This is a genomic window from Agromyces sp. Leaf222 (genome assembly GCF_001421565.1).
In the GTDB taxonomy this organism is placed as follows: domain Bacteria; phylum Actinomycetota; class Actinomycetes; order Actinomycetales; family Microbacteriaceae; genus Agromyces.
This window is the reverse complement of record NZ_LMKQ01000001.1, coordinates 1,537,933-1,650,549: the sequence shown is the minus strand read 5'-3', so window position 1 is coordinate 1,650,549 and position 112,617 is coordinate 1,537,933. Positions and strand designations below refer to the sequence as shown.

Below are 112,617 nucleotides of genomic sequence, written 5' to 3'. Positions count from 1 at the left end.
TCCTTGGCGATGACGCCGACCTTGGCGGCGCCGCCGGGCGAGCCGAGGTCATCGAAGAACTCGACGTTGGCCTTGTAGTAGTCGGCCCATTCGTCGGGGAGGTCGTCTTCGTAGTAGATGGCCTCGACGGGGCAGACCGGCTCGCAGGCACCGCAGTCGACGCATTCGTCGGGGTGGATGTAGAGCGACTCGACGGGGCAGACCGGCTCGCAGGCACCGCAGTCGACGCATTCGTCGGGGTGGATGTAGAGCGAGCGCTCACCCTCGTAGATGCAGTCGACCGGGCACTCGTCGATGCAGGCGCGGTCTTTGACGTCGACACACGGAAGGGCGATGACGTAGGTCACAGGCTCGCGGTCCTTTCGGAAGACTGGAGCTTCAGTCTATGCCGCACCGAGGCCGGTCGAGGCCGCCCGCCCGTCGTCGTCGGTCGACCACGGCTGATTCCCCTCGGAGCCGCCCGGTCGGCGCGCGGCGCGCGCGGGCAGGCGAGGCCACGCCACGACGAACACCGTGACGAGCGCCGGCCCGATCGACCAGATCGTGCCGGTCAGGTCGCCGACGACGAGCACGGATCCGCCCCGCCCCGGCAGGGTCAGCAGGCCCACCACGAGGATCACGCCGAGTCCGGCCACGGCGGCGACCAGCCGCCCCCCGCCGATCGTGCGGAACGCGACGAGCAGCGCCGCGACGCCGATGAGCGCGACGACGAGGCCCCACGGCAGGCTCACGTCGCCGATCTGCCACGTCTGGCGGTGACCGACCGTGCCGAGCGTTCCGTAGATCGCGCCGATGATGAGCGCGAGCGCGAGCGTCGCGATTCGGTTCCAGAGGCTCGTCTCGCCCATCTCGTTCACTTCGGGGTCACCGTGTACGACACGGTGTCGTCCTGAACGGTCAGCAGCACGCGGTAGGTGTCGTTCGCGTACACCATCGCGTCGAGCTGCCCTCCGGTGAGGCTCTGGAGCTGCTCCTCGGTCAACGTCGTGTCCTCGGCGAAGCCGGAGCCCTCGAGCGCCGACGCGGCCGCCGCGGCGGGGTCGGCCTCGGTCGTCGTCACGACCACCACCCAACCGTTCGAGTCGCCGGTGCCGATGCCGACCGTGATCTCGCCGTCGACGACCGCGATCTCGGACGGGAACCCGGCGGGCAGCTCGCCGCCGAGGCTCACGTCCCCGCCCGTGGCGCCCTCGATCGCGTCCTCGACGCCGTTCTGCATGAGGTCCTCGACCGGATTCGAGCAGCCGGTGAGCAGCCCTACGGCGAGACCCGCCGTCGCGACGACGAGTGCGGCGCGAACGATCGCGCGCGGCATCCGCACCCTGGTCGACGGTGATGACAGCATCAGGACTCCTCGTGGATTCGGTGGCCATCGGATTCTACCGACGAGCCGGCGGGTCGGCCACGAGCCGCCGCGCCGGCGCCGTGGCTGCATCGCCGGCGGCAGGCCGCAGCCGAGCCCGACGGGCATGCCGTAGCGTGAACACGCAGCCCCACGAGAGGATCGAAGACGATGACGACGGCCGAATCCGAACCCGCCAGCCCCGAGGTCGACCTCGCGTTCGACGGTGACGTCGCGATCGTCACGATCGACCGGCCCAAGGCGCTCAACGCCCTCTCGTCGACGGTGCTCGAGGCCCTCGACGACGCCTTCGTCCGCATCGCGGATGCCGCGGCATCCGTTCGGGGCGTGCTGCTCGTCGGGGCCGGCGGGCGCGCGTTCGTCGCAGGCGCCGACATCGCCGGCATGGCGGGCGCGACGCCAGAGGAGGGCCGACGTTCGGCGGAGCTCGGCCACCGGGTCGCCGCCCGAATCGAGGCCTGCAGCGCCCCCGTGATCGCCTGCGTCGACGGGTTCGCCCTCGGCGGCGGCCTCGAACTCGCACTCGCCTGCGACCTCATCTACGCGACGGATGCCTCGAGCTTCGGCCAGCCCGAGGTGCGCCTCGGCCTCATCCCCGGGTTCGGGGGGACGGTGCGCCTTCCGCGCGTGGTCGGCCCGGCGCGCGCCAAGGAGCTCATCTACAGCGGCCGCCGCATCGGCATCGAGGAGGCCGTCGCGGCCGGACTCGTGGTGCGCCGCTTCGCAGACCGCGATGCGCTGCTCGCCGGAGCCCGCGAGACCGTCGCGCAGATCGCGCAGAACTCACCGGTCGCGGTCGCGAACGCCAAGCGCGTGCTCGTCGGCGCCGCCGGGCGCACGACCGAGGAGGCCGTGGCGATCGAGGTCGGCGGATTCACCGAGGCGTTCGGCACCGACGACATGCGCGAGGGCGTCGCGGCGTTCCTCGAAAAGCGCTCCCCCGGCTTCAGCCGGTGACGCTCAGTAGCTGACGCTCAGCCGGTGACACGCATCGCCAGCCAGGCGAAGCCGTCGAACCTGACGCCGTCGGCGCCGAACATCTCGAGGTGGAGGTGGGGTCCGGTCGACTGACCGGTCGTGCCGACGAGCCCGAGCTGCTGGCCGGCGGTGACCTGCTGCCCGACGCTCACCTGCATCGACCCGCTCTGCATGTGCGCGTACGAGGACGTCACGAGCGTGCCGCCGATGTTGTGCTGCACCTCGATGTTCACGCCCAGGCCGCCGCTGTTCTCGGTCGCGAGCACGACGACGCCGTCGGCGATCGACACGATCGGCGAGCCGTTGCCCGGGTTGAAGTCGACGCCGTCGTGCACCGTCGAGCATCCGGCGCAGGGAGCCGACCGCGGGCCGAAGCCGTCGCTCTGGCGTTCGGGGGTGAGCACGGGCCACACGATGCGGTCGGTCTCGATGAGCGAGACGGATCCCACGCTCGCGACCTGCGACACGATGGGCGGCGGAGCAGCCTCGACCGAGTAGGCGCTCACGCTCGCGGTCGCCCCGGCGACGGCCGCCGGCATGACGGCGTCGCTCGCGATCTCGATGGTCTGCGGCTCGAGGTCGATCGTGTCGCCGATCGGAGCGGGCGCGTACACCGACGCCGTCGTGTCGCTCGCGCTCACGGCGAGGGCCGGAACGCTCGAGCTGATGACCATCGCGCCGACGAAGCCGAGGCCGAGGAGCACGAATCCGGCTCGCTTCGGGAGGAGCGTGCGCACCGGCGGCACCGCCGCGAAGGCGGCGCGGAAGGTGTGGTTGCTGGGAAGGGCGCGGGCGTGGAGTCCGCGAACGGCCGCGCGTGATCGCGCTGCGGCTCGGCGGCCGATGTGGGGGAAGGTCATAGGTGGAGCAGGTGTTTCCGGTCGGGGGCGTCCAGGTGAACCATTCCAACGTATGAAACGTTTCTGTACAAACCCTCAACTTCTCCTCCGCAACCCGTGTGCGCCGACGCTTCGGACGCGTCTCACCGGTATGGAGAAGGGCGGATGCCGCAGGCCATGGCCCGCGGCATCCGCCCTCGTTCGCAGGGGCTAGGCCTGCTTCTTCAGGCGCGAGGTGGTGCGAGCGCGCGCCGTGGCGTCGAGCTCGACCTTGCGGATGCGCACGGCGGCCGGCGTGACCTCGACGCACTCGTCTTCGCGGGCGAACTCGAGGCACTCCTCGAGCGAGAGCTGGCGCGACGGGGTCATCGACTCGAACGTGTCGGAGGTCGACTGACGCATGTTGGTCAGCTTCTTCTCCTTCGTGATGTTCACGTCCATGTCGTCGTTGCGCGAGTTCTCGCCGATGACCATGCCCTCGTAGACCTCTTCGGTCGGGTTCACGAAGAACGTCATGCGCTCCTGCAGGGCGATGATCGCGAACGGCGTCACGACGCCGGAGCGGTCGGCGACGATCGAGCCGTTGTTGCGGGTGACGATCTGGCCCGCCCAGGCGTCGTAGCCGTGCGAGATCGCGTTCGCGATGCCGGTGCCGCGCGTGGTGGTCATGAACTCGGTGCGGAAGCCGATGAGGCCGCGGCTCGGGACGATGAACTCCATGCGCACCCAGCCGGTGCCGTGGTTCGACATGTTGTCCATGCGGCCCTTGCGCGACGCGAGGAGCTGCGTGATCGCGCCGAGGTACTCCTCGGGGGCGTCGATCGTGAGGTGCTCGAACGGCTCGTGCGTCTTGCCGTCGACCTGCTTCGTGACCACCTGGGGCTTGCCAACGGTGAGCTCGTAGCCCTCGCGACGCATCTGCTCGACGAGGATCGCGAGCGCGAGCTCGCCTCGACCCTGTACCTCCCACGAGTCGGGGCGTCCGATGTCGACGACCTTGAGCGAGACGTTGCCGACGAGCTCGCGGTCGAGGCGGTCCTTGACCATGCGCGCGGTGAGCTTGTGGCCCTTGACCTTGCCGACGAGCGGCGAGGTGTTCGTGCCGATGGTCATCGAGATGGCGGGCTCGTCGACGGCGATGATCGGCAGCGGACGCACGTCTTCGGGGTCGGCGAGCGTGTCGCCGATCATGATGTCCTCGAAGCCGGCGACCACGGCGATGTCACCGGGGCCGGCGCTCTCGGCCGGGTAGCGGTCGAGGGCCTTCGTGAGGAACAGCTCGGTCACGCGGACGTTCTGCACCGAGCCGTCGTGCTTGACCCACGCGACGGTCTGGCCCTTCTTGATGGTGCCCTGGAAGACGCGGAGCAGCGCGAGGCGGCCGAGGAACGGCGACGCGTCGAGGTTCGTGACATGCGCCTGCAGGGGGTGCTCGTCGTCGTAGGTCGGCGCCGGGATGTGCTCGAGGATGGCCTCGAACAGCGGCTCGAGGTCGTCGTTGTCGGGCAGCTCGCCGTTCTCGGGCTTGTTGTGGCTCGCGGCGCCGTTGCGGCCCGAGGCGTAGACCACCGGCACGTCGAGGATCGCGTCGAGGTCGAGGTCGGGCACGTCGTCGGCCAGGTCGGAGGCGAGGCCGAGCAGGAGGTCCTGGCTCTCGGCGACGACCTCGTCGATGCGCGCGTCGGGGCGGTCGGTCTTGTTCACGAGCAGGATGACCGGCATGCGGGCCTCGAGTGCCTTGCGCAGCACGAAGCGGGTCTGGGGCAGCGGCCCCTCGCTCGCGTCGACGAGCAGCACGACGCCGTCGACCATCGACAGGCCGCGCTCGACCTCGCCGCCGAAGTCGGCGTGGCCTGGGGTGTCGATGACGTTGATCGTGATCGGGTTGCCGCCCGCGTGGACGCCGTTGTACGAGATCGCCGTGTTCTTGGCGAGGATCGTGATGCCCTTCTCGCGCTCGAGCTCGTTCGAGTCCATCGCACGCTCTTCGACGTGCGCGTGCTCGGCGAACGAGTGCGTCTGGTTGAGCATCGCGTCGACGAGGGTGGTCTTGCCGTGGTCGACGTGAGCGACGATCGCGACATTGCGCAGGTCGTTGCGGGTGGCGTTCGCCATGTTCGGTCCTCTGGGCTGGTGGGCTTCGGATGCCGCGCCCCTCGGCCGCGAGGGCGGCACGACGGAGAACGCGGGAAGCGCTTTGATGAAGGTCTGGGGATGCGCAGCCGAGATCGACGGCCCGCGCCCGACAAGCCTACCGTGCCGAGGCCGTGTTCACCTGAGAACCGAGAACGCCCGGCATCCGTGGTCGGATGCCGGGCGTTCTCGTTCGCTCCAGGCGGGCGTCGCGGCTGACTCAGCTCGCGAGCTCGATGCCCGCGCCGGGGATGGCTGCGAGCAGATCCCGGGTGTACTGCTGAGCGGGTTGCTCGAACACCTCGTCGGTCGTCGCCGCTTCCACGATGCGTCCCTTCTGCATCACGCACACGTTGTCCGCGACGAGACGCACGACCGCGAGGTCGTGGGTGATGAAGAGGTACGTGAGCGAGAGCTCGGCCTGCAGCTCGGTGAGCAGGTTCAGGATCTGCCCCTGCACCAGCACGTCGAGCGCCGAGACCGCCTCGTCGAGCACGAGGACGTCGGGCTTCAGCGCCAGGGCGCGCGCGATCGCGATGCGCTGACGCTGACCGCCCGACAGCTCGCTCGGATAGCGGTGACGGGTGGCCGAAGGCAGCGACACCTGGTCGAGCAGTTCGAGCACGCGTGCGTTGCGCTCCTTGGCGGTGCCGATGCCGTGCACCTTCAGCGGCTCGGCGATGGTGTTGCCGACGCTGTACTGCGGATCGAGCGAACCGTACGGGTCCTGGAAGACCGGCTGGACACGGCGCCGGAAGGCGAGCACGTCGCGCCCGCGCAATGAACCGACGTCTCGTCCGTCGAAGCTGACCGATCCGGAGGTCGGCGCCTCGAGCTGGAGGATCAGCTTGGCCATCGTCGACTTGCCGGATCCGGACTCGCCCACGATCGCGGTCGTGGTGCCCTTCTTGACGTCGAAGCTCACGTCGTTCACGGCGAGCAGATCGATGGACTTGAAGCTGGACTGGCGGACCTTGTAGAGCTTCGAGACGTTCTTCACCGAGATGAAGTCCTCGCGCGTGTCCTCGCGTTCGCGGCTCTCGGCGCGCTCGATCAGCGTCAGGTCGTCGGACCCCGCGCTGAAGATCTCGTCGGGCTCGTGACCGGTGACCCTGGTGGCCTCGATGCGCTTGGATGCGAGGCTCGGGGCCGCGGCGATGAGTCGCTGCGTGTACGGGTGCTGCGGGTTCTGCAGGATCTCGACCGACGGCCCGGACTCGACGATCTTGCCCTTGTACATCACCACGAGCTGGTCTGCGCGTTCCGCGGCCAGGCCGAGGTCGTGGGTGATGTAGAGCACGGACGTGCCGTATTCCGCGGTGAGCGTGCCCAGGTGATCGAGGATCTGGCGCTGGACGGTCACGTCGAGGGCGGAGGTCGGCTCATCGGCGATGAGCAGCTTGGGCCGCGCCGAGAGTCCGATGCCGATCAGCACGCGCTGCCGCATGCCGCCCGAGAACTGGTGCGGGTACTGCTTGAGCCGCTGGTCGGCGTCGGCGAGCCCCGCCTCCTGCAGGACCTCGATCGTGCGCTCGCGAGCGGCCTTGCCCTGCGCGAGGTTGTTGGCCTTGATGGCCTCCTCGACCTGGAAGCCGATCTTCAGCACGGGATTCAGGTTGGACATCGGGTCTTGGGGAACGTACCCGATCAGCCGGCCGCGGATGGACTGGATGGCCGACGGCGAGAGCTTCGTGAGGTCCACTCCATCGAAGAGGATCTCACCGCCCGTCACCTTTCCGGTGCCCGGCAGGAGGTCGATGATCGACTGCGCGGTCGTCGACTTGCCCGAACCGGACTCGCCGACGATCGCGAGGGTCTCGCCCTGCTGCAGGGTGATGTCGATTCCGCGGACCGCGGGGACGACGCCGCGCTGGGTACGGAACCCGACCTCGAGGTTGCGGATCTGGAGCAGCGGCGTCCCACTGGACGGAGCGTTGGCTGCGGTCGCATTGCTCATCGGCGCGCCCTCTCCTTCGGGTCGAGTGCGTCGCTCACGACGTCACCGAGCATCAGGAACGACAGCACGGTGATCGACAGGGCGGCGGCGGGATAGAACATGACCATCGGGTTGCTGAGGATCGACGTTCGCGCCTGACCGATGTCGTTACCCCACGACATCACGTCGGGCGGGAGGCCGATTCCGAGGAACGACAGGGTCGATTCGGCAACGATGAACGTTCCGAGCGACACCGTGGCCACCACGATCACCGGTGAGATCGCGTTGGGGACGACGTGGTTCACGAGGATCCGGAAGCGCGAGACGCCGAGTGCGACCGAGGCGGTCACGTAGTCGGACTTGCTCGCGGACAACACCGAGCCGCGCATGATTCGCGCGATCTGCGGCCAGGCGAACAAGGCGAGCACCATGGCGACGGTGGCCGGGCTGCGGTCGGGGAGCACCGTCATGAGGACGATCGCACCGAGCACGGTGGGGATCGCGAAGAAGATGTCGCCGACGCGCGACACGACCGCGTCGAGCCATCCGCCGTAGTAACCGGCGATGGCACCGATCACCACGCCGAAGAGCGTGACCATGATCGTCGCGAGCAGGCCGACCGTCACGGAGGCCTGGGTGCCGAAGATGGTGCGGGAGTACACGTCGCAGCCCTGTCGCGTGAAGCCGAAGGGATGCCCGGGCTCGGGCGGGCCGTTGCTGTTCTTGAGGAAGCATTCGGAGTTCGGCGGATACCACGTGAACCAGCTCGGGAACAGGGCGATCACGACGATCACGAAGATGAGGATCGCGGAGATCCAGAAAGCCGGACGACGACGCATCGATTCCCATGCGTCGGACCAGGTGCTGCGTGCCTTCTCGGTCTCATCGAGTCGATCGATGGGCTGAATCGGCGTGTCTTCGAGCTCGGCGACGAAGTGCGGTTGCGGTTCGCGATTAGCTGACATAACGGATCCTCGGGTCGAGCACGGCGTAGAGAAGGTCGACGAGCAGGTTGGCGAGCATGATGATGATCACCATCACCGCGACGAACGAGACGACCGTCGGGCCTTCGCCGAGGGTGATCGCCCGATAGACGGTTCCACCGACGCCGTTGATGTTGAAGATTCCCTCGGTGACGATCGCGCCGACCATCAGGGAGCCGAGGTCCACGCCGAGGAAGGTGACGACGGGGATGAGCGAGTTGCGGAGGACGTGGACGCTGACGACCCGTCGACGCGGGAGGCCCTTCGCCGTGGCGGTGCGCACATAGTCGGCCGACAGGTTGTCGGAGACGCTGCTTCGCGTCAGGCGGACGATGTAGGCGAACGACACGGACGCGAGCACGATGGCCGGCAGCACGAGTTCGTTCCACGGGGCCTGTGCACTCACCGTCGGGCTGGCCCAGCCCAGGTTGATGCCCACGACGATCTGCAGGACGAAGCCGACGACGAAGGTCGGCACGGAGATCAGGAGCAGGCTCACGACCAGAGCGGTCGAATCGAAGAACTTGCCCTTGCGGAGGCCGGCGACGAGACCGACGAAGATTCCGGCGACCGCCTCGAAGAAGAGTGCGAGGAGTGCGAGCCGAAGCGTGATGGGGAACGCCTGAGCGAGCACCTCGGAGACGGGACGCCCCGAGTAGGTCGTTCCGAGATCGCCCTGGAAGAGCCCGCCGATGTAGAGGAAGTACTGAACGATGAACGGCTCGTCGAGGTGGTACTGCTGACGAATCTGCTCGATCACCGCGGGTGCCGGCGGGCGGTCGCCGAAGAGCGCCAGGATGGGATCTCCGGGCAGGGCGAACACCATGAAATAGATCAGGAAGGTCGCGCCGAAGAAGACGGGAATGAGCTGCAGGAGCCGTTTGCCGGTGTAACGGAGCATCAACGGCCTCCTGCGGAGGTTAGTGAGATCATCACGTTCTATTCATGTTCGTTCATCATGAAGTCCGGGGCGGTGACCCGCCCCGGACATCATGTTTCGGGATTTGACTACTAGAGACTAACCCTTGGTGACTGCGTAGTAGAGCGGCACGGAATCCCAGCCGAACTCCACGTTGTCGACGGTGTCACCCGAGACGCCGGTGACGTTGGAGTACCACAGCGGAATGGTCGGCAGGTCCTTGAGCAGGACTTCCTGAGCTTCCTGGTACTTCGTGGTGGCTTCCTCGACGGTCGCCGACTTCGAGCCCTCCTTGAGGAGCGAGTCGAACTCTTCGCTGGTGTAGCCCTCGTAGTTCGATCCGGCACCGGTCTGGTAGAGCGGGGCGAGGAAGTTGTACAGCGAGGGGTAGTCCGCCTGCCAGCCGGCGCGGGTCGCACCGTCGAGCTTCGCGTTCACTCGGTCGTCGAGCGCCGACTTGAAGTCGGGGTACGACTTTCCTTCGGCGTTGATGCCCAGCGTGTTCTTGATGCTGTTGGTCACCGCGTCGACCCAGGCCTGGTGGCCGCCGTCGGCGTTGTACGCGAGCGTGAAGACGGTGTCGCCGTAGGGCGCGATGGCGTCGGCCTCGGCCCACAGCTTCTTCGCCTCGTCGGGGTTGAACTCGAGCACCTCGGCGCCCTCGAGCGCGTCCGAGTAGCCGTCGATGACCGGCGACGTGAAGTCGGTCGCCGGCGTGCGGGTTCCCTGGAAGATGACATCGGTGATCTCGCCGCGGTCGATCGACATCGAGATGGCAGCACGACGCAGCTTGCCCTCTTCGCCGGTCCAGTGCTCGAGGTAGTAGGGGATGTTGAACGCCTGGAAGATCGCTGCGGGCTGGTTCACGGCACGGTCGCCGAACTCAGCCTCGTAGTTCTCGAACTGGGTGTCCGGAACGGCGTCGAGGACGTCGAGGTTGCCTGCCTGGACATCCGCGTACGCGGCGTCCTGCGAGGTGTAGAACCGGATGTCCAGACCGCCGTTGACGGGCTTGCGAACGCCGTCGTAGTCGGGGTTGGTGATCAGGTTGATCTCGACGTCGTGGTTCCATGCGCCCTCTTCGGCGAGCATGTACGGGCCGTTGCCGATGGGGTTCTCACCGAACGCCTCGATGTCCTCGAAGGCGACCGACGGAAGCGGCATGTAGGCCGTGTAGCCGAGACGCAGGGGCCAGTCGGCCTCGGGCGAGGAGAGCTCGACGGTGAAGGTCGTGTCATCGACGGCCTTCAGACCGGTCAGCTCGGTGTCCTCGGTGTAGCTGAAGCCGACGATGTTGTCGAAGAAGTAGGACGAGCCCTGGGCGTTGCTGAACTTCGCGCCGTAGTTCCAGGCGTCGATGAACGACTGGGACGTGACGGCTTCGCCGTTCGTGAAGGTCCAGCCGTCCTTGAGCTTGACGGTCCAGGTCGTCGCGTCGTCGGACTCGATCGAGTCGGCGACCTCGTTGACGATGGAGCCGTCGGCGTTGTAGCTGACGAGTCCGGCGTAGATCGACGTGAGGATCTTGCCGCCGCCGACCTCGGTGGTGCCGGTCGTCACCAGGGGCGCCTGAGGCTCGTTGCCGTTCGTCGAGACGATGGCGGACGAGCTGGCCGAGTCGGTGCTTTCGGTGCCGCTGTCGCTGCTGCAGCCCGCAAGCCCCAGTGCAGCGACCGAGAACAACGCGATGGCGCCGATCCCGATACGTGATCTCTTCAATGTTCCTCCAGGATTCAGGTGAACGGAATCTGCGCACGGTAGGGCCCAGATCCGTTGCTGTTAGGGAAGAGACTAAACAGCCAGCCACACACGCCCAAATCGAAATCCAAAGTGTTATAGACCGGCAATGTTTGACGACAGGATTTTCCTCGAGGCTCGCATTCTTTGCGTGTTCGGGGCATCCATGCAAGTAATCGGTGCCGAATGACGAATCGTTCGAATCTCGTGCGCCTGACCCATTCAGGGCGCCGACCACCGCCTCACGGCACTCACGATGTCAGGCTAGAATCGGTTTTTGGCTTACATGCATTGGCTTTTTCCGCATTCCCACCTATGCTTGTATCGCCCCGAGCGGAGATCGATAGAGCTGTCGTGCACCGCCTCCCACCCGGCAGAGAGAAGAGTCCCGACGATGCCCACGACCACCCCGATCCTGATGTACTCGAACACCATGGCCGCCGACATGCGGCACGTGATCACCAACGAGGTGCACGACCCGTTCCTCTACGCAGAGGTCGACGGTCGCCAGTACACCGCCATCAAGTCGCTCGAAGTCGCCCGCATGCAGGCCATCGACGGCATGACGGTCTTCCCGCTCGAGACGCTCGGGTACGACGCGTTCAGGGCCGAGGGCCAGGACCCGGACACCGCCGAGCTCAACTCGCTGGTCGAGGCGTGCCGGCGCATCGACATCGCCGAGGCGATCGTGCCGCCCTCCTTCCCGCTCGAGGTCGCCGACCACCTGCGCGCCAACGGCATCGTGCTCCGCGTCGACCGCGACGAGTTCGTCGCACGGCGGCGCGTGAAGAACCCCGCCGAGCTCGCCGGCATCCGCAGGGCTCAGATCGCCGCGGAGGCCGGCGTGGCCAGCGTCGCCGCGGCCCTCGAGCGTGCCACCATCGCCGCCGACGGCGGGCTGCTGCTCGACGGCGAGCCGCTGACCTGCGAGAACCTCAAGCTCGGCATCCGCGCGGCATTCCTCAAGAACGGCTGCGACGACGCGGGACTCATCGTCGCGCACGGCGAGCAGACCTGCATCGGCCACCACGCCGGCTCCGGCCAGATCTTCGAGGGCGAACCGGTCACGGTCGACATCTGCCCGCGCGACGTCGAGTCCGGCGGCAACTCCGACATGACGCGCACGTTCGTCAAGGGCGAGGTGAACGACGAGCTCGCGATGTACTTCCGTATCGTGAAGGAGTCCTTCGACCGCACGCTCGAGGCGATCCGCCCCGGGCTCCCGGTCGCGGAGCTCCACCGCATCTCCTGCGAGCCGATGATCGAGGCCGGGCAGCCGACCCAGCTGACGAAGGCCCCCGGCGAGGTGTTGATCGAGGGCTACTTCCACAGCCTCGGACACGGCATCGGCCTCGAGGTGCACGAGGCTCCCGGCCTCGGCCAGAACGACGCGGTGCTCGTCGCCGGCGACGTCATCGCGATCGAACCCGGCTGCTACCGGCAGGGCTTCGGCGGCGTCCGCCTCGAGGACATCGTGCTCGTCACCGAGACCGGGTACGAGCTCATCACCGACTACCCGTACGACCTCACGCCGGTCGCGATCTCGCGCGGGGCATGAGCGTGGTGCTCGACCCCCGAATCGTCGACGGCGCGGCCGAGAGCGTCCAGGACTGGCAGGCGTTCTGCCGGTTCCCCACCGTCTCCGGTGATCTCGATGCCATCGCCGACGCGGCCGACTGGCTCGAGGGACGCCTGACGCCGTTGATGGATCGCATCGAGCGCTTCGAGATCCCCGGGCACGGCCCGGTCGTGGTCGGGTTCCGGCGCGGGCTCTCCGAGCGCACGCTGCTGCTCTACAACCACTACGACGTGCAGCCGGCGGGCGACGAGGGCCGTTGGTCCTCGCCGCCGTTCGCGGCCGAGATCGTCGACGGGGCGATGTACGCCCGCGGTGCCTGCGACGACAAGGCGGATGTCACGAGCCGCCTGCGCGCGCTCACGCTGTTCGAGCAGGAGCATCCGGACGGACTGCCGTTCAGCATCATCTTCATGGCCGACCCATGCGAGGAGATCGGGAGTCCCGGGCTCGACGCAGTGCTCGCCGAGCACAGCGCGCTGCTGCGTTCGGATGCCTGCCTCTGGGAGAGCTACCTCCGCGAGGAGGACGGCCGTCCCGCGATCGGGTTCGGTTGCCGCGGGGCACTCGAGGTCAGCCTCAGCCTCACGGTGCTCGACGCGAACCAGCATCCGTCGTACTCCCCGGTCGTGCGTTCCGCTCCGCTCGAGATGATGCGCGTCATCAGCTCCTTCCTCGACGACGACGGCCTGATCGCGATCCCGGGGTTCACCGACGGTGCGCTCGTGCCCGACGAGGCCGCCCGCGCACGTGTGCAGGAGTTGAGCCTGCCGGGTCCGTCGATCGCGATCGAGGGCATCGATCCGTTGCAGCCCCATGCGATCGAACGGCTGAAGGAGCGCTTCATCTTCGCCCCGTCGATGAGCCTCTCGGGCTTCGAGGTCGACCCGTCGATCCGGCAGAGCATCGCCGCAGGCTGCGAGGCCCGCGTGCGCTTCGGGCTCGTGCCCGGCATGGATCCTGACACCTGCTTCGAGACGCTGCGCGCGCACCTCGCGACCACGAACCCCGACATCGAGGTCGGCCTCATCCGCACCATGAAGCCGGCGTTCTCCCCCGTCGACACCCCCTTCGCGACCTCGGTCGTGAACGCGGCACGCACGGCGTTCGACGGCGAGCCCGTGATCTACGAGGTCATGACCGGCTCCGGCCCCGGCGCGTTCTTCCTCGAGCACCTGGGTGCGCCGCTCATCTCGCCGACCGGCACGCTGCGCCCCGCCGGCAACATGCACGGCTTCGACGAGCACGGCTACGTCGACGACTACCTGCACCACATCCAGTTCACCCTCGAGCTCCTCCGGGAGCTCGACCGATCCGGATTCGCGGCATCATGAGCACGACCGATCCCGAGGAGCGACCGGAGGGAATCCTCGCGATCCTCGAGGAGGCGCACGAGCCGGTGGCGCTTGACGCCATCGACCGCCGCATCCTGCACATCCTGCACGAGGATTCGCACATCTCGCAGCGCGCGCTCGCCGCGAAGGTCGGCCTCAGCGCACCGAGCGTCGCCGAGCGCGTCGCACGGCTCGAGCGCACCCACGTGATCAAGCGGCACAGCATCGAGGTCGACTGGGGCGCGCTCGGCTTCCCGATGCTCGTCGTGATCCCGATGAAGTTCGCGGCGAACGCCGATCCGCTGCGGATCGTGACCGAACTGCGGCAGATCCCGTCGCTCACCGAGATCCTCATCCTGACCGGGGCGCACGACATGATGGCCCGGTTCAGGGTGCGCGACCACGCCGACCTCCAGCGGCTGCTCCTCGAGCGCATCTGGGCCATCGACGGACTCGAGAGCGTCGAGACGATGATCAGCCTCGGCAGGGTCGACGATGCCGCGCCGCTGCGTCACATCCTCCCCGAGGACGACCAGACGCCGGGACGCGGCGAAGGGCGGCGCGGTCGGTCCTGAGCCGCCGCAGGCGAGGAGGGCGCGTCGACCGTACGATGACGATATGACGGCGCCCTCCCCCTCTTCGTCGATGACCCGGCCGCGCATCGCGATCGAGGTCGTGATCGTGCTCGGACTCTCGCTCGGTGCATCCGCCGTCTATTCGATCGTCTCGCTCGTCGCCGACCTGACGAAGGGCGAATCGCTCGCCGACCAGTCGACGTCGATCAACCCACCGCAGGCGAGCCGCGAATGGCTCGACTTCACGTACCAGTTCCTCGCGGTCTTCTTCGCGTTGTTCGCCGTCGCGCTCGTGCTCTACCTGCTCTCCGATGGCGGCGCGAATCCGTTCCGACGCATCGGCTTCGATCTCACCCGCCCCGCCCGCGACGCCCTCGCGGGAGTCGCGCTGGCCGCGGCCATCGGCATTCCGGGCATCGCGCTGTACCTCGTCGGCCGGGCCGTCGGCATCACCGTCGAGGTGCAGGCGTCGTCGGGCTTCCCGTACTGGTGGAGTATCCCGATCCTCGTGCTGGCCGCCCTGCGCGCCGCGCTCACCGAGGAGATCATCGTCGTCGGATACCTGTTCACCAGGCTGCGTCAAGCCGGATGGTCGACGTGGACGATCATCATCGGCGCCGCCCTGCTGCGCGGCTCCTACCACCTCTACCAGGGCTTCGGGCCGTTCATCGGCAACGTCGCGATGGGAGTCGTCTTCGGCTGGTGCTATGCCCGGTGGGGCCGCGTGATGCCGCTCGTCGTCGCGCACACGCTCCTCGACGTGGTCTCGTTCGTGGGCTACCCGCTCGCGCTGGCAGCATGGCCGGGGCTCTTCGGCGCACGCTGACCGGGCCGGCCCGTAGGCGGCCCGGCCTCACCTACGCGGACTCGGCCGCCCGTCGGGCCTGCTGCACGAGCTCGCCGCCGTGCTGCGTCAGGATCGCGGTATCGACCGCGACGGCGACGGAGCGGAATCCGCGAGCCACGAGCGCAGTGGCGATCGGGATGCTGCCGGCGAACGACCCCGGCACGATTCCGGCCGCGGTGCACGCGGCGACGACGCGATCGAGCGGCGAGTCGGCGGAGGTGTCGGCCAGCAACGCCTCGACCGTGGTTCCGAGCGCGATCGCCAGGTCGAAGGGCCCGACGAACACCATGTCGACGCCGGGAACTGCGGCGATGGCCTCGACGTCGGCGATCGCCTGCGGCGTCTCGACCATGACCGCGCACTGCACGCGCGCGTTCGACGCCTCGGCGGTCGGGACGGTGCCGCCCCAGTACGCGGCCATGGGCCCCCACGAGCGGGTGCCCGCCGGCGCGTAGCGGCAGGCGTCGGCCGCGACTCGCGCCTGCTCGGCGTTCTGCACCATGGGCACGATGACCCCGCGTGCGCCGGCGTCCAGGGCCCGCCCGATCCAGGACGCGGAGTTGTGCGGAACGCGCACATGCGTGGTCTCGGCCATGCCGCCCGCGGTGAGCAGCGCGAGCGACTCCACGACCGAGCGGTCGTCGTAGAGGCCGTGCTGCGCGTCGAGCACGAGCCAGTCGGCTCCGATGCGAGCCATGACGGATGCCGCGGCCGAGGTGCCGAGCATGGACCAGGCGCCGATGCTGGGCGCGGCGATCGTGGAAGAGGTCATGCACCAATTGTTTCACGTCTTCGAATACCCGATGGCCAATTCACCTTTCAAATATCATGCCTCTTCGATGATTCGGCTTACATTCCCAGCCACATCGGCTATCCTGACGGAGTACTGCACACCACGCAGCCCGAGCTCGTCCGAAGGAATCCATGCCGAACCTCACCCCAAGCGTCGCCCAACTCCCGTCATCGGGCATCCGCGAGATCCTCGACCTGGTGTTCACGGCGCCCGACAACATCGTGCGCCTCGAGATCGGCGAGCCCGACTTCGCCACCCCAGCGCACATCGTCGAGGCGGCGTTCGAGGCCACACGACGAGGCTCCTCGTATCTACCGAGCGGCGGCATGCCCGCACTGCGTTCGGCGCTGCGCGATCGTGTCGCGCGCGACTACGGGTCCACGGCGTCGGTCGAGCAGGTGCTCGTCACGCAGGGCGCCGTGCAGGCCATCGACGCGATCATGTCCGCGGTCGTCGGCCCCGGCGATGACGTGCTCGTGCCCGACCCCGCCTGGCCCAACTACGAGATGCAGGCCACCCTGATCGGCGCACGGGCCGTGCACTACGGCCTGCACCCGGCATCCGGATTCCAGCCCGACCTCGCCGAGATCGCCCGGCTGATCACGCCGCGCACCCGCGCCATCGTGCTGAACTCGCCCAACAACCCGACGGGCGCGGTGCTGCCTGCCGACACCGTGCGGCAGATCGTCGAACTGGCCGTTCGCCACGACCTGCTCGTCATCAGCGACGAAGTGTACGACGAGATCATCTTCGACGGCAGCCCGGCGAACGCCGCGCAGTACGCGCCCGAGCACGTGGCATCCGTCTACAGCTTCTCGAAGACGTACGCCATGACCGGGTGGCGGGTCGGCTACGCCGTGCTGCCGACCTGGCTCGCGGGCGGCGTCTCGCGCGTGCTCGAGACCAGCATCTCGTGCGTCTCGAGCGTGACCCAGGCGGCCGCCCTCGCAGCCGTCACCGGCCCGCAGCGCGCGGTCGGCGAGATGCGCGACGCCTACCGCGCACGTCGCGACGTCGCCGTCGAGGTGCTGCGCGAGGCCGGCATCGACGTGCCTGCGCCCGCGGGCGCCTTCTACCTGATGATCCCGCTCGCCCCCGAGGCGGATGCCCGGCGCTCCGCGCTCGATCTCGTGGGTCGCGGCGTCTCCCTCTCCCCCGGCACCGCGTTCGGGAGCACCGCCGGGCACCACCTGCGCGTGTCGCTCGCGACCTCCGAAGACGGCATCCGGCTCGGTATGCAACGCTTCATCGACTGGTACCGCGAGACCGACGGCGGTCTGGCACTCGGCCGCCGCGCCGAGGCATCCGCGTCGGCGCGTTGATGCACCCCGAACCGAGCCGGAAGAACGAGGAAGCCAGCCCCATGACCCGACCCGCCTTCAGCCTCCGCGTCAACAACGACCTCAGCCCCGGCCAACTCATCGACATGGCGGTCGCCGCCGAGCACGCCGGCATCGACCAGCTCTGGGTGTCGAACGACCTCATGATGCGCTCGGCGCCCGTGCTGCTCGGCGCGATCGCCATGCGCACGAGCACGATCAAGCTCGGCATCGGCATCATGAACCCGTACTCGGTGCACCCGTCGGAGCTCGCGATGACCGCAGCGACCCTGCAGGAGGTGACCGGCGGACGGTTCCTGCTCGGTCTCGGCGCCGGTGCGGGCGACTTCCTCTCGTGGATCGGCATCGATCAGAAGCTGCCGCTCACGAAGACCCGCGAGGCCCTGCGCGCCATCCGGGCCCTGCTCGCGGGCGCGAAGCCATCGCAGACCGAAGGGGCGGGCACCGCGTGGACCGACGACGCCTACCTCCGCCTCGAGCCGACCTCGGTGCCGATCTACATCGGCGCGATGAGCCCGAAGATGCTCGCCTTCGCCGGTGCCGAGGCCGATGGCGTGCTCGCACTGCTGTTCCCGCCCGAGCACTACACGACGGCCAGCGGGCTCGTGGCCGAGGGCGCCGAGGCGGCGGGCCGCGCCCTGTCCGACCTCGACATGCCGGCCTGCGTGTGGCTCGCGCTCGATGAGGACCAGGGGCAGGCCGACCGCGCCCTCGCCCTGAAGCTCGCCTACTACGGCGGCGCGTTCTCGCCCTACCTGCTCTCGCGGGCCGGCCTCGCGCCCGAGGACTTCGCCGAGAGCGAGGCCGCCCTGCGCGCCGGCGACGAGGCGGCGGCCGTCGCGGCGATCACGCCCGCGATGCTCCGCCTCGGCATCAGCGGCAACCCGCAGAGCGTCGTCGACCGCTGCGACGAGGTCATGGCGCTCGGCGCGTCGCACCTGTCGTTCGGCCCGCCGCTCGGTCCCGATCCGGTCGCTGCGATCGAACTGCTCGGCCGCGAGGTGCTGCCGCAGCTGCGCCAACGGCACGCCGCACGCGCGGGCTCGAGTCACCCGACCTGACCGGCGGCACGACGCTCGGCCACCGACGAGACGACGAAGGGCGGATGCCGCGGCATCCGCCCTTCGTCGTTCAGGTCGGGCTCGAGGTCACGCGAACGCCTCCACCGGCGGGCAGGCGCACACGAGGTTGCGGTCACCGTAGGCCTGGTCGATGCGGCGCACGGGCGCCCAGTACTTGTTGCGCACGAGTGAGTGCACGGGGTAGACCGCCTGCTCGCGGGTGTAGGGGTGGTTCCACTCCCCCGCGATGACCGACTCGGCCGTGTGCGGCGCGCCGCGCAGCGGGTTGTCGTCGACCGGCCACTCGCCGCGGCCGACGGCGTCGGCCTCGGCCTTGATCGCGACCATGGCCTCGACGAAGCGCTCGAGCTCGGCCAGGTCCTCGGACTCGGTCGGCTCGACCATGAGCGTGCCCGCGACGGGGAACGACATGGTCGGCGCGTGGAAGCCGTAGTCGATGAGCCGCTTGGCGACGTCGTCGACGCTCACGCCCGTCTCGGCCGTCAACGGCCGCAGGTCGAGGATGCACTCGTGCGCGACGAGGCCGTTCTCACCCGTGTAGAGCACCGGGAAGTGCTCGCGAAGGCGCGACGCCACGAAGTTCGCCGCGAGCACCGCAGACGCGGTCGACTGCGCGAGGCCCTCGGCGCCCATCATGCGCACGTACGCCCACGAGATCGGCAGGATCGACGGGCTGCCGTACGGCGCAGCCGAGACGGGGCCGCCGCCGTGCACGAAGCCGCCGGCGTGGTCGGCGCGCTGCGCCATCGGGTGGCCGGGGAGGAACGGCGCGAGGTGCGCCTTGGCCGCGACCGGTCCGACGCCCGGCCCGCCGCCGCCGTGCGGGATGCAGAACGTCTTGTGCAGGTTCAGGTGCGACACGTCGCCGCCGAAGTCACCAAAGCGGGCGAAGCCGAGCAGGGCGTTCAGGTTGGCGCCGTCGACGTAGACCTGTCCGCCGGCGTCGTGCACGGCCTGGCAGATGTCGCGCACGTCGTGCTCGTAGACGCCGTGCGTCGACGGGTACGTGATCATGAGCGCCGCGATGGATGCCGCGTGCTCGGCGATCTTCGCGCGCAGGTCGTCGAGGTCGACGTTGCCGAGCTCGTCGCAGGCGACGACGACCACGCGCATGCCGGCGAGCACCGCGGAGGCCGCGTTGGTGCCGTGCGCGCTCGACGGGATGAGGCAGAGGTCGCGCTCGGCCTCGCCGTTCGCGCGGTGGTAGCCGCGGATCGCGAGGAGGCCGGCGAGCTCGCCCTGGCTGCCGGCGTTCGGCTGCAGCGACACGGTGTCGTAGCCCGTGACCTCGGCGAGCCAGCTCTCGAGCTGCTCGACGAGCCCGAGCGAGCCGACGACGTCGGCCTCGGGCGCGAACGGGTGCAGGTTCGCGAACTCGGGCCAGGTGACGGCCTGCATCTCGGTCGCCGCGTTGAGCTTCATGGTGCACGAGCCGAGCGGGATCATGCCGCGGTCGAGCGCGTAGTCGCGGTCGGCGAGGGTCTTCAGGTACCGCATCATCTGCGTCTCGGACTGGTGCGTGTTGAACACCGGGTGCTCGAGGTAGGCGCTCGTGCGGCGCAGGTCGCCGGGCAGGCTCTCGGGGAGCGACGACAGCGATACCGCGACATCCGCCCGCTCACCGAAGCCGAAGGCCTCGACGACGAGCGAGAGTTCGCGCTCGGTGGTCGTCTCGTCGACCGCGATGTGCACGGTGGCCTCGTCGGCCTCCCAGACGTTCAGGCCGAGGTCGTGCGCCCTGGCGACCACGTTCTTCGCGAGCCCGGGCACGTGCACGCGGATCGTGTCGAAGTAGTCGTCGTGGGCGAGGGTGAGGCCGAACCCGGTCAGCGCCTCGGCGAGCGCCTTGGCCTTCGCCGCGGTGGTCACGGCGATGTGGCGGATGCCGCGGGGCCCGTGGTAGACGGCGTACATCGACGCCATGACGGCCAGCAGCACCTGCGCGGTGCAGATGTTCGACGTCGCCTTCTCGCGACGGATGTGCTGCTCGCGCGCCTGGAGGCTGAGCCGGTAGGCGGGGTGGCCGGCGGCATCCTGCGAGACGCCGACGAGGCGGCCCGGCAACTGGCGCTCGAGGCCCTTGCGCACGGCCATGAAGCCGGCGTGCGGTCCGCCGAAGCCCATGGGCACGCCGAAGCGCTGGCTCGTGCCGACCGCGACGTCGGCGCCGAGCTCACCCGGGCTCGTGAGGAGGGCGAGCGCGAGCAGGTCGGCGGCCACGACGGCGAGCGCGCCCTGCGACTTCGACGCGGCGATGACGGATGCGGGGTTCCAGACGCGGCCGGAGGCGCCCGGGTACTGCACGAAGACGCCGAAGTGGTCGCCGAGGGCGGCGACATCCGTGCCCTCGTGCAGCTCGGTGACGACGAGCTCGATGCCGACGGCCTCGGCGCGGGGCTCGAGGAGCGCCCTGGTCTGCGGCAGCGCGTCGGCGTCGACGACGAAGCGGTTCGACGGGGACTTCGAGGCGCGGCGTGCGAGGAGCATGCCCTCGACGACCGCGGTGCCCTCGTCGAGCATCGACGCGTTGGCCGTGTCGAGCCCGGTGAGGTCGGTGACCATGGTCTGGAAGTTGATGAGCGCCTCGAGGCGGCCCTGCGAGATCTCGGGCTGGTACGGCGTGTACGCGGTGTACCAACTCGGGTTCTCGAGCACGTTGCGCTGGATCACGGCCGGCGTGATCGTGCCGAAGTAGCCGAGGCCGATCATCGACGTGCGCACGGCGTTCTGGTCGGCGAGCGCCGCGAGTTCGGCGAGCGCCTCGCGCTCGGTCGCGGCGGCCGGGATCGCCGAGTTCAGTACCTCGCCCATGCGGATGGACGACGGCACCGCGGCGGTCATCAGCGCCTCGAGCGAGTCGTAGCCGAGCTCGGCGAGCATGATGCCGTGGTCGCTCGGCGTGGTGCCGATGTGGCGTCGCCCGAAGGCGTCGAGGTCGAACGTGGAGGAGGTGCTCATCGGGTGCGGTCCTTACTCGGGGGTCACTCGCCCGTGAGGGCGCGGTACTCGTCGTGGCTCAGCAGCTTCGGCAGTTCGGGGGCGGTGATCTTCAGCAGCCAGCCCTCGCCGAACGGGTCGGTGTTCACGAGCTCGGGCGAGTCGACGACGGCCTGGTTGGCCTCGACGACCTCGCCATTCACGGGGGCGAAGAGCTCGCCGACCGACTTCGTCGACTCGATCTCGCCGACGACGGTGCCCTCGGTGACGGCCGTGCCGGCGGCGGGCAGGTCGACGTAGACGATGTCGCCGAGCTTCTCGGCGGCGTAGTCGGTGATGCCGATGGTCACGGTGTCGCCGTCGACCAGCACCCACTCGTGCTCTTCGGTGTACTGCAGTGCGGTCTGATCGGTCATGGTGTGCTCCTCGGGAGTCTGGTGGGTGCGGTGTCGTGGTGGATGTCGGTGCTGGAGTTCTCGGTGCGCCGTGCCTGCGTCACGCGAACGCGCGGGCGGCGAGGGCGGGCGGGCGTCAGGACGGGCGCTTGTAGAAGGGCAGGGCGACGACGGATGCCGCGATGCGCGTTCCGCGGACGTCGACGTGCAGGCCGCCGGCCTCGACGGCCGAGGGGGCGACGAACGCCATGGCCACGGGGTGGCCGAGCGTCGGCGAGAGCGCGCCGCTCGTGACGACGCCGACGAGACCGGCGTCCGACCCGTCGCCGTCGTAGACCCCGTAATCGGCGCGGGGCGCGCGGCGGCCGTCGGTCGTGAGGCCGACGAGCACGCGGGCGTCGGCGGCGGGGCCTTCGGCGGTCGCGGCGCGGCCGATGAACTCGCCCTCCTTGGCGTGCGCGACGACGCGGCCGAGGCCGGCCTGCACCGGCAGGATGTCGCGGCCGAGCTCGTGCCCGTAGAGCGGCATGCCGGCCTCGAGGCGGAGGGTGTCGCGGCTGGCGAGCCCGCAGAGGGTCACGCGCGGACCGCCGGTCTCGACGATCGCGGCCCACAGTGCGGGCGCGTGCTCTGGTGCGACGTAGAGCTCGAAGCCGTCTTCGCCGGTGTAGCCGGTGCGCGCGACGAGCACGGGCCGCCCCTCGAACGTGGCCGGGAAGGCGCGGTAGTACTTCAGCGCCGCGATGCTCGCGTCGAAGTCCTCCTCGTCGTTGCCGGGGCCCTCGACGCCGAAGCCCGGCGTCTCGAGCAGCACGGCGCGGGCATCGGGGCCCTGCAGGGCGATGAGGGCGATGTCGTCGCTCTCGTCGGAGACGATCGTGTCGAACCCGGCCGCCCTGGTGTGCAGTTCGTCGGCGACGACGGCCGCGTTCGACGCGTTCGCCACGACCATGAAGCGGTCGTCGCCGGTGCGGTACACGACGAGGTCGTCGATGATGCCGCCGTCTTCGGCGAGCAGCAGCGAGTACTTCGCCTGGCCGATCTCGATCGCCGAGAGCCGCCCGGCGAGCGCGTAGTCGAGGGCCGCCGCGGCATCCGGACCGATGAGCACGATCTCGCCCATGTGCGACAGGTCGAACAGGCCGGACGTGGTGCGGACCGCGTGGTGCTCGGCCAGGTCGCTCGAGTACCGCACGGGCATCTGCCATCCGGCGAAGTCGGTGAAGCTCGCCCCGGCCGCGCGGTGCACGGCGTCGAGCGGGCTGAGGCGCTCGCGGGCCGAGGTCGCCGTCGCGTCGTCGGGCGCGGCTGCGGGGCTGGTGGTACCGGGATCGTTGGTCACGAGTTCTCCTGAATGGTGCGTTCGTCGCATCGAACGGCGAATGCCGCTTGAGAACTCCCCCTCTGTCATGAGCCTGAGAGTTTCACGCAGAAGCGCTTTCACCGTGGGCGGGGCGCCGCAGCATGCGGCATCCACTTTTCAGAGCGGCCGTGTTCATCGCGGTGTTGTACCTGAGAGATTGGCGGGGAGGCTTGCTCCTTCGGTGCCGGCCTGTGCATTGCGCGGACCCGGTCTGACGACCTGTCTGCACGTTGCTGCCGGCTCTCCCGCGATGCGTCGATGGCCCGGTATGAGATTGTGGGCCGATTCTAACAGCGCTGCGCGAACCGCGCAGGCGGCTGCGGCGGGTGTCATGCGAGGTCGCCCCGATTAGGCGGGAGCCGCGGGATCGAGGATGCTTCAAGTGCCGTCCATCGGCGTGAGCCATGCTCCGCCCCGTGACGCGCATCACGGGGTGCATCGGATGGGGGTCCGGTGCACCCCTCCTCCTCTTCCTCGCGGCGGCCCGAGCGTGCGGCCTCGTGGGGCCTCGCGGGGCCGGCGAGCCCCGATGTCCGCGCGCCGTTCGCGCGGTGCGAGCCCGGAGAGGTCGCCCCGCGACATCCGCGATTTCTGTTCGTGTCAACGTGACTGTAAGATGATCGCGTACTTAGAGTCACCATGACACGAAGGAGGCGCGGATGTCTCGCACGATCGAACTCGCCGAAGCACGCCTCGCCGTGTCGACCGTGATCTTCGCCCGCGAACCCGGCGTCGTGACCGGCGAGCCGCCCGCCCAGCCACCGCAGCCCGCGGAGCGATCGCTCTGGATCCCGCTCGTGCGGCGCCTGCGCGAACCCGGCGAGGGGCGTTGGGCGCTGCCCGGCGGATGGCTCGGCGCGGCCGAGAGCCTCGAGGGCGCCGCGGCGCGCACCCTCGACGAGACGACGGGCGTCACCCCCCGCTACCTCGAGCAGCTGTACACGTTCGGCGCCCCCGACCGCTCCCCCGACGAACGCGTCGTCTCGGTCGTGTACTGGGCGCTCGTGCGGCCCGAGGAGACGAGCGGCGCCATCGACGACCCCAATGTTCGCTGGTTCGACGCCGACGACCTGCCCGAGCTCGCGTTCGACCACAACGAGATCGTCGCGTACGCGCTCGGCCGCCTGCGCACCAAGCTCGGCTACTCGCAGATCGCGCACGCGTTCCTCGACGAGACCTTCACGCTCGCCGAGCTTCGCGAGGTCTACGAGACCGTCATGCGCCGCCCCCTCGACCCTGCGAACTTCCGCCGCACGGTCGAGGCGTCGGGCGCCCTCGTCGAGACCGGCGAGGTGCGCACCGGCACGCCGCACCGGCCGCCCAAGCTGTACCGCCCCGCCGATCCCGCCGAGGCGGGCATGCAGGGCGCCTTCCGCATCCCGATCGCCCCGCATCTGAGGAGACACCCATGACGATGGTCCAGCCCAGCGACGTCCGACTCGCCGCATCCGTCGACCGTTCGATCCAGCTCATCCAGGCCGGCGCGACGTCGGGCAGCACCTGCTCCCCCGAACTCGCGAAGGGGCCGTGGGAGTTCGACGCCGGACCGGTCGCCTACGGGCCGGGCTCCTCGATGGGCGACGTGATCCCCACGGGTTCGCCGCGACAGGGCGCGCTGCCCGAGTCCTACCGCACCGCGAGCGACGCCGAGCTGCACGACCGCGTGCGCGCCGCGAAGGCGACCCTCGGCAATCGCGTCGTCGTGCTCGGGCACTTCTACCAGCGCGACGAGGTCGTCGAGCACGCCGACTTCGTGGGCGACTCGTTCCAGCTCGCGAACGCGGCGCTCACCCGTCCGGATGCCGAGGCCATCGTCTTCTGCGGCGTGCACTTCATGGCCGAGACCGCCGACCTGCTCTCCACGCCCGAGCAGGCCGTGATCCTGCCGAACCTCGCCGCCGGCTGCTCGATGGCCGACATGGCCGACGAGGAGTCCGTGGAGGCGTGCTGGGCCGACCTCGAAGACGTCTACGGCGATCTCACCGCGACCGACGCCGACGGGCGGGTGCCCGTCATCCCGGTCACGTACATGAACTCGTCGGCCGCGCTGAAGGGCTTCGTCGGTCGCAACGGCGGCATCGTCTGCACGTCGTCGAACGCGAAGACGGTGCTCGAGTGGGCGTTCGAGCGCGGACGGCGGGTGCTGTTCTTCCCCGACCAGCACCTCGGCCGCAACACCGCGAAGGCGATGGGCGTGCCGCTCGAGCAGATGCCGATGTGGAACCCGCGGCGCCCGCTCGGCGGCAACGACGCGACGACCCTCGAAGACGCCCGCGTGATCCTCTGGCACGGCTTCTGCTCGGTGCACCGCCGCTTCACGGTCGACCAGATCGCGCAGGCCCGCATCGACCACCCCGGCGTGCAGGTCATCGTGCACCCCGAGTGCCCCATGCCGGTCGTCGACGCAGCGGATGCCGCGGGCTCGACGGACTTCATCGTGAAGGCCATCCAGGCGGCCCCCGCCGGCTCGACCTTCGCCATCGGTACCGAGATCAACCTCGTGCAGCGCCTCGCCGCCGAGTACCCGCAGCACGAGATCTTCTGCCTCGACCCCGTGGTCTGCCCGTGCTCGACGATGTACCGCATCCACCCCGGCTACCTCGCCTGGGTGCTCGAGGAGCTCGTCGCCGGGCGCGTCGTCAACCGCATCACCGTGGCCGACGAGGTGGCCGAGCCCGCCCGCGTCGCCCTCGAGCGCATGCTCGCGGCGAAGCCGCCGGCCGCTCCCGTCGCGGTGCCCGCGGAGGCCTGACCATGGCGCACGTGCTCGTCGTCGGCGGCGGCATCGGGGGGCTCTGGACCGCGGTGCGCGCGGCCGACGCCGGCCACGACGTCGAGCTCGTCACGAAGACCGAGCTCGCCGACGGCAACACCCGCCACGCGCAGGGCGGCATCGCCGCGGCGCTGTTCCCCGACGACTCCGCCGAGCGGCACTACGCCGACACCCTCGCCGCCGGCGCGGGGCTCTGCGACCCCGAGGCCGTGCGCGTGCTCTGCGACGAGGGCCCGGCGCGCGTGCGCGACCTGATCCGGTTCGGGGTGGCGTTCGACCACGACGACTCGGGTCTCGAACGCGGACTCGAGGCCGCCCACTCCAGGGCGCGGATCCTGCACGCGGGCGGCGACGCCACCGGCGCGGCCATCGAGCACGCCCTCGTCGCGACCGTGCGACGCCGAGCGGTGCGCATCCACGAGCAGACGATGCTCGTCGACCTGCTCACGGAGCCGGTGCCCGACGGCGACGCACGGCCCGGCGTGCGCGTCGTCGGGGCGCGACTGCTCGCGGCATCCGGAGCCGTCGTCGACGTGCACGCCGACGGCGTGGTGCTCGCGACGGGCGGTGCGGGGCAATTGTTCCGGCATACGACGAACCCCGACGTGGCCACGGGCGACGGCGTGGCTGCGGCCTGGCGTGCGGGCGCCGAGGTCGCCGACCTCGAGTTCGTGCAGTTCCACCCGACGGCGCTCGCGGCGCCGGGCACCCCGCTCATCTCCGAGGCCGTGCGCGGCGAGGGCGCGGTACTGCGCGACCGCGACGGACACCGCTTCATGACGGAGGTCGACCCGCAGGCCGAGCTCGCCCCCCGCGACGTCGTGGCCCGTGCCGTCTGGCGCGCGAGCCTCGGGCAGCACGGCGAGCCCGTCAGGCTCGATGCGACCGCGCTCGGCCGCGAGTTCCTCGACCGCCGGTTCCCCGGGCTCGGCGCGGCCTGCCGCGACGCCGGCTACGACTGGGCCGCCGAGTCCGTGCCCGTGACGCCCGCCGCCCACTACGCGATGGGCGGCGTGGTCACCGACCTCGACGGCCGCACGAGCCTGGCCGGCCTCTACGCCGTCGGCGAGACGGCCCGCACCGGCGTGCACGGCGCCAACCGGCTCGCGTCGAACTCGCTGCTCGAGGCGGCGGTCTTCGCCGACCGGGCGGCGAGGGCGATCGACGCCGACCTCCGCGCCGCGCGGCAGCCGAACTCCGGACTCGGGCGCCGACACGCCGATCGCGCGCCAACCATCCCCCGCGAGCCGGTCGCGGAATCCGGAGTTGCGCCGGAGGCACCGGCCGTCGATCGGGCGGCGCTGCAGGAGCTCATGTGGGAGCACGTCGGACTCGAGCGCTCGGCCGAGGGCCTGGCCGCGGCATCCGACGCCCTCGATGCCTGGCGCGCGCCCGAGGTGCACGACCGCCCCAGCGCCGAGGATCGCAACCTGCTCGACCTCGCCCGCCTGACCGTCGCCGCCGCGGCCGCCCGCACCGAGAGCCTCGGCGCGCATTTCAGGTCGGATGCCGCGGTCGGCGCGGCGGCGAGCGCCCCCGCCGCGCCGCACCACCTGCACGACCTCGTGCGACTCGAGCATGAAGCCGAACCCGCAGCCGAGGAGGCAGCATGAGCACCGACCGCCGCGAGATCGACCGCATCGTCACCGCCGCACTCGACGAGGACGCGCCTTGGGGCGACCTCACGAGCGAGACCCTGATCCCGGCCGACGCCACCGCCACCGCCGCGCTCGTCGCCCGCGAGCCCGGCGTGCTGAGCGGCATCGACGTGTTCGCCGCGGCGTTCCGCATCGTCGGCCCGGCGATCGAGGTCGAGCGGCTCGCCGCCGACGGCGACCGGTTCGTCGCCGGCGACGTGCTCGCCCGCGTGCACGGGCCGGCCCGCGGCATCCTCACCGCCGAGCGCGTCGCGCTCAACCTCAGCCAGCGCATGTCGGGCGTCGCGACCCTCACCGCGCGGTACGTCGCCGCGGTGACCGGCGTCGACGGGTCGCATGCGCGCATCGTCGACACCCGCAAGACCACGCCGGGGCTGCGTTCGCTCGAACGGCAGGCGGTGCGCGACGGCGGCGGCCGCAACCACCGGCGCTCGCTCTCCGACGCGATCATGGCGAAGGACAACCACCTCGCGGTGCTCACCGCCGGCGGCGTCGACCTCGCCGATGCGCTGCGGTCGGCACGCGATCGGATGCCGCACACCGCCCACCTCGAGGTCGAGATCGACCGGCTCGACCAGCTCGACGCCGTGCTCGCCGGGGGCGCCGACACGATCATGCTCGACAACTTCGCCCTCGCCGACCTGCGGGAGGGCGTGCAGCGCATCGGCGGGCGCGCCATCGTCGAGGCCTCGGGCGGCGTGAACCTCGACACGGTCGCGGCGATCGCCGCGACGGGCGTCGACGTCATCTCGGTCGGCGCGCTCACGCACTCGGCGCGCGCACTCGACCTCGGACTCGACATCGACATCTCGCTCGGCGACGGCACGGGCACGCCGTGATCTACCTCGACCACGCCGCGACGACCCCGGTGCGCCGCGAGGCGATCGAGGCGATGTGGCCGTACCTCACGGGCGCGTTCGGCAATCCGTCGAGCCGCCACGAACTCGGCGACGAGGCGGCCCGCGCGCTCGCCTGGGCGCGCGGCGAGGTCGCCGCGGTCGTCGGATGCCGGCCGGGCGAGGTCGTGTTCACGAGCGGCGGCACCGAGGCCGACAACCTCGCGATCAAGGGCATCGCGCTCGCACGGCCCCGCGGACGCCGCATCGTGGTCTCGCCGATCGAGCACGAGGCCGTGCTCGAGTCCGCCGCGTACCTCGCGAGGCACCACGGGTTCACGGTGACCGAGGTCGCCGTCGACGAGGGCGGCATCGTGCACCCGTCGGCGCTCGCAGCGGCCCTCACGCCCGACACCGCGCTCGTGTCCGTGCAGCTCGTGAACAACGAGATCGGCACGATCCAGCCGCTCGCCGAGCTCGCCGCGATCGCGCACGACGCCGGCGCCCTCATGCACACCGACGCCGTGCAGGCGGCAGGGCACCTCGATCTCCGCCTCGACGGGCTCGGCGTCGATGCGCTCTCGCTGGCGGGTCACAAGGTCGGCGCGCCGAAGGGCACCGGCGTGCTCGTCGCCCGGGGCCGCGTCGCCCTCGAGCCCGTGCTGCACGGCGGCGGCCAGGAGCGCGGACGCCGGTCCGGCACCGAGAACGTGGCCGGTGCGGTCGCGTTCGCCACGGCCCTGCGGCTCGCCGAGGCCGAGCGGGCGGATGCCGCGGCGCAGGCCGCCCGGCAGGGGCTGCAGCTCCGCGAGCGCATCCTCGCGGGCCTCGACGGCGCGCAGCTCACCGGCGATCGGGAGCGCCGCCTGCCGGGAACCGTGTCGTTCGTCTTCCCGGGCACGAGCGGCGAGGCCGTGCTGCTCGAGCTCGATCGACTCGGCGTGACCTGTTCGAGCGGCTCGGCGTGCGCCGCGGGCAGCAGCGACCCGTCGCATGTGCTCACGGCCATCGGCATCCCCGCCGACCTCGCGCAGACGGCCGTGCGCTTCACGCTCGGTCCGACGACGACCGATGAGGAGATCGCGGACGCCGCGGCATCCGTCATCCGTGCGGTGTCGGCGGTGCGGGCTATCGTGGGTTCATGATCGACGCGAACGTTCCCGAGAACGACTCCGAAGCGAACGAGCCCGAGCAGAACGAGCCGGCGCACTACAGCCCCGAGGCCGAGGCACGTCTCCGGTCCGAGCTCGCGCCCGAGGAGTCGATGTTCAAGGACTGGCTGCCGAAGCCGACCCCGATCGACGGGCCCGCGCCGGCCCCCTGAGCGCCATCAGGTGCACTGATTCCATGCGTTGCAATGCTTCGCACTGATCGGGAATAGCCCAGCGCTCGCCTCGGGTTGTCACTGTGGTCGGTGACTTGCGTCACAGCTGACGAACTTCTTGCGCGATGCCGCGCGACATCCACTTTCTGCCGATTGGATCCGCACCGTGACCGAACGCGCCCTTCCAGACGTCTCCACCCTCGCCGACTCAGCCTCCGCCTCCGTCGCCTCGACGACCGTCGAGGGGGTCGAGCACCACCACTCCGACGCCGAAGCCCTGCACGGCGCACGCAACTCGCGCGTGATCTGGCTGCTGCTCGCGGCCGCGTTCGTCGTGATCCTCAACGAGACGATCATGGGCGTGGCGATCCCCCACCTCGTCGTCGACCTCGGCATCACGATCTCCGCCGCGCAGTGGCTGACGACCGCGTTCATGCTCACGATGGCGGTCGTGATCCCGATCACCGGCTTCCTGCTGCAGCGCTTCTCCACGAGAGCGGTCTTCATCGCCGCGATGGGCCTGTTCTCGACCGGAACCCTCATCTCGGCGCTCGCGCCGGGGTTCGAGATGCTCCTCGGCGGCCGCGTCGTGCAGGCCAGCGGCACGGCGATCATGATGCCGCTGCTCATGACCACGCTGATGACGCTCGTCGCGCCCTCCGACCGCGGCCGGTTCATGGGCCGGGTCTCGACCGTGATCTCGGTGGCGCCGGCCATCGGGCCGACGCTCTCGGGCCTGATCCTCAGCTTCCTGTCGTGGCGCTTCATGTTCTGGCTCGTGCTGCCGATCGCCCTGGTCATGCTGGTCATCGGCATCCGTCGCGTCGAGAACGTCAGCACGCCGAAGCGCCTGCCGCTCGACGTGTTCTCGGTCGTGCTGTCGGCGATCGGCTTCGGCGGACTCGTCTTCGGCCTCAGCCTCATCGGCGGCGAGGCCGCGGGCACCGCGACGCCCGCGCAGATGTGGATCTCGCTCGGCGCGGGCGCACTCGGCATCCTCGCATTCGTCCTGCGACAGCTGCTGCTGCAGCGTCGCGACCGCGCGCTGCTCGACCTGCGTCCGTTCAAGTCCGGCAACTTCGCCATCTCGATCGCCCTCATGGCCGTCATGATGGCCGCCCTGTTCGGCACGATCATCCTGCTGCCGATCTACCTCCAGAACGTCCTGCACCTCGAGCCGATCATGACCGGCCTCCTGCTGCTGCCGGGCGGCCTCGTGATGGGCCTGCTCGGTCCGACCGTCGGCCGTCTCTACGACCGCTTCGGCCCGCGTCCGCTGCTCGTGCCGGGCAGCATCCTCGTGAGCGGCGTGCTCTGGTCGTTGACCCTCGTCTCCGAACAGACGTCGCCCTGGCTGCTCCTCGTCGCGCACGTCGCACTCTCCGCGGGCCTCGCGTTCATGTTCACACCGCTGTTCACGACGGCCCTCGGCTCGGTCGAACCCCGCTTCTACGCCCACGGCTCGGCGATCGTCGGCACCGTGCAGCAGGTCGGCGGGGCTGCGGGCACCGCGCTGTTCATCACGGTCATGGCCGCCGGCAGCGCCGCGGCGGCCTCGACCGCGCCCTCGGCCGAAGCGGCCCAGGCGGCGGGCATCCACACCGCGTTCCTCGTCGGTGCGATCCTGTCGCTGTTCGCCATCGTCGGCAGCATCTTCGTCCGCCGGCCGGCCGACACCGAAGCCGACTTCGTCGCGCACTGATTCGTCGCCGCTGATTCGTAGCGCACTGATTTCGTGGCGCACCGAGAACCCAGTGAGACAGCGGCCGTGAAACGAGGAACGGGCCGGAGTGCGTTGCACTCCGGCCCGTTCCGCATGTCGGCGCTGGGAGGTCGGCGGTCGCCCGATCAGCCGCAGTCGGGGCGGCAGCTGCGCTGCGAGAGCGCGTCGACGAGCACGATGCCGAGGTCTTCGGGCTTCGACGCGGAGTACGCGCCGCCCTTCGTGACCTTCGCGATCTTCTTCATGGCGTCGAGGTCGGTGTCGGGTCCGAAGCCGATCATGATGACCGGCACGGGCTGCTTCCCCTCCTCGCCCTTCGACAGTTGCGCGAGCAGCGTGTCGAGATCGATGCCGTTCTCGTCTTCGTTGCGGCCGTCGGTGATGAGCAGCACGGCGTTGACCTTCTCGGGGTCGTAGCCCTCGCGGACCCGGTCGACCGCTGCGAGCACGGTGTCGTAGAGCCCGGTCGCACCGCCGAGGCGGCTGGGGAGCGACTGGATGATGCCGGCGATCTGCTGGGTGTGCGCGGCATCGCCGAGCGGCGCGATGGGAGCGAGTTCCTCGTAGTCGAGGTCGCCGTTGCGCAGCGTCGAGAACGCCCACACGCCGAGGTCGACCTCGCCCGAGAACTTCGAGACGGCGTTCATCGCCGCCTGCTGGAAGATGTCGATGCGACGGAGGCCGTTGTCGGCCGGCTCCTCCATGGAGCCGGACACGTCGATCACGGCGAGGTACCGGGCGCGCAGCGAGAGCACGCCCCACGTGCGGAGCATCGTGAGCGCCGTCGCGGCATCGACGGGCACGACCTGAGCGGCGGGGCCTTCGGGGGCGATGCCGAGCGTGTCGATCTTGCCGGCTCCGAGGGCCGTGCGGAACCCGGCCCCGGTGAGGCGGTCGTAGGCCGCCGTCGCGGCCTTCTCGAACGCGGCGAGCAGCCGCCCTCGCTCCGACAGTTCTCGCGCGACGTCGGAGACCGCAGCTTCAGGACCCCGTGCCGCCAAGGCGACCGTCTGCACCCGTGCCGTCGACCCCGCCGAGGCGGAGGGATCGGCGGGCGCATCACCGGCGGCCTCGCCCTCGGCGGCGAGCGCGGCCTCGTCGGCCGCGTCGCCGATGCGGACGAGCGGGTAGTCGAGCATGAGCGTGCCGTCGGTCGGGTACCCGGCGGTGAGGGTCTCGCTCGGGTCGTCGCCGTTGTACTCGGCGACCTGCGCCTCGCTCGTGAGCACCACGCTCGGCTGCGCTGCCGTGGAGAGCGCGCCGAACGCGGCACTCGTCGACGCCGGAATCGACTTGCCGAGCGCGATCATGGCCGCCGCGAGCGGGCGGGGGTCGTCGGCCGGTGCGTGGGCGCCGAGCCCGACGAGGCTCGTGAGGCTCGCCGCCGACGCCTCGGGGTCCGGCAGGATCGCCGGCAGCGACCCGTCGAGCACGCGGGCCCAGGTCAGCGGTTCGCTCGCGATCTCGGTCGCGTCCGATGCGGCCGTGGCGAACACGACGGGCGAGACGGCGATCGTCTGGCCGACGCGGGCGTTCGGTGTCGCGCGGCCGAGCGACGCGGCCGTGGCGCCGGCTCGATCGACCCACACCGACGACTGGGGCACCCAGGCGTCGACGTCGAGACCTCCGGAGGCGAGCACGGCCGAGGTGTCGGCGGACTCCTGGGAGGTGACCTCGGTGCTGACGCAGCCGTCGTTGGCGGCGTCGAAGTCGGCGGCGATGTCGGAGAGCACCGGCGCGATCGTCGTGTCGGCGACGATGTGCAGCTCCTCGACGCTCTCGCATTGGGAGCCGGCGGCGGCCTGCGACGGGTCGAGGTGTCCCCCGACCCAGAGGTACACGCCGGACGCGACGACGCCGACGACGACGACTGCGGCGACGACGGACAGGTAGAGACCGCGTCTCGACTTCTTCGCCGATGCGGTGACGCTGTGACGCCCCACGGACACTCCAAGCCCGACGGCAGCAAGGGCACCGTCGCATCCTTCGATTCGGGTTCCCCCCCGGGTAAAGGGGGACGGATTTCGTTCAGTGTAGGTTACGCACCGCCCGAGACGAAAAATACTCGTCTTCCCGGTGCGGAATCGGCGGCCCCGGCGGGCGCGCATCGGCCGACGCCATCTCTCCCCGGCGGCTCCCGAGGCACGGCGATCGCTTGACGTCCGCGCGTCGCAGGGGTAGTCCGGACTCAGGTGCCGCCATGCCGCAACGAGTGTTCGATGACCGACGCGACGCGGGTCGCCGCCTCGCGAACCTGCTTCGCGAGCACGGCCCGTGGTCGCATCCCGTCGTGCTCGGGATCCCCCGCGGCGGCGTGCCGGTCGCGGCCCCGGTCGCCGAGGCGCTCGCGGTCCCGCTCGACATCCTCGTCGTGCGCAAGCTCGGCCTGCCGCACCACGAGGAGGTCGCCATGGGCGCGATCGGTGAACAGGGCGCCCGCGTCGTGAACGAGGACGTGCTGCGCGACGGCGGCGTGGACGAGCGCACCCTCGCCGCCGTCGAGCGTCGCGAGCGCGCAGAGCTCGAATCGCGGGTCCAGCGGTTCCGGGGGCATGCGCCCGCGATCGACCTGGCCGGTCGAACGGCGATCATCGTCGACGACGGCGTCGCCACGGGGGCGACCGCCCGGGTAGCGTGCCTCGTCGCACGACAGCGCGGCGCGGCATCCGTCGTGCTGGCCGTTCCGGTCGCCTCGCCCGACGCCGCCGTCGACCTGGTGGCATCGCCTGCGATCGACGAACTCGTCTGCCTCGCGACGCCCGCCTCGTTCATGGCGGTCGGCCAGTACTACCTCGACTTCAGGCAGACGACGGATGCCGAGGTGCGGGCGCTGCTCGCGCCGCACGACTGACCGAGGGCCACGCTGAAGCCGTGCTCACCGGGTGCCGATGACGACGGTTCCGCCGCGCTCGTCGCGGTCGTCGGCCCAGTCGACGCCGTCGACGTCGTCCACGTCATCGACATCGTCGTCGCTCACGATCTCGGCCACGAGGCCGGCCGCCTCGATGAGGGCGGCCGTCACAGGCGCCTGCCGTCGGCTCGTCTCGATGAGCAACCGGCCACCGGGCGCGAGCCACTCGGCGGCGGAGGCCGCGACCAGCCGGTGCACGTCGAGCCCGTCGGACCCGCCGTCGAGTGCGACGAGCGCCTCGTGGTCGCGGGCCTCGGGCGGCATCATGGCGATCTCGTCGGTGGGCACGTAGGGGGCGTTCACGGCGAGCACGTCGACGCGGCCGCGCAGTTCGGACGGCAGCGGCGCGTAGAGGTCGCCCTCGACGACGCGGGCGCCCCGGGGCTCGAGGTTGCGCCGGGCGGCGCGCACGGCCGCCGGATCGAGGTCGGCGGCGACGAGTTCCACCCCTCCCACGGCGTCCGCGATCACCGCGCCGATGGCGCCGGCGCCGCAGCAGAGGTCGACGACGACGGGAACCCTTCCGGATGCCGCGACCGCCGTCGCGAAGCCCGAGGCCCGTTCGGCGAGCAGCTCGGTGCGCCGCCGCGGCACGAACACCCCGGGCTCGAGCAGGATCCGGATGCCGCCGAACTCCGCCCACCCGAGCACCTGCTCGAGCGGCTCGCCGGCCACGCGACGCGCGACGAGGCGCTCGAGTTCGGCCGCGGCATCCGGAACCGCGTCCGGGAGACCCGCGCCCGCTGCGCCGAAGCGCTCGACGACGGCGGCCTCGAGCAGCGTCGCCTCGGCTTCGGCGAACACGCAACCCGCCGCGCGCAGGCGCGCGACGAGCAGGGGATCCGGCGCGGGAGCGGGCACGGGATCCGGCGCCGGTGAGCGCGCGGGACCGGGCGCACCGGCGGCTGCAGACGTGGCGGGCATGCCCGAATGCTAGTCCGCCCGGGTCGGCGCATGACGTTCGGGTGGTGCGGCGCGCGCACATGACCTAGAGTCGTGCGCATGACCACGTCGACCTGCAGCTGGTGGCCCGCCTCCTAGGCGGACTCCACGTTTCGACGTACGACGACCGCCCGAGGGCGGTCGTTTCGCATTTGCGGAAGGTTCCGGCCCGACGGCCAGAAGACCTCCGGAGACCTCATGACCGCACCGAATCCGCCAGTGCAGCCGTCCGAGCTGCCGACCCCGCTGCCGACCGCGAATCCCGCCCCGACTCCCGCCCGGCGCGCGGCCCCGCAGCCGGCCGCACTGCTCGCCTCGCTCCTCGCGGCCGGCGCCCCGCCGTTCGCCGTCATCAGACGCGAGCACGAGTCCGTGCTCGACGTGCTGGTCGGCGAGGTCGTCGACGTCGACCTGCTCGCCGACATCCCGCTCGACGGCGCCGAGGTGCTCGCGCTCGTGCCGTTCCGCCAGGTGCGCGAGCGCGGGTTCGCGGCGCACGACGACGGGGCGCCGATCCGCTGCCTCGTGGTGCGCGAGCGGGCCGAGATCCCCGTCGACGAGGCGATCGAGGTGCTGCCGCGGCATCCGGTCGTCGTCGCCGACCTCGACGTCGACGTGAGCGACGAGGCCTACGCCGACATCGTGCGCCGCGTGATCGACGACGAGATCGGGCGCGGCGAGGGTGCGAACTTCGTGATCCGGCGCGAATTCGTGGGGTCGACCGACGTGCCGCCGGCGATCGCGGTGCTCGGGTGGCTGCGGGCGCTGCTCGAGCACGAGCAGGGCGCGTTCTGGACCTTCGCCGTGCACACCCCAGGGCTCGCAGCCGTCGGCGCGACCCCCGAGCGGCACGTCTCGTCGATCGACGGACTCGTCTCGATGAACCCGATCAGCGGCACCTTCCGCCATGACGTGCTCACCGACGCCGACGCCGAGGCCGATTCGCTCGACGACCGGCTGCTCGCGTTCCTCCACGACGTCAAGGAGCGCGAGGAGCTCGTCATGGTCGTCGACGAGGAGCTGAAGATGATGAGCGCGGTCTGCCCCGAGGGCGGGCGCATCCGCGGTCCGTTCCTGAAGCGGATGTCGCGGCTGACCCACACCGAGTACCTGCTCGAGGGCCGCTCAGACCTTGACCCGCGCGAGGTGCTGCGCCGCACGATGTTCGCCCCGACCGTCACGGGGTCTCCGATGGGCAACGCCTGCTCGGTCATCGCCAGGCACGAGCCGACCGCGCGCGGGTACTACGCGGGCGTGCTCGCCAGGTTCACCCCGACGGCGACCGGATACGACGTGGACGCGCCGATCCTGATCCGCACGGCGTACCTGCGCGACGGACGCGTGAGCGTGCCCGTCGGGGCGACGCTCGTGCGCCACTCCGACCCGGTCGGCGAGGTCGCCGAGACCAGGGCGAAGGCGGCCGGCATGCTCACGGCGCTCGGGGCCATTCCGCGGTCGGATGTCGCGGCGCGGCCGAGTGCACCCGTCGCGCCCGTTCCGACCGCCGAGGGCAGTGCCCGCGGTGCCGGTGGTGCCGCCGCAGCCGACGCCGATCCGCACGCCGGCCTGCTCGAGGCCCGCAACGACCACCTCGCCGCGTTCTGGAGGTCGCCGCAGCAGGCACACGAACCGCGCGGGCTCTCGGCCCTCGTCATCGACGCGAACGACGACTTCACGACGATGCTCGCCCATCAGCTGCGCCATCTCGGCCTCGACGTGCGGCTCGTGCCGTGGACCGAGGCGCCGGATGCCGCATCCGAGGATCTCGTCGTGTTCGGGCCGGGCCCCGGCGATCCGCGCGACGCGAACGATCCGCGCATCGCCCGCATGCGAGAGCTCATCGCCGCGCGGTTGGAGGCCGACCGGCCGCTGCTCGCCGTGTGCCTGAGCCACCAGGTGCTCGCGGACCTCGCCGGGCTGCCGCTCGCACCGCTGCCGACGCCGAGGCAGGGCGTGCAGCTGCCGATCGACGTGTTCGGCGAGTCCGCGGCGATCGGCTTCTACAACACCTTCTCGGCGCTCGCATCCGATCGGTCGACGACGCCTCGGCTCGACCTCGAGGTGGCATCGGATGCCGCGACCGACGTCGTGCACGCCCTGCGCGGGCGGGGCGTGGCATCCGTTCAGGGCCATCTCGAATCGGTCACGTCGCCCGACGGCCTCGCGCTGCTCGAACGACTCGTGAACGGCGTGCTGACACCGGCGGCGATGGTGCCCTAGCCTTCGGGGATGGGTGACGGGCGCACGCGCGAGGTCGAGCTCGTGCTGTGCCTGCGCTCGGGCGAGGTGCTCGGCACGACGTCGGCCTTCACGGCCGCCGAGCCGTGGTTGCCGTTCGCCCTGCCGGTGGTCGACGCGGCACGCGAGTCGCTCGGACTCGAGGTGCTCGTGCTGCGCCTGCTCGAACTCGTCACCCGACCGAACGGCACGCCCGACCTCGTGCGCTACCTCGCCGAGGTGGATGCCGCGCCGCCCGGCGGGCTGCGCCGGGCGGATGCCACCATCGCCGAGGCGACGACGCCCGAGCCGCTGCGGATGCCGTGGGCCGACCCCGGTGGCCCGACGCGCACCCTCGAGTGGGCCGCGGAGGAGCTCGCGGCACGTGGCATCGCCCTGACGGCCCCGCCCGTGCAGGTGAAGTCGTGGAACCTCTCGAACCTGTGGCTGCTGCCGACGGCCGGGGGCTCCGTCTGGTTGAAGCAGGTGCCGCCGTTCTTCGCGCACGAGGGCGCCGTCATCGAGCGGATGTCGCGCCACGCCGTGCCGCGCCTGATCGCCCGCCGAGGCGACACCGCGCTCCTCGCCGAGATCGACGGCGAGGACCTCTTCGTGTCGACCCCGGCGCAGCGCGACGCCATGATCGACCTGCTCGTCGGCCTGCAGTGCGACACCGTCGGCGCGATCGGCGAACTGCTCGCGATGGGACTGCCCGACTGGCGGCTGCCGTCCATCGCGGAGGCCGGCTCGCATGCCCTCGGGGCGTCCGCCGACGAGCTCGAGGCCGAGCAACGCACAGCCGTCTCGCGCCTGATCGACGGCCTCGACGTGCGGGCCGCGCGCCTCGAGGCGTGCGGTCTGCCCGACACGCTCGTGCACGGCGACTTCCACCAGGGCAACGTGCGCGGCGTCGACCTCGACCTGACCCTGCTCGACTGGGGCGACTCCGGCGTCGGCCACCCACTGCTCGACGAGGCGGCGTTCACCGAGCGGTTATCGCCCGCGGACGGCGATTCAGCTCGTGCGCACTGGCTTCGGGTCTGGTCGGAGGCCGTGCCGGGGTCGGACCCCGCCGAGGCGCTGCGCTTGCTCGCTCCGGTCGCCGCCCTGCGGCAGGCGATCATCTACCGGGGGTTCCTCGATCGGATCGAACCCGACGAACGGGTCTATCATCGCGCCGACCCCGTCATCTGGCTCGCGCGCACTGCCGACCTGCTCGCCGCGGATGCGTCGGCGCGCTGACCGACCGAACGGACGCGAGCGGCTCGAGCAACTCGAGCGGCGCGAGCAACTCGAGCGGCGCGAACGGCCGAAGCGGTTCGCGTCGCCGACCGGGCGCGGCGGGTGCGCAGGTCAGCCGAGCGCGATGATGGCGTCGAGGGTTTCATCGTCGAGGGTGCGGTCGGTGAACACGAGTCGTTCGAGGTGGGTCGTGTCATGGCGGCCGACCGGCCCGGCCGACGTGGAACCACGCCACGCGAGGTCGAGGCCGAGTCGCTCGAGCACGCGGATCGAGGCCGGGTTGTTCGCGAACACGCGCGCCGTGACGGGAGCGTCGGGTGCGCTGTCGACGGCCGCTTCGAGCGACCGCCGCGCGGCCTCGCCCGCCAGCCCGTGCCCCCACGCATCGGGCTCGAACCGGTAACCGAGGTTCCATGCGCCGAGCGCCATCATGTTCGCCCCGGCGACGCCGATGAATCGACCTGCGGCGAGCGCGCCGACCGGCTCGCGGAGGCGCACCGCGTTCATGCCGAACCCGTGGGACCGTCGGCTCTGCACGGCTAGGTCGATCGACCTGGCGGTCTGGTCGCGGTCGAGGTGGCGGCCCGTCGGCAGGTGCTGCCAGGTGCGCTCGTCGCCGTACACGCGGTACATGTCGTCGACGTCGTCGACGGTGAGCGGGGTGAACCGGAGCCGGGTGGTGGAAACGGAGGCGTTCATCACCTCCATGTTCTCGCGGACCACCGACACGCCTCGCCCCGCAGGACCGCGGGGCGCCGCGGGACGCCGCGGGACGCCGCGGCAGTCTCGCCGAGCGAGGTGGGCTCCTACTTCAGCAGGCGGGACAGCACGCGATCGGCGAGCGGCTTGCCGCCGGTCTGGCACGTCGGGCAGTACTGGAACGTCGAGTCGGCGAACCGCACCTCGCGCACGGTGTCGCCGCACACCGGGCACGCCTCGCCCGTGCGACCGTGCACCTGCATGCCTCGTCGCTTCGCGTCCTTCAGGTCGGCCGGAGGGCGACCGGATGCCGTGGCGACCGCCTCGGCGAGGGTCTCGCGCAGCGCGGTGAAGAGGGTCTCGACCTGCTCGGGCGTGAGCTTCGCGGCGAGCGCGTACGGCGACATGCGGGCCGCGTGCAGGATCTCGTCGGAGTAGGCGTTGCCGATGCCCGCGAACACCGACTGGTCGCGCAGCACGCCCTTGATCTGCGTGCGACGCCCGTCGAGCACCGCCTGGAAGTCGGCGAGCGTGAACCCGGGCGCCGTCGGGTCCGGGCCGAGCCTGGCGATGCCCGGAACGTCGTTCGGTTCGCGCACGACGTAGACCGCCAGCGATTTCTTCGTGCCGGCCTCGGTGAGGTCGAAGCCGGAGCCGTCGTCGAGCTTCACGCGAAGCGCGATCGGGCCCTTGCCCGGCTTCAGGATCGTCTTCGGCACGTCGTCGAACCAGCGGAGCCAGCCGGCGCGGGCGAGGTGGAAGACGAGGTGGACCGGGGTCTCGGCCCCGCTGCCGCCGCCGACCGTGAGGTCGACGAACTTGCCGTGGCGATCGACCGCCGCGATCGTGCCGCCCTCGAGGGCGCTCAGCGGAGGATCGAAGGTCTTCAACGCCGAGATCGCCGTGACCGAGGCCGACGTGACTGTGCGGCCCACGGCACGCTCGCGGAGGAACGCGGCGAGCGCGTCGACCTCCGGCAGTTCGGGCACGAACCCATGCTGCCACCGACCGCCCACACGTGGCCAGAACCCGATCGGCGGACATCCATCGGCCGGAACTCGACGCGGGGATTCGCCGACGGCCCGTTCCCCGATCGGGCCGCCGCGGTTAGGGTCGGAGCATGCCGAACGAGCAGAGCACCGACCTCCGCGTCTTCACGCTTCCCGTCGAGGGCGAGCCGATCTCGACCGAAGACGATGCGATCGACCTCATCGGCAGTGCGTGGTCGCACGACGCCAAGACGGCGGTCGTGCCGGTCGAGCGCCTCGACCCGGCGTTCTTCGACCTGAGCACCGGTCTCGCGGGCGCCTTCACGCAGAAGCTCGTCAACTACCGCGTGCGTCTCGCGATCGTCGGCGACCTCACCGAGTACACCGAGGCGAGCCGCGCCCTGAGCGACTACGTGTGGGAGTCCAATCGCGGCAGCCAGGTCTGGTTCGTGCGCGACGACGACGAGCTCGCGCGGAAGCTCGCCGCGCTCGCCTGAGCGACGGATGCCGCCGGCGGTCGCCCGCGGCATCCGTACACGTGTTCGAATGTCGGTGGTTGGTGAGAAGCTCTCACTATGAAGACGATCGAGCTGCGGCAGGCCCGCCACCTCGAGGTGGGCGACACCCTCGTGAACGTGGCCGGCCATGTCTACGAGGTCACCAAGGTGACCCGCATCGGCCGTGGCATCCGGGTGCAGTACCTGACCGCCGAGGGGCGGCCGGGTCGGTTCACGGCGGCGCCCGAGGCGCTCAGCCGCGTGTACTCGGGCTCCTCGCGACAGGCGCCGATCTCGGCGTAGTCCGTGCTCGGCGCAGTCCGTGGCCGCAGCCGTCGGGGGTGCCGTCCGCCCGACGCTCACGCCCCCTTGAGCGGCAGCACCTCGCCGCCGGTCTGACAGGTCGGGCAGTACTGGGCGGTCGTGCTCGCGAACGAGAAGTCGGCGATCGGGTCACCGCACACCGGGCACGGTTCCCCGGTTCGCCCGTGCGCGCGCATCGCCGCGACCTTCGCGGCCTTGAGCCCCGCGATCGGCACGCCCCGGCGTTCGGCGACGGCCGCCCCGATCACGCCGACGGTCGCGTCGAAGAGCCGGTCGAGCTCATCGCCGCCGAGCGCCGAGGCGTGCCCGACCGGCGAGAGCTTCGCCGCGTGCAGGATCTCATCGGAATACGCGTTGCCGATGCCCGCGAGCGACTCCTGCTCCTGCAGCACGGCCTTCGCCTGCTTGCGACGGCCGACGAACGCACCGTCGAACTCCTCACGGGTGAAGCCCTCACGCGCGGGGTCGGGCCCGAGCTTCGACACCGCGGGCACCTCGGCCGGGTCGTCGACCACCCAGCACCCGAGCGAGACCCACTCTCCGGCGTCGGTGAGGTCGAGCGACGGGCCCTCGTCGAACACGAGCGTCGCGAGCGTGGGCGGCGGCGGTTCGGATGCCGCGGCATCCGCCTCGACCGACGGACCCGACCAGCGTGCCCACCCGTGACGGCCGAGCGACGCGACGAGATGGCCCGCGGGGCCGAAGGCGAGGTCGAGGAGCTTGCCGTGCCGGCTCACGCCGCTCACCCGTTCGCCGACGAGGGACTCGGGCGGGCGGGCTCTGGTCTTCGCGATGCGGAACTCGACGACGTCGACCTCGGCGAGCGTTCGCCCCGTCAGCCGGGCGTCGAGTTCTTCGGCGAGTGCCTGCACTTCCGGAGACTCGGGCATGCGGTCAGCCTTGCACACACCGCCGACGGCGTCAGCCCTCGATCGGCGTCGGGGTCGGCCTCGTCACGGGCCGGAATCGATGCGGTTCGCGGCCTCGACGACCACTACGATCTCGCTGTGGACCCGAACACGGCGCGGCACGTGCTGCGCATCTCCCCCGATGCCTCGCTCAGCGCCGACCTCGTCGAACGCGCCCATTCCGCTGAATCCTGGGCCAGGCATCCGTCACGGTACCCCGATGCCGAGCAGCGACGGCAGGCCGAGGTGTGGGCGGGAACGCTCGCCACCGCGAGAGGCGTCCTGCTGCACGAGGCCGGGCTCCGGGCGCCCGGGGCCCCCATCGACGCACCGGCGCCGGTGTCTCCCGCGCCGCAGCCTCGACCGCCGCGACGACGCGGGCTGCGCTGGCCGGCGATCGTCGGCATCGTCGTCGGCTCGCTCGCCGTCGTCGCGCTGATCACGTTCGCGGCGATCGCCGCGGGCCGGCTGCTGACGACGGCGGCGATCGATGCGCAGCAGGACTTCGAGGACTCCATGGTCGACCGGTACCAGTCGGGCGAGACGGGCTACGCGTTCCCCGCGGCGATCGAGTACTACGGCGACGACCGGTACGCCGACCTCTGCCTCGAGACCTGGACGAACGGCTGCTGGCAGTCGGCGCTGTTCACGGAAGCCGACTGCGAGCACCTCCAGGTGCTCGTCGCCTACACCAACGACGCGGACGCCTGGTCGGGCGAGACCGAGGTCACCATCGAGATCGAGCACGCCGTTGCCGGCGACCCGACGCCGGTCGTCTTCGGCAACGATGCGTTCGCCTACGGCTGGGTGCAGCAGGTCACCTGCCTCGACGGTCAGGCCACGGAATCGACCGACGTCGCGACGTAGCGCGGCAACCTCCCGCGACGCCGCCGAGGGCTCAGGCCGCCGTGCGCTGCGCGAGCGCCACGAGGTCGTCGAGCAGCTCGCGCCCCTCGTGCCATGCGCCGAGGTCGCTCGCCGCGTTGATGTGCCCGAGCGGCCCAACCGAGACGAATCCGGCGCCGACGCGCTCGGCGAAGTCCGCGGCGTATGCGCGGCTGCCGTAGGGGTCGTCGTCGCTCGCCACGACGAGAGCGGGAAGCCCGAGCGGGCGGCCGCCGAGACGGGTGAACTCCTTCGCCTCGTCGGGGTACTGCTCACCGTCGGGGTCGGGCGGGGCGACGAGCAGCACGGCGGATGCGCGCCCCGGGCCGCGTGCGAGCCATTCGGCGACCGCGAGGCATCCCATGCTGTGCGCGACGATGATGGCGTCGGGCCCGGCCTCGGCGCTCGCCCGATCGAGCGCGGCGAGCCAGTCGTCGAGGCGCGGCTCGTTCCACGACGAGGGCGCGATGCGCACGCTCGCCTCGAGGTCTCGCTCCCAGAGCGTCTGCCAGTGGGTGGGCCCCGAGCCGCCGATGCCGGGCACGATGAGGTGGGTCATGCCCTCATGCTGCCAAGGCGCGCGGATCGCGGCATCCTGTGTGACTGCCAGCGTCCGCACATTTCCTGACGTTGCGTCGGGAGTTGCGCATGGGTCGCGCACGGCGCGCCACCGGGGCGGCACGACGCTGCCACGATCAGCTCTCGGTGACGCGCCCGCCCTCGACGTGCCAGCGCCGGTCGAGCTTCACGTGCTCGAGCATGCGGCGGTCGTGGGTCACGAGCAGCAGCGTGCCCTCGTAGCCCTCGAGCGCCTGCTCGAGCTGCTCGATGGCGATCAGGTCGAGGTGGTTCGTGGGCTCGTCGAGCACGAGCACGTTGACCCCGCGCGACTGCAGCAGCGCCATGCCGGCGCGGGTGCGCTCCCCGGGCGAGAGGTCGTCGACGGGTCGCAGCACGTGGTCGGCCCTGAGCCCGAACTTCGCGAGCAGGGTGCGCACCTCGCCGGAGCTGAGTTCGGGCACGAGCGCCTCGAAGGCGTCGGCCAGCGGCATCCGCCCGGCGAGTAGCGATCGGGCCTGGTCGATCTCGCCGATCGCGACCGATGAGCCGAGGCTCGCGCGGCCGTCGTCGGGCGCGATGCGTCCGAGCAGCAGCCCGAGCAGGGTCGACTTGCCGGCGCCGTTCGGGCCGGTGATGCCGATGCGGTCGCCCCCCTGCACCTGCAGCGACACCGGTCCGAGCGTGAAGTCGCCACGGGTGACGGATGCCGCGGCGAGCGTCGCGACCACCGCCGACGACCTCGGCGCCTGGCCGATCGTGAACTCGAGCTTCCACTCCTTGCGGGGCTCCTCGACCTCGTCGAGGCGAGCGATGCGGCTCTCCATCTGGCGCACCTTCTGCGCCTGCTTCTCGCTCGACTCGCTCGCGGCCTTGCGGCGGATCTTGTCGTTGTCCGGCGACTTCTTCATGGCGTTGCGCACGCCCTGGCTCGACCATTCGCGCTGCACGCGGGCGCGTGAGACGAGGTCGGCCTTCTTCGAGGCGAACTCCTCGTAGTCCTCGCGGGCGTGGCGGCGCACCGTCTCGCGCTCCTCGAGGTAGGCGTCGTAGCCGCCGCCGTAGACGCGGTTGGAGTGCTGGGCGAGGTCGAGCTCGAGCACCTCCGTGACCGTGCGGGCGAGGAACTCGCGGTCGTGGCTCACGAGCACGACTCCCCCGCGCAGTCCGGCGACGAACGCCTCGAGGCGTGCGAGCCCGTCGAGGTCGAGGTCGTTCGTGGGCTCGTCGAGCAGCACGATGTCGAAGCGCGAGCAGATGAGGGCCGCGAGGCCGACGCGTGCTGCCTGCCCGCCCGAGAGCCCGGTCATGAGCGAGTCGGGGGTGATGACGGGAGCGTCGGATGTCGCGGCACCGGTGCCTGCACCCGGGCCCGAGCCGACCGCGAGCCCGAGCTCCGCGAGCACCGCGGGCAGCCGCTCCTCCAGATCGGCCGCGCCGGCGGCGAGCCAGCGTTCGAGGGCGACCGAGTACTCCTCGCCGGGGTCGATGCCGTCCGGCACGTCGGTGGCGCCGAGCAGTTCGGCCGCGGCATCCATTCGAGCGGATGCCTCGGCGCAGCCCGTGCGACGTGCGACGTACTGCGCGATCGTCTCGCCCTCGACGCGCTCGTGCTCCTGCGGCAGCCAGCCGACGAAGGCGTCGCTCGGGGCGAGCGAGACCGTGCCGGCAAGCGCGGTGACCGCCCCGCCCAGGATGCCGAGCAGCGTGGACTTGCCCGCGCCGTTCGCGCCCACGACGCCGATGACGTCGCCGGGCGCGACCGTGAGGTCGAGGTCTTCGAACAGCGTGCGGTGGGCGTACCCGCCCGCGAGGCCCTGGGCCACGAGTGTTGCAGTCACCGGTCAACCCTAGTGAGCGCGAGCTGGGAACCTCACCGCCGCCATTGGTAGGGCGTCGTCGTCGAGACCTTGACGAGCCCAGCCCGCTCGAGGATCGGTCGCGAGAACTCCGTCGAGTCGCTGTGGATCAGGGTCTTGCCGCGCTCGAGCGCCGAGCGGGCGCGGGCCGCGGTCAGGGCGCGGTAGATGCCGCGTCCGCGCCACGGCTCGCGGGTCGCGCCGCCCCATATGCCGGCGAAGTCGCTGTTCACGACGGGATCCAGGCGCCCTGCGCTGACGATCTCGCCGTCGGCCGCCTCGGCGATCCAGAACTCGAGGCCGTCGCCCGCCGCGAGCCTGCGCATCACCGCCTCGATGAACGCCTCGGACGGCTGCCCGCCGAACACCTCGTTCTGCATGGCGTTCATGGCGCGTACGTCGCGCTCCTCGGTGACCCGGCGCAGCGAGACGCCGTCGGGCAGCGGCACGTCGACGGCGAGCGCGGCGGCCTCGCCGATCATGATCGATTCGGGCGCTTCGGGCACGAAGCCATGGGCGAGGAGCGACTCGTGCAGGCCGGGGGCGACGTCGTGGCCGCGCGTCTTCCACTCGATCTCGGTGATCTCGTTCCCCTGCTCGAAGTACGTGAGCGCTGCGGCGACGAGCGACCCGATCGCCGCGGCATCCGCCCCTCCGAGATCGCGATAGCTGACGAAGCCGCGCCCGCCGCCGAAGGTCACGAGCCGCAGCGGCCCGAGACGTTCGACCGCGATCGAACCGGGCGTCTCGGCATCCGTTCGCAACTGGTCGTCGTAGGCCCGGAGGAGCCGCGCGCGGTCGTTCGCCGCATCCGCCATGACGGATGCCCCTACGCGAACAGCGGCGAGAGGAAGCGTCGCTCGTACCGGCGGATGCACTTCGTCTCGACGGCGAACCGGTACGCATCGACGCACTCCGGGTCGTCGACGGCGGCGAGCCGGTACTGCTCGTAGTCGGCCAGCGACGGGAACGTGAAGAGCGCGAACGCCTCGTCGCTGTCGCCCTCGCTCGGCAGGAAGTAGCCGTGGTGCGTGCCGCCGAGCCGGTTGACGAGACGGATCCACCGCTGCCCGTATTCGCGGAACTCCTCGATCTTGTCGGCGTCGATCTCGTAGCGCAGGTGCACGGTCACAGGGTTGCTCATGCGACCCATCCTGCCGCACCCGGAACGAGCGGGCGGCCGCGCCGCCACCGCGACGGCCCGGTGCCGCCGCGGGCCGCCGGTCGCATTCCCCGACGGACATATGCGGTCGCATACGTTTACCGGATGCTCCGACGACCGCTGTCCCGTGCCTTCTGGGCGTGCAGCCGCTGGACCCTCGCCGGCGAGCCGGCGCCCGGCCGGCCCACCGTGCTGATCGGTGCACCGCACACCTCGAACTGGGACTTCGCGCTCATGCTCGCGATCGCCTGGCGGCTCGGCATCGAGTTTCGCTGGCTCGGCAAGAAGAGCCTGTTCGGCGGATGGCGCGGGCCGATCATGCGCAGCCTCGGGGGCATCCCCGTCGACCGCGACGACCCGAGCCGCGTCGTCGGCGAGGTCGTCGACCGCATCCGCGGGGGCGAGGTCTTCGGGCTCGTCGTGACCCCCGACGGCACGCGCGGCACCAACGCGTACTGGAAGTCGGGCTTCTACCGCATCGCCCGCGAGACGGGCATGCCGGTCACCCTCGGCTACGTCGACCGCACCACGATGACGGCAGGCCTCGGCCCGACCATCGACCTCTCGGGCGACGTCGCCGCCGACATGGACGCGATCCGGGCGTTCTACGCCGACAAGGCGGGCTTCCGTCCGGAGTTCCGCACGGAGCCGCGCCTGCGCGACGAGTCGGCCGGGGTCGTCTGACCCCGGCCGACCCGGCTCACTCCGCCGTGCTCGTGAAGTCGAGCTTCGAGTCGGCGACGGCGATGACCGACCAGGTGCCGCCACCGGCATCCGTGAACTCGTAGGCCGGCACGACCAGCACGCTGCCGTCGGGCTGCCACTGGCTGGCGAGGCCCGTGCGGGCGCTCACGATCTCGACCTGGTTCACGGGCCACGAGACCGATGCGCCGGATGTCGGCGCCGCCGGCGGCTCGGTCGGCGGCACCCACTCGGTCGCGGAGTCGGTGACGGCGTCCTCACGGTAGGCGATCGGCAGGGCCGTCATCTGCGCGCCGAAGCGGGGATCGGAGAGCCGTTCGAAGGCCTCCTGCTCGCTCACGATCTCGTAGTCGCCGAGCGGCACGAGGTCGGCCAGTGCGCCGTACGCGCTCAGCAGGCCCTTCTCCGAGACCTCGGCGCTCCACCCCTGGTCGAGCCGCTGTCCGTCGATGACCGGCAGGGCCTGCGCGGTGCGCGTGACCGACCCCTCCCAGGTCTGCGAGGAGTACTCGAACGCGTCGGCGTCGCGACCGGTCGCGGTGATGATCGAGCGCAGGGCATCGATCGCGGTCGCCTCGCTCGGCGCCGAGCCGGTCGGCTCGCACGGCTCGACGATGCCGGGGTCGATGCCCGGCTCGGCTGCGGGATCGGCTGCGGGGTCGACGGCGTCGCCGCCCTCGGTCCCGTCGGAGCCGTCGCCGGTCGCCGGGCACGACCACGGGTCGAGCCTCGGGTCGTAGAACGAGAAGCTCAGCGTGCCGTCGAGGCCGACGGTCAGGCTCGGCGAGGTGCCGTCCTGCGCGCCGACCACCCACGAGCCGTCCTTCAGCTCCGGCGTGCCCTCGACACCGAGCGCGACGGCGAGCGCCGAGACCGTCTCGGCGTTCGACGCGGAGCGGGCGTCGTACCCGTACCCGAGCGCCGTGCCGGCCGTCGTGCCGAGGCCGGACGAACTGAACTCGTTGCGGCCGTAGCCGTATGGGGAGCTCATGTCGGCCGACATCTTGTCGGCTGCACCGGCGCCCGCCCTCGAGTCGGCCTGGGCCGCGTTCTGCTCGGGCATCGCGCCGCCGCCGGTTCCCTGGAGCGAGATCGCGGGCGCCGCTCCCCCGGCCAGGTTCGTCGAGCCGCCGTTCGCCGCACCGACCGCATAGCCCGCGCCGCCGAAGACGACGAGGGATGCCGCGACGGCGGCGATCGGGATCCACCGCGGGCGGCGGCGGGCGCGCTCGGCGGCCAGGTCGGTCACCGGCACCTCGGGCGTCGCACCCGACTCGGTGCCGGCTGCATCCGCGTCGGTGGCGGCAGCGACGACCTCGTCGACGAACCCGGCGCGCGGCTGGACGCCGGCTGCGGGATCGGCGGCGCGGAGCCGCGCCTCTGGGTCGAGTTCGTGGTCGTCGTTCATGGGGATCGCCCTCCGGTGTGCGCGGTGCTGTGGTCGGTGCCGCGGAACCCGCCGTGGGCGGAGTTCCGCGTTCATGAGGGAATATGTCGCTCGTCAGCCGAACCTTGCACGGCGGCCGGCTCGGGCGGCCGGCTCGGGTCGTCGGCTCGGCCGGCCGGCTCGGCCCGGCGGATCAGGCCGTCGCTAGAACGACAGCCGCTCGCCCCAGGCCTCGCGGAGGCGCTTGCGGGCTCGCGACAGCGCGGCATCCGCACCGGATCGCGAGATCTCGAGCACGGCGGCGAGCTCCTCGCCGTCGAGGCCCTCCCACGCGTGCAGCAGCAGGATGCGACGGTCGCGCTCGCCCACGCTCTCGAGGGCGCCGCGCAGCTCGGCGTCGAACAGCGCGCTGAGCTCGGGATCCTCGCGCACGCGCACGGCGCCCGACTCTGGCACCTCGTCGACGGGCAGGTCCACCTGCTTGCGACGGTGGTTCGCGAGCGTGAAGCCCGCCGTGCGGTACAACCACGGCAGCACGGCCTCGACCGGCACGTCGGCGCGCCTGCGCCAGGCGGTCGCGAACACCTCCGCGGCGAGGTCGTCGGCGTCCTGTCGGGGACCTCGCCGGGCGAAGTACCGAACGAGTGCGGTCGAGTGCGTGCGCACGACCTCGGTGAACCAGGCGACGTCGTCGCGGGGCTCGACGCCGTCGGAGGCGTCGGCACCGTCGGAGGCGTCGGCACCGTCGGCGGTGGTCTCGTCGCCGTCCGGCATCGCCACCTCCTGGGTCGCGTCGGGGGCGTCGGCGTCGGTGCTGGCGGTCGTCACGATCTGTCTGTGTCGAGTCTGCCGCGAACCTTGCACCGCCTCTCGCACTTTTCGAGGAATGTCGGCCCTGGCTGCGACCATGGGCGCATGACGCGTTACGCCATCGATGCGGATGCCGCGCTGACGATCATTCGCGACGGCATCACCGTTCCCGCCGTGCACCGGCTCGTCGCGCCATCCGTGCTGCGCTCGCACGTGCTGTCGCAGCTCTACCGCGACGTGCGCGAGGGGCGGCTCGACGAGCGCGCGGGCCGAGACCTGCTCGAGCGCCTCGCAGAACTGAAGATCCGGCTGCTCGGCGACCGGGTCTCCCGATCGGTCGCATGGAAGCTCGCTGCACGTCTCGATTGGAGCGACACCCCCCTCGCCGAGTACCTGGCGGTCGCCTCGCTGCAGGCCGACGCGCTCATCACGACCGATCCCCGCCTCGTCGCCGCGGCAACGGGCATCGTGCCGATCGCAACGCTCGACGATCTGCGGGACTGATCTGCACCGGCGATCGCGAGCCCGCGCTCGGCGCATCGCATCCAGCGTGCACTGAAGCGACATTCAGCAACCTCACTGCGAGCATCCAGACGCGCCACAACCCGTCGCGGTACGCTCGCGAGAGCGACACGGAGGAGACGCCATGGCAGATGATCAGACGCTGGGCCTCACCCTCAGCGGCGGTGCCGCGTTCGGCGCAGCGCACGTGGGCGTCCTGCAGGTGCTCGAAGAACGGGGAATCCGTCCGGGCATCGTCGCCGGCACCAGTTCGGGTGCGGTGGTCGCCGCCGCATACGCTGCGGGCTTCGATCCGATGCTGATCGAGCGAGCCGCACTCTCGTTCCGCTGGAGCGCCATCGCCAAGTGGTCGTTCGCTCCTCGGTTGGGGCTGCTCGACGCCCGGGCGCTCGACGACGCGGTCCGGCGCGTGTTCGGCTCTGATCCGCTCATCGAGAGCTTTCCGCGCCGGTTCGGCGCCGTCGCCACCGACCTCCGTACGCGTCAGGCCGTGACGATCGACCGCGGACCGCTGAGCGTGGCCCTCAAGTCGACGATCGCCGTGCCCGGCCTCCTCGCCCCCGTGCGCCGCGACGGCGCGCTGCTGGCCGACGGCGGCATGGTCGACAACGTGCCGGTCGCCGCCACCCGCGAACTCGGCGCATCACGAGTGATCGTGGTGCGCCTGCACGCGAAATGGGAGAACGTGCGCATGATGCGAACCGTTTCTCGTACCCAGGAGCTCGCGAACGACCCGTCGGTCGTGCTCATCCAGCCCGAGATGGAGGGCATGGCGCAGTGGACGATGTCCGACGCGTCCCGGCTCATCGCCGAGGGGCGACGGGCCGCGTCGGCCGCACTCGACGCTGCAGACCGGCGCGAGGACCTTGCCGCGCTGACCGCCTGAGGTCAGGTGGCATCCGCCTGATTGCCGCGACCGTGCGTCCCTGATCGGAGGCCGTGGCAGAAGACACGCCGCAGCACAACCCCTTGGCCGCCCCGCGGCCCGGCGCGTTGAATGGCCGGATTACCCGGAAAGGTGGAACACACCATGGATTCGAGCATCTGGATCTGGATCGTCGTCGCGATCGTCGTGATCGCGATCATCATCGTCATCGCGGTTGTCGCCACGTCCCGTCGCCGAGCCGAGGCCAAGGTCGAGGCGAACCGCCGACATGCAGCGGACTTGCGCGAGAAGGCGGAGGACACCGCACGCGATGCGCGTGAACAGGCGGCCGCTGCCTCGCAGGCCGAGGCCGATCGCCTCGCCGCGCAGTCGAGCGCCGCACAGGCCGAGGCCGACGCCGAGCGCGCACGTCTGCAGGCAGAGCAGCTGGCTCGTGAGAGCGCCGAACGCGGCGAGCGCGCCACCGCCCTCCAGGCGGAGGCGGACCAGCACGCCAGCCGCGCGGCCGAGGTCGATCCCGACGTCGACCCGGATGCCGGCCCGACCGCGCCATCCGCTGCCGGAGCCGACACCGAGGCCGTCCAGCCCCATCGCGACGGCAGCCACGCGGCCCCCGCCTTCGACGACGGCCGCTCCTCCGTCCCGACCTCCGCCCCCGCGACGACCGAGCCGGACGGACGCCCGACGGGCACGACGGCGGAAGGCAGTGAGCCTCGACCCGCGACGGTGCACCGGAACACCGATGGAACCGAGCGCTGACGCCCAGCCGACGTCGTCCAGGAACGCTCCCGCACCGCCTCGCGGTGCGGGAGCGTTCTCTGCGCCACTCCACGCTCACGCGCGCGTTTCCGCCATCGGCTCGACTTCGTCGGGGCGACAGAGGTGCGAGCGGGGTCGATACCCGCCGACGGATCACACGTTGAAGCGGAACTCCACGACGTCGCCGTCCTGCATGACGTAGTCCTTGCCCTCCATGCGGGCCTTGCCCTTGGCTCGGGCCTCGGCCACGGAGCCGGTCTCGACGAGGTCGGCGAACGAGATGACCTCTGCCTTGATGAAGCCGCGCTCGAAGTCGGTGTGGATCACGCCGGCCGCCTGCGGCGCCTTGTCGCCCTTGTGGATCGTCCACGCGCGCGACTCCTTGGGGCCGGCGGTGAGGTAGGTCTGCAGGCCGAGCGTGTCGAAGCCGATGCGGGCGAGCTGGTCGAGGCCGGACTCCTCCTGACCGGTCGAGGCCAGCAGCTCCGCGGCATCCTCGGGGTCGAGGTCGATGAGCTCGGACTCGATCTTGGCGTCGAGGAACACGGCCTCGGCGGGGGCGACCAGCGCGGCGAGCGACGCCTTGGCCGCGTCATCGGTCAGCACGGCCTCGTCGACGTTGAAGACGTAGATGAAGGGCTTGGCGGTGAGCAGGCCGAGCTCCTTCACGGGTGCGAGGTCGACGGATGCCGCGGAGAGCGGCGTGCCCTTCTGCAGTTCCTCCTGCGCGGCCTTCGCCGCCTCGAGCACCGAGGGGTCGAGCTTCTTGCCCTTGATCTCCTTCTCGTAGCGCGGGATCGCGCGCTCGAGGGTCTCGAGGTCGGCGAGGATCAGCTCGGTGTTGATCGTCTCCATGTCGGACTTGGGGTCGACTTTGCCGTCGACGTGCACGACGTCGGAGTCCTCGAAGCCGCGCACGACCTGCGCGATGGCGTCGGCCTCGCGGATGTTGGCGAGGAACTTGTTGCCGAGGCCCTCGCCCTCCGACGCGCCGCGCACGATGCCGGCGATGTCGACGAACGACACGGCGGCGGGCAGGATGCGCTCCGAGCCGAAGATGCCGGCGAGCACCTCGAGGCGGGGGTCGGGCAGGTTCACGACGCCCACGTTGGGCTCGATCGTCGCGAACGGGTAGTTCGCCGCGAGCACCTGGTTCTTGGTGAGGGCGTTGAAGAGGGTGGACTTGCCGACGTTGGGCAGGCCGACGATGCCGATAGTGAGAGCCACGGGGGTCTATCGTACCGGTGCGTCGCCCTGCGGCCTCATCCGAAGCGGATGCCGCGCTGCGCCGCACCTCGAGGGTGTCGCCGTCAGGCCGGGCGGTGCCCGAGCGAGGTGAGTCCTTCGAGCTCGGCGAGGAGCGCGCCGGACTCGATCTCGACGCGGATGCGCTCGCCGAGCGCTGCGGCGGCATCGCGGTACGAGGGTTCGAGCAGCAGGTCGAGCGCCGCCGTCGCGATCGCGGCGGCATCCGACTTCGCCGGGATCACGATGGCCGCACCGTGGCGGGCCGCCCTGGCGGCGTTCTCGGGCTGGTCGCGGCCGAGCGGGATGCAGAGCACCGGCACGCCCGCGGCGAGCGCCTTGATGAGCGTGCCGTGCCCGGCGTGGGTGATCACGAGTGCGGCCTTCGGGATCAGCTCGGCGTGGGCGGCGGCGCGCACGACGACGACGTTCTTCGCGCCGGGAACGTCTGCCGGATCGATCGCGGGCCCGGTGGTGATCACGGCGCGAACGGGGAGCGACGCGAGCGCCCGGGAGATCTTCGTGAGCAGGTCGGCCTGCGCCATGTAGGAGCTCGAGAGTCCGACGACGACGAGGGGCGCATCGCCCGGCGGCAGCGTCGGGCCCGGGCCGTCGGCCGGGATGTCCTCGAGCACCGGCCCGACGTAGCGCACGTTGGGCGCGTCGGGCGGCGGGTCGTCGAACGCCGAGCCGGTGAGCACGAGTACGCGGTCGGCATGATCCCACTGCTCGCCGGGATTGCGGACCGGCGCGAGGCCGTGCTCGGCACGGGCCGCGTTGACCGGGCCCATCCCGGCACGGGCTGCCGCCGTCACGAGCGCGTACGCCGCGCGGTCGCGCGCCCGGCCCAGCGCGTTGTGCGCGGGCGCGAGCCCGAGGCCGAACGGCGGGCGCACGCGCGAGGGCTGCAGGTACACGCTCCCGACGAGCACCGCGGTCGGGATGCCGCGCGCCTCCGCGCCGATGAGCGCGCCGAGGAGCAGGCCGTCGACGAGTACCGCGTCGAACGGCTCGGCGTCGAGCGCAGCCACGACGTCTGCGGCGTAGCGGGCGGCGGGGCCGGTCATGAGGCGATCGCGCACCCGGAGCAGCGCACCGAGCTGCGTGCGGCACTCCCAGTCCTTCAGCACGTCGTCTTCGAGGGCTGTCGACCTGCGCTGCGGTGCGGTCGGCCAGGTTCGATGCACGGCCCCGGTGTCGGCGATCGCGTCGGCGAGGGTCGGGTCGCCGAGGACGACGACCTCGTGGCCGCGTGCGACGAGCAGGCGCGCGATGCCGAGGTTCGGCGGGGTCGCTCCCCCACCGTCCCACACGGCGAGCAGGACCTTCATGGCAGAAGAATCCTCCTGTGTCGCGTGGCGGTCAAGCGGCGACCGAACCGGGCGCCGACGATCTCCGTGCGGCGCCGGCCGCATCGACCCCGGCGGGTCACCCGCGCGTCGGTCGCCGTTCACCCGCCACCGGTACTCCTGACGAGGCCCGATCCTCGGGGCCCGTATCCCTACGCACGGAGGTCCCATGATCCGCCAGCTTCCCAACCACCGTCGGCGAGGGGCCGCGCACGCCGCGCGCCCGTCGCTCGCAGCGGCCGCCCTCGGCGCCCTCGCCGCCGTCGCGCTCGCGGGCCCGGGCGTCGCCGCCGCCTCCGCCGCGGCATCCGACGTCCCCGTGCCTGCGGGGTTCTACAGCAGCAAGCAGCCCTACATCGCACCCGGTGCGGCCGACCTCGCGGCGTACTCCCCCGCACCCGCCGGCTACACGACGATCGCGACCGAGTCGGTCGCACGGCACGGGTCGCGCGGCCTCTCGGGCTACAAGTACGACGCGCTGCTGCACCGCCTGGCCGAGACCGCCACGGCCGACGGCGGGTTCCTCACCCCCGAGATCGGCACGGACTTCATCGCGAACCTCGACGCGATCACGGCCGCGAACGTCGAGAACGGCTACGGCATGCTCACCGGCCAGGGGGCGACGCAGCACCAGGGCATCGGCGCGCGCCTACGAGCGCAACACCGCGCTCTTCGCCGAAGCGGCTTCGGCCGGCGACCGCATCGTCGCCGAGACCTCGGGAGAGGCGCGCGCGACCGAGTCGGGCGAGAACTTCCTGCTGGGCTTCGCGGATGCCGCGGCCACAGCGGGCGGCGCCGTGCCCGCCCTCGACCAGCCGCTCGTCGCGCACCCCGAACGTCTGTACTTCCACAAGGTCGAGAACCCCGACGGCACCGACAAGGCCGAGGGATCGCCGGAGCGAGGGGTCGCCGAAGCGTACGAGGCGTACCTCGAGGAGCAGACCGACGACGGCGGCACGATCGCCGCGGCGACGGACTTCATCGAGGACCTGCCGCGCTCGGTCGAGGTCGCCGACGAGCTGCTGTCGGGCATCTTCACGCCCGAGTTCATCGCGCAGATCGGCGCCGACGACGCGCACACGTGGTTCAACACGGCCGACGGCACCGAGACGGGTGCGGTGGCCTGTGCGCCCGGCGCCGACCCGGCCGTCGACCCCGATGCGTGCGGCGATCCCGAGAAGTCGATCGAGAGCGCCGTCGACGCGGCCATGACGCTCTACAACCTCTACATCATCGCCGTGGACATGCAGGACGAGAACGTCGCGCCGCATGCCTTCGACTTCGACCGGTACTTCATCGGGCACGAGGCCGACGCCGAGTGGTTCGCGTACCTGCTCGACTCCGAGGACTTCTACGAGAAGGGGCCGAGCCTCGCCGGCCACGACGAGACCTACCGCATCGCGCAGCCGCTCCTCGACGACTTCTTCGCGGCGATCGACGCCCGCGCCGCCGGCGGCGACGTGGCGGCGACCTTCCGGTTCGCGCACGCCGAGACGATCGTGCCGTTCGCGGCCATCCTGCGCCTGCCGGGATCGACCGTCGCCGCACCCGACGTCGCGGCTCCAGAGAGCGCGGCCGACGTCTACGACTACGCGGGCAACCCCTGGCGCGGAGCCGAGGTGACGCCGATGGCCGCGAACGTGCAGTGGGACGTCGTCGCACGCGAGGGCGTCGACCCCGCGACCGGTGCCGCCTACACCCCGCTCGTCCGCATGCTCTCCAACGAACGCGAGATCGCCTTCGCCGAGGGCTGCACCCCGGTCGCCGAGGGCTCGAACTGGGTCAAGGCCAGCGAGCTGAAGCGCTGCCTCTCGGATGTCGCGACGACCGAGAGCCCGCTCATCGCCGAAGACGCGGCCGTCGCGTCCGACGCCGGCCCGCAGCTCGCCGAGACGGGCGTCGGCACCGGAGCGGCCACGGCGGCGCTGCTGCTGCTCGCGGCCGGCGCCGCGGCATCCGTCATCGCCCGCCGAGCCCGGAGGGCAGTGCGCAGCTGACGCGACCGACGCACCTCCGCGCGCGGCTCAGGCTACGAGCCGCGCGCGGAAGCAGCGCGTGAGGTACGGCACCGCCAGGTCGACGGCGCCCGCGAGATCGGGATGCGTGTCGAGCAGCACCTCGAGCGCGCCGATCGTGGCCTCCTGCTCGGCGGGCGATGCCGTGAGGTAGTAGCTCCGCGAGCGCACGAGCTCGAGGAACCGCTCGCGCGACATCCGCTCGGTCCACTCGACCGTGTGCTCCTCGACCTCGCCGAACGGCGCGCCGATGCGCACATACGCCTCGAACGTGGCGCTCGCGTCGTGGCGCTCGTGCATGATCTCGCCCGCCTCGCGCAGCCAGTCGGCGCGGAGGTCGCGGCTGTTCCACACGAGGCCGAGCACCCCGCCGGGCCGGAGCACGCGGGCGATCTCGGGCAGCGCGCGATGCGGCTCGAACCAGTGCCAGGCCTGCCCGGCGACGACCGCGTCGAACGTGTCGTCCTCGAGCGGGATCTCCTCGGCCGTGCCCAGGATGCGCGGCACGCCGGGGACCGCGAGCTCCAGCTCGTCGAGCATCTCCTCGACCGGGTCGACGGCGATCACGTCGCGGTCGAGGGCGACGAGCGCCGCGGTGAGCTTTCCCGTTCCGGCACCGAGGTCGAGCACGTCGACCGCGTCGCCAACGAGCCACGCGACGGCCGTGGTCGGGTAGCCGGGCCTGGCCCGGTGATAGACGGATGCCGCGGCGCCGAACGACCGCGCCGCCTCGATCGTCGTCGGCGAGGCCGGATCGCCGAGCGGCGGAGCGGATTCGGGCGTCTCGGTCATGGCGCCCATTCCACGCCCGCGGCGAGGCATCCGTCAACCGTCGGCAGGTCATGGCACGATGCCCTCGTGCCAGTGGACTTCACCGCGATCGACTTCGAGACCGCCAACCCGTCGAGTGCGTCGGCCTGTTCGATCGGACTGGTGAAGGTGCGCGACGGCGTCGTCGTCGATCGCCTGCACCGCTACATCCGCCCGCCGTTCCCCCACGACGAGTTCTCGGAGTGGAACGTGCGCGTGCACGGCATCACGCGCGACATGGTCGAGCGCGAGGCGGGCTGGGCCGAGCTGCTGCCGGTGTTTCGCGAGTTCGCCGGGGGCGACGTGCTCGTCGCCCACAATGCCGGGTTCGACATGCGCGTGATCGCGCAGACCACCGAGGCGGTCGGCCTCGAGGTGCCGAACCACCGCTCCCTCTGCAGCCTGCAGGTCGCGCGCAAGACATACCACCTCGAGTCGTACCGGCTGCCCGTCGCGGCCATGGCCGCCGGTTTCGAGGGCTTCTCGCACCACGACGCGCTGGCGGATGCCGAGGCCTGCGCCGCGATCATGGTGCACGCCGCCGCCAGGCACGACGTCGACGACCTCGACCGGCTCGCCCACGTGACGCGCGTGCCGTTCGGGGCGATCGGCCGTGCCGCCACCGCCACGCGCGCGGCCACGCACGGCCCCATGGCACTGCAGTAGGCGCACGACCTTCCGAGCCTCATCGGGCCTCGCCGGTCGGTATCTCGGGCGATGTCGGCGGCCGCTGCCACACTTGGCGGCATGGAGATCCTGCTGCTGGTCATCGGCCTCGTCGTCGGCATCGCGCTCGGCGCGCTCGCCACGTGGTTCCTCGCGTCCAAGCGCGCGACGGATGCCGCGAGCAGCGCCGTCCCGGCCGAAGACCCCGCGCTGGTCGAGGCCCGTCATCAGGCCGCGATCGCCGCCCTGCAGGCCGGCAGCTCGGCCGAGCAGGCGCGCATCCGCGCCGAAGAGCAGCAGGCCCAGGCGCAGCTCCGCGCCGAGCTCGCGTCGGTGCAGGCCACGACCGCCGGCCTGCGCGAGCAGATCGAGTCGGCGCGCACGCAGTACCGCGAGATCGTCGAGCGCCAGCGCACCGAGCAGCAGCAGCGCGAGGCGCGCGAGGCCGCCGACAGCAAGGTGCTGCAGGCGCTCGCGCCCGTCAAGCAGACGATCTCCGAGATGCAGGCCAAGGTCACCGAGCTCGAGACCCAGCGGCACCGTCAGCACGGCGAGCTCAGCCAGCAGCTCAAGATCGCCGCCGAGAACGAGGAGCGCCTGCGCTCCACCGCCGAGACCCTGGCCTCCGCCCTTCGCTCGAACAGCACGCGCGGCGTGTGGGGCGAGACCCAGCTGCGCAGCGTCGTCGAGGCCGCCGGCCTGCTCGAGCGCGTCGACTTCGACACCCAGCACTCGATCAACACGGATTCAGGCGCCGGGCGCCCCGACATGGTCATCCACCTCCCCGGCGGCAAGAACATCGCCGTCGATGCGAAGGTGCCGTTCAACGCCTACCTCGAGGCGAGCCAGATCCCCCTCACCGCCGTCGGCGCCGAGGCGGCTCGCCGCGAGGCGCTCATGAAGCAGCACGTCAAGGCCGTACGCGACCACATCACCGCCCTCGGCGGCAAGACCTACTGGGCCGGTCTCGGCGCCTCCCCCGAGATGGTCATCGCCTTCATCCCGAGCGAGTCGCTCGTCTCGAGCGCGCTCGAGACGGATCCCGCACTGCTCGACTACGCCTTCTCGAAGCGCGTGGCGCTCGCCTCCCCCGTCACCCTGTGGTCGGTGCTGAAGACCGTCGCGTTCAGCTGGCAGCAAGACGTGCTCACCAAAGAGGCGAAGACGCTCTTCGACCTCAGCCGCGAGCTCTACTCCCGCCTGTCGGTCACCGCGGGCCAGATCGAGAAGCTCGGCCGCACCATCGAGCGCACCGTCAAGGACTACAACGCGTTCGTGGGCTCGCTCGAGACCCGCGTCATGCCGACCGCCCGCAAGCTCAAGGCGCTCGACGAGACCAAGGTGCTGGCCCAGCTCGAGGGCATCGAAGAGAGTCCCCGCGAGCTGACGGCCTACGAGTTCACCTCGGCGGGCACCTCAAAGGCGGCGGCCATCGAGGCTGGGGCACGCGACGGCGCATCGCCCGAGACGACGACCGACGCCGAACTCGACCTCGGCTCCGATGAGGCGAGCTTCAGCGCCGACATCGATCCCGAGATCCGCTCGATCTGACGCGGGTGCGTCGCCTCGAGGTCTGATCGGTCAGTCGCGCCGCTGCGGGGGCAGCGTGCGCAGCACGTCCGCATCGAGGTTGCGCCGCCGCAGGCGCACCGGGCGCACCGCGACGACGTCATCGATCACCTCGAGCTCCGCCGGCGCCTCGATGCGAAGGTCGGCCGAGGCGTCTGCGAACCGCAGCCGCGACGAGACCCGGCCTGCACCCGCGTCTTCGCGCAGCACGCGTTCACGGGCCTCCCGGCCGTCCGGCGCCGACAGCTCGTCGTCGACACCGACGAAGGTGTGGCCGCGCACCGCTCGCCCGGTCTCGGGGTCGTAGAGCACACTCACCTGCTGGCGCGTCTCGATCCGCTCGCTGCTCGCCGTCTCGTCGATCATCGCCTCGTCCCCTCACCAGAAGTTCCGCGAGACGCGACCGCGCGCGAACGAGTTGACCACGAACATCCGCACGCTCACGCTCGTCACGCCGTCGCGGGCGACGACCGGCGGGCCGTCGTCGCCGAAGTTCTCGACCCCGCTGTCGCTGACGACCTGCGAGACGCCGAACCGGGCGAACGTCCCGTCGTCGTCATCGACGCTGTTGACCGAGGTCAGGGCGACCTCGACGATCGTGCGCCCGGGATGCGTCACCTGGTACGTCCAGGTGTGCGTGTACACGCCGCTGCTCGACGCCCACGGCGAATTCAGCGATTGCCCCAACATGCCTCGGGTCTACCAGCTCAGGATGCGCGCCGGAGGCTCACTGCGCGATGAGGCTGAGCACGTTGCCCGAAGGATCGCGGAACCAGCAGATGTCCGGCCCCTGACCGGTCTTCGACCCCCACGCGATGCCCCGCTCGTCGGTGCCGAACGAGTGCGGGTCGGTGTAGATCTTCGTGACGACGCCTGCGGCGTTCAGCTCGTCGACGGTGCGCCCGAGATCGGCGACCTCGAAGTTCAGGATCGTGAACGACGCCGGCTCGTGCGTGTCCTTCGGGTAGACGAAGACGCCCTGCCCCGACGGGAGGGTCAGCCGCAGCCCTCCCATCGACTCCTCGACGGGCAGTCCGAGCACGTCGCCGTAGAACGCTCGGGCCGCGCCGACGTCATCCACGCTGAAGCCCGGGAACGCGTCGCTGATGTCCACCATCGGATCTCCCTTGTTCGCGTTGTTCGCGTTGTTCGCGTTGTTCGCGCCCACCCTCGCACACCCGGCAGGCGCGCGTCGAGGGGTCGCGCCGGCAGGTCAGTCGCGGAGCGGGTCGTCGCGCCCGGCGATCGGATGCGGTTCGTCGGCCGGAGGTGCGAACCCGCCCGCCGCCTCGGCACCGGTGACGACGCCCACGGCGTCGGTCGGCGGCGCGGAGTCCAGCGGATGCGCGAGCTCGTCCTTGCCGAGTCGTGCGATGGCGAGCGTCGCGAACGCGATGAACGGCGGCACGAGCCCGGCGATGAGGAACGCCGGCGCGAGCCCGATGGCCTCGCCGACGGGGCCCGCGACGGCCATCGAGACCGGCATCAGCGCGAGCGACACGAAGAAGTCGAGGCTCGACACGCGCCCGAGCATCGAGGGCGGCACCCGGCGCTGCAGCAGGGTTCCCCAGACGACCTGCGCGCCGTCGAAGAGCACTCCGACCAGGAACAGGGCGATCACCATCACCCAGAGCTGCGAGGTGTACCCGATGACCGCGAGCGGGAGGCATCCGACGCCCCACGCGAGGATCATGAGCGTCAGGTAGCGCCGCGGCAGGCGGAACGATGCGACCGAGAGCGACCCGACGGCCCCGCCGACGCCGAATGCGGCCAGCGCGAGCGCGAACGCGCCGGCTCCCCCGCCGGTCTGGTCCTTCACGGCGAACGGCAGCAGCACCTCGATCGGCCCCATGATGATGAACACGAGGATGATCGAGAAGACGAGGGTGGCGAGCAGCCACTTCGTGCGCACGAGGTAGGCGAAGCCGTCGCGCAGGTCGATGAACGACTGCCGAACCGGGTGACGCCCGATCTCGTTCGGGTCGCGCCGCACCGGGGTCTCGCGCATCACTGCGAGCACCACGACGGCGACGACCTGCATGGCGGCGACGGCGGCGAACGCCAGCCACGGCCCCTGCACGGCGATGAACGCGCTCGCGAGCGCCGGGCCGGCGGCCTGCATCACGGCCGGGCGCAGCACGCCCTCGATGCCGTTCGCGGCGAGCAGCTGCGAGCCGGGCAGGATCGCGGGCAGCCAGGCAGAGTAGGCAGGGTAGAAGAACCCGTCGGCCAGGCCCAGCACGAACGAGACGACGGCGATGTGCCAGACCTCGATCACGCCCGTCGCGGCGAGCACCGCGGCGACGGCGAAGGCCAGGGCGCGCACGATCTCGACGACGATGAGGATGCGTCGCTGCGGAATGCGGTCGGCCGCGACGCCGCCGATGAGCACGGCGAGCACGAGCCCGAGGCTCGACCCGACGGCGACGAACGAGAGGTCGACGGGGGTTCCGCCGAGCTCGACGACCTGCCAGACGGCCGCGACGAGCCAGGCGCCCGCCGACAGCAGCGACGCCGCGAGGGCGAGCGCGAGCAGGCGGTACTGCACGATGCCGAACGGGCGCAGGGCGCGCGGCAGTCTCCGGCGGTCGGTCACCGTCCCATTCTGGGATGAGCCGCCGACGCCCGCGAGCGTTCGACGGTCATCGGTCGGCGTCGACCAGCCACTTCTCGACGAGGTGGTCGGCGACGATGCGGCGGATCGTGCCCGACTTGCCGCGCAGCACGATCGACTCGGTGCGCACGATGGGGCCCTTCTTGCGCACGCCCTCGAGCAGCTCGCCGTCGGTCACGCCGGTGGCGACGAAGAAGGTGTTGTCGCCGCGCACGAGGTCGTCGAGCTCGTACACCCGGTCGCAGTCGAGCCCGGCGGCCTCGCCGCGTGCACGCTCGGCGTCGTCCTTCGGGGCGAGCACGCCCTGCATGAATCCGCCGAGCGCCTTGATCGCGCACGCGGTGGTGATGCCCTCGGGGCTGCCGCCGATGCCGACGCACATGTCGATGCGCGACTCGTAGCGCGCGGCGTTGATGCCGCCGGCGACGTCGCCGTCGCTCATCAGGCGTGTTCCGGCACCGGCCTCGCGGATGTCGGCGATGAGCTGCTCGTGGCGATCGCGGTTCAGCACGGCGACGCGCAGCTCGCTGACGTCCTTGCCCTTGGCAGCCGCGAGCGCACGGAGGTTCTCGCCGATCGGCCTGCGGATGTCGACGACGCCGATGCCCGTGGCATCCGTCACGATCTTGTCCATGTAGAACACCGTCGAGGCGTCGAGCATCGTGCCGCGGTCGGCGACCGCGATGACCGAGAGCGCGTTGTGCCGGCCGGCGGCCGTGAGCGACGTGCCGTCGATCGGGTCGACGGCGATGTCGCACGCCGGGCCGCGCCCGGTGCCGACCCGCTCGCCGTTGAAGAGCATCGGGGCCGCGTCCTTCTCGCCCTCGCCGATCACGACGACGCCGTCGAAGTCCACCGTGCCGAGGAACGCGCGCATGGCGTCGACCGCGGCGCCGTCGGCACCGAGCTTGTCGCCCTTGCCGATCCACGGGTAGGAGCGGATCGCCGCGGCCTCGGTCGCCCGCACGAGTTCGAGCGCGATGTTGCGATCGGGGTGCAGGTAGGGGCTGTCGGCGTCGGTGCTCATCATCATCGAGTGGTCCTCCGGTGTCGGTGCGACCGGTCCGAGCGGCCCATGTCGGGCTGTCGGCTCCGTACGCGCTCGAGTTCCAGACTAGGCAGCAGGGTTACGGAAACGACGGTTTTCGGGACGACCCGAGCAGAAAGAACGCCGTTTCTTAACCGACGGGCAACGCAGCGGTCACCAGGCCGCCCGGCGAGGTGTCGTCGACGAGCACGAGCGACGCGCGGGCGGGCGCGAGGCCGCAGGCCGTCACCGGGGCGATCACGACGAGGGCGGATGCCGCGCACAGCCCATCGAGCGCCAGACCATCCGCCGCGACGAATCCGCGTTCGACGGCGGCCGGCTCGAGTGCGGCGGTGAACGCGTCGATGCGCGCGGTCTCGGCAGCGGACTGCGGGGCGAAGCGGGCGAGCATCACGCCGCCGTGCGCACGCACGAGCGCCGCCTCGAGCAGGCCCTCCGGCGCACCGCCGATGCCGAGCAGCAGGTCGAGGTCGCCTTCGGCTGCGGCGGCGTGCGCGACCCGCTCGATGTCGCCGTGCTCGAACGCGTGCAGGGTCGCTCCGGCCGCGTGCACGGCGTCGGCGACGGCCGCGTTGCGCGGGCGCGCCTGCACGGCGACCCGCAGCGACGAAACGGAGCGGCCGTGCGCGGCGGCGAGCCGCTCGAGGTTCTCGCCGACCGAGAGGTCGAGCCCGAGCCCCGCGTCCGCGCCGCCGCGAGGTCGCGCGTGCACGAGCTTGTCCAGGTAGAAGGCAGGCCCGGGGTCGGCGAACGACCCCCGCGGCGCGACCGCGAGGATCGCCATCGCCCCCGCGCGCCCGGAGGCCGCGAGCCGCGTGCCGTCGACGGGGTCGACGACGAGGTCGAGCACCGGTCCCGCGCCCGTGCCGAACCGCTCGCCCGGGCTCAGCATGGGCGCGTCGTCCTTCTCGCCCTCGCCGGAGACCACGCGGATGTCGGCCGGCACGCCCGCGAGCGCGACGCGCAACGCATCGACGGCCGCCGCGTCGACCGCATCGCCGTCACCGCCGCCCACGAGCGGGCGAGCCGCCGTCGCAGCGGCCCGCACGGCGTCGAGCAGTGCGGCGCGGAGGGCCGTGTCGAGCGCCCATGCCGCGGCATCCGCTCGGTTCGCGGACTGCGGATCTTCGGGCGCGGCGGCCGGATACGGGGGCATCGTCCCATCATCGCCCAGCCGCGGCATCCGCACGCCCCGCAACGCACGTGAGCACTCCTCGCGACCTCGGTAGACTCTGCAGTGAATCCTGTTGCCTTCCGAAGGAGCGCCATGCCCATCGCCACCCCCGAGCAGTACGCACAGATGCTCGACACCGCCAAGGCGAAGGCCTTCGCCTTCCCGGCGTTCAACGTCTCGTCGACGCAGACCCTCAACGCGGTGCTGCAGGGCCTCACCGAGGCCGGCTCCGACGGCATCATCCAGGTCACCACTGGTGGTGCGGACTACTTCGCCGGCCACACCGTCAAGGCCCGCGCCACGGGCGCCCTCGCCTTCGCCGCCGCCGCGCACGAGATCGCCAAGAGCTACCCCGTCACGGTCGCGCTGCACACCGACCACTGCCCGAAGCCCGCGCTCGAGGACTTCGTGTTCCCGCTGCTCGCCGCATCCGAGGAGGCCGTGAAGGCCGGCGGCAACCCGATCTTCCAGTCGCACATGTGGGACGGCTCGGCCGTGCCGCTCGCCGAGAACCTCGAGATCGCCCAGCAGATCCTCCCCCGCATGAAGGCGATCAACGCGATCCTCGAGGTCGAGATCGGCGTCGTCGGCGGCGAAGAGGACGGCGTGAAGCACGAGGGCTCCAACGAGGCGCTCTACACGACGCTCGACGACGCGATCTCCACGGTCGAGGCGCTCGGCCTCGGCGAGCAGGGTCGCTACATGGCCGCCCTCACCTTCGGCAACGTGCACGGCGTCTACGCCCCGGGCAACGTCAAGCTGCGCCCGTCGCTGCTCAAGGACATCCAGGACGGCCTGCAGGCGAAGTACGGCACCGGCCCGAAGCCGCTCGACCTCGTCTTCCACGGCGGCTCGGGCTCGACCGACGCGGAGATCGCCGAGGCCGTGGCCAACGGCGTCGTGAAGATGAACATCGACACCGACACGCAGTACGCCTACACGCGTGCCATCGCCGACTACATGTTCAAGAACTACGACGGCGTGCTCAAGGTCGACGGCGGCGTCGGCAACAAGAAGCTCTACGACCCGCGCGCCTGGGGCAAGGTCGCCGAGACCGCCATGGCCGCTCGCGTCGTCGAGTCGACCCGCCAGCTCGGCTCCGCCGGCAACTCGATCTCGGCATAGGGCGCATCCACATGACGAAGGACGAGGCCGCTCGCACGACCGGAGCCGCAGGGCAGGATTCGCCCGCGCCGACTCCCCCGCGTGACGAGCGGCCTCGTCCGCAGTACGGCGAGTACGCGCCGGAGGGGTGGACCTGGCAGCCGCCGGTCGACCCGAAGGCGGTTCCGGATGCCGCGGCCGACGCCGAGGCGACCGGGCCGTCCGCGGCATCCGCCGTCGCCCCCGCCACGGCCGCAGAGGTCGGGCAGCCGACCGCACGCGCCGTGCCGAAGGACCGCCTCTGGACCATCGCGCTGCTCGTCTTCGGCGTGTTCGGCGCGATCTACAACATCCTCGCGATCCTGCAGCTGCCGGCGACCGCCCTCGAGTCCGCCAAGCTCTCGTCCTCGATGCTCGGCATCGACGGGCCGACCTCGTTCACGCCGGGCCCCGCCGTGCCCACGATCCTCGCGACCGGGGTCGTGCTGCAGATCCTGCTCTGGATCGGCGCCCTCGTCTGGTCGCGGGCGCGCCTGCGCGCCGGCCGCCTCTCGTGGTGGATCCCGGTCGTGGCCGGCGTCGTCGCGCTCATCGTCGTGACGATCATCGGCATGCTCGTGTTCGCGAGCGACCCCGACTTCCTCGCCTCGCTCAGCACGACGAGCGTCTAGGCCGCTCGAGACCGCACACCTCGCGACAGCACGACGCCCGCGGCAGACCTGGTCTGCCGCGGGCGTCGGTGTGCTGGGGTCAGGCCTGCGAGGTGGTGCGGGTGCGGCCGCCGAGCGCCCGCTCCTCACGGTTGCCGGCGAGGTCGCGCCGCAGCTCCTTCGGGAGCGAGAACATGAGGTCCTCCTCGGCGGTCTTCACCTCGCTGACGTCGCCGTACCCGGCGTCGGCCAGCGCCTCGAGCAGTTCGTGCACGAGCTCCTCTGGAACGGATGCCCCGCTGGTCACGCCGACCGTGGCGACGCCGTCGAGCCACTCCTGCTTGACCTCGCTCGCGTAGTCGACCCGGTAGGCGGCCTTGGCGCCGTACTCGAGGGCGACCTCGACGAGGCGCACGCTGTTCGAGGAGTTCGCCGAGCCGACGACGATCACGAGCTCGGCATCCTGCGCGACCTTCTTGATCGCGACCTGGCGGTTCTGCGTGGCGTAGCAGATGTCGTCGCTGGGCGGGTCGGCGAGGTTCGGGAACCGCTCGCGCAGGCGGCGCACGGTCTCCATGGTCTCGTCGACCGAGAGCGTGGTCTGCGAGAGCCACACGACCTTGTCGGGGTCGCGCACGTCGATGTTCGGCACGTCGTCGGGGCTGTTCACGATGGTGACGTGGTCGGGCGCCTCGCCCGCAGTGCCCTCGACCTCTTCGTGGCCCTCGTGGCCGATGAGCAGGATCTCGAAGTCGTCGCGGGCGAATCGCACGGCCTCGCGGTGCACCTTGGTCACGAGCGGGCAGGTCGCGTCGATCGCGTGCAGGCCGCGGTCGGAGGCCGCGTTCACGACCGCCGGCGAGACGCCGTGGGCGCTGAAGACGATGTGGGCGCCCTCGGGCACCTCGTCGACCTCCTCGACGAAGATCGCGCCCTTGGCCTCGAGCTCGGTGACCACGTGGATGTTGTGCACGATCTGCTTGCGCACGTACACGGGGGCACCGTAGTGCTCGAGGGCCTTCTCGACCGCGATCACGGCGCGGTCGACGCCGGCGCAGTATCCGCGGGGGGCAGCGAGGAGCACGCGCTTGTGTCCGAGGACGGGGATATCCTTGAGCCGGCCGCGCAGGCCGGGCACGCGGGGCATGCCGAGGCCGATTTTCGGGGTGGTGGTCGTCACGTTCCCATCCTACGCGGGGCCGGCTGGGCGCCCGCCGACCACGGCATTCCCGTGCACGCGAAGGCCGCCGGTACCGCCCGCACGTACGCCGCACGAACCCAGGGAGAGAACACGATGACGGATGCCACGGCGACCCGTGATGCCCCGTGGCCGGTCTCGACCCTGTCGGGCAAGCTCAAGGACTGGATCGAACGGCTCGGCATGGTCTGGGTCGAGGGCGAGATCACCCAGTGGGGCGGCTCCGGCGGCAACGTCTACGGCAAGCTGAAGGACCTCGAGGCCGACGCGACGATCTCGTTCACGATGTGGTCGTCGGTGCGGGCGAAGCTCACCGAGCAGTTCAAGCAGGGCGATCACGCCGTGCTGCTCGTCAAGCCCACGTGGTGGGTCAAGGGCGGGTCGCTCTCGTTCCAGGTGTACGACATGAAGCACGTCGGCCTCGGCGACCTGCTCGAACGCCTCGAGCGCCTGCGCGCGACCCTCGCTGCAGAGGGCCTGTTCGCGGCATCCCGCAAGCGACCGCTGCCGTTCCTGCCCGGCGTGGTCGGCCTCATCACCGGTCGCGACAGCGACGCCGAGAAAGACGTGCTGCGCAACGCACGCCTGCGCTGGCCGGCCGTCGAGTTCCGCACGATCCACGCGACCGTGCAGGGCGACCGCACGCCGACCGAGGTGGCCGCGGCGATCAGGCGGCTCGACGCCGACCCAGAGGTCGAGGTCATCATCATCGCCCGCGGCGGCGGCGACTTCCAGAACCTGCTCGGGTTCAGCGACGAGCGCGTCGTGCGCGCGGCGGCCGAGGCCACCACTCCGATCGTGTCGGCGATCGGTCACGAGGCCGATCGGCCGCTCCTCGACGAGGTCGCCGACCTCCGGGCCTCCACCCCGACCGATGCCGCGAAGCGCGTCATCCCCGACGTCGGCGAGGAGCTCGCCAGGGTCGATCAGGTGCGCGCGCGTCTCGGCATGCGCCTCTCGTCGATCCTGACCCGCGAGATCGACCGCATCGGGCACCTCCGCATGCGCCCGGTGCTGGCCGACGGCGCGTGGATCGTCGACCGCCGCGCTGAAGAGCTCACGCGGTGGGTGGCCCGCGGGTCCGAGCTCGTCGACCGCCACATCGAGCGGCAGACCTCGCGCATCGGCGAGCTGCGCGGGCACCTCCGCGCGCTCTCGCCGCAGGCGACCCTCGACCGCGGCTACGCGATCGTGCAGGGCCCCGACGGGCACGTCGTGCACGATGCGGCGGGCGCACCGGCCGGCACCGGCCTCACCATCACCCTCGCCGCGGGCACGATCGGCGCCGAGTCGCTCGGCCCCCTCGACGCGGGAGCCACGCCGCACGCGCCAGGGCACGCGATCGGCGACGCGCTCGCGCCGTCGTCACCCACCGGGTCTGCGGCCGACGAACCTGTCAGCGGCGCCGAATAGAATGGCGGCCATGCCCCCCACCACGGATGTCTCCGAGCTGAGCTACGAGCAGGCGCGCGACGAACTCGTGCAGGTCGTCTCCGAGCTCGAGCAGGGCTCGGCGACCCTCGAGCACTCCCTCGCCCTCTGGGAACGCGGCGAGGCGCTCGCCGCGCGCTGCGAAGAATGGCTCGTCGGCGCGAAGGCCAGGCTCGACGCGGCGCGCACCGCTGCGGCGAGCGGCGCGAGCGGCCGTGCCGCGGCATCCGACGAGGGTTCGCTCTGATGGCCGAGCCGGCACAGGGGCGCGTCGTCGCCGAACTCGGGCGGCCGGAGACCCCAGAAGAGACCGCCGCCCGTAAGGCGAAGAACTCGCGCGAATATCGCGAGCGCAAGACCACCCGCAACCTCGTCTACGCCCTGCTCGCGAGCCTCGCCGTCGTGCTCGTGATCGTGCTCGCGGTGCCGCGCAGCGACGAGCCGATGCACGCCGACGTCGATGTCGCGGCGATCGCCGAGCAGGCGCAGGCCGGCAGCGAAGAACCGCTCGCCGTGCCCGACCTGCCAGAGGGCTGGAGCGCGAACGCCGCAGAACTGCGTCGCAGCCAGACCGACGGCATCACCGCCTGGTACACCGGCTACCTCACGCCGAGCGGCGAGTTCATCGGCCTTTCCCAGGGCCTCGACGCGAACGCCACCTGGTCCGCCGACCTGCTGGCGCGCACCCTCGCGACCGGCACCGTGCAGATCGACGGCGTCGACTGGACCGTCTACGACAACCGCGACTCGAGCGACGACCTCGGCAACGCCCGCTACGGGCTCACGACCGAGGCGGGCAGCACGGTCTTCGTGCTCGTCGGCACCGCGACCGACGCCGAATTCGCGACCCTGGCCTCCGCCATCGCCGACACCGTGCAGGCGCAGCAGTGATCGGCGGCACCCCGGCACGCGGCACGCGCACGGCTGCATCGGGCACCGCGCGCAACACGAGCAACGTCCGCAGCACTCGCAACACCTGCACCGCACCCTGAGCACCGCCCGCATCTTCACGAGGAGCCGCAGTGACCGAATCTCCCGCCCGCCCCACCTCTCCGGCCGAGACCTGGCGTGAACTGCGCCGCGGCAACGAGCGCTTCGTCTCGGGCGAACCCCAGCACCCCCGGCAAGACGTCGAGCGCCGCTCGTCGCTCACCGAGGGCCAGCGCCCGCTCGTCGCCATCTTCGGTTGCAGCGACTCCCGGCTCGCGGCCGAGATCATCTTCGACGTCGGCCTCGGCGACGCGTTCGTCGTGCGCAACGCCGGCCAGGTGATCTCCTCGTCGGTCGTCGGCTCGCTCGAGTACGCGGTCGGCGTGCTGAACGTGCCGCTCATCGTCGTGCTCGGCCACGACGCCTGCGGAGCGGTCAAGGCGGCGATCACCTCGCAGACCGCCGACGCCGAGCCGCTGCCCGCGCACATCGCCGGGCTCATCGCCAGCATCATCCCCTCGGTCCGACGCGTCGCCGGCGGCGACCCCGAGGCGCCGATCGACGACGCGAAGGTCGATGCGGGCTACGTCGGGCGCGAGCACCTGCGCGCGACCGTGTCGCGCCTGCTCGAGGAGTCCGAGATGATCAGCGACGCGATCGCAGCGGGTACGCTGGCCATCGTGGGCGCGAACTACCGCCTCTCCCAGGGACTGGTCGACACCGACGTCGTCGTCGGTCACATCTGACGCCCGCCAGGGGCATCCGCCACGAACACCCCGCCCGCTGCACGAGATCCACGGGCACGCGAACCGGAAGGAATCACCTTGGTCGACAACACCGCCGACTACCGCATCGAACACGACACCATGGGTGAGGTGCGGGTCCCCGCCACCGCCCTGTACCGTGCGCAGACGCAGCGCGCCGTCGAGAACTTCCCGATCTCGGGCAAGGGCCTCGAGCCGGCGCAGATCGCCGCGCTCGCGCGCATCAAGAAGGCCGCCGCGCAGGCCAACGCCCAGCTCGGCGTGCTCGACGGCGCCATCGCCGACGCCATCGTCGCGGCCGCCGACGAGGTCATCGCCGGCACGCACGGCTTCGTCGAGCACTTCCCGGTCGACACGTACCAGACCGGGTCGGGCACGTCGTCGAACATGAACATGAACGAGGTCCTCGCGACCGTCGCGACGCAGAAGCTCGGTGCAGAGGTGCATCCGAACGACCACGTCAACGCGTCGCAGTCCTCGAACGACGTGTTCCCGACCTCGGTGCACATCGCCGTCACCGCAGCACTCATCGACGACCTGATCCCCGCGCTCGACCACCTCGCCGTGGCCCTCGAAGCCAAGGCCGAGGCATGGGCCGAGGTCGTCAAGTCGGGCCGCACGCACCTCATGGACGCCACGCCCGTGACGCTCGGCCAGGAGTTCGGGGGCTACGCACGCCAGATCCGTCTCGGCATCGAGCGCGTGCGCACCGCGCTCCCCCGCGTCGCGGAGGTCCCGCTCGGCGGCACCGCCGTCGGCACCGGCATCAACACGCCCGCCGGCTTCCCGCAGCTCGTCATCGAGATCCTGCAGCGCGAGACCGAGCTGCCGATCACCGAGGCGGCCGACCACTTCGAGGCGCAGGCCAACCGCGACGGCCTCGTCGACGCCTCGGGCGCGCTGCGCACGATCGCCGTCAGCCTCACGAAGATCTGCAACGACATCCGGTGGATGGGCTCCGGCCCGAACACGGGTCTCGGCGAACTGCACATCCCCGACCTGCAGCCCGGCTCGTCGATCATGCCGGGCAAGGTCAACCCCGTGATCCCCGAGGCGGTGCTCATGGTCGCCGCGCGCGTCATCGGCAACGACGCGACGGTCGCGTGGGCCGGCGCCTCCGGCTCGTTCGAGCTCAACGTGCAGATCCCCGTCATGGGCACCGCGCTGCTCGAGTCGATCCGCCTGCTGTCGAACGCGTCGCGCGTGCTCGCCGACAAGACCGTCGACGGGCTCGAGGCCAACCTCGAGCGACTCACGGCCCTCGCCGGCATGTCGCCCTCGATCGTCACGCCACTCAACAAGCTCATCGGCTACGAGGCCGCGGCGAAGATCGCGAAGCACTCGGTCAAGCAGGGCGTCACGGTTCGCGAGGCCGTCATCGAGCTCGGCTACGTCGAGCGAGGCGACCTCACCGAAGCGCAGCTCGACACCGCGCTCGACCTGCTGTCGATGACGCGTCCGCCGCAGGCGAAGTAGTCCGCGCGGCACCCGCCGCACCAGATCGAACGCCCGTCGCATCCCGTGCGGCGGGCGTTCGGCGTCGTGCCGTGGGCCTCAGCGAGGTCGCCGCCACCGTTCCGGCGGCGCGACCCGGCGCCGGTGCGCCGCGGCATCCCGCACAGGCGTAGGTTGAAGGCATGGATCACGGAGGCACCCCCGTCACGACCGTCGCAGAGCTCGAGCAGATCGTCGGCCACCCGCTGCCCGCCGCCCGCGACAAGTCGCGCGACCGCCTGCACGAGATCGACCGGCAGTGGCTCGCGGCGTCGCCGCTGTGCTTCATCGCGACGGCGGATGCCGCCGGCGCCCAAGACGTCTCGCCGAAGGGCGACCCGGCCGGCTTCGCCCTGGTGCTCGACGAGCACACGATCGCCCTCCCCGAGCGTCCGGGCAACCGACGGGCCGACGGGTTCCACAACCTGCTCGAGAACCCGAACGTCGGCCTGATCTTCGTGATCCCCGGCCGCGGCGACACGCTCCGCGTCAACGGCCGCGCCCGGCTGCTCCGCGACGTGCCGTACGCCGAGCGCATGCGGGTGCGCGGCCACGTGCCCAGCCTCGTCGTCGAGGTCGCGGTCGACGAGGTCTTCTACCACTGCTCCAAGGCGTTCCTGCGATCGAGGGCCTGGCAGGCCGAAGACTGGAATCCGGATGCCGCGCCTCGCCGTGCCGTCATCGCGCACGCCCTCGAGCGGCCCGACGACTCCGTGGAGACGCTCGAGGAGTACTACGGCCCGTCGTACGCCGAGAAGATCTACGGCTGACGCCCGCGCACCGACATCCGCTCCACAGCCCTGGCTCTCTGCAGGGTCGGCGACGGATCGGGGCACGTCGGTCGTTCCGAGGATGACGCCGAATCAGGAGTTCGACGCCGGATCAGGACGGATGCCCGACATCCGTCCTGATCAGCGCGCGAATGCCTGACGGGCGTTCGCAGCCCTAGGCGAGCTCCGCCCCGTCGAGCATCTCCGAGACGAGGGCCGCGATGGCCGAGCGCTCCGAGCGCGTCAGCGTGATGTGCGCGAAGAGCGGATGTCCCTTCAGCGTCTCGATGACCGAGGCGACGCCGTCGTGGCGGCCGACGCGCAGGTTGTCGCGCTGGGCGACGTCGTGGGTGAGCACCACCCGGGAGTTCTGCCCGATGCGTGAGAGCACGGTGAGCAGCACGTTGCGCTCGAGCGACTGGGCCTCGTCGACGATCACGAAGGCGTCGTGCAGGGAGCGTCCGCGGATGTGCGTGAGCGGCAGCACCTCGAGGATGCCGCGATCCACCACCTCGTCGAGCACGTTGTCGGAGACGACCGAGCCGAGCGTGTCGAAGACCGCCTGGCCCCACGGGTTCATCTTCTCGCCCTGGTCGCCGGGAAGGTAGCCGAGCTCCTGGCCGCCGACCGCGTACAGCGGACGGAAGACCATGATCTTCTTGTGCTGCTGCCGCTCGAGCACCGCCTCGAGGCCGGCGCAGAGCGCGAGCGCCGACTTGCCGGTGCCGGCGCGACCGCCGAGCGAGAGGATCCCGATCTCGGGGTCGAGCAGCAGGTCGATCGCGAGTCGCTGCTCGGCCGAACGGCCATGCAGGCCGAACACGTCGCGGTCGCCGCGCACGAGTCGCACCTCGCGCTCCCCCACGACCCGGGCGAGCGCCGAGCCCCGATCGGAGTGGATCACGAGCCCGGTGTTCACCGGCACCCCTTCCACCTCGGTGATCGAGAGATGCTCGTGCTCGTAGAGCTTGGCCATGTCGTTGGAACCGAGCGTGACCTCGCTCATGCCGGTCCAGCCGGAGTCGAGCGCCAGTTCGGCGCGGTACTCCTGGGCGTCGAGGCCGATCGAGGCGGCCTTGACGCGAAGCGGCAGGTCCTTGGAGACCACGGTCACCGCGATGCCGTCGTTCGCGAGGTTCGCGGCGCAGGCGAGGATGCGCGTGTCGTTGTCGTTCAGCTGCAGTCCGCTCGGGAGCACGGACATGCTCGAGTGGTTCAGCTCGACGCGCAGCGAGCCGCCGTCGCCGACCGGGATCGGGAAGTCCAGCCGCTCGTGCTCGATGCGCAGTTCATCGAGGATCCGCAGCGCCTGGCGCGCGAAGTACCCGATCTCGGGGTCGTTGCGCTTGGCCTCGAGCTCCGTGATGACGATCACCGGCAGCACGACCGAATGCTCGGCGAACCGGAACAGCGCCTTCGGGTCCGAGAGCAGAACCGAGGTGTCCAACACGTAGGTGCGCTCGTCCTGTGCGACGCCGCTGGGCGAGGCTTCGTCCGGACGCTGTTCGCGACCGGTGGACGTTGCGTCGGACTTGGAGGTTTCGAGTGAGGCCACGACCGCTCCTGCCCCGAGCGTTTCCGCTCGGCTCTCGCGCCGGCCGGCGAATCCTCCTACACGAGCGCTTCACGAGCCGACTCGTTCGGGCACCTTGCCCGATGTGTGCGACGCTACGTCCGACGTGCCGAAACGCCGTCAGCGACACGCGGCGAAATCCGCGCATGTCACGCAGAGTTCACAATCGGGCGAGCGGATGCCGCGGCGACCCCCGCGGAGCCGCCTCAGTAGGTCGCGGCCGACCCGTACGACACGAACGCGGAACGCAGCATGTCGAGCGTCTCGGCATCCGTTCCCGCGTGGGCGCTGAGTCGCACCTGACCGAGCCTCGTCGTGGCCGTGACGCCGTGGTTGTGCAGCGACGCCGTGAGCACCGAGAGCTGGTCGGCCGGCGGCTCGAGCACGACGATGCCCGCGCGCTCCTGCTCGTTGCGCGAGGAGACGACCGCGATCGCGAACTCGTCGGCGAGGTCGATGACGCGACTGACGTTCTCGGCCACGGCCGCGTTGACGTTCTCGACGCCGACCTCGGCGAGCTCCTCCATGGCAGCGGCGAAGCGGGCCTGGGCGATCGGGTCGGGGTTCGACACGCGGAACGCCTTCGCGCCGGGGGCCGGCGGCGGCACGAAGCCCCACGGCTCGGCTTCTTCGGTGGCCGAGTATCCGGAGAACACGGGGGTGAGTCGATCGATGGCGCGGTCGGACATCGCGAGGAAGCCGGTGCCCCATCCGGCGCGGCACCACTTCTGCCCGCCGGTGACCACGACGTCGGCGGCCTGCCACGGGGCGTCGACGACGCCGAAGCCCTGGATGGCGTCGACGATGAGCAGCCGATCGCCGATGACCTGGCGGATGCCCTCGATGTCGCAGAGGTAGCCGGTGCGCGCGTCGACGAGGCTCACGGCGACGGCGCCGACACCCTGCTCGAGCTGGTCGCGGATCTGCCCGGGGGTGACCTTGCCGTGGTCGGTCTCGAGCCACACCGGCTGCACGACGTTCAGCGCCTCCTGGGCGCGAACGGCGGCGATCGGGAGGCTCGGGAACTCGTCGGCCGACAGCAGCACGCCGCCCGTGAGGCCGAACAGCGCATGCAACAGGCCCGAGGTCGTGTTCGGCGTGAACACGACCTGGTCGGCCGGGAACCCGGTGAGGGCGGATGCCGCTTCGCGCACCCGGGCGTCCTGCTCGTGGAACACCGACGAACTGCCGTGCCGCGAGCGCTCGAGCACGTGCGTGAGGGCGTTGCTCTCCTCGGCCGCGACCCGTGAGAGCGGACCGAATCGGCCGTAGTCGAGATATCCCGGTTCCTCAGCGAACCCGTCGACGAATGCGTCGATGCCCATTCATGCCCCCTTCTTCGAGCCATATCTTGGCAGACCGGAGCGCACGGCGTACGCCGGGTCTCATCCGCCGAAGCGCCGGTGGCGTTTCGCGTAGTCGCGGATCGCGCGCAGGAAGTCGACCTGCCGGAGGTCGGGCCCGAGGGCCTCGACGAAGTAGAACTCGCTGTGGGCGGCCTGCCAGAGCATGAAGTCGCTGAGCCGCTGCTCGCCCGAGGTGCGGATCACGAGATCGGGGTCCGGCTGCCCCCCGGTGTAGAGGTGCTGGCCGATGAGGTCGGGCGTGAGTCGGTCGGCGAGGTCGTCGAGGCTGCCGCCGTCGGCGTGATGCGCGGCGACGATGGAGCGCATCGCGTCGACGATCTCCTTGCGCCCGCCGTAGCCGACCGCGAGGTTCACGTGCATTCCCCGCTTGTCGGCCGTGCGGTGCTCGGCCGCGTCGAGCGCGGCCACGAGCGGCGCGGGCAGGCCGGCATCCGATCCGACGTGCTGCACCCGCCAGTCGCGGTAGTGCGAGAGCTCCTCGGCGAGCTCGGCGATGATCTCGATGAGCGCGGCGAGCTCGTCGCTGGCCCGGTTGCCGAGGTTGTCGCTCGAGAGCAGGTAGAGCGTCACCACCTGGATGTCGAGGTCGTCGCACCACTCGAGGAACTCGCGCACCTTCGCCGCGCCGGCGCGGTGACCGTGGGCGGCCGTGTCGTAGCCGAGCTGCTTCGCCCACCTGCGATTGCCGTCGATGATCATCGCGACGTGTCGGGGCAGCGACTCCTGCTCGAGTCCGCGTCGGAGCCGGCGCTGATAGAGGCGGTAGAGGATGCCGCGACCGAGGGACGGATCGCTGGATTGCACGGCACTACGCTACCGCGACTGGGCCCCAGACACTCACAGCGGGTCGTGACCGCCGAGGCCCTACGCTGTCAGCATGACCCCCGAACGCCGCCGCGATTCCGAAGATCTCGTGCACGAGCTGTCCAAGCCCGTCGCCTCGGAAGACGTCGCGGATGCCGCGATCGACCGCGCGGCGCACGGCCCCGACCTGCCGAACATCCCCCTGCTCGACGACTCGCTCGCGCACCCGACCGACGACGTCAAGCCCACCTGGCGAGGGTGGATCCACGCGGGCACCTTCCCGTTCACGATCGTCGCGGGCATCGTGCTCATCGCGCTCGCCGAGGGCGCACCGGCCAAGTGGGCGTCGGCGGTGTTCACGCTGACGTCGATGCTGCTGTTCGGCAACTCGGCCCTCTACCACCGGTTCGACTGGAAGCCGCGCACCAAGCTCCTGCTCAAGCGCATCGACCACGCGAACATCTTCCTGCTCATCGCCGGCACGTACACGCCGCTCGCGATCCTCGCGCTGCCGCCCGAGAAGGGCTGGACCCTGCTCGCGGTCGTCTGGGCCGGCGCACTGGTCGGCATCGGCTTCCGCGTCTTCTGGATCACGGCGCCGCGCTGGCTCTACGTGCCCATCTACCTGCTGCTCGGCTGGGCCGCGGTCATGTACCTGGGCGACCTGCTCGCCGTGAGCGTGGCGATGATGGTGCTCGTGGTCGTCGGCGGCCTGCTCTACTCGGGCGGGGCCGTCATCTACGCGCTGAAGAAGCCGAACCCCGTGCCGGGCGTGTTCGGGTTCCACGAGATCTTCCACACCTGCACGGTGCTGGCGTTCATGTGCCACTGGACGGCGACGCTCATCATCGCGATCGCCCCCGCGTACCACCTGGGCTGAGGCCGGTCGGCCGGGCTCCGGCCCGTCGCCACCGGCAGCTTGCCGAGGGTCAGCGGGTCCGTTCGTCTCCGGATGCCGCGTCGGGGCCGGCTGCGCTCGCGTCGCCATCGTTCGGCCCGGCGTCGGCCTGCTCGGCGTCGGCCTGTGCAGGGGCGGATGGAGCAGGGGCGGATGCCGCGGCATCCGTCGACCCCTCGGCCGCCGCGTTCTCGGCCATCTCGCGCGCGAGTTCCTGCTGCACCTCGGCCCGGTAGTTCGTGCGCCGGATGCGGCGCGTCATGTCGAGCACGAGCAGCACCACCACGACCATGATCGCGAACGTGATGACGAAGCCCCAGACGCCGGGAGTGACGTCGTTGGGGTCGAACTCCTGGTCGTCGGCCGCCAGCACGAGGGGTGCGATCGTGCCGTGGACCGCGTGCAATGCCGTCGCCGCGATCACAGACGAACCCGGCGGGTGGAACTGGCGGGCACGGAGCGCATCGGACTCTCTCTCACGGCGGATTCGGCCGTCACCCGAGCGGGTTAGGCTTGAAAGGCAAGCCTAGACGATCCGACCCACGAGGATTCCGAGTGCCCACCCCCGAAACCGACCAGCTGGCCGCGCGCTACGGGCGCACCCGCACGCGGAAGCGCCGCGACCTGGTGATCCTCATCGGCGCGGGCATCGCCTTCGCGATCGTGCTGGTCTCGTGGGTCGTGTGGGCCGGCCTCGACGGGCAGCAGGCGAGCGTGCAGGCCACCGACACCTCGCATGTCGTCCACAACGACGAGCGCACGGTCGAGGTCACCTGGACCCTGTCCGTTCCGGCAGGCGAGACCACCGCGTGCGCCGTCAAGGCGCTCGACGACGACTTCACGGTCGTGGGGTGGAAGGTCGTCGAGATCCCGGCATCCGAACGCCATCTGCGCAGCCTCACCGAGTCCGTACGCACCGCGCGCGACGCCGCGACGGGTTTGATTTCGAGCTGCTGGCTCACCTAACATGGGGCATTCGCCTCGACAGTCGTCGGGGCGTCACGTCTATTCGGACGCGTGCACAGCACCGCGTCCCCGCAGGAGGGCACCATGGCGCAGGACGCCACCGTCACCTGGCTCACGCAGGAAGCGTACGACCGGCTCGCCGCCGAGCTCGAGCAGCTCTCGACCGCCGGTCGTGAAGAGATCGCCAAGCGCATCGAATCCGCGCGCGAAGAGGGCGACCTCAAGGAGAACGGCGGCTACCACGCCGCGAAAGACGAGCAGGGCAAGATCGAGGCCCGCATCCGCCAGCTCAAGGGCCTGCTGAAGAGCGCCGAGGTCGGCGAGGCTCCGGCCTCGAAGGGCATCGTCGAGTCCGGCACCGTCATCACCGCGGTCATCGCGGGCGACGAGGAGACCTTCCTCATCGGCAGCCGCGAGATCGCCGGCGACTCCGAGCTCGACGTCTGGAGCGAGCAGAGCCCGCTCGGCGCCGCGATTCTCGGCCTCAAGGTCGGCGACAAGACGAGCTACACCGCGCCGAACGGCCGCGAGATCGCCGTCGAGGTCACGGCCGTCGACACCTGGGGCGGCCAGTAGGCCGCACCGCACGCGTGAACGCGCCGATGGCGCCGACCGATCGGTCGGCGCCATCGGCGTCTCATCGCGCGTTCGCCGCGAAGGCTGCGGCAGACGCCGCGGCGAAGAGCGCTACTCCGAGACGATGCGGGGCTCGTACCCCGCGCGCCGCAGCACGTCGACCACCGATGCCCGATGCGCCGGGCCGCGCGTCTCGACCGAGAGGCGAAGCGCCACCTCCGAGATCTGCAGGCCGTTGCCGTGCCGCGTATGCAGCACCTCGATGACGTTCGCGTTCGCCTCGGCGAGCAGTTCGGCGATGCGGGCGAGCTGACCGGGCCGGTCCGGCAGGCCGATCTCGAGCGTGAGATAGCGATCGGATGCCGCGAGCCCGTGCGCGATCACGCGCTGCATGAGCAGCGGGTCGATGTTGCCGCCCGAGAGCAGCGCGACGACGGGGCCGTCGGACTGGATGCGACCGCTCATGAGCGCCGCGACGGAGACCGCCCCGGCCGGCTCGACGACGAGCTTCGCCCGCTCGAGGAGCACGAGCAGCGCGCGGGCGATGTCGTCGTCGCTGACGGTGATCACCTCGTCGACGGTCTCGCGGATGATCTCGAGCGTGAGCTCCCCCGGCTTGTAGACGGCGATGCCGTCGGCGATCGTGGGGACGACCGGCACCTGCACGGCGTGGCCCTGGGCGAGCGAGGGCACGAACGGCGAGGCGTTCTCGGCCTGCACGCCGATGACCCGGATCGTGCGGCCCTCGAGTGCGGCCCGCTGCTTCACCGCGCTGGCGACGCCCGCCGCGAGGCCGCCGCCGCCGATGGGCACGACGATCGTCGCGACATCCGGAACCTCGTCGAGCACCTCGAGGCCGAGCGTGCCCTGGCCCGCGATGACGTCGATGTGGTCGAACGGCGGGATCACGACCGCACCGGTCTCGACGGCGAAGGCATTGGCCGCCTCGAGCGTCTCACCGACCGAGTCGCCGTGCAGCACCACGTCGGCGCCGTACGCGCGGGTGGCGTCGAGCTTGGGCAGCGCGACGCCGACCGGCATGAAGATCGTGGCCCGGATGCCGAGCTCGCGCGCCGCGAACGCGACGCCCTGCGCGTGGTTTCCGGCCGACGCGGCCACGACACCACGCTCGCGCTCTTCAGGGCTGAGCGCGCTCAGGCGGTTGAACGCGCCGCGCAGCTTGTAGGAGCCGGTGCGCTGAAGGTTCTCGCACTTGAGGTGCACGGGCACGCCGAGGCGGTCGGCGAGAAACCGCGAGGACTCCATGGGCGTTCGGCGGACGACCGCCGCGACCACGTCGCGCGCGCGGGCGAAGTCGGCGAGGTCTGGTCCCGGGATGGTGCTGATCACGCGTTCATTCTCCTCGTTGGTAGCCGGGGCGTTGCGGCACGGTTCGCCAGAGCGGCGAGCTCGGCACGACCGGTGGTCCGGCGGACTGCTTCCAGGATCCGCCGGCCACGAACGTGATCATGACGTTCAGCACGGCGGCGATCGGCACGGCGAACAGCGCTCCGGGGATGCCCGCGAGGAAGGAGCCCGCCGCGACGGCCAGCACCACGCCGAGCGGGTGGACCTTGACCGCGGTGCCCATGATGAGCGGCTGCAGGACGTGGCCCTCGATCTGCTGCACGAGCAGCACCACGCCCAGCATGATGACGGCCGGCCACAGGCCGTTGTAGACGAGGGCGACGAACACTGCCAGCGCACCCGTGACCACGGCGCCCACGATGGGGATGAACGAGCCGAGGAACACGAGGATGGCGATCGGCACGGCCAGTGGAACCTGCAGCAGGAACGCGCCGAGCCCGATGCCGATCGCGTCGATGGTCGCAACGAGGATCTGCACCTTCACGAAGTTCTGCAGCGTGGTCCACCCGGCGAAGCCGGCGCCGTCGACCGCGGCACGGGCGCGACGCGGGAACACCCGCACGACCCAGCCCCAGATGCCGCGACCGTCGATGAGGATGAAGAGCGTGGCGAAGAGCGCCAGCAGCGTGCCGGCGAAGAAGTGGCCCACGGTGGAGCCGACCGAGAGCGCACCGCTGACGAGGATGCCGCTGTCGGCCTGCAGCGCCGAGACGACCTGGTCGACGGCGTCGTTCAGCTGCGCCGCGCTCAGGTGGAACGGCCCCTCGAGCAGCCAGGTGCGGAAGTCGTTCCAGGCCAGCACGGTCTGCGCCGCGAGCTCGTCGGAGCCGCGCACGATCTGCCAGATGCCGAGGGTCAGCAGACCGCCGACCACGGTGAGCGCGCTCAGCATGGCGGCCGTGATCGCCAGCCACTTCGGCCAGCGATGCCGCTGCAGCAGGCTCGAGAACGGCACCAGGAGCGCGGCGATGAGCACGGCGACGAGCAGCGGGATGACGATGTAGCGCAGCTGGACGATCAGGAAGATGGCGACCGCCACCACGCCGCCGACGAGCAGCAGGCGCCACGACCAGGCCGCGGCGAGGCGCATGCCGTAGGGAATCGAGTCGCGGACATCGGCGGGCTGCGGCACCGCGGGCTCCTGAGGCACCGCTGGCCCCTGGTCGGGCGCGCGATCGACCGCGCGTCTCCTGCCGACGAACCTGCCCCGACCCTGGCCCATCGCTCCAGTCTAGGCGGGGGGCATGCGCCCCGCGGCATGTGCGATGTCGGCGGGCGCCGGTAGGGTGCGAGCACCATGGTCGAACGTGTCAGTCCCCCACTCGCCCGCCGCATCGCACTCGCCGCGCAGGGCTTCGGTCGCCCCGTGCCGCCCGAGCCCGGAACCCGTCAGGTGGCCGGCGTGCTCGATCGACTCGGCCTGCTGCAGATCGACTCGGTCAACGTCTTCGAGCGCAGCCACTACCTGCCGGTGTTCAGCCGCCTCGGAACCTACGACAAGGCACTGCTCGACCGGGTCACGACCGGGCGACGCGGCCGAACCCTCGAGTACTGGGCCCACGAGGCGGCCTTCGTTCCTCGCGAGCTGTGGCCGCTCTTCGAGTTCCGCCGCGACGAGTACCGGCAGCGGGGCGAGGCCTGGGGCGGGTGGCTCGTCGAGAACCGGCAGCTCGCCGACTGGCTGAAGGCCGAGCTCGCCGCCAACGGCCCGATGCGCGCCAGCGAGATCGAGCACGATGCGAACCAGCGGCGCGGGCCGTGGTGGGGCTGGTCGACGGTCAAGCGAACCCTCGAGTGGATGTTCCGCGTCGGCGAGGTCGTCTGCGTCGAACGTCGTCGCTTCGAGCGCGTCTACGCGCTGCCCGAGCAGGCGCTCGCGGCCGAGCTGCTGGCCCCGCCGCCCTCCGAGGCCGACGCCGTGCGCGTCCTCGTCGAGCGCGCGGCCTCCGCCCTCGGCATCGCGACCGAGGCCGACCTCGCCGACTACTGGCGCATGAAGCGGGTGCAGGTGCGCGGCGCCGTGCGCGATCTCGAAGACGCGGGCGTGCTCGTGCCCGTCGAGGTTCCCGGGTGGAGCGTCGGCGGCCGGCCCGCGGCGACGTGGGTGCACCGAGACGCCAGGCGCCCGCGCCGCATCGATGCGGCGACCGTGCTCTCGCCGTTCGACCCGGTCGTGTGGTTCCGGCCGCGCGCCGAGCGCATGTTCGACTTCCACTACCGCATCGAGATCTACACGCCCGAACCGCAGCGCGTGTTCGGCTACTACTCGCTGCCGGTGCTCATCGACGACGACGTCGTCGGCCGCGTCGACCTCAAGAACGACCGCAAGAACCGGGTGCTCCGCGTGCAGTCGGCGTGGAGCGAGGCTTCAGCTCCCGCCGACACCGCGGCCCGACTCGTACCGGCCCTCCGGCGTGCGGCCGCGTGGCAGGGGCTCGACGAGATCGTCGTGGCCGACCGGGGCAACCTGGCACATGCGCTGCGACCCGAGCTCGCGGCATCCGCGTGAGGTCCTGTCGCGTGCGTGAGGCCGGTCGCGTGCGTGAGGCCGCCTCGCCGGCGTGTGGCCATGCCATGCGATCGAGCGATGCGCTGGTCGCCTAGAACGAGCCGCCCATGTTCTCGAGGCGCTTGACGCGCTCGGAGATCGGCGGGTGCGTGGCGAAGAGGCGGCTGAGTGCGCCGGGCTTCAGCGGGTCGGCGATCCAGAGGTGGGCCATCGACGAGTTCTGCCGCTTCATGGGGCGACCGTAGGCCTCGAGCTTCTCGAGCGCACTGGCGAGGGCGTCGGGATGCCGCGTGGTCATCGCGCCCGTCGCGTCGGCCAAGTACTCGCGCTGGCGTGACACCGCGAGCTGCACGAGACTCGCGACGAGCGGCGCGATCAGCATGGCGACGATGCCGACGACCATCAGGATCGGGTTGCCGTTGTTGTTGTTGCTGCGGCCGAAGAAGGCCATGCGCACGAACATGTCGGAGATGAACCCGACGGCGACGACGAGCCCGAACACGATCATCGACAGCCGGATGTCGTAGTTGCGCACGTGGCCGAGCTCGTGGGCCATGACGCCCTCGAGTTCGGCGTCGTCCATGATCTCGAGGAGCCCGGTGGTCGCCGCCACGACCGCGTGCTCGGGGTCGCGCCCCGTGGCGAACGCGTTCGGCGCCGGGTCGGAGACGACGAACACCCGCGGCATGGGCGTGCCCGTGGCGATCGACAGGTTCTCGACCGTGCGCCAGAGCCGGGGATGATCGGCCTTGCTGCGCAGCTCGACGGCGCCGGACATCGCGAGCGCCTGCCGGTCGGCCGTGAAGTACTGGAAGACCGCGTAGGCGGTCGCGATGACCACCGTCACGACGACGATCGTCACGTCGTGATAGATCGCCGCGGCCAGCCACCCCAGCCCGCCGACGATCGCGAGGAAGAACAGGATGATGAAGAAGGTGTTGCGCTTGTTCTTGGCGATCGCTCGGTACAACGCCGGCCCTTAGAACTGCACGCGCGGCGGCTCCGCGATGGCCGCCGGCTCGGTGACCTCGAAGAAGTCGCGCTCGTTGAACCCGAGCCCGCGCACGAAGAGCGTGTTCGGGAACACCTTGATCTTCGTGTTCAGCTCGCGCACACCGCCGTTGTAGAACCGGCGCGAGGCCTGGATCTTGTCTTCGGTGTCGACGAGCTCGGACTGCAGCTGCAGGAAGTTCTGGCTCGCCTGGAGCTGCGGGTAGGCCTCGGCGACCGCGAAGATCGACTTCAGCGCCTGCTGCATGTGGTTCTCGGCCGCGGAGGCGTCGGCCGGCCCCTGCGCCTGCAGGGTCTCGGCGCGGGCGCGCGTGACGTTCTCGAACACGGCCTTCTCGTGGGCGGCGTAGCCCTTGACCGAGTCGATGAGGTTCGGGATCAGGTCGGCTCGCCGCTTCAGCTGCACCGTGATGTCGCTCCACGCCTCGTCGACGCGCACGTTGAGCGTGACGAGCGAGTTGTACGTGGCCCAGAGGTAGATGCCGACGATCAACACGAGCGCGACGACGATGATGACGGGGATCAGCCATTCCATGGCACGGACTCCTAAGCGCTGCTGCGACGATCTCGGATGCTGAATATTCTATCGATCCGCTGAGAGCGCACCCGGGGTTCCCATGAGACTCGGAGCAACCGGAGAGCGTTCTCCCGGATCGGTCGGAGGATCCACTCGACAACGCGGGCGGCGCAGGCGAAGAATCGCCTCATGACCAACAGTGCGGATGCCGCGGCCGGCGCGGCCGTCATCGTCGACGACCTGCACGTGCGGCGCGGGTCGAGTGCCGTGCTCGACGGGCTGTCGCTCGCCGTGCCGTCGGGCGCGATCGTCGGGCTGCTCGGACCGAGCGGAAGCGGCAAGACGACGCTCATGCGCTCCATCGTCGGCGTGCAGGTCGTGCAGTCGGGGTCGATCGAGGTGCTCGGGCTGGCCGCGGGCAGTGCGCCGTTGCGCCGGCGCGTCGCCTACGTGACGCAGCAGGCGAGCGTCTACGACGACCTCACGGTGCGCCAGAACCTCGCCTACTTCCGCCGGGTGCTCGGGGCACCGGCATCCGACATGGATCGCGTCATCGAACGCACCGACCTCGGCGACGTCGCCGACCGGCTCGTCGGGTCGCTCTCTGGCGGGCAGCGTGGGCGCGTCTCACTCGCGGCCGCGTTGCTCGGCGAACCCGAGCTGCTCGTGCTCGACGAGCCGACCGTCGGGCTCGACCCGGTGCTGCGCGTGCAGCTCTGGGACCTGTTCCGCAGCCTCGCCGATGGTGGTGCCACCCTGCTCGTCTCGAGCCACGTGATGGACGAGGCCAAGCGCTGCGACCGGCTGTTGCTCATGCGCGACGGCGAACTGCTCGCCGACGACACCGTCGAGGGGCTGCTCGCGTTCACGGGCACCGACGACGTCGAGACCGCGTTCCTGCGGCTCATCGAGCGCGGCGCGCCCGACCTGCGATCGCGGGCGACCGAACGGCCTGGGCCGCGGCACGCCGCCGATCCCGGCCCGCTCGATCCCGGCCCGCTCGATCCCGACGCACCCGAGGCCGGATCGGAGACCGCCCGATGAACTTCGCGCGCACGTTCGCGACCGCAGGCCGGGTGCTCACCCAGATCCGCCACGATCCGCGCACGGTCGGGCTGCTGCTCGTCGTGCCCAGCCTGCTCATCGGGCTCGTCGCGTGGATCTTCACCGACACCGACGTCTTCGACGACATCGGGCCGGCGATGATCGCGCTGTTCCCGTTCATCGTGATGTTCCTCGTGACGAGCATCTCGACGCTCCGCGAGCGTCGCAGCGGAACGCTCGAGCGCCTGCTCTCGATGCCCATGGGCCGCGGCGACTTCCTGCTCGGCTACGCGCTCGCGTTCGGCCTGCTCGCGGTCGCGCAGACGGCGATCGCCGTCTCGTTCGCGGTCTGGGTCTGCGGGCTCGACATCTCGGGCTCGATCTGGCTGCTCTTCGCCGTCGCGGTCGCCGACGCCGTGCTCGGCACCGCGCTCGGCCTGCTCGCGAGCGCCTTCGCCCGAACCGAGTTCCAGGTCGTGCAGTTCATGCCGCTGCTCGTGCTGCCGCAGATCCTGCTCTGCGGCATCTTCATCCCGCGCGATCAGCTGCCCGACGTGCTCGAGACGATCAGCGAGTGGTTGCCACTGAGCTTCGCCATCGACGCGCTGCAGGCCGTCGCCGCCGACTCCGAGAGCGCCGAGTGGATCCTGTCGAAGGTGCTCGTCATCGTCGCCTGGATCGTCGGCTCCATCGTGCTCGGTTCGGTCACGCTGCGTCGACGGACGCCCTGACCCCGAGCACCCGGTCGAGGTAGGGGTTGCGGAAGACGCCCTCGGGGTCGAGCTCGTCGCGCACGGCGAGGAAGTCGTCGAATCGCGGGTACTTCTCGCGAAGCGTGGCATCCGTCTGCGTGTGCATCTTGCCCCAGTGCGGGCGCCCGCCGTGGTCGTGCATGATCGCCTCGACCGCCGTGAAGTACTCGGTGGGGTCCTCGCGGAAGTAGCGGTGCACGGCGATGTAGCCGGTGTCGCGGCCGTAGGCGGTCGAGAGCCAGTTCTCATCGGATGCCGCGGCGCGCACCTCGAGCGGGAAGCTCACCCGCCAGCCGTTGCGCTCGATCAGCGAACGCACGGCGCCGAAGGCGGAGGGCACCGCGTCGAGCGGCAGCGCGTACTCCATCTCGCGGAACCGCACGGTGCGGTTGGTCGTGAACACCGCGGGCGAGAAGTCCGCGAACTCGCGGTCGCCCGTGAACCGGTCGAGCTGGCGCGCGAGGAAGGGCGTGGCCGAGGGTGCCATCTTGCCGAGCGCGCAGACGCCGCGGTAGAGGCCGTTGGCGAGCAGCTCGTCGTCGACCCAGCGCGAGACGTGGCCGAGCGGATCGCGAGGAGCGTCGCCCGGCAGCCTCGTGTTGGTCTTGGTCATCGCGCTGCCGGTGTGCGGGAACCAGTAGAACTCGAAGTGGTCGGCGCCGGCGACGCGTTCGCCCCAGTGCGCGAGCACCGCGTCGAGCGGTTCGATGCGCTCGACCGCGTGCAGCACGAACGCCGGCACGAGCTGCAGGGTCACCTCGACGAGCACGCCGAGGGCGCCGAGTCCGACGCGCACCGCGGGCAGCAGCTCCGGCCGCACGGTCTCGCTCACCTCGACGAGCTCGCCGGTGCCGGTCACGAGCTTCGCGGCGACGATCTGCGTGGCGAGACCGCCGAACCCGAGTCCGGTGCCGTGGGTGCCGGTCGAGGTCGCGCCGGCGATGGTCTGCCGGTCGATGTCGCCCATGTTCGCCAGGGCGAGCCCGTAGGGCGCGAGCAACCTGGGCAGGTCGTAGAGGCGGGTGCCGGCGCCCAGCGTGACACGCCCGGTCGCGGGGTCGGCCGCGATCACGCCCGACACGTCGGCGAGGTCGAGCTGCACACCCGGGGCGACTGCGATGCCGGTGAAGCTGTGCCCCGACCCGACGGGCTTGATGCGGAGCCCGGATGCCGCGGCCGACGCCACGGCCCGCTGCACCGCCCCGGCCGAGTCGGGTCGTTCGACGCGCACGGGTCGCACCGACTCGGTTCGGCCCCAGTTGCGCCAGGTGGCTCCGGTCGCGGTCACAGGAACACCTTGCCCTCGCCGCGGTACGTGGGAAGCGTGTCGACGATGCGGTCGTCGTCGACGAGCTGGAACTCGTTCAGGTGCTCCGAGAGCTCGCCCGACTTCGTATGCCGGAACCAGACGCGATCGCCGGCTCGCAGCTGCGCGACGGCGGGGCCGGTGACGGGCGTCTGCACCTCGCCCGCGGCCTCGCGCGGCAGCATCTCGAGCCCCTCGGGCCAGACGATGCGCGGCAGGCGGTCGGGTGCGGGCGGGCCGGAGGCGACCCAGCCGCCGCCGAGGATCGTCGCGTGCTGCGCGCTCGGGCGGCGCACGACGTCCATGGCGAAGGCCGCGGCCGGCGCGGGCCTGAAGTGCTCGTACCCGTCGAACAGGTGCCCGCCGAACAGGCCGGAGCCCGCGGCGACCTCGGTGACCGACGGGTCGGCGGAGGTCGCCTCGAGCGAGCCGGTGCCGCCGCCGTTCACGAACTCGAGGTCGGCGTGCTCGCGCACGGCCGCGACCGCGCGCGTGCGCCGCTCGATGAGTTCGGGCATCGACCGCGACTGCATCCACCGGTTCACGGCGCCGTCGACCGGCTTGCCGGCCGGACGGTTGGTGACGCCGGCGATCTGCGCCTCGTAGCCCATCATGCCGACCAGCCGGAACCCGGGCCGGGTCGCGATGTACGCGGCGAGCGCTCCTGCATCGGCGGGCTCGTGCACGGGCGATCGACGCACGCCGAGGTGGCCGAGCAGCGGCGCGTTCCACGACGCGTCCAACTCGAGCGCGATGCGGATCGGCTCGCGCCCGGTCGGGGCGATGACGGAGTCGATCAGGTCGAGCTGCGCGATGGAGTCGACCATGAGCGTGATGCGGCCCGCCAGCTGCGGGTCGGTCGCGAGGCGACGGATGCTGCCGCGCTCGGCGGTCGGGTACCCCACGACGAGGTCGTCGACGGTGTCGGCGAGCCAGATCGCCTCGGCGAGCGTGTACGCGAGCACGCCGTGGTAGCCGGGCAGCCGCAGCAGCGCCTCGATGACGCTCCGCACGCGGATCGACTTCGAGGCGACGCGGATCGGCATGCCGTTCGCGCGACGCAGCATGTCGTGCGCGTTGTGGCGGAGGGCGCCGAGGTGCAGCGCGCCGACGGGGGCGTCGAGGTGGCCGGTCGCGGCGGTGAGCGAGGGCCAGTACCGCGACGGGGTCGCCCACGGCGCGGCATCCGTCGTCCTCACGCCCACGGGCGCCTTCGTGACATCGAGACTCGACAGGTCGACCATCAGCGCACACTCCGAACTCGCGAGACCGCGATCGCACCCGCGAACGCGAAGACCGCGCTCAAGACGAAGACCAGCACGAACGAGCCGGTCAGCACCACCGCGGCCGCGCCGATCAGCGGCGCGATGGCCTGCGGAACGGCCGTCGCGATGTTCATGATGCCGAGGTCCTTGCCACGTGATGCGGCGTCGGGCAGCACCTGCGTGGCGAGTGCCTGGTCGACCGAGAGGAAGCAGCCGTAGCCGAGGCCGAGGATGCCGGCAGCGACGATGGCGACCGAGAGGTCGGGAACGAGCGCGAGCATCAGCGCCGCGACGGCCTGCAGCGCGGCCGCGACGAACACGAACGCCTTGCGCCGCCCGAGCCGGTCGGAGAGCCGACCGCCGACGAGCGACGCCGTGACCACGAACACCATGTAGACGAGCGTGAGGATGATGAGGTCGTCCTCGGCGTTGTCGTCGCCGAGCCCGAACATGAGGAAGTACAGCAGCAGGCTCGTGCCGAGCGCGTTGCCGACCGACACGAGAACACGGCTGAGCAGGGTCCAGCCGAAGTCGGGATGCGTGCGCGGGCTGATCCAGAGGCTCGCGATGACGCCCTTGGCCGTGACCCGCTTGCGCTCGGCGGCCACGAGGGGCTGGTCGTGCCGCATCAGGAACGGCACGGCCAGTACGAGCAGCACGACGCCGAGGATGACGTAGCCGAGCGCCTGGTCGGTGACGAGCTCGGTGACGAGCAGGAGCCCGACGATGATGCCGACCGCCTGCGGCGCCGACATCCAGCCCGAGACGAACCCGCGCTGGCCGACCGGAACCTGGTCGGAGATCGTCGCCGTCAGCGCCGCGGTCATGATGCAGAAGCCGACGGATGCCGCGACCCACGCCGCGCCGATGCCCCAGATCTCCGTCTGCAGTCCGAGCACCGCGAGCGAGGCGGCGAACACGACCGCGCCGATCACGATCCACGGACGACGACGCCCGAAGCGGGAGGTCGTGCGGTCGGATGCCGCACCCGTGAGCGGATAGGCGATGATCGTCGCGACGGCCGCGATGCCCGAGATCACGCCGAACGCGACGACGCTGTCGACCCAGTTCTCAGGATGCAGGGTCGCGTCGATCTGCGCCGGGAGCAGGAGCTGCACCGGGGTGAGCTGCGCCATCCAGATCGCGAACCAGAGGGCGGCGAAGGAGGCGATCCACCCTGCGGGCACACGCCGCGTGGGTTCGTCGAGCGCCGCCGGCGGCGTGAGGTCGAGGCTCGTCATCGGGGTTGGGCCATTCTCGAGAGGGCGTCTGCGGCCGCACGCGCGACCGACAGGGAGGCGGCGTCGTCGCGGTCGACGAGCCAGGTCAGGGTGAGTCCGTCGGTGAAGGCGACGAGCACGCGCGCGACCTGCGCGACGGGCACGGTCCAGACGGACTGCGAGCGCTCCGCGGCGATCACGAGCGACTGCTCGGCGAGCTCGACGTAGCGGCCGTACTGTGCTCGCGCGAGCGGGTGCCGCTCGGGCGAGCGCAGGGCGTACTGGGTGAGCTCGAGCATCGCCTGCTCGTGCTCCGGGTCGGCCTTGAGGTGTTCGAAGTACCGGACGAGGCCGGCCTCGAGCATGTCGACGAGGGGTCCGTCGGCGAGCGCCTCCGGCATGACGGCACGACGCGCGTTCTCGATGACCGTCGAGATGAGTTCGTCCATGAGCTCATCGCGCGAGTCGAACGCGTAGTGGAAGCTCGCGAGGCTCATGCCGGCCTCGGCGACGATCGCCCGGGTGGTCGCCTGCGCGATGCCGTTGCGGGAGACGACGCGCAGCGCCGCCTCGATGAGCGCGACGCGACGCTCGGGCGCGGGAATGCGGGTCACTCGGGCTCCTCACGACGACGCTGCCGATGCTCGGACGGGCGACCGAGCGAACTGGGACAGGCGACCCAGTTCGAACAGTATGCACTAGTCGGGGCTACGCTCGCACCATGCGCCTCGGGGTCCTCGACGTCGGTTCGAACACCGTCCACCTGCTCGTCGTCGATGCGCACCCCGGCGCACGGCCCATCCCGGCGGCCTCGCACCGCTCGGTCCTGCGCGTCATGCGCTACCTCGAACCCGACGGCTCGATCGGCCGCGACGGCGTCGAGGCGATCCTCACGGCCGTCCGCGACGCCGTCGAGGTGGCCCGCGAATCGGGCATCGACGAGCTGCTCGCGTTCGCGACCTCGGCGATCCGCGAGGCGGCGAACGGCGAGGCCGTGCTCGCCCGCGTCACCGATGAGACGGGCGTCGAGCTGCAGGTGCTCTCGGGCGCCGACGAGGCCCGCATCACGTTCCTCGCCGTGCGCCGGTGGTACGGCTGGTCGGCCGAGCGCATCCTGCTCTTCGACATCGGCGGCGGCTCGCTCGAGATCGCGAACGGCATCGACGAGATCCCGGATGTCGCGCGCTCGCTCCCCCTCGGAGCGGGGCGCTCGACGATCGCATTCCTCCCCGACGACCCGCCCTCACCCGAGCAGGTGCAGCGCCTGCGCGATCACGCCGCGTCGGTGCTTCGCCCCGCCCTCGCGGAGTTCGCGCACCTGCCGAAGCCGTCGCACGTGGTCGGATCGTCGAAGACGATCCGGTCGCTGGCCCGTCTCGCCGGCTGGACGGAGGAGGGCGTCGGACCCGACGAGCGCAGCATCCTGCGACGCAAGGGCCTCGACGACTGGATCCCCCGCCTCGCACGGATCCCGGCCGACGCACGACCCGCGCTGCCCGGCATCACGGCCGACCGGACGTTCCAGATCGTCGCAGGGGCCGTCGTGCTCTCGGAGGCGATGCGCGCGTTCGGCGTGAACGAACTCGAGGTGTCGCCGTGGGCGCTCCGCGAGGGCCTGATCCTTCGACGGCTCGACCGCATGTCCTGACCGGACGTCGGGCCGGCGGCGGTCACCAGGCGTTGACGTACTCCGAGACCGGCAGCACCGAGCTGCGCACCACCGGGAGTCCGCGCTCGATCGCCTGGTCGATGCGCGCGCGCAGATCGGCGGAGTCCACCTGGTAGTCGACGAAGTCGGTGTCGCTCGCGTAGACGCCGATCGGCAGCGTGAGCGCCTGGAAGAACGAGAACAGCGGGCGGAACTGGTGCTCGAGGATGAGCGAGTGGCGGTCGCTGCCGCCCGTGGCCGCGAGCAGCACGGGCTTGTCGATGAGGGCGTACTGCCCGACGAAGTCGAACACGTGCTTGAAGAGCCCGGTGAACGACGCCCGGTAGACCGGGCTCGCGACGATGAGCAGGGTCGCCGACTCGATACGGCGCAGGGCCTCCTCGGCGGCGGGCGGAAGCGCGCTGCGGCTCAGCACCCCGGCGAACTCGGGGCCGATGTCGGAGAGCTCGATGAGGTGCGTCTCGATCACGAGATCGCGCCCGCTGCCGGATCGGAGTGCGGTCGCGAACCCCTCGAGGATCTCGCGAGTGAGGACCGTGGTCTTCGACGGCGCGTGCAGGCTTCCGGAGACGGCGACGATGTTGATGGTGGGCATGGGGCGACACTAACCCCGCATCATCGGCGCCGGAATCGGGCGCGACTCCCGCGGTAAACGGGCGCAACACGCCTTCACAGTGCGTCGCCGCATGACGTGGGCCGCCCGCCCCATCGGACTCCGGATGTCGTCGGCCGATGCCTTCCCCTGAGCCGATCCCCGACGCTACGATCAACGCAAGCGCCCTCGGCGGCGCGCAGTCGAGGGGGAATCGGCATGATCGAACGACTCGGGAGCCCACGGCTCGCGCAGGCATCTACCGAAGCGAACGGGCGCCGCTCGTGACGGACACGATCGGCGCCGAGCAGGCGCAACGCGACGAGCAGCCCGAGACCGGATGGTGGGCCCTCGCGCCCGCCGACGTCACGACCCGGCTCGAGACCGACGATCGCACGGGCCTCGTCGCGGCCGAGGCCGCCCGTCGGCTCGCCGAGCTCGGCCCGAACGCGCTGCACAGCGCGCCGCCGCCGAGCGTCTGGCGCATCGCGCTCAGCCAGGTGCTCGAGCTCATGACGCTCATGCTCATCGCGGTGACGATCGTGTCGCTGCTGATCGGGCAGGTCACGACCGCGATCATCGTGGCGGTCCTCGTGCTCTTCAACATCATCACCGGCACCCAGCAGGAGGTGAAGGCCCGCCGGAGCGTCGACGCCCTCGCGAAGCTGCAGACGCCGAAGGCGCGCGTGATGCGCGACGGCGTCCTGCTGCAGATCGATGCGACGGGGCTCGTGACGGGCGACATCGTCGACCTCGAGTCAGGCGACCTCGTACCGGCCGACGGCCGGATCCTCCGCTCGGCGAACCTCGAGACCCAGGAGTCCTCGCTCACCGGCGAGTCGCTGCCGATCCCGAAGGGCCCTGCCGAGAACACCGAGACCACGGCGCTCGCCGACCGCACCTCGATGGTGTTCCAGAACACGTCGGTCACCCGCGGCACGGCGCGCATCGTCGTCGTCGAGACCGGCATGCGCACGCAGATGGGCCGCATCGCGTCGCTCCTGACCCAGGTGGGCGACAAGAAGTCGCCGCTGCAGCTCGAGCTCGACGGCCTCACGAAGGTGCTCGGCATCATCGCCTGGAGCGCGGTGCTCGTCATCGTGCTCATCGGCTTCGCTCGCGGTCAGAGCCTCGACGAGCTGCTGTTCCTCGCGACGGCTGTGGCGATCTCGGCGATCCCCACCGGCCTGCCCGTGTTCGTGCAGAGCCTGCTCGCGTGGGGCGCCTCGAAGCTCGCGAAGGAACGGGCGATCGTCACCTCGCTGAACGACGTCGAGACGCTGGGCGCGACGAGTGCGATCTGCTCGGACAAGACCGGCACCCTCACGCTCAACATGATGACCGTGCGCACGGCGTGGTTCGGCGGCAGCACGTACCGCGTCACGGGCGAGGGCTACTCGTTCGACGGCCGGGTGCTCGGCACCTCCGACGAGGCGATCGACGCACCGACCCTCGGCCTCGCGATCGGCCTCCCGAACGACGCGACGGTGTCGGCCGACGGCGACGTCGTCGGCGATCCGACCGAGGCCGCGCTCGTCGTGCTCGCCGCCCGTCTCGGCATCGACGCCGATCAGGCCCGCAAGGACTACCCGCGCCTCGCCGAGGTGCCGTTCGACTCCGACTACAAGTTCATGGCGACCCTCCAGCGCATCCCGTTCCGCGGCGAGCAGCGGCTCGTGCTCATCGTGAAGGGCGCGCCCGACGTGGTGCTCAAGCGCTGCACGACGATGCTCGACGAGACGCGCGAGGTGGTGCCCGTGGCATCCGATGCCGCGACCACCGAGCTCGAGCGGATGTCGGCCACTGGCCTGCGCACGCTCGCGATCGCCGCCCGATTCCTCGACGACGCCGACGAGGCCCGCATCGCCGCCGACCCGATGGCGTCGGTCTCCGAACTGGTGCTCATCGGCATCGTCGGCATCGTCGACCCGCTGCGCACCGAGGCGAAGGACGCCGTCGCGGTGGCGCACAACGCCGGCATCGACGTGCGCATGATCACGGGTGACCATGCCGTGACCGCCGGCGCGATCGGCGCAGAACTCGGCCTCGGCACCGGGGCCGTGAGCGGCGCCGACCTCAAGCAGATGACCGACGAGGAGCTGTCGCGCCGGCTGCCCGACCTGCACGTGTTCGGCCGGGTCACCCCAGACGACAAGCTGCGGCTGGTGCGCCTCCTCCAGGCCGATGGCGCCATCGTGGCGATGACGGGCGACGCCGTGAACGACGCGGCGGCGATCAAGCAGGCGAACATCGGCGTGGCCATGGGTTCGGGGTCGGAGGTCACGAAGCAGGCCGCGAAGCTCGTGCTGACCGACGACAACTTCGCGACCCTCGTGCACGCCGTCGAAATCGGCCGCATCGTCTACTCGAAGATCACCGCCTACCTGCGGTTCCAGATGACGCAGCTGCTGAGCCTGATCATGCTGTTCCTCGCCGCGAGCGCGTTCTCGATCGCCGAGGGCGTCGCGCTGTTCCCGGCGCAGGTGCTGTTCATCAACTTCTTCGTCGCCCTGTTCGCGGTGTTCGCGATCGCCGCCGACGCGAACCCGCCCGGCATCATGAACCACCCGCCACGCGACCCGAGGATCGGCGTCGTCAATCGGGTGTCGCTCGTGGAGTGGCTCGTCTACGGCGCCGTCATCTTCCTGATCGCGCTCGTGCCGCTGCTCTGGGGGCCGGATGCGCCGAGCCCGACCGAACCGACCGCGTCGATGACGATGGCCTACGTCGTACTCGGCCTGGCGACTGTGCTGAGCGCCCTGCTCATGCGCCGCACGCCCGAGTCGGGCCTGCTGGCGCCCATCGCGGCGGTCGCGAAGATCCTGGTCTGGCCGGTGCTGCTCATCGTCGCGTCGACCGAGATCCCCTTCCTGCAGCGCGCGCTCGGCACCGTCTCGCTCACCGGCTGGCAGTGGCTGGGATGCATTGGCCTGACGTTGATCCTGCTCGTCGTCGTCGAAGGCGACAAGTGGTTCCGTCGGCGGCGGCTGGCGGCTCGCGTCGCCCGCGGAGATCACTGAGGGAGGACGGCCGGCCCTTCCCGGCGCGGATCAGCCGACGAGGGCGACTCTTCGGCGCGCGCCGACAGACGACATCCGGCAGACGACATCCGACATCCGACCGACGAGATCTGGCAGACGACACCGGAGACGGCGCCCTGAACGGTGCTCCCGCTGGGACTCGAACCCAGACTGAGGCGATTTTAAGTCGCCTGCCTCTGCCGATTGGGCTACGGGAGCGCGACGCCGCCCGAAGGCGGCGTCGCGTCAAACCTACTTCGGTGCGACCCTACTTGGCTGCAGCGGCCTCGGCCTTGGGCTTCGCGGCGGCCTTCGCCTTGGCGGGTGCCTTCGGCGCGGCGGCCGGCTCGACCGGAGCCGCGGCGACCGCGGGCTTCGGGCGGGCGGCGAACGCCTCGAACTGGGCGCGCGGCTGCTGCACGGCGCTCAGCGAGACGACGTCGCGACCGAGCCAGAAGTTGTTCCACCAGCCCCAGAACACACGGAACTTGCGCTCCCAGCTGGGCATCGCGAGGCCGTGGTAGCCACGGTGCGCGAACCAGGCGATGAGGCCCTTGAGGGCGACCTTGCCCGACTGGAACACACCGGAGCCGATGCCGAGGCCTGCAACGGCGCCGAGGTTCTTGTGGAAGTACTGCTTCGGCTCCTCGCCGCGCAGGACCGCGACGATGTTCTTCGCGAGCAGCTTGCCCTGACGCACCGCGTGCTGGGCGTTCGGCACGCAGTAGCCGCCGACGCCGCCGCCGGTGAGGTCGGGGACCGCCGAGATGTCGCCGGCCGCCCAGGCGTCGGCGACGATGTCGTCGTCGTCGCCCACGCGGAGGTCGGCACGCGTCTTGATGCGGCCGCGCTCCTCGACGGGAAGGTCGCTCGTGCGCACGATGGCCGGGTTGGCCATGACGCCGGCGGTCCAGACGATGAGGTCGGACTCGAAGCTCTCACCGGTCGAGAGCTCGATGACGCCGTCGACCGCGCTCTGCAGCTGCGTGTCGAGGTGGATCTCGGCACCGCGCTGCGCGAGGTGCTTGATGACCCAGTGGCTGGTCTCGAGCGAGACCTCGGGCATGATGCGCCCCATGGCCTCGATGAGGTGGAAGTGCGTGTCGTCGAACGTGAGCTGCGGGTAGAACTCGAGCAGCGAGCTCGCGAACGAACGCAGCTCGGCGAACACCTCGATGCCCGCGAAGCCGCCGCCGACCACGACGAACGTGAGCAGGCGGTCGCGCTCGGGACCGGCCGGGAGGTTCGAGGCCTTGTCGAAGTTCGTGAGCACGCGGTCGCGGATCGCGACGGCCTCTTCGATGGTCTTCAGGCCGATCGCGTTGTCGGCGATGCCGGGGATCGGGAACGTGCGCGAGACCGCGCCGCCGGTGACCACGACGATGTCGTAGTCGAACTGCCAGGGCTCACCGACCTCGGGGGTGATGGTCGCGGACTTGGAAGCGTGGTCGATGCCGGTCACCTTGGCGGTGACGACATTCGTCTTCTTGAGGTGGCGACGCTGGGCGACGACCGCGTGACGCGGCTCGATCGATCCGGCCGCGACCTCGGGAAGGAAGGGCTGGTACGTCATGTACGGCAGCGGGTCGACGATCGTGACCTCTGCTTCGCCGGCGCGCAGCCACTTCTCGAGCTTCCACGCCGTGTAGAACCCCGCATAGCCACCGCCGACGATGAGAATCTTGGGCACGGTGAATGGACTCCTCAGTTTCTGATGCTTGCGATCACGGCTCGCGTACGCGAGCGGCCCGCCTGGTATGCCGAGCGGCACCGATGCCCAACAGCGCTGCTAGCGTACCAAACCCTGCGACCAGTGAGAGCGGGAGGGTGATGTAGGCCAGGGTCCACGGGGTCGGCAGCAGGGTCTGCGTCTCGACGTCGACCGGCTGCGGCGGGTCGGCGATCGGCACGATCTCCTGCGCCTCGGGCGCATCGGTCTCGACCGGGGTGTCGGCGCGGCGGTGCAGCGTGATCCACGCGGACAGGCTGCCGAGCGGGTTCTCGGCCACGGGCTCGACGTCGGCCGTGATCGCGGGGACGGGGTCGATGATGCCCCAGCCGTAGAGCGGGCTCGGCACCTCGTGCCCGTGCGGATCGGCCGTCTTGATGAGTCGTTCGATGACGTTCGCCGCATCGAGATCGGGGTATTCGGCGCGAATCAGGGCCACGAGCCCCGAGACGAGCGGCGCGGCGCCGCTCGTGCCGCTCCACACCGCGTGTCCGCCGTCGGGCAGCACGCCCACCAGGTCTTCGCTCGGGGCGGCCACCGCGAGGGTGATGCCCTGCGAGCTCGCGTCGAAGCTCGCGTTCTTCTCCTTGTCGACGCCCGCGACCGCGACCACGCCCGGGATCGTCGCTGGGGCGCCGACCTCGCTCGTGCCGCTGCCGCGGTTGCCCGCGGCGGCGACGACCACGACGTCGTGCTCGAACGCGTACATGAACGCGTCGTCCCAGCTCTCCGGCCAGTCGCGGGTGTTGCGGGTGAGCGACATGTTGATGACGTCGGCGCCGTGGTCGACCGACCAGACGACAGCCTCCGCGATCTGCTCGTCGTTCGACTTCTCGGCGCCGGTCTCGACGCCGAATGCGACCGAGACGGTCAGCAGGTCGGCCTCGGGGGCGACGCCGATCACGCCGTTGCCGGCACCGGTGCCGCGGCCCGCGAGGAGCGAGGCCACCATCGTGCCGTGGGTCGGGTTGTCGCCGACCGGGGTCTGCCCGTCTGGGGTGCCGATGCCCGAGACATCCGTGCCGTCCTTGACGACGCCGCGGAGTTCGGCGACGTTGCCGTTCACGCCCGTGTCGATGACCGCGACCGTGACGCCCTTGCCCTTCGTGGTGTTCCACGCCGTCGTGAACCCGTAGTCGGCGAGCCAATACTGGTAGTCGCGCACGGTGTCGGCCTGCGCGGGCGCGGCGCCTGCGAGCGCCACGACGGCGCCGACGGCGACGGCTGCGACGAGTCTGGCGACCGTGCGGGCGGCGGTCATGCCGACTCGCGCTCGTTCATGCTCGGAGGCGTGCCGAGGTCATCGACGCCGTAGTCGGGGCACTGGCACACGTCGGGCGTCCAGGTCGACCGTTCGAGGGCGATGTCGCCGATCGGGTTCGCGCCGGGGCCGGCCGAGAGCGAGTGCGCGACGACCGCATGCAGGCACTTCACGCGGGTCGGCATGCCGCCCGCCGAGATGCCCGTGAGCTCGGCCACGACGCCGAACTGCTCGCGGTCGGCCAGGTAGTCGCGGTGCGCCTGCGCGTAGCCCTCGGCGACGGATGCGTCGGCCGCGAGCAGCTCATTGCACTCGACCATGAGCTGCGCGGCCTCGAGGAAGGACATCGCCGCCGTCGCCGCCGGGTGCGAGAGGTAGTAGAACGTCGGGAACGGCGTGCCGTCGGCCAATCGCGGCGACGTCGCGACCACGGTCGGCGCGCCGCACACGCAGCGTGCCGGGATGCCCACGACATCGCGCGCCTGACGGCCGAGCTGGGCGGACACGATGCGGATGTCCCGCTCGGTCACGGGGTCGAACGGCGGCCGCGTCATCCGGCACCTCCTGCTGCGGGCGCGAGGCCCGCGGTCATCACGGAGGAGAGGATGGTGCTCATCCAGTCCCCCTTCATCTCGGTCACGTCGGCTGAGACCTCCGTCGTGGCATCCGTCTTCGCCGCTTCGGATCGGTCGTCGATGACGAGGTAGCTCACCTCGCCGGGCATCACGTACGCCAGCCGGTCTCTCGCCTGGGTCGTGATGAAGGTCTCGTCGTTCCACCGTTCGCGCTCGTCGCGCAGACGCTGCACCTCGGACTCCTGCTGCGAGACGGTGGCCTGCAGCTCGGCGATCTTCTGCCGCTGTTCCGCGAGCTGCGCGATGGTCGGTGCGAGCACCACGACCGCGAGCACGAGGACTCCCATCATGATGAGCGAGAAACCTGAGAATCGGATGCCGCCGAGCCAGCCGGCTGCACCGCGGCCCGCCGATGCGCGGGGCGACGTGGGCCTGCCCGGCCGCGTCTTGGCCGGCTTGGCTCCGCCCGGCGTGGTCTTGGACGGCTTGGTCGTGCTCGCCTTGGACGCGCCGGGCGTGCCCGTGTCCCGCTTCGCGGACTTGGAGGAGTTCGCAGGCTCGGAGGGCTTCGCGGGCTTGGAGGGCTTCGCGGGCTTGGTCGCGCCTGGCGTCGCCGACGTGGACGGCGACGTCGCCGTCGGCCTCACCGGTCTCTTCGCCATCGCCCCTCCTCAGTCGACCCTGCGCTCCACCTGACCCCGGACGCGAACCGGCGGGGGCGGCCGCTCGGCCACCCCCGCCAGTCTGTGCAGTCCGAGCCGATCAGGCCGTGAACCGCGGGAACGCCGAGCGACCCGCGAACACCGCGGACTCGCCGAGCTCTTCTTCGATCCTCAGGAGCTGATTGTACTTCGCGACGCGCTCGCTGCGGGCGGGCGCGCCAGCCTTGATCTGACCCGCGTTCGTGGCGACCACGAGGTCGGCGATCGTCGTGTCTTCGGTCTCGCCGGAACGGTGCGAGAGCATGGCCGTGTAGCCCGAGCGGTGCGCGAGGCTGACCGCGTCGAACGTCTCGGTGAGCGTGCCGATCTGGTTGACCTTGACGAGCAGCGAGTTCGCGATGCCGCGGCTGATGCCCGTGGCGAGGCGCTCGGGGTTGGTGACGAAGAGGTCGTCGCCGACGAGCTGCACCTTCGTGCCGAGCGCGTCGGTGAGGGCCTTCCAGTTGTCCCAGTCGTCTTCGGCGAGGGCGTCTTCGATGGTGGCGATCGGGTAGTCGCGCACGAGGCCCTCGTAGTACTCGACGAGCTGGTCGGCAGACCAGTCCTTGTTCTCGAGACGGTAGACGCCGTCCTTGAAGAACTCGGTCGCCGCGACATCCAGACCCAGTGCGATGTCCTTGCCGGGCGTGAAGCCGGCCTTCTCGATCGCCTTCACCAGGAAGTCGAGGCCCTCGCGGTTGCTGGGCAGGTCGGGCGCGAAGCCGCCCTCGTCGCCGAGTCCGGTGGCGTAGCCCGCCGCCTTCAGCTCGCCCTTGAGGACGTGGTACGTCTCGACGCCCCAGCGCAGGGACTCGGAGTAGGACTCGGCACCGATCGGGGCGAGGAAGAACTCCTGCATGTCGATGCCGTTGTCGGCGTGCGAGCCGCCGTTGATGACGTTGAACAGCGGTACGGGCAGCACGTGCGCGTTGGGGCCGCCGAGGTAGCGGAACAGCGGCAGGTCGGCCGAGTCGGCCGCGGCCTTCGCGACCGCGAGGCTCACGCCGAGGATCGCGTTGGCGCCGAGCTTGGACTTGTTGGGGGTGCCGTCGGTCTCGATGAGCGTGGCGTCGACGAGACGCTGGTCGCTCGCATCGAGGTCTTCGATGGCCGGGCCGAGCTCGTCGAGCACGGCGTCGACGGCCTTCAGCACGCCCTTGCCGAAGTACCGATCCTGGTCGCCGTCGCGCAGCTCGTACGCCTCGAACGCGCCGGTCGAGGCGCCCGAGGGCACCGCCGCACGGGCGAGGGAGCCGTCGTCGAGCAGGACCTCGACCTCGACGGTCGGGTTGCCGCGAGAATCCAGGATCTCGCGTGCGCCTACAGCTTCGATGAATGCCACAGTGAACTCCTCTGTGATGGGTGTGTGCGGTGGACGACTCCGTCGTGATCCGCAGGCCAGTCTAGTGAGGCTCGCTCAGGCATGACGTTCCACGACGGATGCCGCGGGCTTCCGTCGCTCGTGCGATCGACCCGCGAACGGGCGAATCTGGTCGCGCGATGCGCCCGAATACCGCCCGAATCGCCCACTCGCGGTGTTCTGTGGAGAGATCTGACTTCCCGCAGCGCTCTCGGGCAGGGTGAGCGGATGCCGCGACGAACCCCTGATCCGCTTCCGCACGGTGCCGCGATCCGCACGAGCGACCACGCGAGGTTCGACACGACTCGTGCGCGGCTACGGGCGAGACAGGTGCAGCATCCGTTTCGAGGCGGCAGTGCGGTGGGACTCGACCTCGAGTCCGTCGTCGACCTTTGCCGTGCGTACGAGCCGCTGTTGCGCGAGGGCGAGGCGTTCAGCCATCAGACCGCCGCACTGTTGTTCGGCGCACCCCTCCCGCACCCCCTGAGCTCGCCTGGGCCACTGCACGTGGTCAGCCCCGACAAGACCCGGGCGCGCAGCGTCGGCGTGGTCGGTCACCGCTCCACGAACGGCGTGCACGTCGTCGAGCGTCTCGGTCTGCCCGTCGTCGCGCCCGAGACGGCCTGGCTGCAGCTCGCGCCGTCGATGTTGCGCGAGGATCTCACCGCCGTCGGTGACTTCCTCGTGACCGGACGACGTCACGGAGCGGCGCGCGAGGGCGCGCTGAGCACCGTCAGTATTCTCGCCTCGAAGCTCGAGCGGAATCGTGGATGCCGCGGCGCGAAGACCGCTCGGTGGGCGCTCGAACGGATCCGCGTCGGCGCCGCATCCCGCCCCGAGACGCTGCTCCGGCTCGCGATCGTGGCGGCCGGACTCCCCGAACCGTGCATCGGATGGCCGGTGGCCGTGGGGAACGGCCTCACGCTGCATCCGGACCTCGCGTATCCCGACCTTCGCATCGCGATCGAGTACGAGGGTGCCCGGCACCGCGACGCCGACCGGTGGGAGCGCGACATCGAGCGGCGCGAGCTCTTCGAGGATGAGGGGTGGCGGGTCATCCGGGTGACGCGTCACGCCCTGTTCGACGCTCCCGATGCACTCATCGCACGCATTCGACGCGCTCGGATCGCATCCGGCGCGCGGTGAGTGGGCGATTCTGGCTGCCCGACATCACCGAGGGCGCCAGAATCGCCCACTCGCGGACGCTGGATGGCCGTCAGGCGGTCAGGCGGTGAGGTCGCGGAAGCTCAGCGACGCGGCATCCGTCGTCTCGGGGGTCACGTTCGCGACGGCGTCGAAGCCGTCGGCGGTGACCCGCTCGAACAGGGCGCGCGCGTTCTTCACGCGGCGCTCGAAGCGCACGCGGGTTCCGGATGCCACGAGCTCGTGCTTGAGCTTCAGCAGCGTCGCAGGCTCGACGGCGGGGTCGTAGACCAGCACGACCGAGCGGGGGCGCCCCTCGTCGCGCACGGCGAGCAGGTCGACGATGCGCTCGAAGCCGATGGAGAACCCGCACGCGGGCACGTCTTGGCCGAGGAATCGGCCGATCATGCCGTCGTAGCGCCCACCGCCGCCGAGCGAGTAGCCGAAGTCGGGGTGCGCGATCTCGAAGATCGTGCCCGTGTAGTAGCCCATGCCACGCACGAGGGTGGGGTCGAACTCGATCCTCGCGTGCGGCATGGTCTCGCGCAGCGCGAGCAGGTCGGCGTACGCGTCGCGGTCGAGCCAGGTGGGCGGCGGCACCACGCCGTCGTACAGGTGCCAGTCGGCCGTGGTGAGTGCCTCGAGCTCGGCCGCGACATCCGCCCCGTCGTCGACGATGCCGAGGTCGCGGAGCTCGGACGCGACTCCCCCGGTGCCGATCTTGTCGAGCTTGTCGATCGTGATGAGGGCGCGCTCGCGCAGTTCGTCGGGCACGCCCCACGACGAGAGGATGCCGGCGAGCACCCGTCGGTCGTTCAGCCGGATCGTGCAGCCGCCGAGGCCGAGGGCATCGAGGGTCGCGACCGTCGCGGTGAGCAGTTCGAGCTCGGCGAGCGGTCCGGCCTCGCCGATGATGTCGATGTCGCACTGCACGAACTGGCGGTAGCGACCCTTCTGCGGGCGCTCTGCGCGCCACACGGGCGCGATCTGGATCGAGCGGAACACCGGGGGCAGCGCCGCCCGGTGCGTCGCGTAGAACCGCGCGAGGGGCACCGTCAGGTCGTAGCGCAGGCCGAGGTCGGCGAGCGAGAGAGCGTCTCCGGATGCCGCGGCCGCCGTCAGGTCGTCTGGCGTGATGCCGCGCTTCATCACCGCGAACGCGAGCTTCTCGTTGTCGCCGCCGAGCCCGGCGTGCAGTCGCGAGGCGTCCTCCATGACGGGTGTCTCGATCTCGTCGAACCCGTGCGACGAGTACACGCCGCGGATCACGCCGAGCGCGTGCTCGCGGCGGGCCTTCTCGGCGGGCAGGAAGTCGCGCATTCCGCGCGGAGGAGTGACGGATGCGGCCATGCCGACCATTCTTCCAGCACGGCGTGCGCGCCCTCGAATCGTGGCCCGCGAATCGGGGCGCCACGAATGGCGACGGCTCGAATCGCGACGGCCCGGGCGGGAGCGTCAGCCGGCTTCGGGGGCGACGGATGCCGCGGCGGCCGACTCGGCGTCGCGCACGTCCTGCTCGAACGTGCGCAGCGCGGCACGGAGCGCGCGTTCGGCGTCGAGTCCCTGCGACCGGGCCGAGGCCGCGAGCTCGAACAGCAGCCGACCGAGTTCGCCCTCGGTCGCGGGCGACACCGCGACATCCGGCGCTTCGACGTCGACGATCACGCCCGCCTTCTCGGCCTTGCCCAGCAGCTTCTGCGCGAGCGCGAGCGCGGGCATGCCGCGCGGCACGCCGTCGAGCACGCTCGTGCGGTGCGGCTTCTCCTCGGCCTTCAGGTCCTCCCAGAAGGCGACGACGTCGTCGGCCGTCTGCGCCTCGCGATCGCCGAACACGTGCGGATGCCGTGACACCATCTTCGCGGTCATGTGCCGCGCGACGTCGTCGATGTCGAACGCCTCGCCCTCGGTGTGCGCGGCGATGTCGGCGTGGAACAGCACCTGGTAGAGCACGTCGCCGAGCTCCTCGATCATCTCGGCGCGGTCGCCGGACTCGATGGCGTCGATGAGCTCCCAGCTCTCCTCGACGAGGTACTGCACGAGGCTCTCGTGGGTCTGGTCGGCGTCCCACGGGCATCCGCCGGGAGCCCGGAGCAGGGCGACCGTGGCGATGAGCTCGTCGAGTCCGGGATGCGGCGAGTCACCGGTCGCGGGTGTGTGCGTCATCCGTTCAGCCTAGGCATGCCCGCGCGCCGACGCGCCCGGCGGCTCGCGGCCCAGTGCTCGCGGCCCAGTGCTCGCGGCTCAGTGGCCGCGGCTCAGTGGCTCGCGGCGAGCGCGACGCCGACGGCGAGGAACAGCGAGCCGAACACGCGGTTGAGCACGGTCTGCCCGCGCGCCGACCTGGTCACCCGGCGGAACGATCGTGCGGCCACCGCGAAGAAGCCCCACATCACCGCGACATCGACGAGGACCACGGTCGCCGCCACGATGAGGTACTGCGGCAGCAGCGGCTCGCCGGGGCGGATGAACTGCGGCAGGAACGCGAGGAAGAAGACGATCGCCTTCGGGTTCAGCAGGTTCACGAGCAGGCCGCGGCGGAACAGCGACCACCCGGACTCGTCGGCCGGGGCGTCGGCGGCGGTCGCGACATCCGCCCCCTCGTCGCCCTCGACGGGCTTCGCGAGGAACTGCCGGATGCCGAGGTAGACGAGATACGCCGCGCCCGCGTACCGGATCGCGTCGAAGGCGAGCGGCGAGTTCGCCACGAGCACGCCGAGGCCCGCGGCCACGATCACGATGTGCACGACGAGCGCCGCCTGCTGCCCGAGGATGCCCCAGAAGGCGCGCCCGAGACCGACCTTCAACGCGTTGCCCATCGTGTTGATCGCGCCGGCGCCGGGGGTGAACGAGATGACCACGCTCGCCGCGAGCAACGCGACCCACACCGAGAACGACACCGGACGAGTGTACGCGCCGATAGGATTCCACGAGGAGTGCCGGGAAGTCTGGTCGGCCGGCGGGAGACCGCCGCAACCGTCCCGTCGACGCCAGCACACCGCCGCATCCGCGTCGCACTCATGATCGGAGTGCCCCATGAACATCCTCAGGTCCGAACGCTGGGCGGCCGTACTGCTGCTCATCGCCGCCGTGCTCGGGCTCGTGCTCGCCAACATGCCGTTCGGCTCGGCCCTCGTCGACGCGCTGGACGCGCACCTCGACCTGCCGTGGCTCGGGCTCGACCTCTCGGCCGGCCACTGGATCAGCGACGGGCTGCTCGCGGTGTTCTTCTTCATCGTGGCCGTGGAGCTCAAACGCGAACTCGTCATCGGCGAGCTGAACTCGCCGTCGAAGGCGCTGCTGCCGGCGATCGCGGCGCTCGGCGGCGTCATCGTGCCCGCGCTCATCTACGTGGCCTTCACCGCCGGCACCGACGTGGTGGACGGATGGCCGATCCCGACTGCGACCGACATCGCCTTCGCGCTGGGGGTGCTCGCCGTGTTCGGGCGGTTCATCCCGACCCGCGTGCGGGTGTTCCTCCTCGCGCTCGCGGTGCTCGACGACCTCATTGCGATCCTCATCATCGCGTTCTTCTTCACCGCCGACGCGAGCATGGCGTTCATCGGGCTCGGCGCGATCACGATCGCGTTGTTCGGCGCGGTCAGCCGCATGCTGAAGCCGCGATCGGCGTGGATCCTCTCGCGTCGACCGCAGTGGCCGATCATGGCGGTGCTCTGGGTGCTCGCCGCGCTCTCGTGGTACTTCATCTACCAGTCGGGCGTGCACGCGACGATCGCCGGCGTCGCGCTCGGCTTCGTCATGGCACGACGACCGGGGGGCCGCGCAGTGCACGGGCTCGAGCCGGTCTCGAACGGCGTCATCCTGCCGCTGTTCGCGCTCACGGCGGCGATGGTCCCGATTCCGCAGGTGGCCGTCAGCGACCTCTCCCCCGCGTTCTGGGGCATCGTCGTCGGCCTGCCCGTCGGCAAGATCGTCGGCATCCTGCTCGCCGGCGGCATCGGCATGCTCTTCGCGAGGCATCGAACGGGTGCCGCGCTGACCGTCGGCGACCTCGTCATGGTCGGCGCCCTCGGCGGCATCGGCTTCACGGTGTCGCTGCTCATGAACGAGCTCGCCTTCGCCGGAAACCCCGAGGTCGCCGACGAAGGCACCCTCGCCGTGCTGCTCGGCTCCGGCATCGCGATCGTGTTCGCGGGCATCGCCGTGACGGTCCGGTCGCGGCAGTACCGGGCCAAGGGCGCCCTCGGCGGACCCGGAGGGCCGTTCTCACGATGACCGACGACCGAGACGACCTGCCCGCCGCAGAGCCCGCTTCCCTGCACCTGCGGGCCGAACTCCACGAACGCCGGCTGACGGGCATCCGCAAGTTCATGCACACGACCCTGCTGCTCGCCGGCGAGGCCACCGGCGTCGGCGGCCCGTCGATCGCCGACCTGGTCGTCATGCGACGCGCGACCCGGAGCCCCGTCATCCGCACGAAGGCCGGGACCCTCGACGAGGCCGACGCGCTGCTGCGCACGATCAACGAGGACCTCGAACGGTTGAGCGTCGAGGAGTTCCTCGACGAGTGGGGTCACCTGCGGCCCTGAGCGGCAGGGATCGCCGGCTGCGCGACACGCTGCGCGAGCCGAGCGGATGCCGCCGACGCCCGCCCGGCTACGCGGCCCCGCCCGCTGCGGTCGGGCCGCCCGCGGCATCCGCCCGCTCGGGAAGCGGGAAGATCGCGGTGATGAGGTTCGACACCCATTCGATGAGATCGGCGTCGGCGGGCATCTCGCCGCCGCGCACGGGGAACGGCACCAGGATCACGTCGCTCGCCGTGACGAGCTTCGCGCCCGGGTACATGCGCTCGAGGCGCACGCGACGCGAGTCGGGGATGTTCGCCGGCGCGATGCGGAGCTTGGTGCCCGTGGCGATGACATCGGAGAGCCCGGCGAACTGCGCCAGGCGGCGGAGCTTCGACACGGCGATGAGGTTCTGCACGGCCTCGGGCGGCGCGCCGTAGCGGTCGACGAGCTCGTCGAGCACTTGGCCGATCTGCTCGTCTTTCGCGGCCGGGCCGCTCGCCGCCGAGAGCTTCTGGTAGGCCTCGAGGCGCAGGCGCTCGGAGTCGACGTAGTCCTCGGGGATGTGCGCGTCGATGGGCAGCTCGAGCCGCAACTCGGTCTGCCCCTCGGCCACGTCGCCGCGGAACGTCGAGACGGCCTCGCCGATCATGCGCAGGTAGAGGTCGAAGCCGACGCCGGCGATGTGCCCGGCCTGCTCGCCGCCGAGCAGGTTGCCGGCACCGCGGATCTCGAGGTCCTTCAGCGCCACCTGCATGCCTGAACCGAGGTCGTTGTTGGCCGCGATCGTCGAGAGCCGGTCGTGCGCGGTCTCGCTGAGCGGCTTCGCCGGGTCCCAGAGGAAGTAGGCGTAGGCGCGCTCGCGGCCACGGCCGACCCGGCCGCGCAGCTGGTGCAGCTGGCTGAGGCCGTACTTGTCGGCGCGGTCGATGATGATCGTGTTGGCGTTGGAGATGTCGAGTCCGGTCTCGATGATCGTCGTCGAGACGAGCACGTCGAACTTGCGCTCCCAGAAGTCGACGACGATCTGCTCGAGCACGTGCTCGTTGAGCTGGCCGTGGGCGACCGCGATGCGCGCCTCCGGCACGAGCTCGGCGAGCTGGGCCGCGACCCGGTTGATCGATGACACGCGGTTGTGCACGAAGAAGATCTGGCCCTCGCGGAGCATCTCGCGACGGATGGCCGCGGCGACCTGCTGCTCGGAGTACGGGCCGACGAACGTGAGGATCGGGTGCCGGTCTTCGGGCGGGGTCGCGAGCGTGGACATCTCGCGGATGCCGGTGACCGCCATCTCGAGCGACCGCGGGATCGGGGTGGCGCTCATCGCGAGGATGTCGACGTTGGTCTTGAGCTTCTTCAGCGCGTCCTTGTGCTCGACGCCGAATCGCTGTTCCTCGTCGATGATGACGAGCCCGACGTCTTTGAACCGCACCTTCTCGGTGAGGATGCGGTGCGTGCCGATGACCATGTCGACCGTGCCGTCGCCGAGCCCGGCGATGGTCTCGCGGGCCTCCTTGTCGGTCTGGAACCGGCTGAGGGCGCGCACGTGCACGGGGAACCCGGCGAAGCGCTCGGTGAAGGTCTCGAGGTGCTGCTTGACGAGGAGCGTCGTCGGCACGAGCATCGCGACCTGCTTGCCGTCTTGGATGGCCTTGAATGCGGCTCGAACGGCGACCTCGGTCTTGCCGAAGCCGACGTCGCCGGCGAGGAGGCGGTCCATGGGGATCGGCCGCTCCATGTCGGCCTTGATCTCGTCGATCGTCTGCACCTGGTCTGGCGTCTCGGTGAACGGGAACGCCTCTTCGAGCTCGTGCTGCCACGGGGTGTCGGGCCCGAACGCGTGCCCCTTCGCCGCCATGCGGGCCGAGTAGAGCTTCACGAGTTCGACGGCGATGTCGCGCACCGCCTTGCGCGCGCGACCCTTGGCCTGCGCCCAGTCGCTGCCGCCCATCTTCGAGAGGGTGGGCGCCTCGCCGCCGACGTAGCGCGAGAGCAGGTCGAGCTGGTCGGTCGGCACGAAGAGCCGGTCTCCGGCCTGCCCGCGCTTGGAGGCCGCGTACTCGAGCACGAGGTACTCGCGCACGGCCTTCGGCTGCTGGGCGATGCCGGCCGTTCGGCTCGGACCGGTGGGCCGGCTGCCGGTCGCGACCTCGCGCTGCACCATCTCGACGAAGCGGCCGATGCCGTGCGTCTGGTGCACGACGAAGTCGCCGGTCTTCAGCTGCAGCGGGTCGACGACGTTGCGGCGGCGCGGCGCGAGCTTGACCCCGCGCCGGGTCTCGTAGCCCGCGGCGCGCCCGTAGAACTCCGCCTCGGAGAGGAGGCCGAGCTTCGCCTCCGGCACCTCGAAGCCGTGCGCCGCCCCGGCCCTCACGAGGTAGGCGACGCCCGGCTCGAGGTCGGCCGGCATCTGCTCGACGACCCGCGCGGCGAGCCCCGCCTCGGCGAGCACGTCGCGTGCGCGTTCGACGAGCCCCTGGCCCTCGGATGCCACGACGAGGCTCCAGCCGTCGCGCAGCCGCCCTGCGGCGTGCTCGACCGCGCCGGCGACGTTGCCCGCGAAGCTCGGCATCGCATCGGCGGCGACGCGCACGTACTCGGAGGAGACGAGCGACGCGGACGCTGCCGCCGCGCCGCCGGCCGATGCCGCGACGACCTCCGCCGCGTCGCCCATGTCGAAGTTCGAGAAGGTCCACCAGGCGCGCTTCGGATCGGGCTCGCCCGGCGCGCTGAACAGCACGGCCTCGCGGAACTCGCGCACCGTGAGGAAGTCGCCAGAGGCGAGGTCGATCGGCGCGTCGGCACCGGCCGTGGCCGCGCTCCACGCGGCGCCGAGGAACTCCTGGTTCGTCTCGGCGAGGCTCACCGCCCGCCCGGAGACGCGCTCGGGGTGGATCACCGCGACGGCCGAGCCGACGGGCAGGTAGTGCGCGAGCGGCACGAGCCGTTCGAGCAGCGCGGGCGCGAGGGACTCCATGCCCTCGACCGGGATGCCCTCTGCGACCTTCTCGAGCAGCCCGGCGAGGCTCGGGAACTCGAGCACCATCTCGCGGGCGCGCTGGCGCACGGGCGGCGTGAGCAGCAGCTCGCGGCTCGGCGCGAGCACGACCCGATCGACGACCTCGGGCAGCGATCGCTGGTCGGCGACCGAGAACGCGCGCAGCTCTTCGACCTCGTCGCCGAAGAACTCGACGCGCACCGGGTGGTCGGCGGTCGGGGGGAACACGTCGAGGATGCCGCCGCGGAGCGCGAACTCGCCGCGCCTGGCGACCATGTCGACCCGCGCGTAGGCGAGGTCGACGAGCGTTCGCGAGATCTCGGACAGGTCGTAGCCGCGGCCGCCGGGCACGAGCTCGACGGGTGCGTGCGCCGTGAGGTTGTCGGCGAGGGGCTGCAGCGCGGCGCGCACCGACGCGACCACGACGAGCGGATGCCGCTCGCCGGCGTCGTGCCAGTCGCGCATGCGTCGCAGGGCGTGCAGCCTGCGGCCGACGGTCTCGGCCGACGGGCTCAGTCGCTCGTGCGGCAGGGTCTCCCATGCGGGGAACTCGAGCACCTCGGCGTCTGGCAGGTACGGCGTGATCGAGGTGCGCACCTGCTCTCCCTCGCGACTGGTCGCGGTGATGACGAGCAGCGCGGGCGGGAGCCCGGCCTCGGCACGGCGCTGCAGCAGGCCCGCGAGCAGCGGTGCGTCGAGGCCGTCGGGTGCGGAGAAATCGGCGCTCCGCAGGGCTTCGCCCAGCGCGCGGTCGATGGTGGAGGCGCGCGAAAGCGCCGTGTTCAAGCCCTGCAGGATCACCATGCGAGTCTACGCGCGGCCTCGGACACGGCCGCCGGTCGCCCCTGCCGCGCCACGGCGCCCGCCATGGGCGGGTCGGCGTCGTCGGCGCCGCCCGATACGATGGGCGCCGCACCGAACCCCTTGGAGGAACCCCCGTGATCACTGCCGCCGCCGACGGATCCGCCCTCGGAAACCCCGGCCCGGCCGGGTGGGCCTGGTACGTCGACGACGACCGCTGGGGCGCCGGCGGCTGGAAGCACGCGACGAACAACCAGGGCGAGCTGAAGGCCGTGCTCGAACTGTTCCGCGCGACCGCCCACCTCGACGACGAGCTCCTCGTGCTCTGCGACAGCCAGTACGTCATCAACTGCATCACGAAGTGGATGCCGGGATGGAAGCGCAAGGGCTGGCGCAAGGCCGACGGCAAGCCCGTGCTGAACGTCGAGCTGCTGAAGGAGCTCGACGACGAGCTCGCAGGGCGTCGCTACCGCTTCGAGTGGGTGAAGGGCCATGTCGGCCACCCCATGAACGAGGCCGCCGACGTGCGGGCGCGTGCGGTCGCCGAGTCCTACCGCAGCGGCGGGCCGGTTCCTTCGGGTCCGGGGTGGCGCGATGAGATCAGCGGGGCGGCGACGCGCGGTGCCGACGCGACGACGGATGCCGCGGCATCCGTCGACCCGATCGACGAGGTCGAACTCGAGCTCGCCGCGGCATCCGTCATCGACGCATCCGTGCCGGCCGACCCGAACCCGGGGGCCGACGACGACACCCTGTTCTCGTTCGATGAGGCGCCTGACGCGTGGCACCAGCTCACGGTCGAGCTCTCGACCGAGGAGCACGACCGGCTGCTGCAGCTCGCTCGAGCGGCCGGCGTCGCGCCGGAGGAGTACCTCCGCGGGCTCATCTGAGCCGAGGGCGCACCGCTCAGGCGGGCGAGTGGAACTTCTGCTGCGCCGCCACGAGTCCGACGTCGGCGATGGCCTCGACGGCGTCTGCGGCATCCGAGATCAGGTTCGCGAGGGTCGCGCGTTCGGTGCCCGAGAAGTCCTTCAGCACGTAGTCGGCCGCGTCCTGCCGGCCGGGCGGGCGCCCGACGCCGACCCGCACGCGCGTGAAGTCGGCGTTGCCGGTGGCCTTCAGGATGTCGCGCAGGCCGTTGTGGCCGCCGTGGCCGCCGCCGGCCTTCAGGCGCACGGTGTCGAAGGGGATGTCGAGCTCGTCGTGCACGACGATGAGCCGGTCTGGCTCGAGGCCGTAGAACTTCAGGAGCGCCGAGACGGGCCCGCCAGAGGTGTTCATGAAGCCGTTCGACTTCGCGAGCACGAGCTTCGGCCCGCCGGGTCGCAGGAACCCCTCGGCCACGCGCGACGGCGTCTTGTGGGTCTTGAAGCTCGCGCCGATGCGGCTCGCGAGCTCGTCGACGACCATCTGCCCGACGTTGTGCCGGTTGCCGGCGTACTGGGCTCCGGGGTTGCCGAGGCCCACGACGAGCCAGGTGTTCGCGGCCACGGTGGGGTCTTCCTTCCGGCGGAGGCGGAACAGGTCGGTCAGACCCATGCGATCGTCTCCGTTCGTTGCGGTGTCGGTGCGTGCGCGTCGCCGTCGTGCCGGTGCACGGCGGCTGGGCTGCACGGGGCGGGACGGGAACGGGCCCGCGGCCCGCATCCGAGCGTACCCGGATGCGATGCCGCAGGCCCGATCGGCGTGCGTGCGCTGAGACTACTCGGCGGCAGCCTCGTCGGCGGGAGCCTCGGCGGCCTCGGCCTCAGCGGCCTCGGCTTCGGCGGCCTCTTCGCCGAGGTCGGCCTTCTGCGGGGTGTTCACGACGACGATGAGCGCTTCGGCATCGGTGATGAGCGAGGCGCCCTTGGGCAGCTCGACGTCCTTGGCGTGGATCTGCGAGCCCTCTTCGAGGCCCTCGACCGAGACGACGACGCTCTCGGGGATGTGGGTCGCCTCGACCTCGAGCAGCAGCGTGTGCGACTCGAGGGCGGCGATGGTGCCGGCAGCGGTCTCGCCCTCGACGTGCACGGGGATCTCGACCTGGACCTTCTCGCCCTTCTTGATGACGATGAGGTCCATGTGCTCGATGATCTGGTGCACGGGGTCCTTCTGGACGTCCTTGACGAGCACGAGCTGGCTCTTGCCCTCGATCTGGAGGTCGAGCACGGCGTTCGCCTTGCGGATGAGCAGCGCGACCTGGTGGCCGGGCAGCGTGACGTGCTGGGGGTCGGTGCCGTGGCCGTAGATCACGGCGGGGATCTTGCCCACGGCGCGGATCTTGCGGGCGGCGCCCTTGCCGAACGATTCGCGGATGTCCGCGACGACCTTGTTGTCTTCAGCCATGGTTCTTCTCCTTGCGGGCTCACTCGGCCCAGATCGTGTGTCTGATGTCTTCAACTCGAACGCGCGGCATGCAAGATGCGCGGATGCGTGAGGAATGAGCCGTTGAGCCTGCTCCCACCGCGTCGATCACGGATGTCGTTCGCCGCCCGCTCTCGCGGGTGGCACGGCATCCCTCGCCGAAGTTCAATGGGAGAGTCTACCCGATGT

The 112,617-nt window shown here is 71.0% G+C and carries 107 protein-coding genes, 1 tRNA gene and 1 riboswitch (2 of these 109 cut by a window edge); of the genes, 48 read left to right on the top strand and 60 right to left on the bottom strand.

Going from position 1 to position 112,617, the window contains the following annotated elements; all coding sequences use genetic code 11:
* The 3 genes in view from ASE68_RS07275 to ASE68_RS07265 are tightly spaced (at most 36 nt apart) and all read right to left on the bottom strand, a layout consistent with a single transcriptional unit that may run on beyond the window.
* Window positions 1–347 carry the 5' portion of a 4Fe-4S binding protein gene (locus tag ASE68_RS07275; RefSeq protein WP_055856815.1) on the bottom strand. 40 nt of this gene lie to the left of the window's left edge, so the window shows 347 of its 387 coding nt (coding positions 1–347); its start codon is at window positions 345–347; its stop codon lies off the left edge, out of view.
* Window positions 348–383: 36 nt separating this feature from the next.
* A complete protein-coding gene (locus ASE68_RS07270; RefSeq protein WP_055856812.1) occupies window positions 384–848 on the bottom strand; it encodes a hypothetical protein in 465 nt (154 codons plus the stop codon).
* Between the two features lie 5 nt (window positions 849–853).
* Entirely contained in the window at window positions 854–1,345 is a 492-nt protein-coding gene (locus tag ASE68_RS07265) for a hypothetical protein (RefSeq protein WP_157421578.1), read from the bottom strand.
* Between the two features lie 168 nt (window positions 1,346–1,513).
* On the opposite strand from ASE68_RS07265, the gene ASE68_RS07260 reads away from it, so the two are divergent.
* A complete protein-coding gene (locus ASE68_RS07260) occupies window positions 1,514–2,320 on the top strand; it encodes an enoyl-CoA hydratase/isomerase family protein (protein WP_082462099.1) in 807 nt (268 codons plus the stop codon).
* A gap of 17 nt (window positions 2,321–2,337) precedes the next feature.
* Here ASE68_RS07260 and ASE68_RS07255 read toward each other — a convergent pair whose 3' ends face one another.
* The 6 genes from ASE68_RS07255 to ASE68_RS07230 form a co-directional block, all read right to left on the bottom strand.
* Window positions 2,338–3,201, bottom strand: coding sequence for a M23 family metallopeptidase (locus ASE68_RS07255; RefSeq protein WP_055856807.1), 864 nt, complete (start codon window positions 3,199–3,201; stop codon window positions 2,338–2,340).
* Window positions 3,202–3,390: 189 nt separating this feature from the next.
* Window positions 3,391–5,295: a translational GTPase TypA gene (gene typA / locus ASE68_RS07250; protein WP_055856804.1), complete on the bottom strand. Its 1,905-nt coding sequence runs from the start codon at window positions 5,293–5,295 to the stop codon at window positions 3,391–3,393.
* A gap of 238 nt (window positions 5,296–5,533) precedes the next feature.
* Complete coding sequence (locus ASE68_RS07245) at window positions 5,534–7,270, bottom strand: ABC transporter ATP-binding protein (protein ID WP_055856801.1); 1,737 nt, start codon at window positions 7,268–7,270, stop codon at window positions 5,534–5,536.
* Entirely contained in the window at window positions 7,267–8,214 is a 948-nt protein-coding gene (locus ASE68_RS07240) for an ABC transporter permease (protein WP_055856800.1), read from the bottom strand. The genes ASE68_RS07245 and ASE68_RS07240 overlap by 4 nt, the downstream gene beginning before the upstream one ends.
* Window positions 8,204–9,133, bottom strand: coding sequence for an ABC transporter permease (locus tag ASE68_RS07235; RefSeq protein WP_055856796.1), 930 nt, complete (start codon window positions 9,131–9,133; stop codon window positions 8,204–8,206). Before ASE68_RS07235 ends, ASE68_RS07240 begins: the two co-directional genes overlap by 11 nt.
* A gap of 117 nt (window positions 9,134–9,250) precedes the next feature.
* Entirely contained in the window at window positions 9,251–10,711 is a 1,461-nt protein-coding gene (locus ASE68_RS07230; RefSeq protein ID WP_235480782.1) for an ABC transporter substrate-binding protein, read from the bottom strand.
* A 19-nt stretch (window positions 10,712–10,730) separates the two neighbouring features.
* Between ASE68_RS07230 and ASE68_RS20710 the strand changes: the two genes are divergently transcribed.
* From ASE68_RS20710 to ASE68_RS07210, 5 genes are all read left to right on the top strand, one after another.
* Complete coding sequence (locus tag ASE68_RS20710; RefSeq protein ID WP_235480781.1) at window positions 10,731–10,892, top strand: hypothetical protein; 162 nt, start codon at window positions 10,731–10,733, stop codon at window positions 10,890–10,892.
* Window positions 10,893–11,282: 390 nt separating this feature from the next.
* Entirely contained in the window at window positions 11,283–12,446 is a 1,164-nt protein-coding gene (locus ASE68_RS07225; RefSeq protein WP_162238256.1) for a Xaa-Pro peptidase family protein, read from the top strand.
* Window positions 12,443–13,798, top strand: a complete 1,356-nt coding sequence (locus ASE68_RS07220) for a M20/M25/M40 family metallo-hydrolase (protein ID WP_055856787.1) — start codon at window positions 12,443–12,445, stop codon at window positions 13,796–13,798. The genes ASE68_RS07225 and ASE68_RS07220 overlap by 4 nt, the downstream gene beginning before the upstream one ends.
* Window positions 13,795–14,373 (top strand): Lrp/AsnC family transcriptional regulator, encoded by a 579-nt coding sequence (locus ASE68_RS07215; protein WP_055856785.1) that lies wholly within the window; start codon window positions 13,795–13,797, stop codon window positions 14,371–14,373. Before ASE68_RS07220 ends, ASE68_RS07215 begins: the two co-directional genes overlap by 4 nt.
* Before the next feature lie 43 nt (window positions 14,374–14,416).
* Window positions 14,417–15,199, top strand: coding sequence for a CPBP family intramembrane glutamic endopeptidase (locus ASE68_RS07210; RefSeq protein ID WP_055856782.1), 783 nt, complete (start codon window positions 14,417–14,419; stop codon window positions 15,197–15,199).
* A gap of 31 nt (window positions 15,200–15,230) precedes the next feature.
* Here ASE68_RS07210 and ASE68_RS07205 read toward each other — a convergent pair whose 3' ends face one another.
* Window positions 15,231–15,992, bottom strand: a complete 762-nt coding sequence (locus ASE68_RS07205) for an HpcH/HpaI aldolase/citrate lyase family protein (protein WP_055856778.1) — start codon at window positions 15,990–15,992, stop codon at window positions 15,231–15,233.
* Window positions 15,993–16,144: 152 nt separating this feature from the next.
* Here ASE68_RS07205 and ASE68_RS07200 point away from each other — a divergent pair, with 152 nt between their 5' ends.
* Window positions 16,145–17,335 carry a pyridoxal phosphate-dependent aminotransferase gene (locus tag ASE68_RS07200; RefSeq protein WP_055856776.1) on the top strand — a complete coding sequence of 397 codons (1,191 nt, stop codon included), beginning with the start codon at window positions 16,145–16,147 and terminating at the stop codon, window positions 17,333–17,335.
* A 41-nt stretch (window positions 17,336–17,376) separates the two neighbouring features.
* Window positions 17,377–18,414 (top strand): LLM class flavin-dependent oxidoreductase, encoded by a 1,038-nt coding sequence (locus tag ASE68_RS07195; protein WP_055856773.1) that lies wholly within the window; start codon window positions 17,377–17,379, stop codon window positions 18,412–18,414.
* Between the two features lie 87 nt (window positions 18,415–18,501).
* On the opposite strand, the gene gcvP is transcribed toward ASE68_RS07195, so the two are convergent.
* From gcvP to gcvT, 3 genes are all read right to left on the bottom strand, one after another.
* Window positions 18,502–21,393 (bottom strand): aminomethyl-transferring glycine dehydrogenase, encoded by a 2,892-nt coding sequence (gcvP, locus tag ASE68_RS07190; RefSeq protein WP_055856769.1) that lies wholly within the window; start codon window positions 21,391–21,393, stop codon window positions 18,502–18,504.
* 23 nt (window positions 21,394–21,416) lie between these two features.
* Complete coding sequence (gene gcvH / locus ASE68_RS07185; RefSeq protein WP_055856764.1) at window positions 21,417–21,788, bottom strand: glycine cleavage system protein GcvH; 372 nt, start codon at window positions 21,786–21,788, stop codon at window positions 21,417–21,419.
* A gap of 115 nt (window positions 21,789–21,903) precedes the next feature.
* The gene (gene gcvT / locus ASE68_RS07180; protein WP_255353498.1) at window positions 21,904–23,109 is read right to left on the bottom strand and encodes a glycine cleavage system aminomethyltransferase GcvT; all 1,206 of its coding nucleotides are present in this window, start codon (window positions 23,107–23,109) and stop codon (window positions 21,904–21,906) included.
* A gap of 149 nt (window positions 23,110–23,258) precedes the next feature.
* Window positions 23,259–23,388, bottom strand: a riboswitch (glycine riboswitch).
* A gap of 401 nt (window positions 23,389–23,789) precedes the next feature.
* Here gcvT and ASE68_RS07175 point away from each other — a divergent pair.
* The 7 genes from ASE68_RS07175 (at window position 23,790) to ASE68_RS07145 (ending at window position 31,423) form a co-directional block, all read left to right on the top strand.
* Entirely contained in the window at window positions 23,790–24,542 is a 753-nt protein-coding gene (locus ASE68_RS07175) for an NUDIX domain-containing protein (protein ID WP_055856762.1), read from the top strand.
* A complete protein-coding gene (gene nadA, locus ASE68_RS07170; protein WP_055856759.1) occupies window positions 24,539–25,882 on the top strand; it encodes a quinolinate synthase NadA in 1,344 nt (447 codons plus the stop codon). Before ASE68_RS07175 ends, nadA begins: the two co-directional genes overlap by 4 nt.
* 2 nt (window positions 25,883–25,884) lie before the next feature.
* The gene (nadB, locus tag ASE68_RS07165; RefSeq protein ID WP_082462096.1) at window positions 25,885–27,516 is read left to right on the top strand and encodes an L-aspartate oxidase; all 1,632 of its coding nucleotides are present in this window, start codon (window positions 25,885–25,887) and stop codon (window positions 27,514–27,516) included.
* Entirely contained in the window at window positions 27,513–28,400 is an 888-nt protein-coding gene (nadC, locus tag ASE68_RS07160) for a carboxylating nicotinate-nucleotide diphosphorylase (RefSeq protein ID WP_055856756.1), read from the top strand. The genes nadB and nadC overlap by 4 nt, the downstream gene beginning before the upstream one ends.
* Window positions 28,397–29,542 carry a cysteine desulfurase family protein gene (locus tag ASE68_RS07155; protein ID WP_055856753.1) on the top strand — a complete coding sequence of 382 codons (1,146 nt, stop codon included), beginning with the start codon at window positions 28,397–28,399 and terminating at the stop codon, window positions 29,540–29,542. The genes nadC and ASE68_RS07155 overlap by 4 nt, the downstream gene beginning before the upstream one ends.
* Window positions 29,539–29,721, top strand: a complete 183-nt coding sequence (locus ASE68_RS07150) for a hypothetical protein (protein WP_055856751.1) — start codon at window positions 29,539–29,541, stop codon at window positions 29,719–29,721. Before ASE68_RS07155 ends, ASE68_RS07150 begins: the two co-directional genes overlap by 4 nt.
* Before the next feature lie 166 nt (window positions 29,722–29,887).
* Window positions 29,888–31,423, top strand: a complete 1,536-nt coding sequence (locus ASE68_RS07145) for a DHA2 family efflux MFS transporter permease subunit (protein ID WP_082462095.1) — start codon at window positions 29,888–29,890, stop codon at window positions 31,421–31,423.
* Window positions 31,424–31,569: 146 nt separating this feature from the next.
* Here ASE68_RS07145 and ASE68_RS07140 read toward each other — a convergent pair whose 3' ends face one another.
* Window positions 31,570–33,387 carry a VWA domain-containing protein gene (locus tag ASE68_RS07140; protein WP_157421576.1) on the bottom strand — a complete coding sequence of 606 codons (1,818 nt, stop codon included), beginning with the start codon at window positions 33,385–33,387 and terminating at the stop codon, window positions 31,570–31,572.
* A gap of 257 nt (window positions 33,388–33,644) precedes the next feature.
* Between ASE68_RS07140 and ASE68_RS07135 the strand changes: the two genes are divergently transcribed.
* The gene (locus ASE68_RS07135; protein ID WP_055856747.1) at window positions 33,645–34,295 is read left to right on the top strand and encodes a phosphoribosyltransferase; all 651 of its coding nucleotides are present in this window, start codon (window positions 33,645–33,647) and stop codon (window positions 34,293–34,295) included.
* A gap of 24 nt (window positions 34,296–34,319) precedes the next feature.
* Here the strand turns inward: ASE68_RS07135 and ASE68_RS07130 are convergent, their stop codons facing one another.
* A complete protein-coding gene (locus ASE68_RS07130; protein ID WP_082462094.1) occupies window positions 34,320–35,279 on the bottom strand; it encodes a putative protein N(5)-glutamine methyltransferase in 960 nt (319 codons plus the stop codon).
* 216 nt (window positions 35,280–35,495) lie between these two features.
* Between ASE68_RS07130 and ASE68_RS07125 the strand changes: the two genes are divergently transcribed.
* Window positions 35,496–37,517 (top strand): anthranilate synthase family protein, encoded by a 2,022-nt coding sequence (locus tag ASE68_RS07125; RefSeq protein WP_082462093.1) that lies wholly within the window; start codon window positions 35,496–35,498, stop codon window positions 37,515–37,517.
* 9 nt (window positions 37,518–37,526) lie between these two features.
* Window positions 37,527–38,756 (top strand): phosphotransferase, encoded by a 1,230-nt coding sequence (locus tag ASE68_RS07120; RefSeq protein ID WP_055856741.1) that lies wholly within the window; start codon window positions 37,527–37,529, stop codon window positions 38,754–38,756.
* 111 nt (window positions 38,757–38,867) lie between these two features.
* On the opposite strand, the gene ASE68_RS07115 is transcribed toward ASE68_RS07120, so the two are convergent.
* Entirely contained in the window at window positions 38,868–39,455 is a 588-nt protein-coding gene (locus ASE68_RS07115) for a GNAT family N-acetyltransferase (RefSeq protein ID WP_055856739.1), read from the bottom strand.
* Between the two features lie 107 nt (window positions 39,456–39,562).
* A complete protein-coding gene (locus tag ASE68_RS07110) occupies window positions 39,563–40,444 on the bottom strand; it encodes an Fpg/Nei family DNA glycosylase (RefSeq protein ID WP_055860896.1) in 882 nt (293 codons plus the stop codon).
* Window positions 40,445–40,575: 131 nt separating this feature from the next.
* On the opposite strand from ASE68_RS07110, the gene ASE68_RS07105 reads away from it, so the two are divergent.
* On the top strand, window positions 40,576–40,941 hold the full coding sequence (locus tag ASE68_RS07105) for a DUF4180 domain-containing protein (RefSeq protein ID WP_055856735.1): 366 nt from the start codon (window positions 40,576–40,578) through the stop codon (window positions 40,939–40,941).
* A 78-nt stretch (window positions 40,942–41,019) separates the two neighbouring features.
* Window positions 41,020–41,244: a hypothetical protein gene (locus tag ASE68_RS07100; RefSeq protein WP_055856733.1), complete on the top strand. Its 225-nt coding sequence runs from the start codon at window positions 41,020–41,022 to the stop codon at window positions 41,242–41,244.
* A 56-nt stretch (window positions 41,245–41,300) separates the two neighbouring features.
* Here ASE68_RS07100 and ASE68_RS07095 read toward each other — a convergent pair whose 3' ends face one another.
* Complete coding sequence (locus ASE68_RS07095; protein ID WP_055860893.1) at window positions 41,301–42,155, bottom strand: DNA-formamidopyrimidine glycosylase family protein; 855 nt, start codon at window positions 42,153–42,155, stop codon at window positions 41,301–41,303.
* A 117-nt stretch (window positions 42,156–42,272) separates the two neighbouring features.
* Between ASE68_RS07095 and ASE68_RS07090 the strand changes: the two genes are divergently transcribed.
* Window positions 42,273–43,040, top strand: a complete 768-nt coding sequence (locus ASE68_RS07090; protein ID WP_055856730.1) for a hypothetical protein — start codon at window positions 42,273–42,275, stop codon at window positions 43,038–43,040.
* A gap of 31 nt (window positions 43,041–43,071) precedes the next feature.
* Here ASE68_RS07090 and ASE68_RS07085 read toward each other — a convergent pair whose 3' ends face one another.
* The 4 genes from ASE68_RS07085 to ASE68_RS07070 form a co-directional block, all read right to left on the bottom strand.
* On the bottom strand, window positions 43,072–43,617 hold the full coding sequence (locus ASE68_RS07085) for an alpha/beta hydrolase (RefSeq protein ID WP_055856727.1): 546 nt from the start codon (window positions 43,615–43,617) through the stop codon (window positions 43,072–43,074).
* Between the two features lie 136 nt (window positions 43,618–43,753).
* Entirely contained in the window at window positions 43,754–45,457 is a 1,704-nt protein-coding gene (locus ASE68_RS07080; RefSeq protein ID WP_055856724.1) for an ABC-F family ATP-binding cassette domain-containing protein, read from the bottom strand.
* A 32-nt stretch (window positions 45,458–45,489) separates the two neighbouring features.
* Window positions 45,490–46,293: a GNAT family N-acetyltransferase gene (locus tag ASE68_RS07075; protein WP_055856721.1), complete on the bottom strand. Its 804-nt coding sequence runs from the start codon at window positions 46,291–46,293 to the stop codon at window positions 45,490–45,492.
* An 11-nt stretch (window positions 46,294–46,304) separates the two neighbouring features.
* Window positions 46,305–46,619 (bottom strand): NIPSNAP family protein, encoded by a 315-nt coding sequence (locus ASE68_RS07070; protein ID WP_055856718.1) that lies wholly within the window; start codon window positions 46,617–46,619, stop codon window positions 46,305–46,307.
* Window positions 46,620–46,742: 123 nt separating this feature from the next.
* Here ASE68_RS07070 and ASE68_RS07065 point away from each other — a divergent pair, with 123 nt between their 5' ends.
* Window positions 46,743–47,321 (top strand): 1-acyl-sn-glycerol-3-phosphate acyltransferase, encoded by a 579-nt coding sequence (locus ASE68_RS07065; RefSeq protein ID WP_055856716.1) that lies wholly within the window; start codon window positions 46,743–46,745, stop codon window positions 47,319–47,321.
* Between the two features lie 16 nt (window positions 47,322–47,337).
* On the opposite strand, the gene ASE68_RS07060 is transcribed toward ASE68_RS07065, so the two are convergent.
* Together ASE68_RS07060 and ASE68_RS07055 are read right to left on the bottom strand one after the other, a co-directional pair.
* Window positions 47,338–48,747 carry a hypothetical protein gene (locus ASE68_RS07060; protein WP_055856712.1) on the bottom strand — a complete coding sequence of 470 codons (1,410 nt, stop codon included), beginning with the start codon at window positions 48,745–48,747 and terminating at the stop codon, window positions 47,338–47,340.
* Between the two features lie 183 nt (window positions 48,748–48,930).
* The gene (locus tag ASE68_RS07055; RefSeq protein WP_235480780.1) at window positions 48,931–49,554 is read right to left on the bottom strand and encodes an RNA polymerase sigma factor; all 624 of its coding nucleotides are present in this window, start codon (window positions 49,552–49,554) and stop codon (window positions 48,931–48,933) included.
* An 87-nt stretch (window positions 49,555–49,641) separates the two neighbouring features.
* Here ASE68_RS07055 and ASE68_RS07050 point away from each other — a divergent pair, with 87 nt between their 5' ends.
* The 3 genes from ASE68_RS07050 (at window position 49,642) to ASE68_RS07040 (ending at window position 51,703) form a co-directional block, all read left to right on the top strand.
* Entirely contained in the window at window positions 49,642–50,040 is a 399-nt protein-coding gene (locus ASE68_RS07050; RefSeq protein WP_055856708.1) for a hypothetical protein, read from the top strand.
* A 142-nt stretch (window positions 50,041–50,182) separates the two neighbouring features.
* On the top strand, window positions 50,183–50,944 hold the full coding sequence (locus ASE68_RS07045; RefSeq protein WP_055856705.1) for a patatin-like phospholipase family protein: 762 nt from the start codon (window positions 50,183–50,185) through the stop codon (window positions 50,942–50,944).
* A gap of 144 nt (window positions 50,945–51,088) precedes the next feature.
* Window positions 51,089–51,703 (top strand): hypothetical protein, encoded by a 615-nt coding sequence (locus tag ASE68_RS07040; protein WP_055856702.1) that lies wholly within the window; start codon window positions 51,089–51,091, stop codon window positions 51,701–51,703.
* A 153-nt stretch (window positions 51,704–51,856) separates the two neighbouring features.
* Here ASE68_RS07040 and ychF read toward each other — a convergent pair whose 3' ends face one another.
* Together ychF and ASE68_RS07030 are read right to left on the bottom strand one after the other, a co-directional pair.
* Window positions 51,857–52,930, bottom strand: coding sequence for a redox-regulated ATPase YchF (gene ychF / locus ASE68_RS07035; RefSeq protein ID WP_055856699.1), 1,074 nt, complete (start codon window positions 52,928–52,930; stop codon window positions 51,857–51,859).
* Between the two features lie 83 nt (window positions 52,931–53,013).
* Entirely contained in the window at window positions 53,014–54,279 is a 1,266-nt protein-coding gene (locus ASE68_RS07030; RefSeq protein ID WP_055856695.1) for a glycosyltransferase, read from the bottom strand.
* A gap of 815 nt (window positions 54,280–55,094) precedes the next feature.
* On the opposite strand from ASE68_RS07030, the gene ASE68_RS07025 reads away from it, so the two are divergent.
* A complete protein-coding gene (locus ASE68_RS07025) occupies window positions 55,095–56,294 on the top strand; it encodes a hypothetical protein (protein WP_235480779.1) in 1,200 nt (399 codons plus the stop codon).
* A 27-nt stretch (window positions 56,295–56,321) separates the two neighbouring features.
* On the opposite strand, the gene ASE68_RS07020 is transcribed toward ASE68_RS07025, so the two are convergent.
* Window positions 56,322–57,104, bottom strand: a complete 783-nt coding sequence (locus ASE68_RS07020) for a class I SAM-dependent methyltransferase (protein WP_055860887.1) — start codon at window positions 57,102–57,104, stop codon at window positions 56,322–56,324.
* 66 nt (window positions 57,105–57,170) lie between these two features.
* Between ASE68_RS07020 and ASE68_RS07015 the strand changes: the two genes are divergently transcribed.
* Together ASE68_RS07015 and rmuC are read left to right on the top strand one after the other, a co-directional pair.
* Window positions 57,171–57,788: an exonuclease domain-containing protein gene (locus tag ASE68_RS07015; protein ID WP_055856693.1), complete on the top strand. Its 618-nt coding sequence runs from the start codon at window positions 57,171–57,173 to the stop codon at window positions 57,786–57,788.
* An 81-nt stretch (window positions 57,789–57,869) separates the two neighbouring features.
* A complete protein-coding gene (rmuC, locus tag ASE68_RS07010; protein WP_082462090.1) occupies window positions 57,870–59,339 on the top strand; it encodes a DNA recombination protein RmuC in 1,470 nt (489 codons plus the stop codon).
* A 30-nt stretch (window positions 59,340–59,369) separates the two neighbouring features.
* On the opposite strand, the gene ASE68_RS07005 is transcribed toward rmuC, so the two are convergent.
* The 6 genes from ASE68_RS07005 to ASE68_RS06980 form a co-directional block, all read right to left on the bottom strand.
* The gene (locus tag ASE68_RS07005; RefSeq protein WP_055856689.1) at window positions 59,370–59,723 is read right to left on the bottom strand and encodes a hypothetical protein; all 354 of its coding nucleotides are present in this window, start codon (window positions 59,721–59,723) and stop codon (window positions 59,370–59,372) included.
* A 12-nt stretch (window positions 59,724–59,735) separates the two neighbouring features.
* Window positions 59,736–60,047 carry a hypothetical protein gene (locus tag ASE68_RS07000; protein WP_157421574.1) on the bottom strand — a complete coding sequence of 104 codons (312 nt, stop codon included), beginning with the start codon at window positions 60,045–60,047 and terminating at the stop codon, window positions 59,736–59,738.
* Window positions 60,048–60,084: 37 nt separating this feature from the next.
* On the bottom strand, window positions 60,085–60,474 hold the full coding sequence (locus ASE68_RS06995; protein ID WP_055860885.1) for a VOC family protein: 390 nt from the start codon (window positions 60,472–60,474) through the stop codon (window positions 60,085–60,087).
* Between the two features lie 96 nt (window positions 60,475–60,570).
* Window positions 60,571–61,953 carry an MFS transporter gene (locus ASE68_RS06990; protein ID WP_235480778.1) on the bottom strand — a complete coding sequence of 461 codons (1,383 nt, stop codon included), beginning with the start codon at window positions 61,951–61,953 and terminating at the stop codon, window positions 60,571–60,573.
* Window positions 61,954–61,999: 46 nt separating this feature from the next.
* A complete protein-coding gene (gene glpX, locus ASE68_RS06985) occupies window positions 62,000–63,001 on the bottom strand; it encodes a class II fructose-bisphosphatase (protein WP_055856681.1) in 1,002 nt (333 codons plus the stop codon).
* Between the two features lie 148 nt (window positions 63,002–63,149).
* Window positions 63,150–64,175 carry a fructose-bisphosphatase class II gene (locus ASE68_RS06980; protein WP_162238255.1) on the bottom strand — a complete coding sequence of 342 codons (1,026 nt, stop codon included), beginning with the start codon at window positions 64,173–64,175 and terminating at the stop codon, window positions 63,150–63,152.
* A gap of 111 nt (window positions 64,176–64,286) precedes the next feature.
* Here ASE68_RS06980 and fbaA point away from each other — a divergent pair, with 111 nt between their 5' ends.
* Window positions 64,287–65,318 (top strand): class II fructose-bisphosphate aldolase, encoded by a 1,032-nt coding sequence (gene fbaA, locus ASE68_RS06975; RefSeq protein ID WP_055856674.1) that lies wholly within the window; start codon window positions 64,287–64,289, stop codon window positions 65,316–65,318.
* Between the two features lie 11 nt (window positions 65,319–65,329).
* The gene (locus ASE68_RS06970) at window positions 65,330–65,968 is read left to right on the top strand and encodes a DUF6264 family protein (protein WP_055856671.1); all 639 of its coding nucleotides are present in this window, start codon (window positions 65,330–65,332) and stop codon (window positions 65,966–65,968) included.
* A 79-nt stretch (window positions 65,969–66,047) separates the two neighbouring features.
* On the opposite strand, the gene ASE68_RS06965 is transcribed toward ASE68_RS06970, so the two are convergent.
* Entirely contained in the window at window positions 66,048–67,094 is a 1,047-nt protein-coding gene (locus tag ASE68_RS06965; protein WP_055860882.1) for a 4-hydroxy-3-methylbut-2-enyl diphosphate reductase, read from the bottom strand.
* A gap of 147 nt (window positions 67,095–67,241) precedes the next feature.
* On the opposite strand from ASE68_RS06965, the gene xseA reads away from it, so the two are divergent.
* From xseA to ASE68_RS06935, 6 genes are all read left to right on the top strand, one after another.
* Entirely contained in the window at window positions 67,242–68,558 is a 1,317-nt protein-coding gene (xseA, locus tag ASE68_RS06960; RefSeq protein ID WP_082462330.1) for an exodeoxyribonuclease VII large subunit, read from the top strand.
* Window positions 68,559–68,568: 10 nt separating this feature from the next.
* Window positions 68,569–68,823 carry an exodeoxyribonuclease VII small subunit gene (locus ASE68_RS06955; RefSeq protein ID WP_369800066.1) on the top strand — a complete coding sequence of 85 codons (255 nt, stop codon included), beginning with the start codon at window positions 68,569–68,571 and terminating at the stop codon, window positions 68,821–68,823.
* Window positions 68,823–69,467 (top strand): DUF4245 domain-containing protein, encoded by a 645-nt coding sequence (locus tag ASE68_RS06950; protein ID WP_055856667.1) that lies wholly within the window; start codon window positions 68,823–68,825, stop codon window positions 69,465–69,467. The genes ASE68_RS06955 and ASE68_RS06950 overlap by 1 nt, the downstream gene beginning before the upstream one ends.
* Before the next feature lie 131 nt (window positions 69,468–69,598).
* Window positions 69,599–70,252 (top strand): carbonic anhydrase, encoded by a 654-nt coding sequence (locus ASE68_RS06945; RefSeq protein WP_055856662.1) that lies wholly within the window; start codon window positions 69,599–69,601, stop codon window positions 70,250–70,252.
* A 78-nt stretch (window positions 70,253–70,330) separates the two neighbouring features.
* Entirely contained in the window at window positions 70,331–71,746 is a 1,416-nt protein-coding gene (locus ASE68_RS06940) for an aspartate ammonia-lyase (protein ID WP_082462089.1), read from the top strand.
* 161 nt (window positions 71,747–71,907) lie between these two features.
* The gene (locus ASE68_RS06935; protein WP_055856659.1) at window positions 71,908–72,534 is read left to right on the top strand and encodes an MSMEG_1061 family FMN-dependent PPOX-type flavoprotein; all 627 of its coding nucleotides are present in this window, start codon (window positions 71,908–71,910) and stop codon (window positions 72,532–72,534) included.
* Window positions 72,535–72,709: 175 nt separating this feature from the next.
* Here the strand turns inward: ASE68_RS06935 and ASE68_RS06930 are convergent, their stop codons facing one another.
* The 3 genes from ASE68_RS06930 to ASE68_RS06920 form a co-directional block, all read right to left on the bottom strand.
* On the bottom strand, window positions 72,710–74,089 hold the full coding sequence (locus ASE68_RS06930; RefSeq protein WP_055856654.1) for a PhoH family protein: 1,380 nt from the start codon (window positions 74,087–74,089) through the stop codon (window positions 72,710–72,712).
* Between the two features lie 224 nt (window positions 74,090–74,313).
* Window positions 74,314–75,432 carry an aminotransferase class V-fold PLP-dependent enzyme gene (locus ASE68_RS06925; RefSeq protein WP_055856651.1) on the bottom strand — a complete coding sequence of 373 codons (1,119 nt, stop codon included), beginning with the start codon at window positions 75,430–75,432 and terminating at the stop codon, window positions 74,314–74,316.
* A gap of 60 nt (window positions 75,433–75,492) precedes the next feature.
* Window positions 75,493–76,278 (bottom strand): isoprenyl transferase, encoded by a 786-nt coding sequence (locus tag ASE68_RS06920; protein ID WP_055856648.1) that lies wholly within the window; start codon window positions 76,276–76,278, stop codon window positions 75,493–75,495.
* A 73-nt stretch (window positions 76,279–76,351) separates the two neighbouring features.
* Between ASE68_RS06920 and ASE68_RS06915 the strand changes: the two genes are divergently transcribed.
* Window positions 76,352–77,158: a hemolysin III family protein gene (locus tag ASE68_RS06915; RefSeq protein WP_082462088.1), complete on the top strand. Its 807-nt coding sequence runs from the start codon at window positions 76,352–76,354 to the stop codon at window positions 77,156–77,158.
* Window positions 77,159–77,207: 49 nt separating this feature from the next.
* On the opposite strand, the gene ASE68_RS06910 is transcribed toward ASE68_RS06915, so the two are convergent.
* Window positions 77,208–77,600, bottom strand: a complete 393-nt coding sequence (locus ASE68_RS06910; protein WP_235480777.1) for a hypothetical protein — start codon at window positions 77,598–77,600, stop codon at window positions 77,208–77,210.
* A gap of 131 nt (window positions 77,601–77,731) precedes the next feature.
* On the opposite strand from ASE68_RS06910, the gene ASE68_RS06905 reads away from it, so the two are divergent.
* Both ASE68_RS06905 and greA read left to right on the top strand, forming a co-directional pair.
* Entirely contained in the window at window positions 77,732–78,142 is a 411-nt protein-coding gene (locus ASE68_RS06905) for a DUF4307 domain-containing protein (protein ID WP_055856645.1), read from the top strand.
* 84 nt (window positions 78,143–78,226) lie between these two features.
* Window positions 78,227–78,718, top strand: a complete 492-nt coding sequence (gene greA / locus ASE68_RS06900) for a transcription elongation factor GreA (RefSeq protein ID WP_055856641.1) — start codon at window positions 78,227–78,229, stop codon at window positions 78,716–78,718.
* 111 nt (window positions 78,719–78,829) lie between these two features.
* On the opposite strand, the gene ilvA is transcribed toward greA, so the two are convergent.
* Together ilvA and ASE68_RS06890 are read right to left on the bottom strand one after the other, a co-directional pair.
* Window positions 78,830–80,068 (bottom strand): threonine ammonia-lyase, encoded by a 1,239-nt coding sequence (gene ilvA, locus ASE68_RS06895; RefSeq protein WP_055856638.1) that lies wholly within the window; start codon window positions 80,066–80,068, stop codon window positions 78,830–78,832.
* Window positions 80,069–80,072: 4 nt separating this feature from the next.
* Window positions 80,073–81,218, bottom strand: a complete 1,146-nt coding sequence (locus ASE68_RS06890; protein WP_235480776.1) for an AI-2E family transporter — start codon at window positions 81,216–81,218, stop codon at window positions 80,073–80,075.
* 165 nt (window positions 81,219–81,383) lie between these two features.
* Between ASE68_RS06890 and ASE68_RS06885 the strand changes: the two genes are divergently transcribed.
* Window positions 81,384–82,595, top strand: a complete 1,212-nt coding sequence (locus tag ASE68_RS06885) for a winged helix-turn-helix domain-containing protein (protein WP_055856635.1) — start codon at window positions 81,384–81,386, stop codon at window positions 82,593–82,595.
* A gap of 91 nt (window positions 82,596–82,686) precedes the next feature.
* Here the strand turns inward: ASE68_RS06885 and ASE68_RS06880 are convergent, their stop codons facing one another.
* Together ASE68_RS06880 and ASE68_RS06875 are read right to left on the bottom strand one after the other, a co-directional pair.
* Window positions 82,687–83,565 carry a M48 family metalloprotease gene (locus tag ASE68_RS06880; protein ID WP_055856631.1) on the bottom strand — a complete coding sequence of 293 codons (879 nt, stop codon included), beginning with the start codon at window positions 83,563–83,565 and terminating at the stop codon, window positions 82,687–82,689.
* Between the two features lie 9 nt (window positions 83,566–83,574).
* Window positions 83,575–84,141, bottom strand: coding sequence for a LemA family protein (locus ASE68_RS06875; RefSeq protein ID WP_055856628.1), 567 nt, complete (start codon window positions 84,139–84,141; stop codon window positions 83,575–83,577).
* Window positions 84,142–84,312: 171 nt separating this feature from the next.
* Between ASE68_RS06875 and ASE68_RS06870 the strand changes: the two genes are divergently transcribed.
* Both ASE68_RS06870 and ASE68_RS06865 read left to right on the top strand, forming a co-directional pair.
* Window positions 84,313–85,167: an ABC transporter ATP-binding protein gene (locus ASE68_RS06870; RefSeq protein ID WP_082462085.1), complete on the top strand. Its 855-nt coding sequence runs from the start codon at window positions 84,313–84,315 to the stop codon at window positions 85,165–85,167.
* A complete protein-coding gene (locus ASE68_RS06865; RefSeq protein WP_055856625.1) occupies window positions 85,164–85,898 on the top strand; it encodes an ABC transporter permease in 735 nt (244 codons plus the stop codon). Before ASE68_RS06870 ends, ASE68_RS06865 begins: the two co-directional genes overlap by 4 nt.
* On the opposite strand, the gene ASE68_RS06860 is transcribed toward ASE68_RS06865, so the two are convergent.
* The 4 genes from ASE68_RS06860 to ASE68_RS06845 are packed head-to-tail and all read right to left on the bottom strand — an operon-like array spanning window position 85,873 to window position 90,324.
* The gene (locus ASE68_RS06860; RefSeq protein WP_055856621.1) at window positions 85,873–87,207 is read right to left on the bottom strand and encodes a D-arabinono-1,4-lactone oxidase; all 1,335 of its coding nucleotides are present in this window, start codon (window positions 87,205–87,207) and stop codon (window positions 85,873–85,875) included. The genes ASE68_RS06865 and ASE68_RS06860 overlap by 26 nt on opposite strands.
* Entirely contained in the window at window positions 87,204–88,469 is a 1,266-nt protein-coding gene (locus tag ASE68_RS06855; protein WP_055856617.1) for an amino acid deaminase/aldolase, read from the bottom strand. The genes ASE68_RS06860 and ASE68_RS06855 overlap by 4 nt, the downstream gene beginning before the upstream one ends.
* Window positions 88,469–89,731 carry an MFS transporter gene (locus tag ASE68_RS06850; RefSeq protein ID WP_055856614.1) on the bottom strand — a complete coding sequence of 421 codons (1,263 nt, stop codon included), beginning with the start codon at window positions 89,729–89,731 and terminating at the stop codon, window positions 88,469–88,471. Before ASE68_RS06850 ends, ASE68_RS06855 begins: the two co-directional genes overlap by 1 nt.
* Entirely contained in the window at window positions 89,728–90,324 is a 597-nt protein-coding gene (locus ASE68_RS06845) for a TetR/AcrR family transcriptional regulator (protein ID WP_055856611.1), read from the bottom strand. Before ASE68_RS06845 ends, ASE68_RS06850 begins: the two co-directional genes overlap by 4 nt.
* A 107-nt stretch (window positions 90,325–90,431) precedes the next feature.
* Here ASE68_RS06845 and ASE68_RS06840 point away from each other — a divergent pair, with 107 nt between their 5' ends.
* Window positions 90,432–91,358, top strand: a complete 927-nt coding sequence (locus ASE68_RS06840; protein WP_055856607.1) for a Ppx/GppA phosphatase family protein — start codon at window positions 90,432–90,434, stop codon at window positions 91,356–91,358.
* A gap of 22 nt (window positions 91,359–91,380) precedes the next feature.
* Here ASE68_RS06840 and msuE read toward each other — a convergent pair whose 3' ends face one another.
* Window positions 91,381–91,974, bottom strand: a complete 594-nt coding sequence (gene msuE / locus ASE68_RS06835; protein ID WP_055856604.1) for an FMN reductase — start codon at window positions 91,972–91,974, stop codon at window positions 91,381–91,383.
* 281 nt (window positions 91,975–92,255) lie between these two features.
* On the opposite strand from msuE, the gene ASE68_RS06830 reads away from it, so the two are divergent.
* Window positions 92,256–94,991: a cation-translocating P-type ATPase gene (locus ASE68_RS06830; protein WP_055856601.1), complete on the top strand. Its 2,736-nt coding sequence runs from the start codon at window positions 92,256–92,258 to the stop codon at window positions 94,989–94,991.
* A 145-nt stretch (window positions 94,992–95,136) separates the two neighbouring features.
* Here ASE68_RS06830 and ASE68_RS06825 read toward each other — a convergent pair.
* The 6 genes from ASE68_RS06825 to eno all read right to left on the bottom strand — a co-directional run bounded on the left by ASE68_RS06825 (window position 95,137) and on the right by eno (window position 100,599).
* A tRNA-Leu gene (locus tag ASE68_RS06825) sits at window positions 95,137–95,210 on the bottom strand.
* 49 nt (window positions 95,211–95,259) lie between these two features.
* Window positions 95,260–96,681 carry an NAD(P)/FAD-dependent oxidoreductase gene (locus tag ASE68_RS06820; protein WP_055856597.1) on the bottom strand — a complete coding sequence of 474 codons (1,422 nt, stop codon included), beginning with the start codon at window positions 96,679–96,681 and terminating at the stop codon, window positions 95,260–95,262.
* Between the two features lie 34 nt (window positions 96,682–96,715).
* Window positions 96,716–97,981, bottom strand: coding sequence for a S8 family serine peptidase (locus ASE68_RS06815; protein ID WP_055856594.1), 1,266 nt, complete (start codon window positions 97,979–97,981; stop codon window positions 96,716–96,718).
* A complete protein-coding gene (locus ASE68_RS06810; protein WP_055856591.1) occupies window positions 97,978–98,535 on the bottom strand; it encodes a DUF501 domain-containing protein in 558 nt (185 codons plus the stop codon). The genes ASE68_RS06815 and ASE68_RS06810 overlap by 4 nt, the downstream gene beginning before the upstream one ends.
* Window positions 98,532–99,218, bottom strand: a complete 687-nt coding sequence (locus ASE68_RS20705; RefSeq protein ID WP_235480775.1) for a septum formation initiator family protein — start codon at window positions 99,216–99,218, stop codon at window positions 98,532–98,534. Before ASE68_RS20705 ends, ASE68_RS06810 begins: the two co-directional genes overlap by 4 nt.
* Window positions 99,219–99,318: 100 nt before the next feature.
* Complete coding sequence (gene eno / locus ASE68_RS06795) at window positions 99,319–100,599, bottom strand: phosphopyruvate hydratase (protein ID WP_055856580.1); 1,281 nt, start codon at window positions 100,597–100,599, stop codon at window positions 99,319–99,321.
* 378 nt (window positions 100,600–100,977) lie between these two features.
* Here eno and ASE68_RS06790 point away from each other — a divergent pair, with 378 nt between their 5' ends.
* Complete coding sequence (locus ASE68_RS06790) at window positions 100,978–101,763, top strand: endonuclease domain-containing protein (protein ID WP_055856578.1); 786 nt, start codon at window positions 100,978–100,980, stop codon at window positions 101,761–101,763.
* Between the two features lie 78 nt (window positions 101,764–101,841).
* On the opposite strand, the gene hisS is transcribed toward ASE68_RS06790, so the two are convergent.
* The 3 genes from hisS to ASE68_RS06775 all read right to left on the bottom strand — a co-directional run bounded on the left by hisS (window position 101,842) and on the right by ASE68_RS06775 (window position 104,657).
* Complete coding sequence (hisS, locus tag ASE68_RS06785) at window positions 101,842–103,110, bottom strand: histidine--tRNA ligase (protein WP_055860873.1); 1,269 nt, start codon at window positions 103,108–103,110, stop codon at window positions 101,842–101,844.
* 105 nt (window positions 103,111–103,215) lie between these two features.
* Window positions 103,216–103,923: a YabN family protein gene (locus ASE68_RS06780; protein WP_055856575.1), complete on the bottom strand. Its 708-nt coding sequence runs from the start codon at window positions 103,921–103,923 to the stop codon at window positions 103,216–103,218.
* 92 nt (window positions 103,924–104,015) lie between these two features.
* Window positions 104,016–104,657 carry a LysE family transporter gene (locus tag ASE68_RS06775; protein ID WP_055856572.1) on the bottom strand — a complete coding sequence of 214 codons (642 nt, stop codon included), beginning with the start codon at window positions 104,655–104,657 and terminating at the stop codon, window positions 104,016–104,018.
* Window positions 104,658–104,793: 136 nt separating this feature from the next.
* On the opposite strand from ASE68_RS06775, the gene ASE68_RS06770 reads away from it, so the two are divergent.
* Window positions 104,794–105,993, top strand: coding sequence for a Na+/H+ antiporter NhaA (locus tag ASE68_RS06770; RefSeq protein ID WP_055856569.1), 1,200 nt, complete (start codon window positions 104,794–104,796; stop codon window positions 105,991–105,993).
* Window positions 105,990–106,307 carry a hypothetical protein gene (locus tag ASE68_RS06765; RefSeq protein ID WP_055856566.1) on the top strand — a complete coding sequence of 106 codons (318 nt, stop codon included), beginning with the start codon at window positions 105,990–105,992 and terminating at the stop codon, window positions 106,305–106,307. Before ASE68_RS06770 ends, ASE68_RS06765 begins: the two co-directional genes overlap by 4 nt.
* Window positions 106,308–106,374: 67 nt before the next feature.
* On the opposite strand, the gene mfd is transcribed toward ASE68_RS06765, so the two are convergent.
* On the bottom strand, window positions 106,375–110,082 hold the full coding sequence (mfd, locus tag ASE68_RS06760; RefSeq protein ID WP_055860871.1) for a transcription-repair coupling factor: 3,708 nt from the start codon (window positions 110,080–110,082) through the stop codon (window positions 106,375–106,377).
* Between the two features lie 137 nt (window positions 110,083–110,219).
* Here mfd and ASE68_RS20880 point away from each other — a divergent pair, with 137 nt between their 5' ends.
* A complete protein-coding gene (locus tag ASE68_RS20880) occupies window positions 110,220–110,972 on the top strand; it encodes a ribonuclease H (protein ID WP_055856564.1) in 753 nt (250 codons plus the stop codon).
* Between the two features lie 16 nt (window positions 110,973–110,988).
* Here the strand turns inward: ASE68_RS20880 and pth are convergent, their stop codons facing one another.
* The 3 genes from pth to ASE68_RS06740 form a co-directional block, all read right to left on the bottom strand.
* Window positions 110,989–111,621, bottom strand: coding sequence for an aminoacyl-tRNA hydrolase (pth, locus tag ASE68_RS06750; protein WP_055856561.1), 633 nt, complete (start codon window positions 111,619–111,621; stop codon window positions 110,989–110,991).
* A 162-nt stretch (window positions 111,622–111,783) separates the two neighbouring features.
* Window positions 111,784–112,410 (bottom strand): 50S ribosomal protein L25/general stress protein Ctc, encoded by a 627-nt coding sequence (locus tag ASE68_RS06745; RefSeq protein ID WP_055856558.1) that lies wholly within the window; start codon window positions 112,408–112,410, stop codon window positions 111,784–111,786.
* A 196-nt stretch (window positions 112,411–112,606) separates the two neighbouring features.
* Window positions 112,607–112,617, bottom strand: the end of a protein-coding gene (locus tag ASE68_RS06740; protein WP_055856555.1) for a zinc-binding dehydrogenase. The gene runs 1,081 nt beyond the window's last position; the window shows 11 of its 1,092 coding nt (coding positions 1,082–1,092); its start codon lies beyond the right edge, outside the window — the gene reads right to left on this strand; its stop codon occupies window positions 112,607–112,609.

Coding starts and splice junctions, on each gene's coding strand:
- ASE68_RS07270 (WP_055856812.1), bottom strand. CDS start 848: ATGGGCGAGACGAGCCTCTGGAACCGAATCGCGACGCTCGCGCTCGCG.
- ASE68_RS07265 (WP_157421578.1), bottom strand. CDS start 1,345: ATGCTGTCATCACCGTCGACCAGGGTGCGGATGCCGCGCGCGATCGTT.
- ASE68_RS07260 (WP_082462099.1), top strand. CDS start 1,514: ATGACGACGGCCGAATCCGAACCCGCCAGCCCCGAGGTCGACCTCGCG.
- ASE68_RS07255 (WP_055856807.1), bottom strand. CDS start 3,201: ATGACCTTCCCCCACATCGGCCGCCGAGCCGCAGCGCGATCACGCGCG.
- typA (WP_055856804.1), bottom strand. CDS start 5,295: ATGGCGAACGCCACCCGCAACGACCTGCGCAATGTCGCGATCGTCGCT.
- ASE68_RS07245 (WP_055856801.1), bottom strand. CDS start 7,270: ATGAGCAATGCGACCGCAGCCAACGCTCCGTCCAGTGGGACGCCGCTG.
- ASE68_RS07240 (WP_055856800.1), bottom strand. CDS start 8,214: ATGTCAGCTAATCGCGAACCGCAACCGCACTTCGTCGCCGAGCTCGAA.
- ASE68_RS07235 (WP_055856796.1), bottom strand. CDS start 9,133: ATGCTCCGTTACACCGGCAAACGGCTCCTGCAGCTCATTCCCGTCTTC.
- ASE68_RS07225 (WP_162238256.1), top strand. CDS start 11,283: ATGCCCACGACCACCCCGATCCTGATGTACTCGAACACCATGGCCGCC.
- ASE68_RS07220 (WP_055856787.1), top strand. CDS start 12,443: ATGAGCGTGGTGCTCGACCCCCGAATCGTCGACGGCGCGGCCGAGAGC.
- ASE68_RS07215 (WP_055856785.1), top strand. CDS start 13,795: ATGAGCACGACCGATCCCGAGGAGCGACCGGAGGGAATCCTCGCGATC.
- ASE68_RS07210 (WP_055856782.1), top strand. CDS start 14,417: ATGACGGCGCCCTCCCCCTCTTCGTCGATGACCCGGCCGCGCATCGCG.
- ASE68_RS07205 (WP_055856778.1), bottom strand. CDS start 15,992: ATGACCTCTTCCACGATCGCCGCGCCCAGCATCGGCGCCTGGTCCATG.
- ASE68_RS07200 (WP_055856776.1), top strand. CDS start 16,145: ATGCCGAACCTCACCCCAAGCGTCGCCCAACTCCCGTCATCGGGCATC.
- ASE68_RS07195 (WP_055856773.1), top strand. CDS start 17,377: ATGACCCGACCCGCCTTCAGCCTCCGCGTCAACAACGACCTCAGCCCC.
- gcvP (WP_055856769.1), bottom strand. CDS start 21,393: ATGAGCACCTCCTCCACGTTCGACCTCGACGCCTTCGGGCGACGCCAC.
- gcvH (WP_055856764.1), bottom strand. CDS start 21,788: ATGACCGATCAGACCGCACTGCAGTACACCGAAGAGCACGAGTGGGTG.
- ASE68_RS07175 (WP_055856762.1), top strand. CDS start 23,790: ATGTCTCGCACGATCGAACTCGCCGAAGCACGCCTCGCCGTGTCGACC.
- nadA (WP_055856759.1), top strand. CDS start 24,539: ATGACGATGGTCCAGCCCAGCGACGTCCGACTCGCCGCATCCGTCGAC.
- nadB (WP_082462096.1), top strand. CDS start 25,885: ATGGCGCACGTGCTCGTCGTCGGCGGCGGCATCGGGGGGCTCTGGACC.
- nadC (WP_055856756.1), top strand. CDS start 27,513: ATGAGCACCGACCGCCGCGAGATCGACCGCATCGTCACCGCCGCACTC.
- ASE68_RS07150 (WP_055856751.1), top strand. CDS start 29,539: ATGATCGACGCGAACGTTCCCGAGAACGACTCCGAAGCGAACGAGCCC.
- ASE68_RS07135 (WP_055856747.1), top strand. CDS start 33,645: ATGCCGCAACGAGTGTTCGATGACCGACGCGACGCGGGTCGCCGCCTC.
- ASE68_RS07130 (WP_082462094.1), bottom strand. CDS start 35,279: ATGCCCGCCACGTCTGCAGCCGCCGGTGCGCCCGGTCCCGCGCGCTCA.
- ASE68_RS07125 (WP_082462093.1), top strand. CDS start 35,496: ATGACCGCACCGAATCCGCCAGTGCAGCCGTCCGAGCTGCCGACCCCG.
- ASE68_RS07120 (WP_055856741.1), top strand. CDS start 37,527: ATGGGTGACGGGCGCACGCGCGAGGTCGAGCTCGTGCTGTGCCTGCGC.
- ASE68_RS07115 (WP_055856739.1), bottom strand. CDS start 39,455: ATGAACGCCTCCGTTTCCACCACCCGGCTCCGGTTCACCCCGCTCACC.
- ASE68_RS07105 (WP_055856735.1), top strand. CDS start 40,576: ATGCCGAACGAGCAGAGCACCGACCTCCGCGTCTTCACGCTTCCCGTC.
- ASE68_RS07100 (WP_055856733.1), top strand. CDS start 41,020: ATGAAGACGATCGAGCTGCGGCAGGCCCGCCACCTCGAGGTGGGCGAC.
- ASE68_RS07095 (WP_055860893.1), bottom strand. CDS start 42,155: ATGCCCGAGTCTCCGGAAGTGCAGGCACTCGCCGAAGAACTCGACGCC.
- ASE68_RS07085 (WP_055856727.1), bottom strand. CDS start 43,617: ATGACCCACCTCATCGTGCCCGGCATCGGCGGCTCGGGGCCCACCCAC.
- ASE68_RS07075 (WP_055856721.1), bottom strand. CDS start 46,293: ATGGCGGATGCGGCGAACGACCGCGCGCGGCTCCTCCGGGCCTACGAC.
- ASE68_RS07070 (WP_055856718.1), bottom strand. CDS start 46,619: ATGAGCAACCCTGTGACCGTGCACCTGCGCTACGAGATCGACGCCGAC.
- ASE68_RS07065 (WP_055856716.1), top strand. CDS start 46,743: ATGCTCCGACGACCGCTGTCCCGTGCCTTCTGGGCGTGCAGCCGCTGG.
- ASE68_RS07060 (WP_055856712.1), bottom strand. CDS start 48,747: ATGAACGACGACCACGAACTCGACCCAGAGGCGCGGCTCCGCGCCGCC.
- ASE68_RS07050 (WP_055856708.1), top strand. CDS start 49,642: ATGACGCGTTACGCCATCGATGCGGATGCCGCGCTGACGATCATTCGC.
- ASE68_RS07045 (WP_055856705.1), top strand. CDS start 50,183: ATGGCAGATGATCAGACGCTGGGCCTCACCCTCAGCGGCGGTGCCGCG.
- ASE68_RS07040 (WP_055856702.1), top strand. CDS start 51,089: ATGGATTCGAGCATCTGGATCTGGATCGTCGTCGCGATCGTCGTGATC.
- ASE68_RS07030 (WP_055856695.1), bottom strand. CDS start 54,279: ATGAAGGTCCTGCTCGCCGTGTGGGACGGTGGGGGAGCGACCCCGCCG.
- ASE68_RS07020 (WP_055860887.1), bottom strand. CDS start 57,104: ATGACCGAGACGCCCGAATCCGCTCCGCCGCTCGGCGATCCGGCCTCG.
- rmuC (WP_082462090.1), top strand. CDS start 57,870: ATGGAGATCCTGCTGCTGGTCATCGGCCTCGTCGTCGGCATCGCGCTC.
- ASE68_RS07005 (WP_055856689.1), bottom strand. CDS start 59,723: ATGATCGACGAGACGGCGAGCAGCGAGCGGATCGAGACGCGCCAGCAG.
- ASE68_RS07000 (WP_157421574.1), bottom strand. CDS start 60,047: ATGTTGGGGCAATCGCTGAATTCGCCGTGGGCGTCGAGCAGCGGCGTG.
- ASE68_RS06995 (WP_055860885.1), bottom strand. CDS start 60,474: ATGGTGGACATCAGCGACGCGTTCCCGGGCTTCAGCGTGGATGACGTC.
- glpX (WP_055856681.1), bottom strand. CDS start 63,001: ATGATGAGCACCGACGCCGACAGCCCCTACCTGCACCCCGATCGCAAC.
- ASE68_RS06980 (WP_162238255.1), bottom strand. CDS start 64,175: ATGCCCCCGTATCCGGCCGCCGCGCCCGAAGATCCGCAGTCCGCGAAC.
- fbaA (WP_055856674.1), top strand. CDS start 64,287: ATGCCCATCGCCACCCCCGAGCAGTACGCACAGATGCTCGACACCGCC.
- ASE68_RS06970 (WP_055856671.1), top strand. CDS start 65,330: ATGACGAAGGACGAGGCCGCTCGCACGACCGGAGCCGCAGGGCAGGAT.
- ASE68_RS06965 (WP_055860882.1), bottom strand. CDS start 67,094: ATGCCCCGCGTGCCCGGCCTGCGCGGCCGGCTCAAGGATATCCCCGTC.
- xseA (WP_082462330.1), top strand. CDS start 67,242: ATGACGGATGCCACGGCGACCCGTGATGCCCCGTGGCCGGTCTCGACC.
- ASE68_RS06955 (WP_369800066.1), top strand. CDS start 68,569: ATGCCCCCCACCACGGATGTCTCCGAGCTGAGCTACGAGCAGGCGCGC.
- ASE68_RS06950 (WP_055856667.1), top strand. CDS start 68,823: ATGGCCGAGCCGGCACAGGGGCGCGTCGTCGCCGAACTCGGGCGGCCG.
- ASE68_RS06935 (WP_055856659.1), top strand. CDS start 71,908: ATGGATCACGGAGGCACCCCCGTCACGACCGTCGCAGAGCTCGAGCAG.
- ASE68_RS06925 (WP_055856651.1), bottom strand. CDS start 75,432: ATGGGCATCGACGCATTCGTCGACGGGTTCGCTGAGGAACCGGGATAT.
- ASE68_RS06915 (WP_082462088.1), top strand. CDS start 76,352: ATGACCCCCGAACGCCGCCGCGATTCCGAAGATCTCGTGCACGAGCTG.
- greA (WP_055856641.1), top strand. CDS start 78,227: ATGGCGCAGGACGCCACCGTCACCTGGCTCACGCAGGAAGCGTACGAC.
- ASE68_RS06885 (WP_055856635.1), top strand. CDS start 81,384: ATGGTCGAACGTGTCAGTCCCCCACTCGCCCGCCGCATCGCACTCGCC.
- ASE68_RS06875 (WP_055856628.1), bottom strand. CDS start 84,141: ATGGAATGGCTGATCCCCGTCATCATCGTCGTCGCGCTCGTGTTGATC.
- ASE68_RS06870 (WP_082462085.1), top strand. CDS start 84,313: ATGACCAACAGTGCGGATGCCGCGGCCGGCGCGGCCGTCATCGTCGAC.
- ASE68_RS06865 (WP_055856625.1), top strand. CDS start 85,164: ATGAACTTCGCGCGCACGTTCGCGACCGCAGGCCGGGTGCTCACCCAG.
- ASE68_RS06855 (WP_055856617.1), bottom strand. CDS start 88,469: ATGGTCGACCTGTCGAGTCTCGATGTCACGAAGGCGCCCGTGGGCGTG.
- ASE68_RS06850 (WP_055856614.1), bottom strand. CDS start 89,731: ATGACGAGCCTCGACCTCACGCCGCCGGCGGCGCTCGACGAACCCACG.
- ASE68_RS06840 (WP_055856607.1), top strand. CDS start 90,432: ATGCGCCTCGGGGTCCTCGACGTCGGTTCGAACACCGTCCACCTGCTC.
- msuE (WP_055856604.1), bottom strand. CDS start 91,974: ATGCCCACCATCAACATCGTCGCCGTCTCCGGAAGCCTGCACGCGCCG.
- ASE68_RS06815 (WP_055856594.1), bottom strand. CDS start 97,981: ATGACCGCCGCCCGCACGGTCGCCAGACTCGTCGCAGCCGTCGCCGTC.
- ASE68_RS06810 (WP_055856591.1), bottom strand. CDS start 98,535: ATGACGCGGCCGCCGTTCGACCCCGTGACCGAGCGGGACATCCGCATC.
- ASE68_RS20705 (WP_235480775.1), bottom strand. CDS start 99,218: ATGGCGAAGAGACCGGTGAGGCCGACGGCGACGTCGCCGTCCACGTCG.
- hisS (WP_055860873.1), bottom strand. CDS start 103,110: ATGGCCGCATCCGTCACTCCTCCGCGCGGAATGCGCGACTTCCTGCCC.
- ASE68_RS06780 (WP_055856575.1), bottom strand. CDS start 103,923: ATGACGCACACACCCGCGACCGGTGACTCGCCGCATCCCGGACTCGAC.
- ASE68_RS06770 (WP_055856569.1), top strand. CDS start 104,794: ATGAACATCCTCAGGTCCGAACGCTGGGCGGCCGTACTGCTGCTCATC.
- ASE68_RS06765 (WP_055856566.1), top strand. CDS start 105,990: ATGACCGACGACCGAGACGACCTGCCCGCCGCAGAGCCCGCTTCCCTG.
- pth (WP_055856561.1), bottom strand. CDS start 111,621: ATGGGTCTGACCGACCTGTTCCGCCTCCGCCGGAAGGAAGACCCCACC.
- ASE68_RS06745 (WP_055856558.1), bottom strand. CDS start 112,410: ATGGCTGAAGACAACAAGGTCGTCGCGGACATCCGCGAATCGTTCGGC.